This is a genomic window from Collinsella sp. AM28-11LB, from assembly GCF_003469895.1.
In the GTDB taxonomy this organism is placed as follows: domain Bacteria; phylum Actinomycetota; class Coriobacteriia; order Coriobacteriales; family Coriobacteriaceae; genus Collinsella.
In genome coordinates this window covers 1-115,343 of the sequence record NZ_QSKJ01000001.1, presented here as the reverse complement: position 1 = coordinate 115,343, position 115,343 = coordinate 1, and the positions used below count along the sequence as shown (strand labels likewise).

Sequence of the window (115,343 nt, the reverse complement as noted above, 5' to 3'; positions counted from 1 at the left end):
AGGCCGCATCTGATGCATTTCGCTCCAAGCGCGGCACTCAGTGGATATCCTATTTATCATTTGGATGTCCTAGCGGTCATTTAGCGTCTCGACACAAGCTCGGCCCCGGAGCTCGTTCGAGCTGTTCGTATTCCTTGAAAGGGGAAAAATGGACATATCGAGGAAGACTGATTACGCCCTTCGTATGCTGGCGATGCTTACCGAGGATCCGGAGCGTTTGCTTTCTGTTCGCACCGCTGCCGAAGAGGTCAATGTCCCGTATTCGTTTGCCCGTTCGATCCAACACGGTTTGGTCCAGGCCGGTATTGTGGAGAGCCTGCGTGGCGTCCACGGTGGAATGCGTCTCAAGGTCAGTCCGGACGATGTCACCATCCGCCAGGTCGTCGAGGCTGTTCAGGGCCCTATGGTTATGAACGATTGCACCGCGCCCGATGGTGACTGTGCGCGCATGGGCACGTGCTGCTATCATCCCCTGTGGGCCGGAGCCCAGGCGTTGATGCGCGACTACCTCGATTCCGTTTCGCTCGGCGACATCGTCGCCCATCGCCAGTTCCCGGCTGTCGATCCCAAGTTCGCCGATCGCGATGCGTTTCCCGAGTACGCCACCTGTGCGTGCGCCTGCCGGGAGGAATAGCGCCGCATAAGGAGCATTGCCATGATTCAGGACCCCTTTCGTTCGATGATTCGTTCGGAAGGGGTTCTGCGTTATCGCGACCTTCCGTGGCGCCGCACGCGCGACCCATATATCATCTGGCTCTCCGAGGTCATGCTGCAGCAGACACAGGTTCCGCGCGTGGAGACGCGCATGCCGGCGTGGCTCGATCGCTTTCCGACCGTCCGGGCGCTCGCTCAGGCCGCGCCTTCCGATGTTTTAGACGCTTGGCAGGGCATGGGCTACAATCGACGCGCTCTGGCGCTCCACAAGGCCGCTCAGCGCGTTGCAGAGGACTGGGATGGGGAGTTTCCGCGTGAGACGCGCGACTTGGTCGCTCTGCCTGGTATTGGCCCGGCAACGGCGCAGGGTATCCGGTCGTTTGCGTTTGATCTTCCGGGTGTGTATCTGGAGACCAACGTGCGCACGGTCTTTCTGCATCATTTCTTTCCCGATGTGCCCGCCGTTCCCGATCGCGAACTGGTGCCGCTGATTCAGGCGGCCTGTCCGGCGGCCCCCGGTGCGGCGCTCGACAAGATCGCTCCCTTTGCCGTGCCGCTCGATGATGCCGATACGCCGCGCGCGTGGTATTACGCGTTGCTAGATTACGGCGCATATCTAAAAAAGACGTTGCCCAATCCGTCCAGGCGCTCGGCGGGCTATAGCCGTCAATCAAAGTTTGAGGGCTCGCGTCGCCAAAAGCGCGCGCATATCGTGCGCATGTTGCTGGCAGCGCGCGATGACCAGCCGGCGGGGATTACGCTCGATGAGGCCGTCGCAGGCGTTGACGAGATGGAGGCGGCGGCCGGTCGAGCGCCGGTCGAGTGTGAGCTGGTCGCGAGTATTCTGGCCGATCTGGAGCGCGAGGGCTTTTGCCGCTCCGAGGACGATCGTTGGCTGAGTGTGTAGCCCGCTCGAATTTTAAGGTTTAGATTTTCGGCAGGGGGTACCATAAAATAAGGCCGCTCAAAGCCTATGAGCGGCATGTATTGAAGGGAAGTACACCTATGGATTTTGAGAGCTCTCAAACCAAGAAGAACCTCGAGACCGCTTTTGCCGGTGAGTCTCAGGCGCACACCAAGTATCGCTACTATGCATCCAAGGCAAAAAAGGACGGCTACGTTCAGATCTCGAATATCTTTGCCGAGACGGCGGGCAACGAGTCCGAGCACGCCAAGCTGTGGTTTAAGTATCTGCACGATGGCGCCGTTCCCAGCACTCTGGATAACCTGCGCGATGCCGCCGCGGGAGAGAACTACGAGTGGACCGAGATGTACGACGAGTTTGCCAAGACCGCCGAGGAGGAGGGCTTTGCCGAGATCGCCGCGAAGTTCCGCGGCGTCGCTGCTGTCGAGAAGGCTCACGAGGAGCGCTACAACAAGCTCGTCGAGCGCATTGAGTCGGGCGAGGTGTTTGAGCGCGAGGGTGTAAAGGTGTGGAAGTGCCTGAACTGCGGACACCTGCATGTTGGTGCCGAGGCGCCCGAGGTGTGCCCGGTGTGCAACCACCCGAAGGCGTACTTTGAGGAGCAGGTGGTGAACTACTAGCGCGTGGCGCTGGCTGCTGCGGGGCGCGGGGCGGGGAGATACCTTTCCCTCTCGCTCACGGCTTCGCAGAGTCGCGCGAGGGAAAGGTATCTCCCCGCCCCGCGCCCCGGCGTTGGGTCGTCGCGTGCTCGCTACAGAAAAGCTGATATTAAAGTTTGTGTGCCGCCCCCTATGGGGCGGCACGTTTTGTGTGGGGGCGGACAGTTAGTTCAGATTCGTATTTTCCAATCGCTCGATGGCTGTCTTTTGGGTCCTTGGAGGTCTGTTGGGCGTCATTTGGATGCCTGTTACGCCTGACTTTGGGTCTTTGATGTCCGTTATGGGGGACCAAAATGCAGCAAACGGAGCGTGTCGGCCCTTCTGTGGGGGGTCTGATTTATACATATCTGAACTAACTGTCCAGGCTGCTTCGCTTGGGGCTGTCACGTTTTACTTGAGGTCCCGGTCTCCACAATTTTCGTCAAGCTTTTGGTTAGATTTTGGTCAGCTGGCGTAAGGGTGGAAGGCCAAAAGATTGCTGGCGAAAAAAGCTCAGAGAAAGTGCTGGTAGGGGAGTTGTTGAGCTTTTCGACAGCTTTTGAGCAAAAGAAACTTTGTGGCTATTGCCGGCGATTGCGTTGCCGCGGTCATGGCGGTGCGGGATGCTGGCCGTAAGCGTCGAATGCCCCGATTTTGGAGGCCAACATGGATCTGTTTCTTGAGACTCCGCAGCAACAAGCTGAGCGCATGCTGCGTCAGCAGCAACGACTCATGGAGATGCAAATGCAAGGGGTTGCCAACCAGGCGCCCGTGCAAAACGTCGTGCCCGCTGCTGTACCTGCAGCTGTGCCCGGGTGTGAATCGGCGCCAGAGGCCTATTCCGTACAGCAAGATTCATATGCGCAGGAGCTCGCGTTCGACAAACGCCGCGCGCGCCGCCGCCGTTTGGGCCAGCGCCTGCGCACATTGGCGATGATCGTGCTCATCCCGTTGGGGCTTGCGGCCATCTTTCTGGCGTCGTATGCCCTCACGTGCATCCTCAACGGCGCATCGCCCAACGAGGTGCTTCAACATCTAGCGGCCCTGGGCCAGCGCCTAGGTGACGTCATAACAACCATCCGCGCCGGCTGGGAGAGCTAGCGTTTTAACGCCCGCGGCTATAAGAGAAATTTGTCTGCAAGGCAGTGAGTGATCCGTGTGTATGGCGGGGTAAGATTGATCGCGGTTTTGATTGGTGCTCGATTGGGTTTGTTGGGCGGAGTTTATGTCTGCTATTGATATTGTGCTTGTTGTGATCGCCTTGGTGGCGGTGGGGGTTGCTGTGGCTTGCGCCATCCAGCTCAAGAGCCTGCGTGCCGAGTTGCGGGAGCGTGGCGACAGTAGCGCGGAAACGCTGGCAGCACTTGAGCAGGCCAACAACGCGCTCGATGCCCTGAACGTCGCGCTGGCTGAAACCCGCCGCACGGCCAATGCCATCGCGCAGCAGCAGACGACCGATGCGGCCGTGGAGCAGCAACGTTACCTGGCCATCGCACGCGAGTTCTCGCAAGCTGGTGACCGTATGGATGACCTGCGCCGCGAGACGACCCAACAGCTCGGCGCCAACCGCGAGGGCATCGAGCAGCGCCTGGACAAGGTGCGCGAGACGGTCGATGCCCAGCTGGGCGCCATCCGCAAGGACAACAACGTGCAGCTCGATCAGATGCGCGCGACGGTGGACGAGAAGCTCTCCCGCACGCTCAACGACCGTCTGTCGGCATCGTTTAAGCAGGTGAGCGACCAGCTCGAGGCCGTGTATAAGGGCCTGGGCGATATGCAATCTATCGCCACCGGCGTGGGCGACCTTAAACGTGTGCTGGGCAACGTGAAGGCGCGTGGTATTTTGGGCGAGGTGCAGCTGGGCGCGATCCTGGCGGACATCCTTACGCCCGACCAGTATCTGGAAAACGTCGCCACCAAGCCCGGCGCCTCGGAGCGCGTTGAGTTTGCCGTCAAGCTGCCGGTGGACGAGGGCGAACCCGTGCTGCTGCCGATCGACTCAAAATTCCCGGGCGATGCGTATGAGCATCTGCTCGATGCCCAGGAGTCGGACGACGCGGAGGCCGTCGCCGCCGCGCGCAAGACGCTCGACACCATGGTCAAGCGCGAGGCTAAAGACATTTGCGAAAAGTACCTGAGTGTGCCGGCAACGACCAACTTTGGCATCATGTTCGTGCCGTTTGAGGGACTGTACGCCGAGATCGTCAGCCGCCCCGGGCTTATCGAGACCCTGGGCCGCGACTATCACGTCAACGTAGCCGGTCCCAGCACCATGGCCGCCATCCTCAACAGCCTGCAGATGAGCTACCAGACGTTTAAGCTGCAAAAGCGCACCGACGACGTGCTACGCGTGCTTTCCGCCGTCAAGGCCGAGCTGCCGCGCTATCAGGCGGCGCTGCGCCGCGCTCAGCAGCAGATCGAGACCGCGGGCAAAACGGTCGAGGGCATCATCACCACGCGCACCAACGTTATGGAGCGCAAGCTCAAGGATATCGACGCGCTGGAAGATGCCGAGGAGGCCGACGAGGTCTTGGGGCTCACGTCTGCGGGCCTGCTTGCAGGGCAAGAAGACGAGGACTAGCCGCACCTGACGGCGGGGCGTCTGCGCAGGCGCGGGGCGCAGCGCTTCTCGCATCGCACTTGCCTAAAGCGCACTTTAATGTGCAACAATGGTGTTTCGCCCTATCAGATGCGAAAGGAAGCCCATGTCTCAGAGAAGCACCAGTCCGCTCAAACGCTCAACCGTGCGTCGCACGCTGCAGCGTTTTTGGGACGTCACGCGCACACAGCCGCTGATCGTCTTTCTCTCGGTGTTCTCGTCGGCGGGCTACATCTTTTTGCTGACGTTTGCCAATACCTATGTGATGGCCCTCATTGTCGACCGCGTTCAAGCCGGTCCCGTGGCGGGTGACCAGGTGTTTGAGGTCTTCGGCCCCTATATCCTGGCGCTCGTACTCGTTAACCTGGTGGGTCAGATCCTCTCCAAGCTACAGGACTACACCGTCTACAAGCTCGAAATCGCAGGCAACTATCACCTGGCGCGTCTGTGCTTCGACACGCTCTCCAACCAATCCATGACATTTCACACCAGCCGTTTTGGCGGATCGCTCGTTAGCCAGACGAGCCGTTTTATGAGCGGCTATACGGGACTGGTGGACGTGACGGTGTATTCGCTCATTCCCACCATCACCTCGGTCGTCTGCACGGTGACGGCACTCGCCCCGGTGGTGCCCACATTTACCGTGATCCTGGTGGGCATCATGGTCGTCTACATTGCGTTTGTCTGGCTTATGTACAAGCGCATCATGCCGCTTTCGGCCGCGACGTCCGCCGCGCAAAACAAGCTCTCGGGCGTGCTGTCCGACGCGGTCACGAACATCCTGGCCGTCAAGACCTGCGGGCGCGAGGACTTTGAGCACGATCTGTTCGATGCCGCCGACCGCGCCGCGCGCGATGCTGAGACGGTATCGATGCACGCCATGATGCAGCGCAACTTTACGACCTCGGGCCTTATCGTCATCACCATGGCCGTGGTGAGCGTGTTTGTGGCGGGCGGCAACGCGTGGTTTGGCATCTCGGCCGGCGCGCTCGTCATGATCTTTACCTATACGTACAACCTCACCATGCGTCTGAACTACGTGAGCTCCATGATGCAGCGTATCAACCGCGCGCTGGGTGACGCTGCCGAGATGACGCGCGTGCTGGACGAGCCACGTTTGGTGGCAGACGACCCGGACGCCCCTGAGCTCAAAGTGACCGAGGGCGCGATTGATTTTGAGCACCTGAGCTTTGCGTACCGTGACGCTGCGGCGGGTGAGAGTGTGTTCGATGACCTGACGCTTCATGTGGCGGCGGGCCAGCGCGTGGGCCTGGTGGGCAAATCGGGCTCGGGTAAGACGACACTCACCAAGCTGCTGCTGCGCCTGGACGATGTTCAGGGCGGCCGCGTACTCGTGGACGGTCAGGATGTCTCGCGCTGCACGCAGCAGAGCCTGCGCCGCCAGGTTGCCTACGTGCCGCAGGAGGCGCTGCTGTTCCACCGCTCCATTCGCGAGAATATCGCCTACGGCCGCCCCGACGCCACCGACGAGCAAATTCGTGAGGCGGCGCGCCTGGCCAATGCCCTGGAGTTTATCGACCGCCTGCCCCGTGGCTTTGACACCATGGTGGGCGAGCGCGGCGTCAAGCTCTCGGGCGGCCAGCGTCAGCGCGTGGCTATCGCCCGCGCCATCCTAACCGACGCGCCGATTCTGGTGCTCGATGAGGCGACCTCTGCCCTCGACAGCGAGTCCGAGGCGCTGGTGCAGGAGGCGCTCGAAAATCTGATGCGTGGACGTACCTCCATTGTGGTGGCGCACCGCCTGTCCACCGTGGCGGCGCTCGACCGCATCGTGGTGCTGGCCGATGGTGAGATCGTCGAGGACGGCACGCATGCGCAGCTTGTCGAGGCGGGCGGCGAGTATGCAAGCCTGTGGAGCCGCCAGACCGGCGCATTTTTGGAAGCGTAACGACCCTATACGTGGGACAATTGTGCTCATAAGTTTATTGTGCCGTTGAGCCGAGGAGTCGTTATGCCACGCGAGACCAATGCCGCCAAGCGCGAGCGCGCCATCGAGGTGTGTGAGCGCCTCAACCGTCGCTATGGCCCGGTCGAGTGCTTTTTGGACCACGAGAATCCCTTCCGCCTGCTGATCGCGGTGCTGCTTTCGGCGCAAACGACCGATATGCAGGTCAACAAGGTGACGCCGCGGCTGTTTGCCCAGTGGCCCACGCCCGAGGCCATGGCCGGGGCGAGCGTGGCTGACGTGGCGGACACCATCAAGTCACTCGGCTTCTACAAGAGCAAAGCCAAGCATGCCGTCGAGGCCGCGCAGATGATCGTCGCCGACTATGGCGGCGAGGTGCCGGCCGACATGAAGGAGCTCGTCAAGCTGCCGGGCGTGGGGCGCAAGACGGCGAACATCGTGCTCAACGTGGGGTTTGGCATTGTCGAGGGCATTGCGGTCGATACGCACGTCAACCGCATCGCGCATCGCCTAATGCTGAGTCCCAAGACGCATGCCAAGGAGCCGCTCAAGACCGAGCGGGATCTGCTCAAGATTCTGCCGCACGAGTATTGGGAGTCGGTCAACCATCAGTGGATCACCTTTGGTCGCGAGATCTGCGACGCCCGCAAACCCAAGTGTGACGAGTGCCCGCTGGCAGATTTGTGCCCCAGCGTGCGCGTAGCGGGGTAGGGCGGAACGCATCTTCGTCTGGCGTTTTTTGCGGGGCTAGGTTTGCCCTTGAGCCGGAGTCCTCTCCATGCGCTACCATGACAGACAATGTATTTGACGTACGACCTGCCGAGCTTGCCCCGGCGGGCTTTTGGCGTTGCAATGCCGGAGGAACAGCATGCTCATTCACCGTATAGCCGCGCAGCTCTACACTGCCGAGGCACTGCAGACCGTCGAGGCCGGGCTCGATGCCGGCGAGGACGTGACGCTGGCCGTGTCGCAGTCGGGTCGCACGCTTATGGCGGCAGCCCAGTTTGCGCGTCGCCCGCGCCCCACGGTCTACATTGTGAGTGGCGAGGATGCGGCCGATCGCGCCGCACGCAGTCTGGCCGCCTATGTGGGCCTGGCGCACGTGTGCCGCTTTCCCGAGCGCAAGGACTACCCTTGGCGCGAGCAGGCGCCCGACGACGCCGTGGTGGCCCAGCGCTGCGAGGCGCTCGGGCGCATCGTGCGCGGGGACAACTGCATCATGGTCGCCTCCGCTCGCGCACTGCTGCGTTGCGTGCCGCCGGTCGAGAGCCGCTATTGGGAGTCCACTACTTTTACGGTGGGCGAGGAGATTCCCTTCGACGAGGTGCCGCAGCGCCTGGTGGGCATGGGCTACGCCAATGCCGGTGCCGCCGACGCGCCCGGCCTGTTCCGCGTGCACGGCGACACCGTCGAGGTGTTTCCCGCGCAGGAGAAGGCACCCGTGCGCATTGAGTTCTTTGGCGACGAGATCGACCGCATCCGTCGCATGGTGAGTTCCACGGGCCAAACCATCGGCAACGAGGACAGCATTGAGATCTTCCCCTGCCGCGAGCTGGCGCTCACCGACGAGGCGGTCCACAACATGCATGTGGCGCTCTACCGCGCCAGCCAGGACGACAGCAAGCTGGCGGCGCTGCTCGAGATGGTGGACGCGCGCATCGTCACGCCCGAGCTCGACCGCTTTTTGCCGGTGATGTACGGCCAGACCGTGAGCCCGTTGGCGCACGTGAGCGGCAAGGCACTTGTGGTCCTGTCCGAGCCGCGCTCGCTGTTCGACGACTGCCTACGTGCCTACGAGGATATCGAAGCCCGTGCCGACGAGGCGGGGATTGACCGTCTGGACGGCCTGTACGTGCGTGCCCAGCAGCTCGACTTTGGTGCTCAGCAGCGTCTGAACTACGTGAGCCTGATTCGTGCCGGCGGCGCGGTTACGGCCGAGCTCAAGATTGAGCAGCCGGCCATTGCGGGCTCGGACAATCGATTTATGACGCGCATTCAGGAGGTTGTGGGCAAGCGCTACGCTTGCGTGTTTGCCATTCCCGACCGCGGTGCGCGCGAGTCGATGGAGCTCACCTTTGGCGATGCGGGCATTACCTTTGAGGAGTCGCTGACTGCCGCCCCCGAAAACGCCGGCGTTATCGGCGACCGTGTACGTGTGGCGGCGGCGGATTCTGCCGCCCGCGCCGCCCGTCAGGCGGCCCATGCCTCGATTCGCGAGCGCCATGCCGACGCGCTCAACGCCCGCTCGCTCGAGGCGGGCGCGGCCCAGGCTGCCGCCGGTGCCGCCGTGCCCACCATCTCGCGCGGACGCGTGACCTTTGTGGATGCCACCCTGCCGCAGGGCGTGGTGGTGCCCGATGCCAATCTGGCCGTGTTCTCGATCGCCGACCTCAATGCCCGCATGGACGCCAATCGTGCCCGCAGCCGCCGCAAGGTCGACATTACGCAGATCACCTTCCCCTTTAAGCCGGGCGACTACGTGGTGCACGCAACGCATGGCATCGCGCTCTTTAGCGAGATTGCGCGCCAGGAAGTGGGCGGCAAGGAGCGCGACTACTTTTTGCTGGAATATGCCGATGGCGACAAGCTCTACGTGCCGCTCGAGCAGGTCGACCGCATCACGCGCTATGTTGGCCCCGACGGCGACAAGCCGCGCCTGACCAGGCTCAACACCGCCGACTGGACGCGTGCCACCAACAAGGCGCGCAAGAACGCCAAAAAGCTGGCGTTTGACCTGGTCGATCTGTATACGCGCCGCTCCTCGATTGCCGGTGTCGCCTGCCCGCCCGATACGCCCGAGCAGATCGAGATGGAGGAGAGCTTTCCCTACGACGAGACGCGCGACCAACTGGAGGCCATCGCCGACATTAAGGCCGACATGGAGGCACCCAAGCCCATGGACCGCCTGCTGTGCGGCGATGTGGGCTTTGGCAAGACCGAGGTCGCCCTGCGCGCGGCGTTTAAATGCGTGGACTCCGGCCGTCAGGTCATGGTGCTCTGCCCCACGACCATTCTGGCTCAGCAGCATTACGAGACGTTCTTTGAGCGCTTTGCCCCGTTTGGCCTTGAGGTCGAGGTGCTCAGCCGCTTCCGTACGCCGGCGCAGCAAAAGCGCGCGCTCAAGGCGTTTGCCGAGGGCACGATCGATGTGCTCATTGGCACGCATCGCCTGCTTTCGGCCGATGTGAACCCCAAGAACCTGGGTCTGGTGATCATCGACGAGGAGCAGCGCTTTGGCGTGCAGCACAAGGAGCAGCTCAAGAACTTGCGCGAGCAGATCGACGTGCTCACGCTTTCGGCAACGCCCATTCCGCGCACCATGCAGATGGCGACGAGCGGCGTGCGCGACATGAGCCTGATCACCACACCGCCGACCGGGCGCCGTCCCGTGATTGTGCACGTGGGGGAGTACGACCCCGACGTGGTGAGCGCGGCGATTCGCCTGGAGGTGGGCCGCGGCGGCCAGGTGTACTACGTGTCCAACCGCGTCAAGACCATTGACGACGCCGTGGCGCGCGTGCACGAGGCCGCGCCCGAGGCGCGCGTGGGTGTGGCACACGGCAAGATGAGCCCGCGCGAGGTCGAGGACGTGATGATCGAGTTCGCGACCAAAAAGATCGACGTGCTCATTGCCACGACCATCGTGGAGAGCGGTATCGACAACGCGTGCGCCAACACGCTTATCATCGAGGATTCGCAGCGCCTGGGCCTGGCACAGCTCTACCAGCTCAAGGGCCGTGTGGGCCGCTCGGCTACGCAGGCCTACGCATACTTTATGTTCCCGGGCGAGCTGCCGCTTACCGAGGAGGCAACGGCGCGCCTGACCGCACTGTCCGAGTTCCAGGACCTGGGCAGCGGCATGCGCATCGCCATGCGCGACCTGGAGATTCGTGGCGCCGGCTCGCTTATGGGCGCCGAGCAGCACGGCAACCTGTCGAGCGTGGGCTTTGACCTGTTTACGCAGATGCTGGGCCAGGCCGTGGCCGAGGCGCGCGGCGACGACGATGCCGGCGTGGAGGCGGCGAACGTGGGCATTAACCTGCCGGCCGACTACTTCTTGTCCGAAGAGTACCTGCCGGCGGTGGATCAGCGCGTGCTCGTGTACCGTAAGCTCGCGGCGGCCGAGGACCTGGAGAGCATCGACGAGGTGCAGGAAGAGACTGAGGCCGCGCATGGCGAGCTGCCGTTGGCGGGACTCAACCTGTTCAACCGCGCGCGCATTCGTATTCGCGGCGAGCGCCTGGGGCTCGAGAGTGTCACGCTCAGCGGCGGGCGCATTACCTTCCTGGGCGTCGACGTGCCCAAGAAGGTGGCCTTTGAGTTCAAGACTCGCTATGGCGCGGTGAACTTCCCCAAGAGCCGCAAGCTATCGGTGCCCTACAAGGCGGGCGCCGGCGCAGGCAGCGGCCTGGGCCGCGGTCTCGACGCCAACGACGGCACCGGCCCTGTGGCGGCCGCACTCATGCTGCTGCAGCAGCTGGGTGCGAGCGACGACGACTAACAAGTAAGTCGGTGGGACAAAGTTATCAGTAGTTTTGTCCCAGGTGCGATAGTCGCATCGAGCCTGTCAACGCAAGCGACCCTGGGACAAAAACTACTGATAACTTTGTCCCACCACGTTGCGGGTTGACCCTTCGCCCCATCGAAAGGAAAGCATGTTCGGGTACATTTACAAGAAAGATGCCGCTGCTATCGCGGTTGTCCTGTGCCTTTGTCTGTGCGTGGGCAGCTTTTTCGATTATCAGATCTCGAGCGCGCTGTTTAACATCGCTAGCATGTACGGCCGCTTTATCGAGGCCGCCGGCGAGCTGCCGTTCGAGCTGACGGCGAGCATCGCGGGCGTTATGCTCGTGCGCGCGGTGCGTCCCGACTCCAGGGGGAGCAAATGGCTCGCCGTGCTCGGCATCCTTGTCAACGTCGGTCTGACTGGCTACGAGGTCGTTTCGTCCCTGCGGGTTGGCGGCAAACTTGTCGCAGCACAGTTGGTGCTGACGTTTGTGCTGGTCATCGCCGCCAACCTTATCGTCTACCGCCTCACGCGCGACACCGATTCCAAAGAGCTCACGCGCTGGGCGTTAATGGTGCTTGCCGTGTGGGTCGCCCAGGCCATCATCCTCAACGTGATCGTCAAGCCGCTGTGGTCGCGCCCGCGCATGCGCGTGATCGCGGTGACGCAGGGACTCGATTTTCAGCCGTGGTGGGTGATCGGTAACCCCGACAAGTGGGCCTATATCGCCGCCGGCGTGATCAAGGACGGCTTTAAGTCGTTTGCGAGCGGACACACGGCACACGCGGCGATCGGCCTTATGCTCGCTGGGCTTCCCGCGGCGACCTTTAAGGAAAAGCCGTCGCGCCGCCGCGTGGTCTTTTGGGTCGCCGCTGTGGTTGCGGCGCTCGTCGCCTTTGGTCGCATCGTGATTGGCGCGCACTTTTTGAGTGACGTGAGCTGCGGCTTTGCCCTGGTGCTGGCGCTCGAGTGCCTTGCCGCGCGCATTGCTTATCCGGGCGGCGTACAATAGCCCCATCTGAATCATCGGGCTCGTGCCCGGCTAGAGAGGATTATCATGCTCGCGTTCAACAACGACTATTCCCACGGCGCACATCCGGCGGTGCTGCAGGCGCTCGTCGACACCAATATGGAGCCGCAACCCGGCTACGGTACCGATGCACACACCGAGCGTGCCAAGCAACTTATTCGCGAGGCCTGCCAGGCGCCTGACGCCGACGTGTTTTTCCTGGTGGGCGGCACGCAGGCTAACGCGACGGTGATCGACATGCTGCTTGCGCCGTACGAGGGCGTCGTTGCTGCCGAGACTGGCCACGTTGCCTGCCACGAGGCGGGCGCCATCGAGTTTGGCGGCCACAAGGTGCTCACCATCCCCGGCTACGAGGGCAAGATGCACGCCGAGGATCTCGAAAACTATATCCAGGTGTTCTACGAAAACGAGAGCTACGAGCACACGGTATTCCCGGGCGCCGTGTATGTGAGCCTGTCGACCGAGTACGGCACGCTGTACTCCAAGGCCGAGCTCGCGGCGATTCATGCGGTGTGCCAGAAGCGCCAGATTCCGCTGTTTGTGGATGGCGCCCGCCTGGCCTATGCGCTGGCAGCCGATGAGTGCGACATTACCCTGCCCGAGCTGGCACAGCTGTGCGACGTGTTCTACATTGGCGGCACCAAGTGCGGCGCGCTTTGCGGCGAAGCCGTGGTGTTTTGCGGCATGCACGCTCCGGCACATCCCATTCCGCGCATTAAGCAGCACGGAGCGCTGCTTGCCAAGGGCCGCCTGACGGGCGTGCAGTTTGAGGCACTCTTTACCGATGGCCTGTATTTTGAGGTTGGTCGCCAGGCAATCGAGGCCGCGCAGGCGCTTCGTCGCGTGCTGCACGAGCGCGGCTACCAGTTCTTCTTGGAGACGCCGACCAACCAGCAGTTCGTGATTCTGCCCAACGAGGACATGGCCCGCATTCGCGAACATGCCTCGATCGAGTACTGGGAAAAGTACGACGAGGCCCACACCGTGGTACGTTTTTGCACCAGCTGGGCCACGACGCAGGAGGACATCGACGCGCTGGCGGCTGTCCTGTAGGTTGATGTAATGACGAGGGGCCGCCTTGCACCTGGGTTTGGCGCGGGGCGGCCTTTGCTTTTGAGAGGGAAGGGTTGTATGGCCGAGATGTCCGAGCCGACGATTCGCCTGGCGACGCCCGAAGACGCGCCGGCGTTGCTTGCCATCTATGAGCCGTATGTGCGCCAGACGGCGATTACCTGCGAATACGAGGTGCCGAGCGTTGAGGAGTTCGCCGGGCGCATCGAGCGTACACTCAAGCGCTATCCGTATCTGGTGATGGAGCTGGACGGGCGTCCGGTGGGTTATGCCTACGTGAGCCCGCTCAACAGCCGCGAGGCATACGACTGGTCGGTCGAGACGTCAATCTACCTGGCGCGCGATGTGCGCCATGGTGGGCTGGGTCGCAAGCTGCACGATGCGCTCAAGCAATGCCTGGTCGCGATGGGCATCACCAACATGTGCGCGCTCATCGCCGTACCGCACGACAAAGACGACGAGTATCTGACGCACAACAGCCAGGACTTCCATGCCCATATGGGGTATCGCCTGGTGGGCGCCTTCGACCGTTGCGCCCAAAAGTTCGGCCGCTGGTACGACATGTGCTGGATGGAGCTGGTCCTAGCCGAGCGCGTCCCCAACCAACCCAAACCAACCTGGTTCCCCGACCTCCTCGCCTAAAACCACCACAATGGGGACAGGCACCTTTGTGGTGGTTTCTCTCGAAAATCGGCCGTTTTTGGCGCGTTAACCTTAAAAACCACCACAAAGGTGCCTGTCCCCATTGTGGTGGTTTTGGTGGTGGTTAGCCGATGGGCTCGGTGTATTTGGCGCGGTCGGTGCGCTGGATACGCTTGGAGATGTGCAGCGGGCGGCCGTCGGTGTCGTAGACGTAGTCGGTGATCAGAATCAGCGCCTGCCCGCGCTCCACATTGAGCAAAAACGCCTCGTTTTGCGAGGCATAACACACCTCAAAGGTCTTGTGCCCCTGCGCCGGCGCGCGATGGAACTCCTGGCGCAGCGCGGTGTAGAGCGATCCGTTGATATCGCGATCGATGAGCGCCTCAAAACTTGGCGGCAGATAGGTGGTCTCCAAGCACAGCGGCGCATCGTCTAGATAGCGCAGACGGACGAGCTTGACGAGCTTGCTGCCCACGGCGGCATCGAAAAACTTGGCCACGTCGCCGGCAGCCTTGGCAAAGCCCGAGTCCACCGTGCGCGTGGTGGGCTTCATGCCCTGGCCCTGGATCTGCGCCGTGTAGCTCGAAAACACCAGGCTGTTCTCGTGGAGCGCCGGCGTGTCAGCCACAAAGGCGCCGCGCCCGCGCTCGGTGCGAACCAGGCCCTCGTCAACAAGCACCTTAAGGGCATGGCGCACAGTGCTGCGCGACAGCCCCGATTCGTCCATGAGCTCCATTTCGGACGGCAGCTTGTCTCCGCGTGCGTAGGTGCCGGCGGCGATACGGTCGCGAAGTGTGGCCGCCAGACGCTCGTATTGGGTCAGTTTCTTTTTAGATGAAGCGCTCATGCGATTAACCTGTATCTAACCTGTATGCTTGCCTAATCAAGCATGTATCCAATACAACAACAAAACCGCTGGTAACGAGTATTTATATACCGTATCAGCAAAAAATCTAAGACAAATATAGCATACAACTAGTCGACATAACCAAAACGTGTATGTAACTTGTATGCCATCGAGAGCATCAAACGAGAAGAAAGGCTGATGCACGATGACTACTCAGGAACAGGTTAAGGACGTCGTCTCCCAGGTTTTGGCTGACAAGGCAGACAAGGGCGGCATCAAGCGCGTCGTGTGGATTGGCGCCGGCGGATCCAACGGCGGCAACTATCCTGCCCAGTACTTTATGGAGCACGAGGCCACGCAGGTCGTGAGCTCCAGTTACACCAGCAACGAGTTCGTGCATGCCACCCCGGCCTACGTCAACGAGAACACCCTGGCCGTCGTCGTGTCCATGCGCGGCACCAAGGAGACCATCGTCGCCGCCCAGGTCGCCAAGGACCACGGTGCCAGCACCATCGCCATCTATGTCGACGAGTCCGCCCTCACCGAGGTCTGCGACTACAAGATCCAGTACGACAGCCTGGCCGTCGACGAGTCCTGCATGGGCCGCACCAACTCCGCCGTCGTGACCATGATCGCCATGGAGCTTACGCAGCAGACCGAGGGCTATGCCGAGTACGAGACCGCTATGGCCGCTTTCGACTTGGTCGACCCCATCTATCGCAAGGCCGTCGAGTACACCCGTCCGCTTGCTGCCAAGTGGGCCGAGCAGAACGCCGACAAGCCCTGCATCAACGTCATGGCTCAGGGCCCGCTCTTTGGTGCCGCCTACGTCTTTAGCATCTGCAACGTGCAGGAGATGCTGCAGATCGACTCCTGCACCATCAACACCTGCGACTTCTTCCACGGCCCCTTCGAGATCCTGGACAAGCGCACCTCGCTGTTCCAGCTCATCAGCGTCGGCCGCAGCCGCTGCAACGACGAGCGCGGCATCCGTTTCGTCAACCAGTACGGTGGCGAGCGCGTCTACCAGCTCGACGCCAAGGAGCTCGGCCTCAACGACATCAAGGACAGCGTGAGCGAGTACTTCAACCACCTGATCTTTGCCCCGATCCTCAACAACGTCTACATGCGTGCGCTCTCCGCCGTCACCCACAAGGACTACATGACGCGCCGCTACATGTGGAAGCTGGACTACTAGGAGTTACGCGGTTTTACCAAACCGCGTAACGGCTCGACGCTGCGCTGTCCGTCCTCTACCTGCGGCGGGCCACTCATTGGGGACGTACTTAAACGACTGCCCCAAGGTGAGAGTGGATAAGCTCCCGTTTTTGGCCTGTTTGGGGGCTCAAAGTGGGAGATTATTCACTCTCGTCATTTTGCGGCAGTTGGGTGACTATTCATCGGGGACGTTTTTGTTTGACTAGTCGTTTAAGAATGTCCCCAATGACTACACTCCTTTTGTCTAGAGATTTCCCGTTTGCCGATTTGTGTCTTGATAAATGTATATAACGACTATAACGTAGCATGAAACATACTGGAAACAAAGCCAAGGAGGCTACGTTGAAGAGAAGCAATCTGGGCTATGTGCTGGTGCTGATCGCCGCGCTTATGTGGGGCAGCATCGGAATCTTTGTAAACGGCATCTCGGCCATGGGCGTTTCGTCCCAGAGCATGGCTGCCTTTCGCTTGTTGGTCGGAGCGCTTATCTTGGCGCCGGTCCTGATGTTTATGGGCTGCCGTCCGGGTGAGGGGTCTACCGTGGCTCAGGGTCCGCTGGCCCTGTTCAAGGCAAGCCCTAAAGAGCTTGTTCCCTGCGCGCTTGTCGGTATCGTCGGTTTGGCCGCCGCCAACACCTGCTATTACGAGTGCATGGGCGAGGTGGGCATGTCCACGGCCTCGGTGCTGCTCTACACCTCGCCGGTGTTTGGCGTCGTGCTCGGCCGCGTGCTTTATCGTGAGGACGTGACCCCTAACAAGCTTGTTGCCATCGCTTTTAACATAGGTGGCTGTGTACTTGCAGTGACCAATGGCGACCTTTCCGGTTTCCATTTTTCGGTTTGGGGCGTCACGTCGGGCGTGATTGCGGGCCTTTGTGGTGCGTCGCTCGCGGTGTTTAGCCGAATAGCAACCAAGACGGTCCACCCGCTGGCCGTTACGTTTTGGGGCTTTGTTTTTGGCGGTGCGGTTATGGCAGCTATCGCGGCTCCGTGGCCGGATGTCGCCGTGGCAATGTCGCCACAGCTGCTGCTGCTGTTCCTTGGCTTTGGACTCATCCCCACAGCCGTGGCTTACATCTTATATATGCAGGGTCTATCCATGGGGCTCGAGACGTCGAAAGTTCCCGTCGTAATGTCATTCGAGACAGTCGTCACCGTACTGCTGGGCATTGGTATCTACGCGGAGCCCGCCGGCACGATCAAAGTATTGGGCATTGTCTTGGTGCTCGTGTCCATCGTGATCATGAATACGGATTTTACCATGCTGCGCAACACTACCTTTGTCGGCCATGTTATTGAGAGCATGACCTTTAAGCCCAATGCGTGGTGGACGGAGAAATCGCAGGACATGGATCTCTTCAAGGAGCGCACGGGCATCGCGCTGGAACCCACCGTGCAGGAAAGCCCCTGGTATTTCGTGCGATAGAGGCAGTGTAAGCCCTTGGGGAACGTAACTGAGCGGGACTGTCCAACGAGCCACGGCGCTTTCGTTTCCAGTCAGTTAAACCCGCGAACGGTCGATATTTGGCCGTGAGTGGTTCTTATAATAATTATCAATATTCGCAACGTATAAGACGTTATAATGACCATAACGAAAAGGAGGAGGCAAGATGAATCAGATCATTCTCGCATCTCATGGCGGCCTGGCCGCAGGCGCCAAAGACACGCTCGAGATGGTTCTCGGCGACGTGTCGAACGTCCACGTCGTGTCGCTTGCTCGTGACGACAAGGAGCCCATCACCAATAAGGTGGACGCTCTGATCGCCACGTTCAACGCGGACGACACCGTCTATGTGCTGACCGATATGCTCGGCAGCTCGGTCAACAACAGCATGGTCGAGCTTTCCCGCAACGGTGCAGCATTCACGGTGATCAGCGGTTTCAACATTCCGCTGGCACTGACGCTCGCTATGAGCCCCGTCCCCGTCACGGGCGCCGAGCTCGCGGCCCTCATCAACGAGGCCCGCACCGGTCTGACCAACCCCAACGCGCCGATCGAGGCTGCCGTGGCCCCCACTAAGAAGGCCAAGGCGCCCCGTCACGGCTCCGGTCCCGCCAAGATCGTCCTCGCACGTCTTGACTACCGTCTGCTGCACGGCCAGGTCGTCTTTACCTGGACCACCAAGGTTCAGGCCGAGCGCATCATCGTCGTCGACAACGCTGCCGCCAACGATGACATCAAGAAGGGTGCTCTAAAGTTGGCCAAGCCCCAGGGCGTGCGCCTGAACGTCTTCACCGTCGAGCGTGCCCTCGCCAAGATGGACAAGCTCAACACCCTCGGCGAGCGCGTCATGTTCGTCTTTGGCAACACGGCCGAGATGCTGCAGTTCTGCCAGGGTTACAAACTCGACGCCATCAACCTGGGCGCCACCGCCAACCACGACGGTGCCGATCAGGTCGGCGGCAAGGACAGCTCCGTCTTCTTCGACGCCACCCAGAAGGCCGACGTCAACCAGCTGCTCGACATGGGCATCAAGCTCTACGTCCAGCAGACCCCCACGTATCAGAGCGTCGACATCGACGCCAAGCTGTAATCAACCAGGCTTTTGCCTGACTGAAAGGAGAAGGGTATGAATACGTTCATCAGTGCGGTGCTCGTCGGCCTCGTCGGCGTGTTCTGCATGTGGGACTCCCGCCTGCTCGGTCGTCTTAACTTCGAGCAGCCCCTCGTTGGCGCCACGCTCGTCGGTCTGCTGCTGGGCGATGTGCCCACCGGCCTTGCCGTCGGTGCCGCCGTCGAGCTCGTGTCCATGGGCCTGGTGCAGGTCGGCGCCGCCGTTCCGCCCGATATGGTCCTGGGCGGCATCGTGGCAGCTGCCTTCGCGTGCCTGACCGATGCTTCCGCCGAGACCGCCATGACGATCGCCATCCCGGTCGCCGTCCTGGGTCAGCTCCTCGGCATCGTGTTCCGTTCCATCATCGCCGCCCTCACCCATGTGGCCGATAGCGCGATCGATAACGGCAAGTTCAAGACCGCCTACCGCATGCACATCTGCGCCGGCTCCGGTCTGTACGCCATCATGTACTTCCTGCCGATCTTCCTGGCCGTCTTTGTCGGTACCGACCTGGTCCAGGCCATCGTCAACATGGTTCCCGAGTGGCTGTCCACTGGTCTGAACGTCTCGACCAAGATCATGACCGCCTACGGTCTGGCCCTGCTGCTCACCATGATGATCAAGAAGGGTATGACCCCGTTCCTGTTCATCGGTTTCCTGCTCGCCGCTTACCTCAACCTGTCCGTCATCGCGGTCGCTCTGATCGGTGTGTGCCTGGCTGTCGTCTTCATGGGCTTCAAGTTCAACGGTTCCCATGCAGCCGCCGGTGTCGATTCCGACTACGATCCGCTCGAAGACGACGAAGACTAAGGAGGAACACACTATGGCAACCACAACCAAGGACGTGTCCCTGAACAAGAAGGTCAGCCAGTTCTTCTGGCGCTCCTGGGCCATCCAGGCCTCTTGGAACTACGAGCGTCAGATGAACATGGGCTTCCTCTACGGCATGGTTCCCACGCTCGATCGCCTCTACCCCGACGAGTCTGACCCCAAGCAGCTCGCTGCTAAGAAAGAGGCCTACCATCGTCACATGGCGTTCTACAACTGCACCCCGCAGACGAGCGCTTTCGTCCTGGGCCTCGCCGCCTCCATGGAGGAGGAGTACGCCAAGGATCCCGAGAACTTCGACCCCGATTCGATCAACGCGGTCAAGACCTCCCTCATGGGCCCGCTTTCCGGTATCGGTGACTCCTTCTTCCAGGGCACCATCCGCGTCATCGCCTTTGGTCTGGGCGTCCAGCTGGCTCAGCAGGGCTCCATCATGGGCCCGATCCTGGCCATGCTCATCTCCATCGTGCCCTCCGTGCTGATCACTTGGTTCGCCGCCAAGATGGGCTACCAGGGTGGCCACGAGTACCTGGGCAAGCTCCAGGGCGGCGACCTCATGGAGAAGCTCATGTATGTCTGCGGCATCGTGGGTCTTATGTCCGTGGGCGGCATGATCGCTACGCTGATCGGCGCCACCACCCCGCTGCAGTTCGCTGAGGGTACCGTCGTTATCCAGGACATCCTGGACGGCATGATGCCCCAGATGATCTCCCTTGGCCTCACCGGCCTTATGTACTGGCTCATCAAGAAGAACGTCAACACCGGTTGGCTTCTCGTGATCGCCATCGTGGGCGGCATCGCCCTCTCCGCGGTCGGCATCCTGGCCTAGTCGCGACCCAGCGTCTAACCGCTTTCCCCCGGGGGCCTGCCTGGCATCCCATACCCCAGGCAGGCTTCCATCCCTAAATGTGTCAAAGGGACAGTCCCTTTGTCGCATCCTCAACGGGCCGGCGACTCGGTCCTAGCCACGGTAACCCTGCGAGCGTCCGGCAATGTGACGCCGCAAAAATTCGAAAGGAATGTGTCAGATGTACGAGATCGACCTTAACCTCCCTAAGCAGATCGTCGCTGACGTCCTGTCCAACCACGAGATCCACAGCGTCGCCTTCGTCGGCTGCGGTGCTTCTATGTCCGATCTTTACCCCGCCAAGTACTTCCTGGCCAACAACACGGACAAGCTGAACGTTCAGATCTTCACCGCTAACGAGTTCAACTACGACACGCCTTCCTGGGTCAACGAGCACACCTTCGTGATCACCTGCTCCCTCGGTGGCTCCACGCCCGAGACCGTCGAGGCCAACAAGACCGCCAAGAAGCACAACTGCCCGGTCGTCTCCCTCACCAACAAGGCTGGCTCCGCTCTGACCGTCGACGCCGACCACGTCATCGTTCACGGCTTCCACGCCAACTACGCTGCCAAGTGCGAGAAGCCCGGCTACGCCATTGCTCTTGCTCTCGAGATCCTTCAGCAGACCGAGGGCTATGACCACTACGAGGACATGATCACCGGCCTCACCAACGTCTTCGAGCTCTGCGAGAACGCCGCTCAGTCCGCCAAGGGCCTCGCCAAGCAGTTCGCCCAGGACTTCAAGGACGACGAGATGATCTACTTCATGGCCTCCGGTGCCTCCGAGAAGATGGCTTATTCCCACGCCGCCTTCCTGTTCACCGAGATGCAGTGGATCGACGCCGCCGCCTACAACACCGGTGAGTACTTCCACGGCCCGTTCGAGGTTTCCACCGAGGGTAAGCCCTACGTCTTCTTCATGTCCGACGGCGCTACCCGTCCGATGGACGCTCGCGCCCTCACCTTCCTGCAGCGCATGGGCGCCAAGGTCGCTCTGATCGACTCCAAGGACTACGGTCTGGCCGACGCCGTGCCGGCAAGCGTCGTCACCTACTTCAACCCGCTGCTGCACCTCGCCGTTATGCGCGAGTACGGCAACCAGATCGCCGAGGCCCGTCAGCACCCGCTGACCATGCGTCGCTACATGTGGAAGCTTTCCTACTAATCACAAGTAAGTTAACCTTACGGGTTGATTGAGAGGGGATGGGGTTTTGCCCCGTCCCCTTTTTTGCTCTGGGGAGGGCGTGTGCGCACGCGCCGCAAAACCCCAGATAAAACCTACCAAAATAAACCTGTCCCTTTTTGGCAAGTGGGAGGAGATGCGTATGATCAAGGCAGTGCTGTTTGATATGGACGGCGTGCTGGTCGATACCGAGTGGTTCTACAATCGTCGCCGCGTGGCGTTTATGGAAGAGAAAGGGTTCCACTTTGACGAGATCCCCGATCTTTCGGGGTCTAACGAGCCCGCCATTTGGAAGTCGCTCGTTCCCGATGATGTTGAGCTGCGCGAGCGCCTGCGCGTGGAGTACAAGCAGGTCTACAGCCCGGTCCACCCTGTTCCGTATGCCGAGCTGCTCAACGAGCAGACGGAGCCGGTGATGTGTGAGCTGCACGAGCGCGGCGTGAAGTGTGCCATCGCGAGCTCGTCCTACCGTGAGCTCATCGACGAGCTGGTGGAGATTGCCGGTATCTCCGACGTGCTGGACTACACCATCAGCGGCCATGAGTGCAGTGCGTTTAAGCCCGACCCCGAGATCTATTTGCGCGCCATGGAGGCGTTGGGTGTTGAGCCGGCCGAGTGCCTGGTTATCGAGGACTCGCCTATGGGCATTGAGGCCGGCAAGCGCTCCGGCGCCCGCGTCCTGGCGCTGCGTCCGCACGAGGGCGTCAACCTGGATCAGTCCGCCGCTGACACCATCATCGATAGCCTTGCCGACATTTTGACCGCTTTGTAGCGTCAGTTCGCCGCGAGAAGTACCGATTCACGCGTCTTTTGCGGTGGATTGGCTCATTTCGGCTTCGATTTGATCCGTTTGGCTTCGACTCGGACTAAGTGAGTAGACTTTTTGGCTCAGGCCAAGTACAAAGCGCATCTGCCTTAGTAAAACCGCAGGTCACAGAGGTGGCAGTTTTTGGTGTGCTCGGCAGATCGTAAAAAGTCTACTCACTTAGAATTTGGCTCTTTGGTTGGGGAGCTGCAGGCTCGTTTTGGTTGTCGAGAGAGGGTGAATTGAAGCGCCCACTCGCGCTCCATGCTACAATCGCCGGCATGCCCCACAATTACATCTGCCTTCGAAAGGAGCCTACGTGGCGAACGCCATCGATCAGCTCACGGACCGCGTGCTCGTGCTCGGCCGCCTCACCATCGTCCGCCGCGCCATTACTGCCGTGGCGGTCACGATTTCCGCCATTCTTCAGACATTTCTGATCCAGGCGTTCATTCAGCCCGCCGACCTGCTACCGAGCGGTCTCACCGGCGTCGCCGTCTTACTCGATCGCGTCACCTCGCTCGGCGGCGTTCATATCGATATCTCGCTCGGCATGCTCGCGCTCAACATCCCCGTGGCGCTTCTGTGCTGGAGCGGCATCAGCAAGCGCTTCGTCATCTTCTCGATGATGCAGGTCGTGCTCTCGTCGTTGTTCCTCAATATCTTTCACTTCGCCCCGTTTTTGGGCGACAAGATCATGCTCATCATTTTTGGCGGCGTGGTCTCGGGCCTGGGCGCTGCCATCGCGCTTAAGTCCGGCGCATCCACCGGCGGTACCGACTTTATCGCTCTGTGGGTCTCCAACCACACGGGCAAGACCATCTGGGGCGTCATCTTTGGTTTTAACTGCTTTATCCTGGCGATCTTTGGCTTTATGTTTGGCTGGGACAACGCGGCGTACTCCATTGTGTTTCAATTTATTTCGACCAAGACCATCGACAGCTTTTATCGCCGCTACGACCGCGTGACGCTGCAGATCACGACGCGCGAGGCAGATGAGGTCATGACCGCCTATGTCAATCACTTTCAGCACGGCATTAGCTGCGCCGAGGTCATTGGGGGATACAGCCGCGAAAAGATGTACCTGCTGCACACCGTTGTCTCGACCTACGAGAGCCAGGATATCGTCAAGTTGGTGTGCGACGTCGACCCCGGCGCCGTGATCAATGTGTTCCACACGCTTAACTTTGTGGGCGGCTGGTGGGGCGGTCATGTCGACGAGCCCATGCCTACGGCCGTACCCGATCCCGACAAGCCCGCGCGCATGGCCAGCAGGCAGGCCCGTCTGCACGATCAGGAAAGCTTGCAGCAGGACGACGGCGGGTAAAGATTTGCTGTATGCGGTGTATCGTTTTATCAAACTGAGGTAACATATAAAAAGACGTTATATACGTATTAGTTATTTCGATATTTTGATAAGAGTGATCAGATATGCCAGCGCCCAAAAATGCACCGCTTTACCAGCAGATTTACGACGAGATCAAGGAAGCGATCGAGAAAGGCGTTTATGCACCTAAGGAGCGCATCCCGTCCGAGCTTGAGCTTGCCGAGCAGTACGAGGTGAGCCGCATTACGGTGCGCCGCGCCGTCGAGGAGCTGTGCTCCGATGGCTACCTGGTTAAGCAACAGGGTCGCGGCACCTTTGTTTCCACGCCGCACATCAACCGCCAGTTCCATGCCTCGACGCTGCAGACGTTTTCCGCGCTATGTGCCGACAACGGCATGAAGGCCGGCGCGCACGTGGTTGATCGCCAGATTGTGCCGGCGCGTCAAAACGAGATGGAGTTCTTTGGCCTGCAGAAGGACGCGCTGCTGCTGCATATCAAGCGCGTGCGTACGGCCGATGGCGAGCCCATATTTGAGGAGAATATCTTTGTGCCGTTTGACGCCTACCGTGAGCTGTTGACGGCCGACCTTGAGGACAAGTCGATTTTTGCCGAGGTCGAGCGTGTTGGTGGAACGCCGATTGTCTCGGTTGGCTACCGTACGGTCGAGGCCGTTCGAGCTAACGTCGAGCAGGCGGCCGAGCTGGGCATTGCTCCGCACGATCCGCTGCTCAACCTGCGTGCCGGCTTTACCGGTCCCAACGGCGAGCCGGTCCTGATGGGTAAGCAGTACTACGTGGGATCGCGCTACGTTATGGTGATGTAGTTCGGGATAGAAAACGAGAGTGGATAATCTCCCGTTTTAGGTCCGGTGGCGGCCTTAAAGTGGGAGATTATCCACTCTCGTTCGTCGGGTGTCCAAAAATCCACTCTCGTCCTTCCGGAACGCGTTGCTCGTGGCTAGCGGCAGCTCGGCGCTGGTCCGCGTGGCGGCGTATAATCGGCGGCAGAGGATTCTGACGTTAGGAAACCATGACCGATAGCATGCAGCAGATGGCGCTCGACACGCTCGGCGCCTATTTTGGCTACACCTCGTTTCGCCCGGGGCAGGACCGCATGGTCGATGCGATCCTTGGCGGCCGCGACGCGCTGGGCGTTATGCCCACGGGCGCCGGCAAGTCCATTTGCTACCAGGTGCCCGCGCTCATGCTGCCTGGCATCACCTTTGTGGTGAGCCCGCTGCTGTCGCTTATGGAGGACCAGACCCGCGCGCTGCTCGCGGCGGGTGCACGCCCCAGCTATCTCAACTCCAGCCTTACCCCGGCCCAGCAAAACACCGTGCTCAAGCGGGCGCGCGAGGGTCGCTACCAGCTTATGTACGTGGCGCCCGAGCGCCTGCTCGAGCCGCGCTTTTTAGCCTTTGCGCAGGAGGCCGCGGCGGACGGCGGCATCGGCGTGCCGCTCGTGGCCATTGACGAGGCCCACTGCGTAAGCCAATGGGGCCAGGATTTCCGCCCCGCCTACCTGCAGATTCGCGAGTTCATCGATTCCCTGCCGCGGCGCCCCATCGTGGCGGCCTTTACCGCTACGGCGACCGAGCGCGTGCGCGCGGACATTCAGCAGATGCTCGGCCTGCGCGACCCGGCCACGGTCGTGACGGGCTTCGACCGCAAGAACCTCTACTTTGGCTGCGAGGAGATGGGCGACAAGGCCAAGGCCGTCTGGGTGCGCGACTACGTAATCGCGCATTCGAGCGAGAGCGGCATCGTGTATTGCTCGACCCGCAAGACCGTCGATGCGCTCGCGGGCGAGCTTGCCGAGGCGCTGGGTCCCAGCGGCATTCGCGTGGGCCGATACCATGCCGGCATGGGCAACGACGCCCGTCGCCAAAGCCAGCGCGCCTTTATCGACGACGACATTCAGGTGATGGTTGCCACCAACGCCTTTGGCATGGGCATCGACAAGCCCAACGTGCGCTACGTCATCCATAACAACGTGCCCGAGAGCATCGAGGCCTACTATCAGGAGGCGGGTCGCGCCGGCCGCGATGGCGATCCTGCCAGCTGTCACCTGCTGTGGAATGGCAACGATTTTCGCATGCGCCGCTTTTTGATCGACCGCGGCGATGCGGCCGACGAGGCGCTCGACGATGAGCAGCGCGCGTGGGCGCTCCAGAATCGATATCGCCTGCTCAGTCAGATGGAAGGCTACTGCAATACCACCGGCTGCCTGCGCGAATACATGCTGCGTTACTTTGGCGACGAGGCCGCGGCCGAGCATGCGGCCGTAGGCGGCACCGCCTCGGATGACGCCGAGGGCTGCGGCAACTGCAGCAACTGCCTTACGCAGTTCGAGGTCGAGGACGTCACCGATATGGCCCGCGCCACCGTGCGCTATGTGGCCACGCGGCCCATGCGCTTTGGCAAGTCGCTCATCGCCGATGTGCTTCACGGCGGCAACACCGAGCGCGTGCGCCAGATGCATCTGGACGAGGATCGCGGTTATGGCGAGCTGTCGAGCGAATCGGTCGGGCGCATCAAGGACATCATCGGCCAGTTGTGCGGCCGCGGTTATTTGGCCGCCTCGCAGGGGCAGTACCCGGTTGTGGGGCTGGGTCCGCGTGCCGGCGAGGTCGAAGAGGAGGCGTTTGCCTTTACCGTTAAGCGCCGTGCGTCCAAGCGCAAGGCCTCGGCCCGCGCTCGCCGTGCGGTGGATCTGCTGCGCGAGGAGGCCGAGCTGGATCAGCGCCCGCGCGTGGGCGACGATGCCGAGCTATTCGAGCGCCTGCGTGCCCTGCGCAAGGAAATCTCGACCGAGCTGGAGATGGCGCCGTACATGGTCTTTTCCGACAAGGCCCTGCGCGGTCTGTGTCGCCTGCGTCCGCAGACGCGCGACGAGCTTATCCAGGTCAACGGCATCGGCGAGAAAAAGGCAGACGCCTTTGGCGAGCAGTTTATGGCGGCGATTGAAGAGTTTGAGTCCGAGCATGCGCGAGATGGAGCGTAACGATGGCAACTGACGATAAAACCGAGCGTGCCGACGTGTCCGCCGTGCCGCTGTACCAGCAGGTCATGGACGACCTAAAGGGCGAGATCGCGCGCGGCGTGTACGCGCCCGGCTCGCGCATTCCTTCCGAGATGGAGCTTGCGAAGTCCTACGGCGTGGGGCGCATTACCGTGCGCCGCGCCATTGAGGAGCTGTCGCGTGCGGGGTATCTCAACCGCCAACAGGGGAGGGGCACCTTTGTGTGCGCCCCCAAGCTCAAACGCAAGATTCGCCAGAAAGGCGATGTCCAGAGCTTTACCGAGGGCTGCGCCGCCAACGACATGGTGGCCGGAGCACGCTTGGTGTCGCGCACGGTGGTCGCGGCGACGCGCGAGGACGCGGCTTTTTTTGGCGTGGAGCCCGGCTGCGAGCTTATCGTGGTCGAGCGCGTGCGCACGGCAGATGGCGTGCCCGTCATGCTCGAGAACAACGCCTTTGTGCTGTCCGATCATCCCTACCTGCAGACGTTGGCCGATAAGGACCTCGCCGATAACTCGATCTTTGCGTTCGTTGCCGAGCATTCGGGCCGCGCACCGCTCAAGTCCGACCCCTGCACCGTGGAGATTGCGCTTGCCGATGCTCAGGCGGCCCCGCTGCTGGAGGTGCCGGTCGGCGAGCCGCTCTTCTATATGGAGGCGTACTTTACCGATGCGGACGGGCGGCCCCTGCTGCTCGGGCGCCAAAAGATCGTGGGCTCGCGCTACTTGTTTGACATCTAACGCCCATAGACAGAACAACATAGAACAAATTTGCTGAAACGACTTCACCTGTGACAGTTCGCATGTTATAAATAGGACAACATAGAACGATTGCAGGTACGAGCTGTCGTCGTTCAAAGCCGCCACACAAGGAGGAGCGTCACGGTGAACGCACACGATCTGATTCAGGAAATTATCGAGCGCAAGGGTAAGATCGAGAACGTCTTTTGGATCGCCTGTGGCGGTTCGATGATCGACCTGATGCCGGCCAACGAGCTGCTCAAGCGCGAGGCCACCACGTTTGCCTCGACGGTCTACACCGCGCGCGAGTTTTGCCTGATGGCCCCCAAGAGCCTGGGGCCGAAGTCGCTCGTCGTCGCCTGCAGCCACAGCGGCAACACGCAGGAGGTCGTCTACGGTTGCGAGATGGCGCTGGCTGCCGGTGCCGAGGTCGTGGCTATGACCGACTATGCGGGCTCCAAGATCGACAACGGCAAGTGGACCACCTGGGTCTATCCGTGGGGCAAGGGCGAGTCGCAGGCCGAGGTCCCGCAGGGCATCGGCGTTCTGATGGCTGCCGAGCTGCTCGACCAGCAGGAAGGCTACGAGGCGCTCGCCGACATGTATGCCGGCCTTAAGCAGATGGACGCGCTGCTGCCCGCCGCCCGCGAGAAGGTCAACGCGGAGCTGGGCGACCGCTTTGCCGAGCTCTGCCAGCAGCACAAGTTCTTCTACATCCTGGGCTCCGGCCCCAACTTTAGCCAGACCTACGCTATGGCCATCTGCTCGCTCATGGAGATGCAGTGGCAGCACTGCTGCTACATCCACTCCGGCGAGTACTTCCACGGCCCCTTCGAGGCCACCGAGCCCGGCGTGTTCTACTTTGTGCAGCTCGGATCGGGCGAGTGCCGTCCCATGGAGGAGCGCGCGCTCGCATTCCTCAACACGCATACCGATACGGTCATGGTGCTCGATGCGCTCGAGTACGGCGTGGGCGAGGTGCCGGCCAGCGTGCGTTCGTTCCTGGAGCCGATCTTCTTCTACGCGATGAGCTGCGAGTTGCGCGCCGCCCGCGGCAAGGTGTTCGACCACAGCCCCGAGGTTCGTCGCTATATGGGTGTCGAGCAGTACTAGGTACCGGGAAAAGTATTCACCTTCGATTCGCAAGCGAACAGCGTGCGTAAATAGCGGGCCGCACCGGGGATTTCCGGCGCGGCCCGCTCTGCATTGCGTCCATGCGTGGGGGGTATCGCGTCAACCGACGACCTACTTGGCGTCGTAGGCCTCGGCATCCCACCAGTCGAGCTGGGCAATGTTGTCACGGATGTGCTGGCAGCTCTTGTGGAAGCCTTCGAGCTCGTGCTCGGAAAGGTCGAGCGTGTAGACCTCCTCGACGCCCTCGGCACCGATCACGCACGGCAGGGAGGTAAAGATGCCTTCCTCGCCATACTGGCCGGTCATAAGCGTAGAGGCCGAAAGCACGGCGTGCTCGTTGTGCAGAACGGCGGCGCAGACGCGCGCGGCGGAGTTGGCGACGGCGTACTCGGTGCACTGCTTGCCGGCGTAGGTCACATAGCCGCCCTTGCGCGCGAGCTCCTCGATCTCCATGTGGTCGAAGTCGTACTTGTCGGGGTTTTCGGCCTGAAGCTCGGTGAGGCTCTTGCCGGCGATGGTTGCGGCCTTAAAGGCGGCAAGCTGGCTAAAGCCGTGCTCGCCGATCATGTAGGCGTCGATGGACTTGGGGCTCACGCCGATCTTCTTGGAGATCTCGGTGCGCAGGCGGGCGGAATCCAGGCCGCAGCCCGAGCCGATGATCTTCTTGGGATCGTAGCCGGTCAGGTGCCACAGCTCGGTGCACACGACGTCGCAGGGGTTGGAGATGGAGACGAAGATGCCATCGAAACCGGCGTCGACGATGCGCTTGGCAAAGGTGCGCGCGGCGTCGGTGGTAAAGAACAGCTCGCCGTCGCGGCTGCCAGCGGCCAGCGCGACCTTGCCGGCGGCATTGACGATGACGTCGCAGCAGGCCAGCTCCTCGTAGTGGTCGTAGCAGTTGACGATCTTGGTGTTGTACGGGACAAACGAAAGGGAGTCGCGCAGGTCCTGGACCTCGGACGTCACCTTGGCCTCGTTGATATCGCACAGGTACAGCTCGTCGGCAATGCCCTGCATAAGCAGGCTGTTGGCGACATGTGCTCCTACGTGGCCCTGGCCGACCACACCGATCTTACGCGTCTGGTACATATACGTATCCTTCCGGCCGAGTTTTTCGCGTCGAACCATTGTAGCGTCCTGTTGCCACTTTGCTAGACTAAAGTGCAATAGATTTTTGGGACATGCCTTAATTTCTACTTTTGGAGTGATTTGGGCCGTCGACGGCATCGCTGGGCGATGTGCTCGCGCGGATGGGGTCGCTCGTTGTACCATAGCTGCAACTGACTCGTTAGGAGCTTCCATGCCCATTCGCATTCCCGACGCCCTCCCTGCCGCCGCGCAGCTCGAGAGTGAGAACATCTTTGTCATGACCGAGTACCGCGCGCTGCACCAGGACATCCGTCCGCTGCGCGTGCTCATCCTCAACCTCATGCCCACCAAAATCGCCACCGAGACGCAGATCATGCGCAAGCTCTCCAACACGCCGCTGCAGGTGGAGGTGGACCTGCTGCGCACCAAAACGCACGAGGCCACGCACGTGAGCGCCGGCCACCTGGAGACGTTCTACCGCACGTTCGACGACATCCGCGATATCCACTACGACGGCCTGATCATCACGGGCGCGCCGGTGGAGCAGATGCCGTTCGAGGAGGTCGACTACTGGCCCGAACTCTGTCAGATTATGGATTGGTCCACCACGCACGTGCACTCTACGCTGCACATTTGCTGGGGCGCGCAGGCGGGGCTCTACCATCATTACGGTATTCAGAAGTGCGACCTGCCGGCAAAGGCGAGCGGCGTCTTTGAGCATTATCTGGTGAAGCCGCAGAGTCCGCTGGTCCGCGGCTTTGACGACCGTTTCTATGCCGTGCATTCGCGCAATACCGATGTGCGCCGCGAGGACGTGGAAGCCGAGCCGCAGCTCGAGGTCGTTGCCGTGTCCGACGAGGTGGGCCTGTACATCGTCAAGTCGACTGACAGCCGCCGCTTCTTTGTCTTTGGTCACCCCGAGTACGATACCGACACGCTGCGTCTGGAGTACGAGCGCGACGTGAAGCGCGGGCTTGATCCCGAGGTGCCGGCACATTACTTCCCGGGCGACGACCCCACCGCCGAGCCGCGCAACGTCTGGCGCAGCCAGGCTCAGCTGTTTTACACCAACTGGCTCAACTACTACGTCTACCAGACCACGCCCTACGACCTGGCCCGCGCCGGCGAGGAGCACTAGACTGCGATGGTACTGCTGTAGCCGTGGCTGATGTGGCGGCGATTAGGCGCTGATGATGTCGGGCAGCGGCAGGTCGTGGGCATCGGTGGGGACGTGGTTGATGCGTTGTTCGTCAAAGGCGATGCCGATGATTTGGCATGCGGGTGAGAGCATGGGCAGGTAGCGGTCGTAGCAACCGCCGCCGTAGCCCAGACGCGCGCCGGTTTGATCGAAGGCCACGAGCGGCACAACAATCATGTCGAGTGCTTCGGCAGGCACGATGGGGAAGCGGCCGCTGTCGATGTCCGTGGCCGCGAAGGCCCGCGCGGGGTGGGCGATAAACGGAGCCGCGAACGCATCGTCGGCGGCAACTGCTCGCATACACATGCGCTGGCCACAAGCTGCGGCATCAATTGCCGAGAGCATGCACGGATAGGTCACGCGCCAGCCGCGCGCGGCGACCGCAGCGGCAAACGCGGCAGGGTTGACCTCGGAACCCATCGCGGCATAGATGGCAACGGTGTGCGGCACCGCGGCATCCGAGCGATCCAACAGCTCAACCAGCCGCGTACAGATAACGGCGGACTTTGCCGCACGCACATCCAAATCAAGAGCATCGCGCCGGGAAATCACCGCCCGTCGCAACTCAGCCTTATCCATCCCAGCTCCCTCTCCCAAACCTACCAAAAAGGGACAGGTTTATTTTGGCAGGTTTTATCTGGGCAAACGTCGAAGCCGCCGCAAAGGCGCCCTTTGTGGCGGCTTCGACTCGACGTTGGCTTCACAGCGCCGCAGCGATCGCTTCAGTCACAAACTTATTGAGTGACTCACCCTTCTTTGCCGCCGCCAGCGCTGCTTGCTTGTGGAGCTCAGAGCCCGTTCTTACGTTGAACGAGCCCTTAAAAGCCCGCTCGGGTTCCTTGCCCTTCTCGGCGCAAAACTCAAGGTAATCGTCGACGGCGTCGTGGAAGCATTGCTCCACTTCTTCAGCCGTGGAGCCTTCAAATACGATTGCGTCCCTAATGCCGGCGACCATACCTGTTAGCACATGCTGTTCGGCATCGAACTCGACCGGGGCGAAATAACCCTTGTATGCCAAAACGTTACTCATGACTACCTCCGACATCTTGCAGAAAGCGAACGATGTTTCGAATGGTCCCCGCTGTCAATTCGTCAGATGGATGAGGCGTGTGCATTACGAACATCCTGCCATCTGATGGCCTGTAGAAGCGAACGCGCGATCCGGATGTCTTGCCTTTGCTGTCCATTTCAAAGCCATATGAAGCCATAACTTTAAGAAAGTCAGCGAATCTATACGTTGAAGGACAGCTAAGCAGCTGGGCGATGAGTTTATCGGATCGAGTCATCCCGCCTCACATTCTGCAACTATATTCTAGTTGCAATTTCAGTTTGATGCAAGCACCTCTACTATAGAACATGTGTGCGTATAGAACAAGTGTTCGAATCACAACTGAGGACGGAGACAGGCACCTTTGTGGTGGTCTGTGCTGTGGAGTGGGCGTCTGCGGCGGTTTGTCTCAATCTGTAACAGTAACTCGGCAAAATTGGACCTAGATGTTACAGATTGAGACAAACCGCTGCGGTGGGCTGCGCCGCCCCGCTCAAACCGCAGAAAAAAGGTAGATTTTTAGACATGTCCCAAAAATCTACCTTTGCCGTGCGTTAGCCCATCAGGTCGACGACGTTAAAGTCGGCGTTGCTCTTGGCGATGACGTCTCGGCCGCCAAAGACGCAGGTCGGCGACTCGGCTGCGATGCGCGTCACATCGGCGCCGAGCGAGCGCAGTTCACCGGGCGTGGCGGCGAGCATCTGGGCGCGGCGCTTCTCGCGCGCGTTGGGATCGAGGCCGGCCAGGTAAGTCGTGTTGCGGCGCTTGGTGAGCGCGTAGGGCTTCACCGGCGCGTCCATGCCGCTCACGCAGCTCACGATAAAGCCCTCAAAGGCGGACTCGTCGGGTTCAAAGCTGCCGAGCCATTCGCCCGCGCGCGCCACGCGCTCAATCGAGGGATCGATTGCCGGGTCGCGGTAGGTGTAGAACGCCGCCTGGCGCTCGCCGGCCGCGCGGAATCCGCAGCCGTACGCGCCGCCCTTTACGCGGATCTCGTTCCACAGGTAATCGTAGGAGAGCGCGTTGGCGGCAACCGCCCAGGCGCCCGTCACGTCGATGCCCAGACGACGCGGGTCGCACGCGCTTGCCGCAAAGCAGATGTCGCTGGGGATGACAAAGGCCTCGTGGCGGTCGCGCGGCGCCGGCACCACGAGCACGTCGCGGAAGACGGCGCCAGCGTCCGCGCTCAACCCCGGGTCGCCCGCGGCGGCCCAGTACGCGTTAAAGTCTTCATCGCTGCCGGTAAAGCTCGCCAGGCAGCCATCGGCCACAAAGATGCGGCCCGCCAGCTCGGCAAGCTTGGCGCGCAGGCTATCCAAGCGCTCGTCAAAGTGTTCGAGCAGATCACGCAAGAACAGGTAGAAGTCCACGCCCGAGAGCTGTTCGCGCACCACGGCAGAAGGCGAGCTGTAACTCATCGCGCGACCGAGTGCTGCCGAGTGGCCGTTGTTGATAAAGCCCTGCTCAAGCCCAATGCGAATCTGCGTGAGCACGTCTCGTACGCGGTCGGCGTCGGCGTCCGCCAGCAGTGTGCTCGACCACACCTCGCGCGGCAGGCTTGCCAGCGCATCGATCTTCTCGGACAGGGCACCGGCGCTCACCAGCAGGTAGGGGCGCACGCCGTCCACGTCGGGCTGGGTCATGACCTCGGTCGTAAAGCTCAAAAAGCCCAGCTTGCCGGCAAGCAAGTTGTCGAGTTCCTCGGCCGAGTGCTCGCGCGTGGGCAGCTGCTTAAGCAGGCGGCAGAGCAGTGTCACATAGGGCAGGTCCTCAAACGCGACGCAGCTCAGGTCGAAATACTGCATGGCGTAGGCCAGGCGGTTGGTGGGGATGCCGTGGCGCAGGCAGGGGATGGGCGCGGTCGTGTCTACGACCAGCGGCGGCTCGGGGCGCGCCTCGCCAATGTCGGACACGCGCAGGCGCGGCAGCGTGGCCTTGGCCTCGGGCGTGTCTTCTGCCTCCTGCGCGGCACGCAGCGCGGCCGTGCGCTCGACCACGTCGGCCAGCTCGGCATCGGTCATGGCATCGCGCTTGGCTGCCAGCTCGGCGGCCTCGGCACCCTCTGCGCCCTCGGCGGCGTCCACCGGCACCAGCTCGACCAGTGCCATGTGGTCGTTTTCCAGCACCAGCTCGCGCAGCAGGTCCTCAAAGTAGCTGCCGTCCAGGTCGCCGCGCAGCTCCTCATACACCGGGCCGTACTTGAGCGCCAGCGTCGCGGCGTCGTCATCGTAGAGCCAGGTGCTCAGCGCGTCGCACGCAATGGCCACGCCGTCGGCGATACCGTAGTCGCGCTGGCGCAGGTCGTATTCGTTGCTGCTGATGATGGCTTCCAGGCGCTCGCGCGGAACGCCATGCTCGCATAGGTCGCGGCAGGCGTCCTGGAACACGCGGCGCAGCTCGCGCGCCACGCCGGACTGCGCGTTTTGCAGCATGATGAGCTCGTAGGGCTGCAGGCTCTCGGCCGCGGTGTAGCTCACCACGTTGCCGCCCAGGCCGGCGGCCAGAATGGCCTTCTTAACCGGCGCTTCGTTGGAGCCCAGCAGCGCCTCGAACAGGATATCCGCTGCGATCGTGCGCTTGCGGTCGAGTGCGCTGCCCAGCACAAGACCCAGGCCCACCAGGGCGTTCTCGGGCGTGGTGGCCATCTCGACGCGCTTATACTCGCAGGTCACGGGCGCCTGCACGCCCAGCGGATTGGGCGCCAGCGCGGACGGGTCCTCGCCGGCGGCAACGGCTGCGTCCATGCGGCGGCTCGCGGCACTCGGCTGCGACAGATAGCGCTCGTCCAAAAAGGCCAGGGCGCGGTCCACGTCCGGGTCGCCATAGAGCGTGATGTAGGAGTTGGAAGGATTGTAGTGGCGCGCGTGCGTGTCCAGGAACTGCTCGTAGGTGAGCGCGGGAATCGCGCGCGGGTCGCCGCCGCTCTCGTGCGCATAGGCGGTGTCGGGATAGAGCGCGGCGTTGACGGCGTCGTCCAGCACGCTCATGGGGTCGGACAGCGCGCCCTTCATCTCGTTGAACACCACGCCGTTATAGCGCAGCGTGCCCTCGCGCAGGCTCGCGGCGTCGCCCTCGCCTTCGGCGCCCTCCGGCAGGTCCAGCTCGTAGTGCCAGCCCTCCTGCTCAAAAATGGTGGGCTTGGTATAGATAGCCGGGTTGAACACTGCGTCCAGGTACACGTCCATCAGGTTGTACAGGTCCTGCTCGTTGGTGGTGGCAACAGGGTAGATGGTCTTGTCGGGGTAGGTCATGGCGTTGAGGAACGTCTGCATGGAGCTCTTGATCAGGTCGACAAACGGCTCCTTGACGGGAAACTTGGCCGACCCGCACAGCACCGAGTGCTCAAGAATATGGAACACGCCGGTGGAATCGGCTGGCGGCGTCTTAAAGCCAATGGCAAAGGCCTTGTTTTCGTCGTTGCACGCCAGGTACAGCAGACGAGCGCCCGAGGCGGTGTGGCGCAGCACGTAAGCGTCTGCGTCAAGCTCGGGCACGGTCTCGCAGCGCTCGACGGTAAAGCCGTGGCAGGTGGTTCCGGGCACCAGTAGCGCGGCGGCAGCGGCGCGAGGGTCAGTTGAGGTGGTGGGCATATGCAGCCTCCTTTGACGCCCCGGCGGGGGCGAATCGAGTCGAATCCCCGAGAGTATACCCATATGGGGCCCTCGACCAATCTGCCGGATGAGCGTGGATTTTCGGACACACGAGCGTGGAAATTCGGACGCCCGCCAAATGACAGTGGTTTTTCGGACGGAATTAGCCTCAAAACGCCCAAAAACCGTCCAAATATCCACGTTCATTTTCCGACCGTCCAAAAATCCACGCTCACGTATCACTCACGTATCTCTCGTCTCTCACTCATCTCTAATACGAGAGATAACAGAAAGACGAGAGATAATTATGAGAGATAACTGAACAGAATAGAGAAAAAGCAATCGTGATATTGTTTCAATATCGATTGTTCTACCAGCAAAAACATGTTTAAATGAAGCAACTAGCAGACATCCTATCTCTCATCTCTCACTCATCTTTAATATGAGAGATAACAGAAAGATGAGAGATACTTATGAGAGATAACCGAGAGATGAGAAGTGTCCGTCTGGGGTACACCCGCAGGATCGAGCGAAAGGACATGCAGATGAACGAAAACGAGCTGGTCGGTCTGCTCGAGTCTTTAAGGCGCATGGGCTCGGACGATCTTAACGTCGAGGTCAAGGAGAGCGCCACGACGCTTTCCCGCGACGTATGGGAAACGGTCAGCGCTTTCGCAAACACCGCCGGCGGCATCATCGTACTCGGAGTGAGCGAGCGCGCGAGTTTTGTCCCAGTTGCAAACTTTGAGACCGAGAAAGTGCTCAACCAATTCGTGGCGGGCATGGGCGATGCCGGCGGTCGCGGAAAGCTGGCCAATCCGCCCAAATACACCATTGAGCGCGTGGAGCTCCAGGGCACCGTGGTTCTGGTCATCACGATTGAGGAGCTCGACCCGTCGAGCAAGCCTTGCTATGTCATAGAGCGGGGCGCCCAGGGCGGCAGCTACAAGCGCGTCGATGACAAAGACGTGCCGCTTTCGTCGACCGAGGTTTTGGCGCTGTCGTCATACGAACGGACGAGTCCTAGCGATCGCGATACGGTGCCCGGCACGAGTGTGGGCGATCTCGACGAGTCGCTGGTCGATCGCACGATAGAGCGTGCCTATTCGTTGACGCCTCGAGCGATGCGCGGTGCGACGGACAAGAAGACAAAGATGGAGCGCCTGAATCTCCTCGACTTCCAGGGCAATGTTACCAAGGCCGGCCTCCTTGCCGCGGGCGTTTACCCTCAGCAGTTCTATCCCAAGCTCTTCATTGATGTGGCTGTCCATGCGGGAACTCAAAAGGGCGCTGCGGGACCGCTAAGATTTATGGACCGCACAGTCTGCGAGGGCACCCTGGGCGAGATGATTTCGGATACTGTCGCGGCTGTCGCCAAAAACCTGCGCCGCACCTCGACCGTCCAAGGCATCTCGCGTATCGACTCGCTGGAGATTCCCGAGGAGGTCCTGCGCGAGGCAGTTGCCAACGCGGTTATCCACAGGGAATACGGGGATCGGTTCTGTGGGCAATCGATCGCCGTCGACGTTTTTGACGACCGTATCGAGGTGACGAATCCCGGCGGCCTTTATGGAGGGAAGACTCGCGAGAACTTGTTTGACGGCAGCTCCCGATGCCGTAATGCAACGCTCGTGAAACTCATGTCGATTGTTCCACTGCCGGATGGCGCAGGCTCGCCGGCTGAGGAAAATGGCTCGGGCATCCCGATGATGATCGATGCCATGCGCGCGCATGGTCTGGCCGAGCCCCTGTTCTGCCCGGGGTTCGATCGGTTCAAGGTCGTACTTTACCGTTCAAAGGTTGAGCCGGTCGATCATGGCGGGGACTTGATTATGACGGCACTCAAGCGCTACGGCGAATTGGGGACGCGCGAACTGGCGGAGCGCACGGGACTCACGGTTTCCCAGGTTAGGGCACGCGTCAATGCACTCATTGCGCAGGGTGAGCTTGAGCCGACGGCGCCGTCGACAAGCCGCAACCGCAAATATCGACTGTCAGAGCGCGTGGAATAAATGCGTTAGTGGACGAGGCGACCCATTAATCGACTCTCGATTGGCGCCCACCAGGGTAAAGCAGTTGTTGCCCAGTCGACGGTGATGCTAAAGACTCGGCTTACGCCGGCATGGCCCCGAACCCGCCCATCAAGAACAGCCTAAGAACCAGCTTGATGACATTTCCCGGTTTGACTTCAGCCGCGCCAAAGACGCGGCGTTCGGCGAGCTCGCTGCAGTATGCGTAGATATCGCGGATAAGGTCCGCGCCCGAAAGCGTAAACATGTAGCCTGCGTCCGAAAGCGCATTGGGTGCGGCGGGCAACTTGGCCATGCGGCAAAAGGTCAACAGGTCGGGCGCCATAACATTCTGGTAGTCGAGGTGGCCGCTGGCATCCTGTGCGGCAAGCTCCAATTGGCGCACAAAATCCAGTGCCGCCGCTAACACAAAGCTCGGCGTAGGCGCATTGACGTCCTGAGTGGTCGCCACAAGCCTGCCCGCCGCCTGCGTGACAAGCCAAGCGACCTCGCGCTGGCAACGCACGGCCTTGCGCGTCACCGGCTTGATGGGCGAAGAAGAAACGCTCCCCTTAGGCGGATTCGAAGCAGCCATAAGACCCTCCCATGAACAATCCGGCCCAGCAAGCCCGGACGAAACACGTGCTACATCAGTATACAGGGGAGTGGGGTAGTGGGGCGCGGGCGCGCCAGCGGCAAACCGAGAGCATCAACGATGTGCCGATTGCGGAATGAGATCTCGTAATAATTGACTCTCGGCCATATTATTGAAGGGCATGACTCGTGTTCGTATGGTTGTAGGTGCTGGCGATGAACGACTTTGACCTTGCTGTTCCGTTGATGGATGGACCAAGCTATGACCGTGCCTGCAGTCTCGTGCCTTCCGAATACGTTGAGGCATGGGAGTGGTTTCTGGGTGAGGAGCAGCGCGGCGGCGTTTGGACCAGCCTTCCGCACCACACCAAGGAAGATAGCCCTCAATATCAGTATCGTTTGAGAATTGGCTCGGACTTCTTTCCCGTAACGCGGGATTCAGGGATCTTCTGGCCGGGCCAGGATCGGGTGAAGCAAGATCCCGATAAGATCTTTGCGCTCTCGGTTCATAACTCTAAAAAGAGTTTCTATACCGATGTTCCTCCGCTCTATTTGGATGACGGCACGTGGGTCATTAAGTATTCGGTTCAAGCGCCGGGCACCGTTGGTTCTCGAGACCAAGACTATAACCGGAAAATGCTCAACTGCATGGAATGTGGCGTTCCAGTTGGAGTCATATTTGCAACTGAGGTGGGCTATAAGGTGCTTGGCCTTGCGTTTGTTGAACGGTTCGAGCCCGAAAACGGCTGGTTTGTTCTGCATGGTCCCGTTCATAAAGGCGGGCCTGACCCTCGTTTTGCGTCCGACATGAGCTATCTGAAGCACATGCCAGTCGACATTGAGTTTGCCGGACGGGATGCGACCGATGACGAAAAAGTTCGCTATGCGTTAAGGCGCGAGCGACTGGGGCAACAATGGTTCCGCAAGCAGCTCGTTGCCGCCTATGACGGCCGTTGCGCGGTGTCGGACTGCGGCGTCAGCGAAGCTCTGGAGGCTGCACATATCGAGAATTACTCGGGCCCTAAATCGCAAGTTGCCAGCAATGGCATTCTGCTTCGGCGCGACTTACATTCCCTATTTGATGCTCATCTGATTTCGTTTGAGCCTGTTTGCGGTGAATATCGGCTGTGCGGATCGTACCTGCTGGATAAGACCGACTACGCTTCCTTTGCAGGTGCGACGCTAAGGCAGCCGAATGAGCGTCAGTGGCGACCCAATACGGTGTTTCTTGAGGCCCATCGCATTGAGTTCGATCGCTCGGAAAAGAAGCGTGAAAAGGCGGGGCTTCTGCCGTATTAGCGTATTTGGCTTTGGCATTCTTTGACGATCGTGTTGTTTGATCGGATCGCGTGGCGATGCAATATCGCGCCCACCTGCTGGTGCATGCTCTTCCTGATTTGTATAGCGAGAGGGGAGCGTGTATGAGCTGGCGAGGCGATATTGCGATGGGGAAGTACGGAAAACTGCCGTGTGCCCTTATAGACAACAATATGTTTCCGAGCGTAGAGGTTGATTGCGGGTCGTTTGTCGTCACCTGCCCTTGCTGCGGCTCGCAAATACCGTGTCTCGACATTCGGTTCATCGATGCGCGCGACAGACTCAGCGACGAAGTGAGAAAACGGACAGGCGTTCATATGCCGGTGTATCCGGAGAAATGCCCTGTTTGTGGCCTCGATATCGTGTACGACGCCGGCGACGAGGGACAGGTGATGCGGAGGAGTTGGCTGTGAGTGTCTTTTGCCTCTACAAATAAATCCCCTCACCGAGCTGCTTGTGGAACTCGGCGTGGTGGTCGCGTGCCCAGGTAAAGAGTGCCTGGTCAAAATTGGTGCGCGCGGCTGGGATGCCAAAGACGCCGGCAACTTCGACGCGCACAAACTCCAGTGCCGGCAGCTTGTTGATGGCAGTGAGGGCAAACGGGGACGAGGGCTCCTCGAACAGATAGCGGCTGCCTTGCAGCGCGTCGCAACTGGTGCACGTGTTGCCGAGCGACGGGGCTTTGGAGGCTCGCGCGCCCACGGGCTTGTAGCCGCAGCGCTTATGAAGGTAGTCGCGGATCTCGCCCGGCGCGCAGCCAAGAGCGGGCACGATGGCGAGTGCGTTGGCGTTGGCCGTGTCGATGGCAATGTGCCCGGCTTCGTTGGGTGCGTGCGCGATGGTGATGCTCTCGTCGTTATCGGTTCGATAGGGAATGCCGAAGGCCGCGACCGAGGTCTCTTTGTGACACTTCCAGCACTCGCGCTTGCCCAGTACTAGATATATATACGGCGCCGAGAGGTCGGATCGGTCAACACCGGGCAGCCACTCGGCAAAGGGTTCGGGGTTGACGCCGCTAGGTACATACCAGATCTTCTTGGTTCGGTCCCATTTGGCGCCCAGCGCCTTGGCTTCTTCTTTGTGCGAAAAGGGAACATCGAGCTCGGTGCGCATGGCGGCTCCTTGGTGCTGCAGGTGCAAGTGGCTCAAGGATACCGCAGAGCGCAGACATCGCGGCGTTTTGCTGAGAAGTTGCGGTTCGGATGGGTTCGAGACGCGTTGGTCTCGGCCTCGGTGGCTATTGGGGCGGTTTTGATTGACTGCGGAGTCAGCCGGGATAGGCACTTGGGTTGCTGACGCGGTTTTGTGCATGGGCAGGGTGGTTGTTTGAGCGGTTGGAGCAGTTTGCGGCACAGTTTTGTGCCTGGCTATTGTTGATGTTGGGGTATTGAATTTATTTGGCAGCCATTCGTCAGGTGAATTGATGCTACGTTGCGATGATGGTTGGAGCTGCCAGCGGATTTGGCGACATAAAACAAAACAGCCCAGAGACATAGCCTCTGAGCTGTGAACATCTGGTGGGCGTTAGAAGATTTGAACTTCTGACCTCTTCCGTGTCAGGGAAGCGCTCTCCCCCTGAGCTAAACGCCCTATCAAGGGTGCGCAAGTGCGCAAGGGATAATATAACGGAGCCTGAACTCGGTGGCAAGAACATTTTTAAAAATCGCTTGCATTGTGGTCTGGTGAGAAAAAGCCGCTCGCCGCCTGCAGGTGACCGTTTGCGGTCAAATTATCGACAAAGCGTAGACAGATTTGTGGCAAGGTTTCAGGGAAGTATGTGCTGGCTTCGCCGTCTTGCGCACGATTGCACGAGGCGTGTGCCGTTGTTTGAGTAGTATGGGGGCCGACAATGAACATGCTGGTCGTAGATGATGAGGCTGATATCGCAAATATGCTCGCGGAGTTTTTCCGCATGGAGGGCTACGAGGTTTCGGTTGCCCATGACGGGCCGTCGGCCCTGGCGGCGGCTTCTTCTGGCCCCACCCCCGATATCATGCTGCTCGATGTAAACATGCCGGGGATGGACGGCTTCGAGGTCTGCCGCCGCGTGCGGAAGCATGTGAGCTGCCCGATCATCTTTCTAACGGCGCGCGTTGAGGATATGGACCAGCTTGATGGTTTTGCGGCGGGTGCCGACGACTACGTGCTCAAGCCTTTTTCTCTCGAGGTCCTGGGTCGTCGCGTGGCGGCGCACATGGCGCGCGAGGGAAGGACTCGCGATCGGCAAAGCGACGGCGCCGTCCGCTTTTTTGGCGAGATGACCATCGATTACGCTCAACGCATCGTTGAGGTTCACGGTGCGGGTGGTAATCGGGATTCGTCCGCCGGGGGCGATTCGAACGCGGTGACCGTCGACTTGACCAAGCTCGAGTTCGACATCATCGCCCTGTTGAGCAAGCGCCCTGGCCAGGTGTTTGACCGCGATGTGATTTACGAGCGCGTGTGGGGATGGGACGCCGCGGGTGACCCGTCGCAGGTGCGCGAGCACATTCGCCGCATTCGCAACAAGTTTACGTCGGCGGGGATCGCGGACGATCCGATCGCAACGGTATGGGGCGTGGGCTACAAGTGGGTGGCAAAGTGACGGGTTTTGGTAAGGGCCCACGCGGGCGCCATGCGCCTCACGAAGACGGCCGAGTTGTCGCTTGCGAGGACGGTTGTCGGGACAATGGCGGTTCTGTCCGCAGGCGCGACCGCCGTGCAGCTCGCCGCGCCGAGCGACGCGCGGCCCGCGAGCTTGAGCGCGAGCGGCTGAAACGCCTGCCGCGAAAAGAGCGCCTGCGTGCCTGGTGGAGCCTGCGGCCGTTGGGCGTGATCTTCACGGCGTATCTGGTCGCCTATCTTGTTGTGGCCACGGTGCTTGCGCTGAGCGCCATTGAGGTACTCGCGGCTTGGAATAATGGATATTACGAACTTGAGGTGACGCTCGACAACGGTTTGACCGAGCACGGCGTGATCGATTCGGGCCCATACATCTACGACCCCACCTCTCAGCAGCTGCTTCCCGCATCCGAGCTCAACTTGCCAGGCGATGGGCCGTACGCGGTCTTCATTGCGACGGGCGATTGGGGGACCGGTAGCGATTACGTGCCGGAGGGCGGGCGCACCATCAGCACGCTGTACGCGACCGTCGACATGGTTCGTAGCGGCCAGGTGCAGCTCTACGACTGGGGGCTCAATTACAACGAGGGCTATCCGCAGGAGGAGATTCTAGAGGTGAACAGCACGATTCCAGCGGAGAACCTCGCCCGCTATGACGCGTTGAGCCGCGCGGGCCGCGCGCAGAGCGTGGAGCTGTTTGAAAACATGACGGGAGCCGATCTTGAGGAGACGTTTGGCGAAGGGCTCGTCTCGAACACTGCCTATTATGCGGCTTCACCGCCTCCCGATGGTCCGATGCCTTGGGTCCTCACGCTTGCGACGGGGCTTGTGCCCGTTTTGGCGTACGGCGGCCTGGGTTGGCTCACGTTCAAGCACTTCTACCGCGTTCACATCGCCGGGCCCTTGGGGGAGCTGGCGAGCGCCGCGGGGCGCATCGCCGGTCAGGATTTGGATTTCTCGATCGAGCGCGTGCGGGGCAAAGAACTTGGTCGCCTGTCTGAGACGCTGGAGAATATGAGGGCGTCGCTGCTCGATGCCCAGCGCGAGCTGTGGCGCACCGCCGAAGGGCGGCGTCAGCTCAATGCGGCGTTTGCGCACGACCTCCGAACGCCGATCACGGTGCTCAAGGGGACGGTCGAGATGGCGCAGATGCGCCTGCGTCGCGGCGATGAGCTCGATGTTGGTTCGTTGGATGCCCTGTCGGCCCAGGTGGTGCGTTTGGAGCGGTACGCAACGGAGATGGGAGGGCTGAGCAAGCTCGAAGATCGGCCTGTAGACCGCAAGCCGCTGGCGTCGCGGTCTCTTGTGGATGAGCTCGAGTCGCATGCGAACGAGGTTGTTGCGGCGCGCGGGGAAGGGCTCGCGTTGAGGGTTGCAATCGACGAGGGTGAAGATGGCGCCCGTCCCGACATGGTCTACATCGACCTACCCCTGGTCGAAGAGGTCCTCGACAACCTTTTGAGCAATGCGTGCGGCCATGCGAAGGGCGTCATCGAGGTTGAGATTTCTGTTCGTGAGGGCAGGTTGGCTCTGAGCGTTGCCGATGATGGTCCGGGCTTTACGCCCGAAGCCCTGCGGCGCGGGTGCGATCCGTTCTTTAGCGAGAACAAATCTGCCGAGCATTTTGGGCTGGGCTTGAATGTGTCGAGCATTTTGTGCGGTTTACACGGGGGAGCGCTTGAGTTAGGGAATGGTTCGACCGGCGGGGCACGTGTGACGGCGACGTTTAGCATGGGCGGCGATGGGGACGAAACAGGGGAATTGTGACGAGGGCGCGCGCTGCGCGGGCGTCGCCGGGCTCATCGAGCCGTCGGCGAACCAGTTACCTGCTATTACCTTAAGAATGACTTACCTTAACGTAAGGCTTACTGAATTGTCATTGCTGGTAGACAAAACATAGACACCAAGTTGCGAAACTGTCCTTGTCAGGTACACAAGGAGGTAACGCGATGATGAGGATGCAGCCCGAAGCCGAAGGGTATTCCGATCAGGTTTCTTGCGGGGGCGCCGCTCGCCGTCTTGACGTAAGCGCTTTGAGCGAGCTTCGCAATCGAGTCGCGGGCGCTCATGACGCGCTGGACGACGCCTCTTCTGCCGGCGCGCGGACCGCAAACGCCCCCTCATTCACGACCGCTGCGGACATGTCGGCCGAGGCCACCGCAGAGGACGATGGCCTCGACGCCCGCCGACGAATCTTGCGTCGTCGCGTGCTTTTGGCGCTTGCGGCCTCGGCCGCGATCCTCGCGATTGCCTGCTGGGAATATCTTCCGGGGATCTTGGCATGGCTTGCAGACCCTCAGGCGGTTCGGTCGTTCGTCGCCAACCATAGCGTGATAAGTCGTCTCGTCATGCTTGGAATCAACGTCACTCAGATCTTCTTGGCCTTTTTGCCCGGCGAGCCTGTGGAGCTGGCGAGCGGTTACGCGTTTGGCTTCTGGGAGGGGACGGCGCTGTGCCTCGTCGCCTCGGGGCTGGCGACGTCGGCGATTTATTGGGCGACGCGTCGATGGGGCTGGAGCCTGGTTGGCCTCTTCTTCGACCGCAGCCTTCTCGACCGGTTTTCGTGGCTCAATAATGCGAAGCGACTCGAGCTGGTCATGCTGGTGATTTTCTTGATCCCGGGAACCCCGAAGGACTTCTTGACGTATTTTGCCGGCCTCACCAAGATGCGCTTCGCCCCCGTGGTGCTCATCGCAACGTTTGGGCGCATTCCCTCCATTGTGACTTCGACGGCCGCGGCATCCGCTGCGGGCAGCGGAAACTGGCTGGTGGTTGGTGTCGTCGTTGCCGTGTCACTGCTGTGCGTGGCGTTGGGCGGCTTGCTGTATCGTCGCCTGCGTGCCAAGGCAAACTGAGGCGGCAGGCGAAGATGTACGGCGGCTGATGGGCCTTTTGCGGCGACATCGTACCGCCGAGTTGCCGCGGCAATCGAAAACCTCCCCCAACATGGTGCATTCTGAAATCGAAATATTGCGGAAACGCGAGCAAAGTGCACATGCTGGGGGAGGTTTCGAGTTTTTACGCGCGTGTGGCCCTGCTATGCGCTCCGATTGATGAAGAAGTCGGCCATGGAGCAGAGCAGGTCAGCGGCGTTGTGCGAAATGACGCCGTTCTCGGCGAGCGCGCGGCTGGTGTCTTGCGCCTCTTGCGCGAGTTTGAGTGCGAGATCACGGCACGCGTCAATGCCCCCGCCGATTTCGATGAGTTCGACGGCGTGCGCGAGGTCCGCGGGGTCGCTCGTTTTTGCTTCGAGCAGCCCCCAAGGGCCGCGGCCTCAGGTTCGACCGGCTGGCCCCGGCGGACCTGTCGCTCGCGATGTCGCACGTGAACTCCGCCCCGCGCGGCGCGCTCGGCTTCGCGACGCCCGCCCGCGCCTTCCGGGCGATGCTCGGCGCCGACGCGGAGGCGCTGCTGGATGCGTACGGCGTGGAGGACGTGCCCATCGGCGAGCTCGACCTGACGCCGGGGCTCATCGCGCGGGCGCGCGCGGAAAGGGGCGATGCCCCGCCGTCCTAGCCTAAGGGAAAACGGAATAGACTGACCGACCGTTCGGCTGAGTCTGGGAAGAGGCGCCGGGCGGCGGGCGGAGCATGGCCACCGGACCCATCGAAACACATCTCCACCGTTCCTTCAACTGGGAAAACGGCGCCCCCGGGCCCCAGGAGGGGCCACGGGGGCGTTCGGCTAGGTGCGGGAACGGCCTATTTGCTCAATGTGTTCGGCTGAGATCGGAAATCAACCCTTGCATTGTGGAATTCGGGGGCTTTGTCATATCCATTTCAAAAGAGCCTGCTGCCGCGATTTGACTGTCGCATAATGCAAGGCCATTGCGGTACCGAGCTATGGAAAGACGCCTGCGGAATTGTCCTACCGATAAGCGGACAAGCCTCCGGCTGGTGCCTTCGCCGTGGTAAGGTAAGCCGAATTGTTTCCAGGCTGTTTCGGGGGAGTGGAATGAGCAAAGAGTGCGTCGAGCAGGTCGAAGGCGCAGGAGCTTCGGTGCCGATGACCGATATATCGAACATTGATGTGCCCGAGGGCACCGACGAGCTCAGCCGCAGCACCCGCCGTGCATGGCGCGACCGCCTGAACAGCGCTTCGACGCGCAAGTTGATCATGGGCGTCTTGGCTACGCTGGTGGGCGGTTCGTTTTGGGGCTTCTCGGGCACCAGCGCGAGCTTTCTGTTCGATACCTACCACGTCGACACCTTGTGGCTTATGAGCGTGCGTCAGATTCTCGCCGGTCTACTCTTTATGGCCGTGGTTGTTACGCGCGACCGCGAGCGCCTGATTAAGCTCTGGACCACAGCCGCCGATCGCAAGCAGCTGCTGCTCTTTACCGCCTTTGGCCTGCTGTTCAATCAGTTTTGCTATCTTTCGGCCGTGCGTCTGACGAACGCCGGAACCGCGACGGTGCTCCAGTGCCTGCAGCTCGTTATCATCATGGGCTACACCTGCGTGACCGATCGCCGCATGCCGCGTACTCGCGAAGTCATCGGCATCGGTCTGGCTCTGGGTGGCACCTTTTTAATCGCCACCGGTGGCGACCCCACCAGCCTGAATATCTCGCCGCTCGGCCTGATCGCGGGTCTCATGTGTGCGGTTAGCGCTACATGCATGGCGGTGATTCCCGCCAAGATCCTGCCCGAATACGGCAGCCCCATCGTCACGGGCTCGGCAATGCTCACGGCGGGCGTGGTCTCGTGTTTCTTCGTGCAGCCTTGGGCGCATATGCCAGCGCTCGACGCTGCCGGCGTCGAGGCGCTCGCGGTGTTCGTGGTTATCGGCTCGTTTTTTGCTTACATGCTCTATATGCAGGGCGTTAAGGACATCGGCTCGGTACGTGCGAGCCTCATCGGAACTGTGGAGCCGGTTTCGGCGACCATCACCAGCGCCGTTATGCTGGGCACGGTGTTTTTGCCGACCGACCTTATCGGCTTTGCCATGATCATCGTGATGATGTTCCTCACGGTGTAGCTGGCGCCGCCGCCAAGACAGAAAAGGTGTTGTGCCACATTTTCGCCAATTGATGTCCGTGTCTGGAGTTTAGCTGTCGATGCCCAAAATGCCATAAACTAGCAACGTTATGGACTTTTTCATTGCGACTCAATTGCGAGGATTTCTTTATGGCTGGTAATCACTTTAAGAGCAGCGATAGCGGCCGTCCTGCAGTTCCGCCGCGTCCGAACGGGGCTGGTAATGCCGGCACGCCGGGCGGCGCTGGACAGGGCGGTTCCGGTAAGCGCGTGTCCCCGGGCGAGACGGCGATGTTTACCGCTCTGTACGAGCAGTCTCAAAAGGCAAAAAAGACCGGCCGTGCAAGAGGGAATGTCTTTGCGGGCGGTGCAACCTCCACGTCGCAGCCGAGCGGGGCTCCTTCGGCACCTGCGAACAACGCAGGTGCTGTCAACGCCGCGAATACCGACGGCAACGTTAATGCCGGCAGGGCCGCCAACAATACTTCCTCTTCCGGTGGCGTGGGGCTTACGGGTAACCTTGGCACGATTTACACCGGCGCCTCCGAGACTGGCACGTTCGCCCGCCTGGATGATAGCGGTGTCGAGTTTGCGGGCTCGGGTTCCAAGGAAGATTATTACGATTTTGGCTTGAACTACGGTGGCGACGCTTCGTCGAGTTCGACCTCTGACGGTCTGGTCCGTCATCGCCATCGCAAGGGCGAGCGCAAAAAGCGTCACACTGGCGCCATTATTGCCGCTGTAGTCGCGGTGCTTCTCGTTGCGCTTGGCGCAAGCGGCTTTATGCTGCTTAACTCGGCAAAGACCGTAAAGAGTGAAGCGAAGGAGGCTGTCGAGATCGTCGGTGGCCTTAAGGACAAGGTCACGTCGGGCGATTTTTCGACGCTGCCTGACGACGCGAAGAAGATCGATGAGCTCTGCGACAGCATGAAGGCGGAGACCTCGAGCCCGCTGTGGACGGCGGCTTCGTTTATCCCGGTGTATGGCAGCGATATCAATGCGGCCCGCACCATGATCGACGCCCTGTCCGATGTCTCGAGCAACGCGCTGGTTCCCATGGCCGATAACCTTTCGCAGGCCACGCCCGGCAAGCTGTTCCAGGATGGGACCATCAACGTGTCCGCACTGCAGGCGGTCGCCGATTCGCTCTCCGATAGCTCGAAGGTGTTCAAGAGCGTCAACGAGAAGATCCAGGGCATTGGCGATACTCATATTTCCCAGGTGACCGAGTTGGTCGATAAGGCCAAGGACGGCTTTGCCACCCTCAACGGCGCGGTTGACGCGGCGGAGAAGGTCGCCCCCGTCCTTCCCCAGATGCTCGGCGCCAACGGCCAGACGCGTCATTATCTTGTGCTCGCGATGAGCAATGTCGAGATCCGCGCCTGCGGCGGTTTCCCCGGTTCTCGCGGCGTGATGTCGGTGACTGACGGTAAGCTCGAACTGGGCGATTTTGTCAAAGTCGACATGATGAAAGAGCCTTTGAGTCCGCTTCCCATCACCGATGAAGAGGCAAACTTGTTCACGACCGGATGGGGCCTGACCGGATTCAACACGCTCGGATACACGATGGGCGACGTTACGATGACGCCCGATTATCCGCGTGCGGCACAGCTTGCCAGCGATATGCAGAAGGCCATTGTCGGAGATGACATCGACGGCGTATTTGCAGTCGATCCGGTATTCTTGCAGTATATGCTCGGCATTGTAGGCGGCACACAACTTCCTGACGGTACCGTCGTTGATGGAAGCAACGCTGCAAAGGTGCTGCTGCACGATATTTATTGGAATTACCCGGTAGAGGAACAGGACGCCATTTTTGCGGCGGTTGCCGGATCGGCTTTTAACAAGATCGTGGACGAACTGGGCTCCAGCGATATTGCTAAGATTGCTGGAGCCATCGAAAAGGGTGCTTCCGAGGGCCGCATCCTTATGTATTCGAGAAACGATGACGAGGAAAAGGCCGCGAAGGCTCTTGGAATATCGGGCGCCCTCCAAACCGATACGTCGGAGGCTCCGATTTTGGGCGTCTATGTGAACAACTACAGCTATTCAAAGATGGATTGGTTCCTCGATAAGCGAGTCACCATCGATTCTTCGGTTGAAAATGCCGATGGCTCGACGACGTATCGAGTGACCACCTCGCTCAAGAACACGATGACCCCTCAGGAGAAGGCCGAGATGCCTGGTTATTTCCAGGGCCATAACGGCATTAGCCAGGATATTGATGATGAGGTGCTGAGGCTTTATCTCTATGCTCCTGCGGGAGGCAGCATTTCGGACATTAAGACTTCGGGCTCCGGTTCTATCGAGATGAACGAAGCGACGCACGATGGCCTGAAGGTTGCATGGGGCGGTGTCCACATGCTTCTTGGACAAGACGTAAAGGTCGAGTACACGGTCACGACTTCGAAGGACTCTGGGCACAAAGAGCTTAAGGTTCGTACCACGCCAACCGCTCAAACGTTCGAACAGGATAAGTAAGATATGAAGTACTTTGGCACCGACGGCTTTCGCGGTGAGGCCAACGTTGGGCTGACGGTAGAGCACGCTTATAAGATTGGCCGTTTTGTGGGCTGGTATTACGGCACCAACCGCGAGCGCAAGGCGCGCGTGATCGTGGGCAAGGACACCCGTCGCTCGAGCTATATGTTCGAGGCGGCGCTGGTGAGCGGCCTGGTCGCGAGCGGTGCGGACGCCTATATGCTGCACGTGATCCCCACGCCGGGCGTAGCGCATCAGACCGTGGAAGGCTGCTTCGATTGCGGCATCATGATCAGCGCGAGCCACAACCCGTTTTGCGATAACGGCATTAAGCTCGTCAATAGCGACGGTTTTAAGATGGACGAGGACGTACTGGAGCTCATCGAGGACTACATCGATGGTAAGAGCGAGGTACCGCTGGCCACGGGCAACCACATCGGCGCCACGGTGGACTACATGCAGGGCCGCAACCGCTACATTGCTTCGCTCATCGCCAGCGCGAACTTTTCGCTGCAGGGCGTCAAGATCGGTATCGACTGCGCCAACGGCTCGGCTTCCTCGGTGGCCAAGCCGGTGTTTGACGCGCTCGGTGCCGACGTGCGCGTGATCAATGCCGCGCCCGATGGCTTTAACATCAACGTCGACTGCGGCTCCACGCATATAGAGCGCCTGCAGCGTCATGTGGTGGAGCAGGGCCTGGACGTGGGCTTTGCCTATGACGGCGATGCCGATCGCTGCTTGGCCGTGGACGAGCGCGGTCGCGTGGTAGACGGCGACCAGATCCTGTACGTGTGTGGCGTGTATCTGAACAAGCACGGTCGCCTTTCGGGCGGTACCGTGGTGCCGACGATTGCCAGCAACTTTGGCCTGGTCAAGTCGCTGGAGCTTGCCGGCCTAAGTGCCGTGACCAGCGGCGTGGGCGACCGTCACGTGTATGCCAAGATGCGCGAGGGCGGCTACAGCTTGGGCGGCGAGCAGACGGGCCATACGATCTTTGGCGATATCGAGCGCACGGGCGACGGCATTATGACCTCGCTGCGCGTGATGGAAGTGATTCGCGCCGAGCGCGAGACCCTCTCGCAGCTCACGGCTCCGTGCAAGCTGCTGCCGCAGGCGCAGGTGGCCGTGCACGTGGCGGACAAGGACGCCGCGCTGGGCAACATGGGTGTGCAGGCCGCCATCGCCGAGGCCGAGGCATCGCTGGCGGGCGAGGGACGCGTGCTCGTGCGCAAGAGTGGAACCGAGTCGGTGATTCGCATTTTGGCCGAAGCCCCCGACCAGGCATCCGCCGATGCCGCCATGAAGCGCATCGCCAACGCACTCGAGGCTCTATAGGGCGCCTTTTGGGCTGTCTGACAGGGGGTTATAAAATGACGTGGCCAAAAAAAGCAAAAATGAGTACTGTCACTAAATAAGTAACAGCAAATTTTGCCTCAAAAGGCCGTTTCGGCATTGCCTGAGCGTTATATCGACAGACATTGCTCCTCATATGTCCAATAAACAGGGTCGCGGATGAGATTAAATCTCATCCGAGACCCTGTTTTAGCCCGAAATAAATGCTATCAACTTGACAACAGTACTCATTTTTGCCTTTTTTGACCACAGCCTCTCCGGAGCAGTCACCCAGCACTTGGGGACGTTCCCTTTCTGCCGGCACTTAGGGACGTTCCTTATCTGCCGGCAGTTTAGGAACGTCCCCAAGTGCCGGGTTCCCAAGTGCCGGGTTGTTGGCTGGCGAAGAGTGTCCCAAACGACTAGTCATTAAAGAGCGTCCCCAATGACTAAGTGAAGGGGGCGCTGCGAATTGATTCCGCGGCGCTCCCATTTGCGTTGGCGTGTCGGTTATGCCTTACAGCTGGTACAGCGTGGTGAACTTGTCTTGGAGGTAGCTGCAGTAGTAACGGGCGTCAAAGTCCATGCCACAGGCGCCCTTGATGAGCTCCGGCGCGTCCTTGGCGCGGCCCCACTGCCAAATGTGCTCGCCTAGCCAGGCACGGACGGGCGCCAGATCGCCGCTCGCGCAGGCACCGGTAAGGTCGACGCCGTCGCGGCACATGGCCGGCACAAACATGGCGTCGTAGGCGCTGCCCAGCGCATAGGTGGGGAAGTAGCCAAACGAGCCGCCGCTCCAGTGCGTATCCTGTAGGCAGCCGCGCGTGTCGTCGGGAACGGGAATGCCCAAGTACTCATCCATGAAGCGGTTCCAAAGCGCGGGGATGTCCTTGGCCGTGGCCTCGCCGGCAAACAGCATGCGCTCGATCTCGTAGCGCACCATAATATGCAGCGGATAGGTGAGCTCGTCGGCCTCGGTGCGGACCAGCGACGGCTGCGCGATGTTCACGGCGCGGTAGAGCGTGTCTTCGTCCACGCTGCCATAGACCTCGGGCGCGTGGCGGCGCAGTACCTCGAGCAGCGGCCCCATAAAGGCGCGGCTGCGGCCCACGGTGTTCTCGAAGAATCGGCTTTGGCTCTCGTGGATGCCCATAGAGGTGCCGCCCTCCAGGCACGTGCGCGCATAGGCGGGGTTCACGCCCAGCTCGTACATGGCGTGTCCCGCCTCGTGGATGATGCTGTAGACATTGGAGATACAATCGTCCTCGTAGATGTGCGTCGCGATGCGCGCGTCACCCACGGCAAAACCCTCGCTAAACGGGTGCTCGGTAAAGGCAAGCGTGGTGTCGTCCAGGTTCAGGCCGACAAGCTTCATCAGGTCGAAGCTCATGGCACGCTGGGCAGCCTCGGGCACGTGGGCGTGCAAAAAGTCGGCGGCCGGCTGCTGGCCGCGCTCGCCGATGGCGTGCACGAGCGGCACGACCGTGGCCTTGACCTCGTCACAAAACGCATCGAAGCTCTTGGCGGAAAGGCCGCGCTCGTACTGGTCGAGCCAAACGTCGTATGGGTCGCGCTTGGGGTCCATAAGCTCGGCCTGATGCTTGAGCTGGCCCACGATCTTGTCCACATAGGGCTCAAAGCTCGTCCAGTCATTGGCCGTCTTGGCCTTGTGCCACACGGCGTCGGCCTCGCAGGTGAGCCTGGTCCAGGCCTCGGCCTCCTCGGTAGGGACAACGCTCGCTTCGCGCTGGTCGCGGCCGAGCACGCGGATCTCGTCGAGCAGCTGCGGGTCGTCTACATGTCCGCCTGCAACCGTCTCGCGCGCTAAGGAGCGTACGAGCTCAACGGATTTCTCGCTGGTCAGCAGCTTGTGATGCTCGCCGGCAAGCGTACCCATGGCGTCGGCACGGGCGGCAGCGCCGTTGGCAGGAGCAATCGTCGCTCCATCGAACTCGGCAATCTTGAGCAGGTACTCGCGAGTCCACAGCTTGCCTTCGAGTTTGCGGAACTTTTTGACGGCCTTGTCGACCTTCATGCCTTTAGGCGTCTTGCCCGCTGCGGGCTTGGCCTTCTTATCGAGTTTCTTTCCCATATCGTATCCTTAATCTCGCAGGCCGAGCACCGCAGGCGGGTGCACGGCCAGTTTGCACAGCTACCTGCTTTGTACCCAGCGCGAACAAAACGGAACGCGGCGATATGCTTGCAGAATGTGTTATCCTATAGCCCAATGCGTTGACGGAGAGGGTTTTTGCCCGCCGCGTCGCCGGCAAGAGAGGGAAGGTCATGGGCTGCAAGCCTTCCTGCGGTGGCAAGGGCCAAGCGTTCACTCCCGAGCAGCGACCTCAACGGGCGCGCGGCCAGTGGCAGCAAAGCCCCAGTAGGGAAGCCGTGAGCCTCGCGACAAGAGGCGCAGAGTGGGCGCGGCGGGCCAGACATCCGCCGGGTCAAACAAGGTGGTACCGCGGAATTTAACCGTCCTTGGGCAATGCACATGCCCGAGGACGGTTTTTTTGTTACCGAACCGGGCCGCGTATCCGCAGCATCGGGCGGCGTCAGCCGTCCCGGAGCGCGGATACGCGAGAGACGAAAGGGAAGACATGAGTCTGATTGATGATCTGGTCAAACTCGAGGAAGAGGCCAAGGAGCTCGTCGCAGGCGCCGACGACGCCGCAAAGCTCGAGGCTGCGCGCGTTGAGCTGCTCGGCCGCAAGGGCCGCATCACCGGCCTGATGCGTATGATGGGCAAGCTCGCCCCCGAGGATCGTCCTGTCATGGGCAAGCGCGCCAACGAGATGCGCCAGCTGATCGAGGGCATGCTCGACGAGCGCACCACCGAGATGAAGGCCGCCGCCCTCAAGCACGCACTCGAGCACGAGGCCGTCGACATTACGCTGCCGGGCATCCGTCCGCAGATCGGTCACCAGCACCTGATCAAGCAGATCATCGAGGAGGCCGAGGACATCTTCTGCGGCATCGGCTACACCGTCGAGTCCGGCCCCATGGTCGATACCTCCTACTACAACTTCACCGCGCTCAACGCGCCCATGGATCACCCGAGCCGCTCGGCCCGCGACACCTTCTACGTGGTCGACAACAACCCCGGCAGCGTCGCGCACCCCGAGGCTCACGCCCATGGCGAGTCCGACGTACTGCTGCGCACCCAGACCTCGGGCGTGCAGATCCACACCATGGAGTCGCAAAAGCCGCCCATCTACATGATCTGCCCGGGCACCGTCTATCGTCCCGATACGGCCGACGCCTGCCACCTGCCGCAGTTCAACCAGATCGAGGGCCTGGTCGTCGACGAGGGCATCACCTTTGGCGATCTTAAGGGCACGCTCGACTACTTTGTTAAGTGCATGTTTGGCGAGGATCGCAAGACCCGCTACCGCCCGCACTTCTTCCCCTTCACCGAGCCCAGCTGCGAGGTGGACGTGAGCTGCCACGTGTGCGGCGGAAAGGGCTGCAACTTCTGCAAGCACAGCGGTTGGATTGAGATCCTGGGCTGCGGCATGGTCGATCCCAACGTGCTCATCAACTGCGGCATCGACCCCGAGAAGTACACCGGCTTTGCCTTTGGCATTGGCGCCGAGCGCGTCGCGGCCCTGCGCTACGACCTGCCCGACCTCAGAACTCTCATGACAGGCGATATGCGTTTCCTGAACCAATTTTAGGCTTGCCCAGGCACCCCATCTTGGCGTTCAAACCGTCGCTCGCGTACCTTTAGTACGCGTCGCTCCTCTTTCACGCCAACCTGGGGCACCTGGACAACCCTAAGGCGAACGTCTTCATTTGATATTCCTCCCTATGCGGAGATTAAGAACTAGGAGAGCTACATGCGCGTTTCTTACGACTGGCTCAAGACCATGATCGATATTCCGGAAGATCCTAAGACCCTTTCGGACGAGTATATCCGCACCGGCACCGAGGTTGAGGCGATTGACACCGTGGGCGAGTCCTTCGACCACGTGGTGACCGCCAAGGTGCTCACCAAGACCCCGCACCCCGATAGCGACCATATGTATGTGTGCTCGGTTGACGTGGGTGACAAGAACCTCGACGCCGACGGCAACCCCGCCCCGCTGCAGATTGTCTGCGGCGCGCAGAACTTCGAGGCCGGCGACCACATCGTCACGGCCATGATCGGCGCAGTTCTGCCCGGCGACGTCAAGATCAAGAAGAGCAAGCTTCGCGGCGTCGTGTCCATGGGCATGAACTGCTCTGCGCGCGAGCTCGGTCTGGGCGGCGACCACTCCGGCATCATGATTCTGCCTGAGGATACGCCCTGCGGCATGCCGTTTGCCGAGTATGTGGGCTCGAGCGATACCGTGCTCGACTGCGAGATCACGCCCAACCGCCCCGACTGCCTGTCCATGATCGGTATGGCCCGCGAGACCGGCGCCATTTTCGATCGCGATTTCCACGTGGAGCTGCCCGCCATCAAGGCAGAGACCGGCCGCGCGACCGACGACGAGCTTTCGGTCGAGATTGCCGACGAGGGCCTGTGCGACCGCTATGTCGCCCGCATCGTGCGCAACGTGAAGGTCGGCCCGTCGCCCGACTGGATGGTCAAGCGCCTCAACGCCCTGGGCGTGCGTCCGCACAACAACATCGTCGACATCACCAACTACGTGATGATGCTCACCGGTCAGCCGCTGCACGCCTTTGACCTGTCAACCTTTGCCGAGCGCGAGGGCCATCGCCGCGTGGTGGTTCGCGCCGCCCGGCAGGACGAGAAGTTCACGACCCTCGACGGCGAGGAGCGCACGCTCGACGCCGGCATGGGCCTCATCACCGACGGCGAGCGTCCCGTGGCGCTGGCCGGCGTTATGGGCGGCATGGATTCCGAGATCGAGGACGACACCGTCGACGTGATGGTCGAGAGCGCCTGCTTCAACGCCGGCCGCACCTCGCACACCAGCCGCGACCTGTCGCTGATCTCCGATGCCTCCATCCGCTTTGAGCGCCAGGTCGACGAGACCGGCTGCGTGGATGTCGCCAACGTTACCTGCGCGCTCATCGAGCAGATCGCCGGCGGCGAGGTCGCTCCCGGCTACGTCGACGTTTTCCCCGCGCCCAAGACCATCGACAGCATTAAGCTGCGCCTGGCCCGCGTGCACGCCATCTGCGGCGCCGACATCGAGCCCGACTTTATCGAGCGCTCGCTCACCCGCCTGGGCTGCACCGTCGAGCGCGACGGCGAGGACTTTATGGTTACCCCGCCGAGCTTCCGCCCTGACCTGCCGCGCGAGATCGATCTGATCGAGGAGGTCCTGCGCCTGTGGGGCATGGGCCGCGTGACGGCGACCATCCCGGCTGCCAAGAACCACATCGGCGGCCTGACCCGCGAGCAGAAGCTCACCCGCAAGGTTGGCGAGATCCTGCGCGCCTGCGGCCTCAACGAGACCACGACTTTTGGCTTTGCCGCCCCGGGCGACCTGGAGAAGATTGGCATGTCCACCGAGGGCCGCGGCTGCCCCGTGGTGCTCATGAACCCGCTGGTGGCCGAGCAGACCGAGATGCGCCGCTCGCTGCTGCCGGGTCTGCTGCAGTCTGTGGCCTACAACGAGGCCCACGGCACGCCCAACGTGCACCTGTACGAGGTCGGCAGCCTGTTCCACGGCCGCGAGAACGCTAGCCTGCCCAAGGAGACCAAGTCCGTGGCGGGTGTGCTCTCGGGCCAGTGGAGTGAGCAGTCCTGGAACATGAAGTATCGCAAGCTGCGCTTCTTCTTTGGTAAGGGCATTGTCGAGGAGTTGCTCGCTCAGCTGCGCATCGAGAAGGTGCGCTTCCGTCCCGCCGAGGGCGAGGGCTACGCCTTCTTGCAGCCGGGCCGTGCGGCCGAGGTTCTGTCTGGCGGTACCGTGCTGGGCTGGGTCGGCGAGATTCACCCCGAGGCGCGCGAGGCCTGCGGCATAGATGAGGTCGTCGTTGCCTTTGAGCTCGATCTGGACAAGCTGATCAAGGGTGCCCGCAACCAGGAGAACTACCGTGAATTCTCGCAGTACCCGGCTGTTGAGCACGACCTTGCAATCGTGGTCGACAACTCCGTGACCTGCGAGGACCTCGAGCGCCGTATTACCAGTGCCGGCGGCAAGCTGCTCGAGGGCGTGCGCCTGTTCGATGTCTACCGCGATCCGGTCCGCATTGGCAAGGGCAAGAAGTCCATGGCCTTTGCGCTTACGTATCGCTCCGACGATCACACGCTCACCAGCGAAGAGGTCGAGAAGGCGCACCAGAAGATCGTCACCAAGGTGTGCAAGGGCGTAAACGGCGAGGTCCGCGGCTAAGATCGCTTGCGTCTGTGACGAATGTATTGCAAAACGGCGCACTGCTTTGTTGGCAGTGCGCCGTTTGCTATGATAGCCGGCGGCGTGTTACGAATCTATCAATACGTAACACTATCAAGGTGATTCAAACGGCGCTGCGATTGCGTGCCGACAATCGGGAGGCATACATGCACATTCCAGATAATTATCTGTCCCCGCAGACCGATGCCGTCATGGCGGTGGCGATGGTGCCCGTTTGGGTTCACTGCATCAAGAAGGTGCGCGCCACGCTCGATCGCGAGCACATGGCTTTTCTGGGCATCTGCGCCGCGTTCTCCTTTTTGCTCATGATGTTCAACGTGCCGCTGCCCGGCGGCACCACGGGTCACGCCGTCGGCGGTGCGCTCATCGCACTGCTGCTGGGTCCCGAGGCCGCTGCCATCGCGGTTTCGGTCGCGCTGGCGCTGCAGGCGCTGCTGTTTGGCGACGGCGGCGTTCTGTCGTTTGGCGCCAACTGCTTTAACATGGCATTTGTGCTGCCGTTTGTCGCTGCTATCGTGTTCGGTGCGCTCAACAGTCGTCTGCACGACAAGAGCTGGGGCACCTCGGTTTCTGCCGTCGTGAGCGGTTGGGTCGGCCTGTGCCTGGCGGCCCTGTGCGCGGCAATCGAGTTTGGTATTCAGCCGATGCTCTTTACCAACGTTTCGGGCGCGCCGCTGTACTGCCCCTTCCCACTGTCCGTGGCTATTCCGGCTATGTTGATTCCGCATATGCTGGTTGCCGGCGTGATCGAGGGCGTGGCGACGGCCGCCATCTACGGTTTCATTAAGAAGACGGCGCCGAGCATTATCGTCGGGCCCGAGGCCGTCGATGGCCAGCTTGCCGCCGATGGTACCGCCAAGAAGACTTCCCTAATCCCCACGCTCATTCTGGTCGCCGTACTTGTATTGGCCACGCCGCTGGGCCTTTTGGCCACGGGTGACGCCTGGGGCGAGTGGGACGCTGAGGGCGCCGCGACCGCCGTTCAGGAGGCTGGTGACGACAGTCTGCAGGCTTCGGTCGGCCTCGATGCTCCGACCTTTGCCGATGCGCTGCCCACGGGCGACTACCTGCAGGTCTATTCCGAGGAGCAGGGCCTTGGCTTTGCCGGCCAGGCCGCGATGTATATCCTTTCGGGCGTGATTGGCGTGGCGGTGCTTACCATCGCATTCCGCCTGGTCTCGCTGACGGTCAAGGAAAGCGGTGCTCATGGCAATAGCCGAGCTGCCTAGCTGGCTTGCGGCCGAGGAGCGATATGAGCCCGTGGGGGCTCGGCATCGTGTGATGCAGAAGAATGTCCTGCACCTGGCGAGCCTGCTTGAGCGGGTTCGCCTGGGTGGAGGCGCGCACGAGGGCGGGTCGATGGTCGACCGCGCCCTTTCTTGCGTTTCGGCTCCGGTGCGCCTGGTGGGGATGTTCGTTTGCGTCCTGTGCGTGTGTCTGACGCAGAGCCCGCTGTACCTCATGTTGATGGCGGCTATCGCGCTGGTGCTCGTTGCCGTGCGCCCTGTACGCGGGCTGCGCGCGACCTTTGTGCCGGCGCTCGGCGCCGCGGGACTCGCAGTGGTTCTGGCGCTGCCTGCCCTGCTGCTGGGCGCTTCTGCCACGGGCGCCATGCTCAAGATCGCGCTCAAGACCTTCATTAATGTGTCGCTGGTACTGGGCGTTTCGTGGACGCTTACCTGGAGCCGCATGTCGTCGGCGCTCAAGATGCTGCATCTGCCCGACGAGGTTATCTTTACCTTTGATATGGCACTCAAGCATATCGAGGTGCTGGGACGCACAGCGCACGATCTGTGCGAATCGGTCATGCTGCGCAGCGTCGGATCCGCGCCTGCGGGTTTTTCGCGCACCGACTCGCTGGCGGGTATCATGGGCATGACGTTTATCAAGGCGATGGAATGCAGCCGCGCGATGGACGAGGCTATGCTTTGTCGCGGCTTTGCCGGTGCGTATCCGGCGCCCGCGCGCGCCGGGTTTGGCTGGCGCGATGCCGTTTACGCGGCCGTTGTGGCGTTGCTCGTCGTGTTGTGCGCGGTGTTGTAGCGCGGACGGTCGAACTGTCGATGTGAGTAGGGAAGGGCGGCGTTTTGGCAAACGATACGAATAACGCGATGGGTGCGAGCGGTGCTGCCGGCGCCGAGATCACGCCGCTCATCGAGTTTCGCGACGTGGTGTTTTCCTATGCGGGTCATACGGTGGTCGATGGCGTAACATTGCGGGTGAACCGTGGGGAGCTCGTTGCTCTGCTTGGTCCTAACGGCTGCGGCAAGACGACGGTCATGCGTCTTATCAACGGCCTTGAGCTTGCGGACGCGGGTGCGTACCTGTTCGACGGGCATGTGGTCGATGCGGCATATCTCAAGGATTCCGCGACGGCCCAGCGGTTCCATCAGCGCGTGGGCTTTGTGTTCCAGAATGCCGATGCGCAGCTCTTTTGCGCCACGGTCGGCGAGGAGGTTGCGTTTGGCCCCGCCCAGATGGGGCTGCCGGCAGACGAGCTCGAGCGCCGCGTGCGCGATGCCATGGGGCTGTTCCAGGTTGCCGACCTTGCCGACGCCTCTCCCTATCAGCTCTCGGGCGGGCAAAAGAAGCGCGTTGCGCTGGCTGCGGTGGTGTCGATGAACCCGGATATCTTGGTCCTCGATGAACCTACCAATGGACTCGACGAAGATTCATGCGACATCGTGGTCAACTTCTTGCTGGCCTACGTCGCGGCGGGTAAGACGGTTTTGATGAGTACGCATCACCAGGATCTGGTGCGACGCTTGGGTGCCCGCGCCATCTATATCGATCGATATCACCATGTGGTCGAGGCGTCTTCGCCGTCGTATGGAACCGAAAGCGGTGCTACGGACTAGTTGCTGCGTAAAGCGTGCGTAGCCGCCTGCGCGGCTTTGCCGTGATGGTATAGTTATCCAGGTTTTTTATGGGGGTGGCTATGCCAAGCTGGAACATTCATATCGCTCAGACGGAGCGTTTGCTGGATCGCACCAGTGTGCTTGCCGATAGTGTGCGCGACCGCAATGCCTTTTTGTTTGGCTGCGTGGTTCCGGATATCTTCGTGGGCTATATGGTCCCTGGCATCGCCGATCCCATCCCGTACCGCATTACGCACTTTGCCAAGCCTGAGCCCATCCCTAAGCCTCGTGAGCATGAGTTCTGGGATACCTATGTGGCACCGTTGCTTAAAAGTTCGCCCACCGGTGCGCCGGCCGCGGCGACCTCGATTATCGAGGAACGCGAGCGACTGAACCGCGTGCACTATCCCCAGCGCTACAAGTATGCCGAGCCGGTTGCCGGTCCCGGCGCTAGTGAGTTCTCGCTTGCGTCCGAAGATGTGGCGCAGTCGCTGCTCGATTTAACGCTGGGCGTCTGGTCGCATCTGGTGGCCGACACGGTATGGAACACGCGTGTGAACCAGTATCTGGAGGCGCACGGCGGCAAGCCGTGTGAGGAGTTCCGCATTAAAAAGCAAGGCGACTTTGACTGGTTTGGCAAGACGCTGGGCATTGTTTCGATTCCGCGTGCGACCAATCGCCTGTTTACCGCGGCGACGCGTTTTGGGCAGTATCCCATCCATAACGAATATGTGCTCAAGACTATCGGCGTCATGCACGAGATTGTACGCGAAAACCCCGGCGAGCCCGATCATCCGCCGTATCGCCTGCTAACCGAGGAATTTTTCGATGCAACGTTTACCGATGTCATCGAGCTAACCGAGGCAGGCTTTGCCGAGCGCGTAGCCGCTCCCGGCACACCCGCACTGCCCCTGATTGCTAGCTGCTAGCTGGCCGGCCCGGTAGTGAACAGCTCGTCCCAATCGACAAATAGCTTTTGCCGCAGGGCATCTTCGGCGTCGCACTCCTGTTTGGTCTTTGGAGTGTAGGGAAGCCCAGCCTTTTTATGGATGAGCTCGGCTATGTGGTCGAAGCTCTTCTTATCCTTAATCTGGTCATAGGTAAGTTGGATGACGTCGTAGCCCATGCTTGTGAGTGCGGTGGCGCGCTCGGCATCGGAGAGGCTCGCGGCTTCGCTGTCATGAGCGGAGCGGCCTTGGCATTCCAGAATGACACCCATGCTGTCGGTGAAACTTTCGATGAGGATGTCGGCGTAACAGCAGGTTTTGTCATACAGCGAACGTGCGGCTTCGCTGAGCGGGATGCGCGCGTTATTGGTGATGTCTATGCCCAGGCCGCCTTCGTCGCGGGGGAGTGAGATGGGCATGGATGTCTGGACCTCGAAGGGTGAGGCAGTCTGTCCTGTCATGCGTTTGGCGGCCCAACGGAGTTGCTTGACGCCGCGCAGGCCTGCGGCCTGCTTGGCGAACGCGGCGATATCCGCCGCGCTGAGGAGCGGCGCGCGTTTCCACAAATTGGTGCCATTGCCCTTGGTGTCAACAACGCGCTCCCAGCCACAGTCGGGTGGAATGAACTTAAGGGAAATCGCCTCATCAAGTTGCTGTTGCGCACGCTCGCAGGGCGTAAATACTGCAAATGAGCTGCACATTTCATAGCATGCCATAAGCAGCTGGATGCGGGAAGCCTGCGTAGCAAGGTTGAGCAGTGTGAACTCGGGCGAAGTGACATCAAATCCATGTTCAGTTTGCCTAAACGACCCGGGAGGTGGTTCCTGGGTCAGCAGGCGGCTGCGAAAAAGCTTGCCGTTCGCGCGGCGACCCTTTTCGCCCACGAATCTCCAGACCGGCTTGTCGAGTAGATCCTCAAATACTGGCTGTTTTGAGTAATGCACCAAGCGATGGTCATGGTCGGGCGGCAGGATTGCCGGATAGAGTCCCAGTATCTGGGGCGGGATGCGATAGTACTGGAAAGCCGAGGGTCCGCAAGCGAGAAATGACATAGCAATCCGATCGTTTGAGCGTTGTTTGGGCTAGAAAGGCTATCGGTTTCGGAAGTGCGGGGAAAAAGAGAAGCAGGCAAAGCACAAGGAGTATTTGAGCCAACTTTATCAGGGGTTTTGTTGAAATAGAAGGGCTTGTGCTTGGGGGTGAGCAATTTTTCCCCGCACTTCCGAAAACGCGGTCGATCTGGCTCTTGCTAAAACGATTTAGCAGCGTCGGTTAAGGTGTGGGTTTGCCACCGGGCGAACACTTTTAGCGCTTGGGGCTTTATTATTTGGGCCCTGAAGGGTGGATTTCGCGCTTTTGGTAAAGAAATGAGTGCGTGTTTTGCCGTGCGCAGGTATTGGCACACAGAAAAAGGGCCCGGAAGGCGAAGCCTTCCGGGCCCTTTGCAATGCAAATCTGCTTGCAAGTGCGATTTAGCGCACCTGAGCGACGTAAGCGACGTTGGTCGAGGAGACCTTGTCCTCGAGCTGGACGCTCATGCGGGGATCGCCGGCGGTGGCGACGGTCAGATCGCCGGTCTCGACGTAGCCGAGCTCCTTGGCGGTCTCGATCGCCTTGACGATCGTGCCGTTGACGGTGCCCTGGGTAATCTCTGCCTGGTGCGGGATGACGCCCCAGTACATGATCATCTGCTGGACGGCCCACTCGTGGCGGGAGAACGCGCAGATCGGCATGTTGGGACGGAAGTGCGAGATCAGGCGAGCAGTACGACCGGTGGTCGTCGGCACGGTGATGCACTTGGCGCCAACGGTGGTGGCCATGTTCACAGCGGACATACCCACAACGTTGTTGACAACGCGGGTGCCGTGAGCGTCAGCGGGAACCTCGAGCGGAGCGTGAGCCGGGAGGTACTTCTCGGTCTCGAGAGCGATGCTGGCCTGCATCTTAACGGCCTCGACCGGGTACTTACCGGCAGCGGACTCGCCAGAGAGCATAACGGCGTCGGTGCCGTCGTAGATGGCGTTAGCAACGTCGGCAACCTCGGCGCGCGTCGGGCGCGGGTTCTGCTGCATGGAGTCGAGCATCTGCGTAGCGGTGATGACGGGCTTGTAGGCCGCGTTGCACTTGGCGATGATCTCCTTCTGGATATGCGGAACGAGCTCGGGCTTGATCTCGATGCCCAGGTCGCCGCGGGCGACCATGATGCCGTCGGAAGCCTCGAGGATCTCGTCGAAGTTCTCGACGCCCAGGGCGCACTCGATCTTTGGGAAGATCGTCACGTGCTCGCCACCGTTCTCGCGGCAAAGCTCGCGGATGCCGCGGACGGACTCGGCGTCACGGATGAAGGAAGCGGCGATGTAGTCGATGTTCTCGGTCAGGCCAAAGAGAATGTCCTGACGATCGCGCTCGGTGATGGCGGGCAGCGAGATGTTGACGTTGGGCATGTTGACGCCCTTGCGCTCGCCGATCAGGCCGTCATTCTTGACGACGCAGGTCATGTCCTGGCCGTCGACGGACTCGACCTCGAGGGCAACCAGGCCGTCATCGATCAGGATGAGGGAGCCCTTCTCGACCTCGGAGGGCAGAGCCAGGTAGTCGAGGGAGATGTGCTCAGCGGTGCCGTGGAAATCCTCGGACGTGGGCTGAGCGGTGACGACGATCTTATCGCCGGTCTTGACGGCGACCTTCTTGCCGTCGACCAGAAGGCCGGTGCGGACCTCGGGGCCCTTGGTGTCGAGCAGGATGCCGACGGGCAGACCGAGCTCCTTGGAAATACGACGGACGCGCTCGATGCGACCGTGGTGCTCGTCGTAAGAGCCGTGCGAGAAGTTGAAACGGGCGACGTTCATGCCCGCCTTGATCATCTCGCGGATGGTCTCGTCGCTATCGCAGGCGGGACCCATGGTGCATACAATCTTAGTGCGCTTGTACATTCAGACCTCCATCTGACATCGTCTTGCGCTGATAGATAAACCATAAGAAATAAAACTGAGTTGATTATAACGAAATGACGACCGAATACCCCAAAAAATCGACCGTACGCCGATTTAGAAGTTCATTCTTTAGTCAAAAAAGACTAAAGAAAAATTTTTACCAAGCGGTCTTACCGCTGCTATCTGGGCGATATTTCAGTTTGCCGATGCGCTGAAGAAAAAACGTTTTATCAATCTCGAGCATCACACTGTCTGCACCGTTGCGCCTGTGCCGTGTTTCCAGATGGAATGTTTTGGCTAGACGCGTCGCTTTGGGGTACCATAGCTCCACTATCAACTGCCGCTCAGCACGGCAGCCTTGATGAGCCCTTGCCCTTCTCCTGGGAATTATGATCGGGCATCAATCTGCTGAGTGGCCCGAATCCCAGGAGGGGACTCTATATGCAAAAGGAATACCTGTCCGCCGCGGCGGAGGTGCTCAGCGACCAAGGTGTCGATGAGAACCTCGGCCTGAGCAACGGCGAGGCGTCGTCGCGTCTTGCCAAGACAGGCCCTAACAAGCTTGAGGAAGCCGAGAAAACGCCGCTTTGGAAGCGTTTCTTTGAGCAGATGGCCGACCCCATGGTCATCATGTTGATCGCGGCCGCGGTTATCAGCGCGCTCACGGGCATGGTCAAGGGCGAGCCCGACTTTGCTGATGTCGCCATCATCATGTTCGTCGTTATCGTCAACTCGGTGCTGGGCGTAGTCCAAGAGGCCAAGAGCGAGGAGGCCCTCGAAGCCCTGCAAGAGATGAGCGCGGCGCAGTCCAAGGTACTGCGCGACGGCAAGCTCGTGCACCTGCCGAGCGCCGAGCTCGTGCCCGGTGACGTGATCATGCTCGAGGCGGGCGACTCCGTCCCGGCCGACTGCCGCGTGCTCGAGAGCGCCACGATGAAGATCGAAGAGGCCGCACTCACCGGCGAGTCCGTGCCGGTCGAGAAGCACGCCAACGTGATCGAGCTTGCTGCGGGCACCGATGACGTGCCGCTCGGCGACCGCAAGAACATGTGCTACATGGGCTCCACCGTTGTGTACGGCCGTGGCCGCGCCGTTGTGGTCGGCACCGGTATGAACACCGAGATGGGCAAGATTGCCGGCGCCCTGGCCGAGGCTAAGGAAGAGCTCACGCCGCTGCAGGTGAAGCTCGCCGAGCTCAGCCGCATCCTTACCATCATGGTTATCGTCATCTGCGTCGTCATCTTTGGCGTCGATATCCTCCGCCACGGCGTGGGCAACGTCCTTACCGACCCGACCGCTTTGCTCGACACCTTTATGGTCGCCGTCTCGCTCGCCGTCGCTGCCATCCCCGAGGGCCTGGTCGCCGTTGTGACCATCGTGCTGTCGCTTGGCGTGACCAAGATGGCCAAGCGCCAGGCGATTATCCGCAAGCTTTCTGCCGTCGAGACCCTCGGCTGCACGCAGACCATCTGCTCCGACAAGACCGGTACCCTTACTCAAAACAAGATGACCGTCGTCAAGCACGAGCTTGCTGCGCCTAAGGAGAAGTTCCTGGCCGGTATGGCGCTGTGCTCCGATGCCCAGTGGGACGAGGATTTAGGCGAGGCCGTGGGCGAGCCGACCGAGTGCGCGCTTGTCAACGACGCCGGCAAGGCGGGCCTCACCGGCCTGACTGCCGAGCATCCGCGTGTGGGCGAGGCCCCGTTCGACTCGGGTCGTAAGATGATGTCCGTGGTCGTAGAGACCCTGGACGGCGAGTATGAGCAGTACACCAAGGGTGCGCCCGACGTGGTGATCGGCCTGTGCACCCACATCTACGAGGGCGATAAGGTCGTCCCCCTGACCGAGGAGCGTCGTGCCGAGCTCGTGGCGGCCAACAAAGCCATGGCCGACGAGGCCCTGCGCGTGCTGGCGCTGGCGAGCCGCACCTACACCGAGGTTCCCGCCGACTGCAGTCCCGCTGCGCTCGAGCATGACCTGGTCTTCTGCGGCCTGTCCGGCATGATTGACCCTGTCCGCCCCGAGGTCGCCGACGCCATCCGCGAGGCCCACGATGCTGGTATTCGCACCGTGATGATCACGGGCGACCATATCGACACCGCCGTGGCCATTGCCAAGCAGCTGGGAATCGTCACCGATCGCAGCCATGCCATCACCGGTGCCGACCTCGATCGTATGAGCGACGAGGAGCTCGACGCGCATATCGAGGACTACGGCGTGTACGCCCGCGTCCAGCCCGAGCACAAGACCCGTATCGTAGAGGCTTGGAAGTCGCGCGACCAGATCGTGGCCATGACGGGCGACGGCGTCAACGATGCCCCGTCCATCAAACGCGCCGACATCGGCGTTGGCATGGGCATCACCGGCACCGACGTTACCAAGAACGTTGCCGACATGGTGCTTGCCGACGACAACTTCGCCACTATCATCGGTGCCTGCGAAGAGGGCCGTCGTATCTACGACAACATCCGCAAGGTCATCCAGTTCCTGCTTTCGGCCAACCTTGCCGAGGTCTTCTCGGTGTTCATCGCCACGCTCATCGGCTTTACCATCTTTCAGCCGGTGCAGCTGCTGTGGGTGAACCTGGTCACCGACTGCTTCCCCGCGCTCGCGCTGGGCATGGAGGACGCCGAGGGCGACATCATGAAGCGCAAGCCGCGCAACGCCAAGGACGGCGTCTTTGCCGGCAATATGGGCCTGGACTGCGTGGTCCAGGGCCTGATCATTACCGTGCTGGTGCTGGCGAGCTTCTTTGTGGGCGTGTACTTTGACATGGGCTACATCCACATCGCCGATATGATCGCAGGCAATGCCGACGAGGAAGGCGTGATGATGGCGTTCATCACGCTCAACATGGTCGAGATCTTCCACTGCTTCAATATGCGCAGCCGTCGTGCCTCGCTGTTCACCATGAAGAAGCAGAACAAGTGGCTGTGGGCCTCCGCCGCGCTGGCGCTGGTACTGACGGTGATCGTAACCGTGCAGCCGACGCTTGCCGAGATGTTCTTTGGTCCCGTGACGCTCGAGCTCAAGGGTGTTATCGCCGCGCTGGGCCTTGCCTTCCTGATCATTCCGCTGATGGAGATCTACAAGGCGATCATGCGCGCCGTGGAGAAGGGGTAGGTCGAAAGGCTATCCTTCCTACCGGCCCGACCGCCTGCGGGGTTTCCACGGGCACGTCCTCGCCGCTTTGCGGCTGCGGGATGTGCCCTTGGGAAACCCCTCCCGGCGGGCGGGCCTTCGGATAACCTCTCAGGACCATAAGCTGAGGGAAAGTTTGTGAGCTGGTCGGGCTTTGCCCGGCCAGCTCTTTTTGTTTTAAAATACCTGCTCAGTTGTGTGGTTTTGTGCTGGGAGGCATCTGTGGGCAAAGCTAAGGCTAAAGCGAAGAAAAAGACGACGGGGGCGCGGGCTAAGCGCGATCGTCGCCGGAAGCTCGCGACCGAGGCTCCCGCATCTGCTGAGGAGCTGCTGGCAAGCGTGCCGGGACTCGACGCGCTGCAGGACGTTCCGGCGTTTGATGACCTGCCGGTCGATGAAGCCCAGCAGACTGCCTTTGATGATTTCTGCGCACATGCCGAGGAGCCCGAGCAGATGCAGCTTGGCGCCGTGGTGCGCTTGGATCGCGGGTTTCCGCTGGTGGCTACTGCCGACGACACCTTTCGCGCCGAGCATGCCGTGGGGTTTGCCAAGTCGCGCGGCGAGGACGAGGTAATGCTGCCCGCCGTGGGCGACCGCGTGGCGGTGCGCCGTGCGCCCGGGCACGACATGTGCGTGATCGAGTGCGTCCTGCCGCGCCGTACGAGTTTTGAGCGCTGGCGCGGACGTGCTCGCGGTGAGCGTCAGGTGCTTTGCTCCAACGTGGACAGCGTGCTGATCGTGCAGGCGCTCGGTGCTGGCGAGGTGCTGCTCGACCGCGTGGCGCGCTCGCTGGTTTTGGCGTTCGACTGCGATGCCGAGCCGGTGGTGGTGCTCACCAAGGCCGACCGCTGCGAGGCCGCGGAACTCGAGCGCGATCTGGATCGCGTGCGCCGTCTGGTGGGCCCGGACGTGCGCGTGATCGTGACGTCCTCTGCCGAAGGCCGTGGTTTGGATGAGGTGCGCTCCTGTGTGCCGGCGGGAACGTGCGCCATGATCCTGGGTGAGTCGGGGGCCGGAAAGTCGACGCTGCTCAATGCGCTGCTGGGCCACGATGCGCTGGCTACCGGTGGTGTGCGCGAGCGCGACGACCAAGGCCGCCATACCACGGTCGCGCGCGTGATGGTGGCGCTGCCGGGCGACGCCGGCGTCATTGCCGACGCTCCGGGCCTGCGCAGTTTGCCACTCGTTGGTCACGAGCGGGGCCTGGCGCGTGCCTTCCCCGAGATCGTCGAGGCGTCGCGTGCGTGTCGGTTTGGCGATTGCACACATACCCATGAGCCGGGTTGCGCCGTTCGCGAGGCCGAGGACGCCGGGCAGATCGACGGCCTGCGTCTGGAAACGTTCCAAAACCTGGCGTCATCCATGCGCGTGAGCGCTCAAATGCTCGATCCCGATGTCCATCTGTAATTGATTTTTCCTATGACAGCCGTCTCCCAACTGTTCGGGAGACGGCTTTTTTGCTGCGGAAAAGCCTCGAAACATGCAGTTTGCTGACGTGCTGGCCAAAACCTTGCCACGAGCTTGACGGGCTGGTCAGTTTTTGGTCAGCGATTGGTTTGACATCGAAAACCAAGATCGCGATTGCGCCGCTTTGCACTCTGACCGCTCAGACAATGGTGGTACGGGCATTCGCCCGGCACTGCCATGAGAGGAGCGGCTGTGAACAAGAGCAAGCGCATCGCCATCAGTCTGGTCGCGGGCGTGCTTGCCGCGGCGCTCTGCATGGTCTACGGCTCGTCGATCCGCTCGCAAGCCGAGCGGGCCCAGGCCGAGACTTTGGCAAAATACGGGGGCGATCGCGTCGAGGTATGCGTTGCGGCGCGCGATATCGATGTGGGCGAGACCCTCGATGAGACCAATGTCATAACCCAGGAATGGCTGACGAGCCTGCTGCCGCGTGACGCAGCGACCGAGCTGCGCCAGGTGCGCGGCGACGTGACGACTTCGCGTATTCCCAAAAACGCCGTGATCTGCAATGTCTACACCAAGGCCGAGAGCCACAAGCTCGAGGTGCCTAAGGGCAAGGTCGCCGTTTCGGTGGCGGTCGATGCCGAGCACTCGGTCGGCGGCGCCACGGGCGTGGGCAGCTACGTGGATGTGTATGTGCAAAAAGACGGCGTAACCGATCGGCTGTGCGGCGCGTACGTGATCGATACCAGTGAGGATTCCGGTGCCACGCGCGAGGGCAAGATCGAATGGGTGACGCTGGCGGCTGACCCCGAAGACGTCAAGGAACTGCTGGGCGCCTCGGGCAAGGGAACGGTCAGCTTGACGATTCCCGCCACGGCGCGCGGCAGAAAGAGCGGAGGCGACGAGTGATGAAGGCGATCTGGCTTGCGTGCTGCGCGTGCGGCGATTACGGGCTGTTGCAGCGGGAAGTCGAGGGCCGTGATGCGGGTGCACAGGTGCTTCGCGTGGGTGACCTGGACGGGCTGGTTTCCATGGCGCGGGCGTTTCCGTCGCGCCGCGGGGCTGCCATCATCGCGGCGTCTCTGTTTGATACCGAAGATGTGCGCAAGACTGTTGCGCGCCTGACGGTCGAAGGCCGCGTGAGTCGCGTGGTCGTGTTGATAGAAGCGCTCGATCCGTCGGATATCGAGGGGCTGTTTCGCGCGGGGGCGACCGAGGTCATCGCTGCGCACAGTATATGCGGCAACGGGCACGCGGGCGAGGGAGCGGTTGATTCTGATCGGCGCATGACGATTGAGCCCGATGCTTTTGTTGATAGGGAACCCGGGGCGCCTCGCGCTACAAGAGGCCCGCGTGTTGATGATTATGGAAAAGCGGAAGCCGAGCATGGTCGGCGCCCCCGGAACCCCCTTGTATACGATGACGCTGGAGGGCCGGCACAGCATGCTGGCGACTCCCCGGCTGTAGATATGGGATACGTGCACGGCGTGAATCTGGCCGATGAACTGGACGAAGTTGGGGGCTTTGACGGGTGCGGCGAGTTGTCGCCGATGCAGCATGAGCAGATTGCACAGAACGAGCCTGCCTCGCAGACCGAACAAGCTGCCATGCCGGCTTGGACGCAGCGTGTGGTTGCGGCGGGGGAGACGGGGACGCTGTCACCGACGCCCGCCCCGCCGCTTCAGATGCCGCCGGCAGACGCCGCCGCTCCGCCGCATCGAGCTCCGGTCATCTGCGCCATTTCGGGTTCGGGCGGTTGCGGCAAGTCGACGATTGTTGCCACCATGGCACACACATCGTCGCTGTTGGGCTTGCGTGCCGCCGTGCTCGACCTGGACCTGATGTTTGGAAACCTTTACGACTTGTTAGGCGTCGATGCTCCGCGCGATATAGCGGCACTTATTGAGCCGTCGGCGGCGGGCGCGCTCGCCGAGCCGGATATCGTAGCCGCATCGATGCGCGTGGCGCCGGGCGTTACGCTCTGGGGTCCCGTCGCGGCGCCCGAGCAAGCCGAGCTCATGGCACGTCCGGTGGAGCTACTGCTTGATGTTCTGCGTCGCGAATCCGACGTGGTCTTTATCGATACCTCGGTCTTTTGGGGCGACGCCGTGGCGGCTGCGGTGGCGGCGAGCGACCGTTGTCTGGTCGTTGGCGATGCGGCGGTGTCGTCCGCGACATCGGCGTCGCGCGTCATTGAACTGGCAAGTCGAGTAGGTGTGCCGCGCACGCGCATGAGCGCTGTGTTCAACCGGTTCGGTGCGCGCGGGGCAGACGAGGACGTCGCCATGCGCTTTGAGATTGCCTGTGCGTTGAGCTCCAAGATTCGTATCGCCGATGGCGGACAGGATCTCGCCGCGCTCATGGCGTTTGGGCGCGCTGACGAGGCAGTGGGGCAGACCAGCGCTTTTGCGACCAGCGTGCGCAAGGCCACGCGCGAGATGCTCGTGGAACTGGGGTGCGCCGTCGGCCCTTGGAGCGATATGGTCGCCGACCGTGCAACACGCACCGAACGCCCGCGCATTCGCCTTCCCTGGTCGCGCGAGGGTGATCAGCGATGAGCCTGCAAACGAGGATTAGGGCTGCCGGCGCTGCAGCGACGGCAGCGCCTGTAGATGCAGGGCGTCGCCGCGCGGTGAAACGACGCACCAAGCGCGCCGTAATGGACCGCATGGGTTACGACGAAGTGGCGCGTATCAGCGCCTATATCGACCCGGCGCTTGCCCGCTCGGAATTGCGTCCCGCGGTGGAGGCGGCGCTCAATGTTGAGGAGCCGACCGATCTCGCGACGCCCGAGCGCGAGACCATCATCGACGAGATTTTGGATGATGTGGTGGGCTTGGGGCCGTTGCAGCCGCTCATCGAGGACGACACCGTTACCGAGATCATGATCAACGGCTGCCGCTCGGCTTTCTTTGAACGCGGCGGCGTTTTGTATCCCATCGAGCACGCGTTTGAGGACGACGAACAGATCCGTGTGCTAATCGACCGCATCATCTCGCCACTTGGCCGCCGTATCGACGAGCGCAGCCCCATTGTCAACGCCCGCCTCAAAACGGGCTATCGCGTCAACGCGGTGATTCCGCCTGTGGCGATTGACGGACCGATTCTCACCATCCGAAAGTTCTCGGACCGCATCTGCTCACTGGACGAGCTCGTGGGGTTGGGATCGCTGCCGCTTTGGTATGCGCAGCTGCTGTCGTGCGCGGTGTCGCTGCGACAGGACCTGGCGGTTGCGGGAGGCACGGGATCTGGTAAGACCACCCTGCTCAACGCGTTGTCATGCGAGATTTCCACCGGCGAGCGCATCGTGACGATCGAGGACTCTGCCGAGCTCAAGTTTGCACATCATCCGCACGTGGTGCGCCTAGAGGCGCGCGAGGCTTCAATTGAGGGTGAGGGCGCGGTGACGATCCGCGACCTGGTAACTAATGCCCTGCGCATGCGCCCCGACCGCATCGTGGTGGGCGAGGTGCGCGGTGCCGAGTGCTGCGACATGTTGCAGGCCATGAACACGGGCCACGACGGGTCGCTCACCACACTTCATGCGGGTTCAGAACAGGAGACCGTGGTGCGTCTGACGTTGCTTGCACGTTATGGCATCGATCTGCCGAGCGAGCTCATCGAGGAGCAGATTGCCATGGCGCTCGACGGCATCGTGATGTCCGAGCGCCACGCCGATGGCAGGCGCTTTGTGGCCTCATATTCGGGGGTTCACCGCGGCGTGTCGGGCGGTGTTGAGCTCGAACGCTACGTGACTTTCGATGCCGCCGAGCGCACCTGGACGCTCGACCGCGAGCCGCCGTTTATCGCAGAAGGCCTGCGGTCGGGGACGCTTACACAAGAGGAGGTGGACGAATGGAGATCGCTATGCCCCTCGTCGTAGGGGGCTTGGCAGGGCTTTCTGTCGCGACGGTGTGTGGGGCAGAGCCTCGTGTGCCGCGGGTACCGCCGGCGGAGCTGGCACGTCAGGCGCTCGGGACGGTGGCAGAGAAGCTGCCGCGTGAGCTGGTGGAAAACGATCTGCTGAAAAAGATCGCCCGTTCGTGGGCATCGTTGGTCCCCACAGATCGCTTTGGGCTTGCTATTGAGGATAACGCGACTCGCCTAGCATTTCTGCTGCTATCGAGCGGTGTCTGCTGTGTTTTGCTAACGATGGTGTCGTTATCGCCCCTCGGATTTGCCTTGGGACTTGTTGCCCCGTTTGCCGTTGGCGTCGCCCGGGATGGCTTTGAGAGCCGGCGCGAGCAACACGATGTGGAGGAGGCCATGCCCGAGGCGTTTACCGCACTTTCCATGTCGCTTGCCTCGGGACATTCGCTGGCCCAGGGCATGCGCTTTGTGGGCGCTCATGCGCAAGAGCCGGTGCATACCGAGTTTTTGCGGGTGGCGGCGGCGATCGATTGCGGCATCTCGGCGACCGATGCGCTCGACGACCTGCTTGTCCGCATCGACGCCCCCGGGCTTTCGCTTGTCGCGTTGGCGCTCAAGGTGTCGCAGCGAACCGGTGCCCCGCTTGCCGACCTGCTGGCCGAGGCGTCGAGCATGGTGGGGGAGCGCATTGAGCTCAAGCGCCGCCTGGATGTCAAGACGTCGCAGGCCCGCATGTCGGCGCATATGGTCGCGGCGATGCCGGCGGGCATGTGCGCGGTGTTGGCGCTGCTTTCGGCAGATTTTCGTCGCGGTCTTGTGACGCCTGCCGGTGCGGGCGCTGTGGTGCTGGGTCTTGCCCTCAACGCCGTTGCCCTGGTGGTTATCCGGCGCATTATGAGGGTGGAGCTATGAGCGCCCTGGTTGCAGTTGCGGCTTGCCTGTGCGCCCTGAGTGTATTTGTCGCGACGGGTTTGGATCGGGCGGATGCACGCAAGATCGCAGGTACCTGCAAGCGCGAGGCAGTGCTGGTCGCTGCTGCGGGTCGCTCGGTGGCCGATGCCCTGACCGCGCGAGTGAAGGGCGCGGTTGGGGCGGGCGGCCCGGCGCGAGTGTCGCTCGGCGAAGTGTCCGAGATGATCGATGTTGTTCGCTTGGGTCTTTCGGCCGGTCTTTCGTTTGATGCGGCGCTTGAGATTTTCTGCGCCAACCGCCGGTCAGTGCTGGCTCTTCGCCTTGAGCGGGCCCGCATGGCGTGGCAGGTGGGCGTGGGCACGCGTGAGGACGAGTTGTTGGCCGCCGCGCGCGACCTGGACGTGCGAGCGCTCGAGACCTTTGCCATCACGGTGGGGCAGGCGCTCGCCCTGGGTGCCCCACTTGCCGAGACGCTGGCCGCTCAAAGTCGCGAGATCCGTGCAGCTCATCGCGCCGCGGTTGAGCGCGAGATCGAGCGTGCGCCCGTCAAGCTGCTGATTCCCACCGGCACGCTCATCTTGCCGGCGTTGCTTCTGTCCATATTGGGCCCGCTGCTGGGAGCAGGCGGGATGATGTAGGGAGGAATACATGAACACGATGGTCGAAGTTGCTGACAAGGCTTGGAACTGGGCTTTTTGCCGGGCGATCCGCGCTCGCCAGCATGCCAAGGAACTGTTGCAGGAGGAGAGCGCGCAGGGTACCACCGAGTACGCCATTTTGGTGGGCGTGCTTGTGGTGATCGCGATTATTGCCATCGTTGCATTTAAAGGCAAGGTTAAAGAGCTATGGGATGCGATCAGCGAGGGCATCAACAGCCTGTAGAGGGCGAGCGCCCCATCGGGGTGCTGCTGGTGTTTGCTTGCCTGATCGTGGCGATAGCGGCGGTGCTTTGGGGGCTTAACTCCGCGCGGCAGCAGCGTCCTGGGGCCGCCTTCGACTCGGGCTCAGATTCGGCGGTGGCGTCTCAAAAAGATGAGACGCGAGATGCGGACGATTCGGATGTCGCTGTCACGGCGCAAACCTTTCTGCGGACGCTCGACAAGCGGTCTGCCACTGCGACGGATTCGCCTGAGGGCAACGCGATTGCGGTCCGGCTTGCATGGTCCGAGGACCGACCGATGACCGAGGCGGCGGCGGATATGTTACGCGCCTACCGCGAGGTGCCAACGGCCCAGCTCGCCCTGAGCGGCTATCTCGATATTAAGGGCAACGTATGGGGCGCCATCGTGCGCGATGGACGCGGCTGGGTCGATATGGTGACGGTTGCTGCGGATGTCGGCGATGCTTCGTGCCGCCTGCGCGTGATCCGCCTGAGCCCGCAGGCATCGAACTCAAAGGAGGGGTCGTGAAATGCATGACGTCCTGCGCGAGGAATCTGCCCAGGCGACGGTCGAATACGCCATCGTCACGGTGGCGCTGCTTTCCATCGTGCTGGCGATCGCGGGACTTTGGCGTGCTGGCACCGATGGGCGCTTGGCGGCGCTGGTCGAGCGGGCGGCATCCCATGGCGTTGCCTCGACGTCGGTTATCGACGCCGCTGCGGGCGCTAAGGACATCGCGTTGTATTGATATCGCGCGCGAGGACCGGGCGCAGTCTACGGTCGAGGCCGCTTTTTTGCTGCCGACGTTTCTGACGCTCATCCTTCTCGCACTGCAACCGGTGTGCCTGCTCTATACGCGCGCGGTCATGGAGTCTGCCGCCGCCGAGACCGCGCGGCTCATGACCACGACGACGGCGGAGGACGATGATCTTAAGGAGTTCACCCGCCGCCGGCTTGCCGCAGTGCCCAACGTTTCGATCTTTCATGCCGGCGGGCCGTTGTCGTGGGATATCGAGCTTGGCCGGGCCGGTGCGGGTGGCGTCTCGTCCGTGTCCGTTTCCGGCGAGGTCAAGCCGTTGCCTGTGATCGGTGCGTTTGCGCAGGCTATGGGTGGTACAGCCGAGGGCGGCTACGTTGAGCTCAAGGTCAATGTCTCGTATCAATCGCGTCCCGAATGGCTGGAGGGAGATTATGATTCGTGGATTGCTGCATGGGATTAAGCGTTTCTGGTCTAGACGCGTTTTGACGCGCCGTCCGAGCTGCCATCGCAAACGAGGCGGCTTTATGGGTCGAGCCGGTGTCGACCTGTTTATCGAAGACGGTGCCTACACCACGCTTTCCTCTGCCGTGGTCATCCTAGTGGTGCTCACGTTGTTGTTTTCGTCAACCGCGGCGATATGGAGCATGTCGCGTGCCGGGGATACCCAGATGGCGGCCGATAGCGGCGCGCTGGCGGGTGCCAACGTAGTGTCGTCCTATCACACTGCTGCCACGGTGGTTGATGCGAGTATCTTGAGTCTGGGGCTGGCGGGGTTTGCCACGATCGGGACGGGCCTGGTCGCCATCCTCATCCCGGGTGCCGAGCCGGTTGCCGGCAATATGGTCGACACCGGGATTGGGATCATTAAAACGCGCAACAAGTTTGCCAAAAGCGCATCGGAAGGCTTACAGAAAATCGAGACGGCTCTGCCGTATCTGGTTGCCGCGCGAGCTACACAGGCGGTGTCGGCGCAGGATACCGATAGCGTGAGCTATACCGGTACGGCGCTTGCCGTGCCCAGGACATCCGAGTCCGATTTCGTTGCGCTCGAGGGGTCCGAGATCTCGACCGATGCTATTAAAGACACGTCAGATGATTTAGAGCTCGCAGCCAAAAAGTTGAAGGAGGCTTCTGAAGATACGGCGAAAGCAAAAGAGCGCGCCTGGCTTGCGGACTGCGGCGGGTCGGACAAGGGCACGATTGGTAGCCGTTCGTGCATGTGGGAGCGCGCGAAGAAGCTGGCGTCGCTGCCGGGCGAGCTCAACCCACATTACGCATCGAGCGTCACGTGGGAGCCCCAGGTGGCGCTTGACCGAGCGAGAACATATTACCGTCAGCGCCTGGCAAATGAGAAACCGCTCGGCATCAGTGTTGAGATGCAGGCGGAGTCTGCCGCTCGAAAGGCGTTCTATCGGTATGCCGGTGAAGAGCTCGGGCGTGCCTCCATCGTGGACGACGGCACGAGCGTCGTCGCGGACCTGCCGCTGCTGCCGCGCAATGCGGACGAGGTCAGGGCGAGCGATCTTTATACCGATGCCGCGTGGCCGACGAGCAGCAATGACGGCAAGACGTACATCCATTATGGAACTGGCTGCCCAAACTATAAAAAGGGAGCGCCGGGAGGACTGTCATCGGTTGCTGACTTTGACGGGAGAGAAGCATGCGACCGCTGCCATTTTGGAGTCAAGACACTGGGTGCCGTCGCCGCTCCTTCTACATCGATCGAAAACGGCTTCGAGTATCACTTTGACAAGTTCAAAGACGCCATGGAAGACTACGCCGAATGCCGCAACAAAGAGCTTGAGCTCGAGCGACAGACCGAAGGCGAGGCCGATCGCGCGGGAAGCGCATTCGATCAGGCCATTCAAGCGCTTTCGGGTGAGCGTCCGCGTATCGCGCCGCCCGGTCGCAATGGCGTGGTCGCCCTTGCGGTTTCGGGCGATATGACCAGCCCCGATCAACTTAACTCCTCGTTTAACACGGCGGTTGAGCTTGGCAGTCGCGGTGCCATCTCTGCCGCGGTGCTGGCGCCCGATGAGGCGACGGCGCAAAACAACGTGCTTTCGCGATTTTTCTCGACATTGAAGGAACGCTCGGGCGGCGTTGCCGGCGTGCTCGACGGCGTCATGGATGTTTGGGGACGGCTGCTCGTAGGATACGGTGATATCCAAGGTTCGGCCGACGAACTTATGGACGAGATGATTAAAGACCTAGGAGGGGGCGGCGGCGCGTTGGGCTCCATCGCATCGTGGCTCGGCGATACCGTTTCGGCGTCCGTGGCGGCGCTGGGTTTGGAACCGTGCGACTTGCGCCTGCGAAAGCCGGTGCTGACCGATTCCGCCAACGTCATTAAGAGTCCGGGGTCTGACATTGCTGGTCTCTCTCAAGCGCAAGACAAGCTGCGAGGTATTCCGTTGGGCGTGACCGATCCCAAGGCGCTTTGCGAGGCGTTGGAATATCAAGTCGAACGCACCATTGGCGGTACGGTGTTCACGCTTGCGGAGATTCCTCTGCCCGGCGGCGGCTCCATTCCACTCACCGTCGATGTCGCCACGCTGGTTGGCGCTCTGGGCGGTGGGTCGTAATGAGTATCCGCATGCGTCTGCGCGAGGAGCGCGCCCAAGCGACGGTGGAGATGGCAGTGGTTACGCCCGTTTTGCTGGTGCTGGCACTCATCGTGTACAACGTCATGATCTTTGCCAGCGCTGTCGCGCGCTTCGACCGCGTGGTGCCCGACGTCGTGTTGGCGCACGCCGTGGCGTCGGAGGGGGAGGGCGACGAAAGCTCTGCCGATGCCTCGGCGACGGTTCAGACTCAAATTCTGAATGCCATGGAAGGCTATGACTTGCAGATCGAAGTGTCGAGCGAGCAAGGCGCGGAGGCATCGGATGGTGGCCTGCTCTCCCTATCCGGTACGTTTAGGACCTACACCTGCACCATGCACTATGAGCCGTGGCCGACTTCTCTCAGCATCGCTGGCGTTCCGCTGGGGGCGCCGACAACGTTGTCGCACGAGCGCGCGGTGACGGTCGATCCATGGCGTCCGGGGGTGGTCATGTGACCGCGGTCTCGTCCTACATCGCTTACGCGCGGGCACTCAACAGGCTGGGTTGGACGCCGGCCGAGTTTGCGGTGGCGGAGTCGTTCGTCGTGCGCCTGCGCGGCATGCTGGGACGGCGTCCGGTTGCCGCCAACGGCCTGCCGCTCGTCATGGCGTTTCCGCACTGTTCCTCGGTCCACACATGTTTTATGGCCTATCCCATCGACATTGCCTTTATCGACCGCAACGGCAACATCCTCGCACGCTATGAAAACGTCCGTCCGTGGCGCATGTGCTCTCACCCGTGCGCCTGGGCCGTACTGGAACGTCCCTCAATCCTCGCCTCGCTCCCTGCCCTCCAACAAGTGCCGGCGTAAGAATTGGCGATAGCGGACTTTCGTCATACGAAATTGGGTAAGATGGAGGAGAAGATGCATGGATGTTGAGATCCATCCCAACGCTAAAAAGCACCTGACGGAAAAGCAGGTGCTTAGCGCCTGGCTTGCGGTTACTGAGTGCATTCGTCGCGAGTCGAAGGACGAGCCGCCGAGATGGCTTGCGATTGGATGGCTCCCAGACGGACGAAGCGTGGAGCTTGTCGCGGTCGAGCTTGTCCGTGGGTGGCTTATCATTCATGCCTTGTCTCCAGTCCAGAAGAAATTTTGGCAGAAGATTGAACAGACTCGGCAAAGGGGTCGATGATGGGCAAGACGTATACGGCCGCTAATGGTCAGGTTGTAACGGATGAAATGATTGACGCGTGGTGCAAGTCGTACGAGCGCGGAGAGTTTCCGGATGGCGAACACACCGTTGGTGGGATTGTGCATGGACGGCCCCCACTCTCAGGTGAGGGGACGGCAACGCTGTCGGTCAAGATTCCTCTGGGAATGAAGGAGGCCATTCGTCGACGGGCGGCTGTCGAGGGGATGACGCCAAGTGAGTTTGCCCGTGTGGCTCTGAGTGAAAAACTTCTTGCTTCCGGCTGATGCCTCTGACGTGCCGATTTATAGAACCAAGGCTGTGCTCAAAAACTTTTTTAAAATTCTCGGTTGACCGGAACGCGTCCTTGGTTATACTAATCAAGCCTTGAAACAAGGCACACCTCAAATGGCTGGGTAGCTCAGTTGGTAGAGCAGAGGACTGAAAATCCTCGTGTCAGGGGTTCGATTCCCTTCCCCGCCACCTTGAATTGACTAGGACCTCTGCAAAGGGGTCCTTTTCTTTTATGCAGACCCCACATGGAATCGAACCCCGTGAGGGCGCGGAGCTGAGTAAACGCGTAAGCGTTTGCCAGCGCAGCTCGCAAGGCGCGCAAGCGCCGCAGCGGTCCGTCCGCGCAGCGCGCGGACGCGATTCCCTTCCCCGCCACCTTGAATTGACTAGGACCTCTGCAAAGGGGTCCTTTTCTTTTATGTAGTCCCCTGCGGAAAGCGCATCCCAGACATTCCTCCCGCTTTTGCGTCACTTTTCAGACCATTCGGTCGCCTGCCCGCACGCGCGGGTATACTCAAAACGATACTTTTCCTATGCAATACGATGCGGGCTCGACCTGCACGATCCGAAGGGGGCAGTGATGGAGAGGATACTCGGCGTTAATCTCTCTGGCTGGTTTATTCCCGAGCCTTGGGTGACCCCGTCGCTGTACGCGGCGACCGGTGCATCCAACGCGGCCGAGCTGCAGGAGGCCATGGGCACCGCCGCCTATAACGAGCGCATGCGTCGTCATTACGAGACGTTTGTGAGCGAGGATGATTTTCGCCGTATGGCGCAGATCGGCCTCAACGCCGTGCGCCTGCCGGTGCCTTGGTATGCCTTTGGCTCACAGGAGTCCGATGCCTCCTACATCTCGGTTGTCGACTACATCGACCGCGCGATTGAGTGGGCTGCCAAGTACAACATTCGCGTGCTGCTTGACCTGGCAACTGTGCCCGGTGGTCAGGGCGATTCCAACGATTCGCCCACCACGCCGGAGGCTGTTGCCGAGTGGCATTCGTCCACTAACGGCCGCCATGTCGCACTCGACGTGCTCGAGCGTTTGGCCGATCGCTACGGTGAGGCCGAGAGCCTGCTGGGCATTGAGCTGCTTGACACGCCGCAGATGAGCGTCCGCAAGAGCCTCTTTACCATGACGGATGGCATTCCTGCTCACTACCTGCGCAACTTCTATCGCGATGCTTACGAGCTCGTCCGTTCGTATATGCCCGAGGATAAAATCGTCGTCTTCTCGTCTTCGGGGTATCCCAGCGAGTGGAAGCATTTTATGCGCGGCACCAAGTACAAGAACGTCTACATGGACCTTCACCTGTACCATTACCGTGACGAGTATGCACTCGACATCACGAGCCCCCGCGGGCTGACGACGGCGATTTCGCGTAACAAGCGCGAGCTTAAAGAAGCGATTTCGACGGGGTTCCCCGTGCTGGTGGGCGAATGGTCGGGTGCGGCGATCTTTGCCAACTCGTCGGTTACGCCCGAGGGCCGCAATGCCTACGAGCGCGTGTTCATCGCCAATCAGCTGGCATCGTTTGCGCCGGCTGCCGGTTGGTTCTTCCAAACGTGGAAGACCGAGAAGCGTATTGCGGCATGGGATGCCCGCGCGGCGCTCGGTACGCTCGAGCGCGGCATGATTGAATAGGTTGATATGACGCAAAACAGCGCCCATACGGGCAAACTCTATGTGGTCGGCACACCCATCGGCAACTTGGGAGACCTGTCCCCGCGCGTTGGCGAGGCGTTTGCCGCCGCCGATGCCATCTGCTGCGAAGACACGCGTGTGACGTCAAAGCTGCTAATGCACCTGGGTATCTCCAAGCCGCTTGTCCGTTGCGACGAGAATGTGATCGCCAGCCGCGCCGCCGGCCTGGTCGACCGTCTGCTGGCGGGGGAAACCCTCGCCTTTGCCTCGGACGCCGGCATGCCGAGCGTGTCCGATCCCGGCCAGGCGCTGGTCGAGGCAGCGCGTGAGGCCGATGTACCCGTCGAAGTTATCCCCGGGCCCTCTGCTTGCGTCACGGCGCTCGTTTCGTCCGGCATTCCCTGCGAGCAATTTTTCTTTGAGGGCTTTTTGGGCCGCAAGCACGGTGACCGCGTGCGCCGTCTGCAGCGCCTTGCCGTGGTGCCCGGCGCGCTCATCTTCTACGAGTCTCCACATCGCATCGTGGCGACGCTCGAGGCTGTGGCCGAGGTCTTTCCCCAGCGTGAGGTTGCCGTCTGCCGCGAACTCACCAAGCTACACGAGGAGGTCTTGCGTGGGCCCGCCGCCCAGCTTGCCGAGGAGTTGCGTGCTCGTGGCGAGGTAAAGGGCGAGATTGCGCTGGTCATCGCGCCGCCGAGTGAGGACGAGGAGGCCGGCATCGTGCCGGCTGGCGCTGCGGCGGCAGATCCCGACGAGGCCCTGCGCGAGGATATCCGCGCCGCGCTCGAGGAGGGGGAGCCCGCTTCTGCGGTGGCCAAGCGCCTGTCTCAAAAGTATTCGCGCCGCAAGCGCGATGTCTATGCCATGGTGCTCGATATGCAATAGATGGAGGATATCCAGCCCTTGCGCTAGAATCATCCCCTGTATGCAACGTTTTTCTGGAGGACTAACCCCATGGATCAAAGCAAGCCTTCGTTCTTTATCACGACGCCCATCTACTACGTCAACGCCGATCCGCACCTGGGCACGGCTTATTCCACCATCATCGCCGACGTCCAGGCTCGTTATCGCCGCTCTGCCGGTTACAACGTCAAGTTCCTGACCGGCATGGACGAGCATGGCGAGAAGGTCGCCGAGGCCGCAGCCAAGCACAACATGACGCCGCAGGAGTGGACCGACAGCCAGGCTCCGCACTTCAAGGAGTTGTGGAACAAGCTCGAGATCTCCAACGACGACTTCATCCGCACCACCGAGCCGCGCCAGCATCATGCCGTACAGTACCTGTGGGAGCGCATGAAGGAGTCCGGCTACCTGTATAAGGGCAGCTACGATGGTTGGTATTGCGTGCCCGACGAGACCTACTTCACCGATACGCAGGTCCAGAAGGGTGACGAGGAGTACGGCAGCGTCGGTCAGCACCTGTGCCCCGATTGCCACCGTCCGCTTGAGCGCGTGCAGGAGGAGTCTTACTTCTTTAAACTTTCCGCCTTCCAGGACAAGCTGCTCAAGCTCTATGACGAGCACCCCGACTTTGTTGAGCCTGCGTTCCGCATGAACGAGGTGCGCAGCTTTGTCGAGGGAGGCCTCAACGATCTTTCCGTGAGCCGCACGAGCTTTGACTGGGGCATTCAGGTTCCGTTTGATGAGGGCCACGTGACCTACGTGTGGTTCGACGCCCTGCTCAACTATATGACGGCTGTCGGCTACGGTGTCGACACCGACGAGGCCCGTGCCGAGCTGGCCTATCGCTGGCCCGCGCAGTTCCACATCGTGGGCAAGGACATCATCCGCTTCCACTGCGTCATTTGGCCCGCCATGCTCATGGCCATCGGCGAGGCCCTGCCCGAGCATGTCTTTGCCCACGGCTTCCTGACCGTGCGCAACGCCGAGACCGGCAAGGCCGAGAAGATGTCCAAGAGCCGCGGCAACGCCATCGCTCCGCAGGACGTCATCGACATGCTGGGTGTCGAGGGCTATCGCTATTACTTCATGACCGACGTGGTGCCCGGCACCGACGGCGCCATCAGCTTCGATCGCATGGAGCAGGTCTACAACGCCGACCTGGCCAACAGCTGGGGCAACCTTATCTCGCGTTCGCTCAACATGAGCGGCAAGTACTTTGACGGCTGCGCGCCCGCCAAGCCCGCATCGTTCGATGCGTTCGACAACCCGCTGGCAAAGATTGCCGATGGCCTGGTTGAGCGCTATATGGCCAAGATGGACGTGCTCGATTACGGTGGAGCCAAGGACGAGGTCATGGAGCTCATCCACGCCGCCAACCATTACATCGAGGACTCCGAGCCTTGGGCGCTTGCCAAGGACGAGGCCAAGGCTGACGAGCTCGCGTTTGTGATCTACAACCTGCTCGAAGCCATCCGCATCGCCGCCCACCTGCTGATGCCGCTCATGCCTCAGACTTCTGCCGAGGCTCTGCGCCGTCTGTCCTGCGAGGACGAGGCCGCAAGCGACGATCTCAAGGGTATTTGCGCTTGGGGTCTGCTTGCCGGCGGCGCTCCCGTCGAGAAGGGCGAGCCGCTGTTCCCGCGTCTGGGCTAAGACACCGCGCGCCATATCGGCAATTCGCAGTTTAGGTGTAAGGGCATGGCCGCAACGGTCCATGCCCTTTTGTTTCAAGACGTCGCCACCATGCTAAGGAGGCAACTATGACAACTTCGCCTTTGGCAAACCCCACGGCAACAAGGGAGCTGCTGGAGGAGTTTGGCCTTGCGACCAAGCATCGCCTGGGCCAGAACTTTCTAATCGACAACCATGTGATTGAGCGTATCTGCGAGCTTGCCGAGCTTGCAGGTGACGAGCGCGTACTCGAGGTGGGTCCGGGTGTTGGCACGCTCACGCTTGCGCTGCTGCAGGAGGCTGCGTGCGTCACGTCGATCGAGGCCGATCCCGAGCTCGAGCCGGTGCTCGATGCCCATGCTGCCGACTATGCCAACTTCCGCTTTATTATGGGCGATGCGCTCAAGGTGGGCCCGGAGCAGATTGAGCAGGCTGCTGGCGGCGAGCCCACGGTATTTGTCGCGAACTTGCCCTATAACGTGGCGGCGACGATCATTTTGCAATTTTTCCAGACGATGCCGGCGCTCAAGCGTGCCGTCGTCATGGTGCAAAAGGAGGTTGCCGATCGCATTGCCGCGACGCCGGGCAATAAGACCTATGGCGGCTATACGGCAAAGCTCGGCCTGTATACGCAGGTGACGGGTCGCTTTGAGGTGCCGCCGCGCTGCTTTATGCCGGCGCCGCATGTGGACTCAGCCGTCGTGCGCATCGACCGCGTTGACGGCGTGGTGCCCGAGGGGCTCGATTGCGAGTTTGTGGCCCGCGTGATCGACGCCGCATTTGCTCAGCGTCGCAAGACTATCCGCAATTCCATGAGCGCCAACGGCTTTGCCAAGGACGTGCTCGATGCCGCCTTTGAGGTTTGCGGTATCGCGCCGGCCACGCGAGCCGAGACACTCGATGTTGCCGACTTTGTCCGTCTGGCCCAGGAGCTCATCCATGATGCCTAATGCCGAACGTGTGACGTTTACCAAGAAAAAGAAAACGGTCGCCTGTCCGGAGCCCTTGGCGCCGCTTGCCGACACGCACGCGCATCTGCTTTCGTTCTGGGGCAAGGATGTGCCCGAGACGCTCATGCGTGCCAAAGCGGCGGGCGTCGACCTGTTGGTGACGGTCTTCGACCCTATTGCCGATAAGCGCAGCGTGACGGACTATAGCGACTGGCTGACGCGCGAGATTCTGCCGATGCAGGATATCCCGCAGATCAAGTATCTTGCCGGCGTGCATCCGTATGGCGCGCCGGACTATACCGACGATGTTCACGCACAGGTCGTTGCCGCACTCGATGACCCCTTATGCGCCGGTATTGGCGAAATCGGCCTGGACTACCACATGGACTATGACGACGATATCGCGCCGGCGCCCCATAACGTGCAGATTGACTGTATGGCGCGCCAGCTCGAGCTTGCCGTGTGCCGTAACGTGCCGGTGGAGCTGCATCTGCGTCACGAGGACACGGACCCGGAGCGTACCTCGCACGTGGACGCCTACAACGTGCTTCGTGAGGTGGGCGTGCCCCAGGCCGGTTGTGTGCTGCACTGCTTTGGCGAGGACCGCGCCACGATGGAGCGCTTTGTGGAGCTGGGCTGCTATATCGCCTATGGTGGTGCGGCCACCTTTAAGCGCAACGACGACGTGCGCGAGGCATTTGCGGCGACCCCGCTCGACCGCATTTTGTTCGAGACGGATTGCCCGTATATGGCGCCGGAGCCCATTCGAGGTCTTGAGTGCGAGCCGGCAATGATTTCAATCACGGCAAACACGCTGGTCAACGACCGTGTCGATCGCACTGGTGAGGACGCCGAAACAATCGCGCAAGCCGCTTGGGAAAATGCTTGCAAACTTTTTCAAAAATAGTTCTTGCGTTCACGGTGGCGCTCCGTTATTCTAATTCCTGCACGCGGGCGTGGCGGAATTGGCAGACGCGTACGGTTCAGGTCCGTATGGGGGCAACCCCATGAAGGTTCAAGTCCTTTCGCCCGCACCATTGATTGAGAAAGCTCCCAGCAATGGGAGCTTTTCTGTTATGGGCCCATCGCGGGGACTTGAACCTGCGAAGGAGCGAGCGCAAAGAAAACGCGGAGCGTTTTTAGCGAGCTGGCGAGTCCGCCGGCAGGCGGGCGAAGCCGGTGCGGATCCGCGAAGCGGATACGCGGACGTCCTTTCGCCCGCACCATTGAATGAAAGAGCTCCCAGCAATGGGAGCTTTTTTGTTACGGGCCGTTTTTGGCAGATTTGACCTATCGATTTCGCGCGGTAGATGCCCCTGCGGTCAAAAAGTGGCAAATATGAGTACTGGCACGAAAATAGAGACATTTCACGAAGCCATTTTTGCTCATTTTACGCAACAGATGTACGCTAATTTGACTCAATCATGAGACGAAATGAAGTAATTTCGATAGACTTCGGGTTCAAAGAGGCGATTTTGACCCAAATACGCTGTTACTAAACTGGTAACAGTACTCATATTTGGTCTTTTTTGACCACGGGTCCTCTTGTTGGTGTCACACAGCTGCTTCGTGCGGGTATCCTAGTCCCAACGTGTGCCTATCAGAGGAGAGACCATGCTGTTTTCCGGTATCATCGCCGCCCTTACCAGCCTTTTGATTCCCATCATCATCCTGTTGCTGCTGCTGCCCAGCGCCTGCTATGTCGTTGAACAGCAGCATGCTGTGATCATCGAACGCTTAGGCAAGTTCAACCGCATCGTCAACGCGGGCTTCCACATGAAGGTGCCCGTAGTCGACCGTAAAGCTGCCACGGTGAGCCTGCGCACGATGAAAAACGGTTTTGGTATCGACGTTAAGACTCAGGACAATGTGACTATCGGCCTCGAGGTCTCGGCTCAATATCACGTGAGCTATGACATGGGTGCTGGCCCGGCGGATTCGGGCATCTACAAGAGCTACTATATGCTGCAGGAGCCCGTCGACCAGATGCGTGACTTCATCACCGACGCCCTGCGCTCTTCGATTCCCGTCTACACACTCGATGAGGTCTTTGCCAAGAAGGATGACATCGCCAAGGATGTTAACGCTACCGTTTCCGAGCAGATGGCTGCCTACGGCTTCACCCTCGTGTCGACGCTCATTACCAAGATCGCACTGCCGACTGAGGTCGAGAACTCTATGAACGACATCAACGCCGCCCAGCGCAAGCGCGCTGCGGCACAGGAGCTCGCCGAGGCCGACCGCATCAAGCGCGTCACCGAGGCGACCGCCGAAGCCGAGGCCATGGAAAAGGCGGGCGAGGGCATCGCCAACCAGCGCAAGGCGATCGCTCTGGGCATTAAGGACTCGCTCGAGATTATCCAGGAGACAGGTGTTGGCAACGATGAGGCCAACCAACTGTTCATGTTTACGCAGTGGTCCGAGATGATGACGGAGTTTGCTCGCATGGGTAAAACCTCGACGGTCGTGCTGCCGAGCGACTTCTCGCAGTCGGCCTCTATGTTCGAGCAGATGCTGACCGCCGGCAAAGTTCAAAACGGTTCGAAGGAGTAGGCACGCGTGAAATACACCGTCGTTTGTGTTGGCAAGCTCAAAGAGCGCTTTTGGAAGGACGCGTGTGCCGAGTACACCAAGCGCCTGGGCGCCTATGCCAAGGTGGATATCCGCGAGGTGGCCGATATCGACCCTGCCAAGGCGGGCGGCGTGGATGCCGCGCGTGACAAGGAGGGGGCGGCGATTCTTGCTGCCTTGCCGTCTCGAGCGCATGTGATCCTGCTGGCTATCGAGGGCAAGGAGCGTTCGAGTGAGGAGCTCTCGGCGAGGCTCGACGATCTTATGCTGCGAGGCAGTAGCGACATTGCCTTTGTAATCGGCGGTTCGGACGGCGTGAGCGATGACGTGCGCGCACGAGCCGACGAGATGCTCAGCTTTGGACGTATTACCTTGCCGCATAACCTGGCGCGTGTAGTGCTGCTAGAGCAGATTTACCGTGCCTGCAAGATCAGCCGTGGCGAGCCGTATCACAAATAGGTCGGCAATACGAAACAGTGACGTGGGACAATACCTTTCGTTTTGAGGAATGTGTCTGAGAGGACTATGTGATATGAAGATCGGATTTGTCGGTTTTGGCAATATGGCGAGCGCCATGGCCGATGGCTGGATTGCCGCCGGTGTGACTGCGAGCGACATGTGCGCCTGCGCGGGCCGCTACGACGCCTTGGTTGAGCGCTGCGAGGCGCGTGGGATGGTCGCCTGCCATGATGCGGCGGAGGTTGTCGCCGCATCTGATATCGTGGTTGCTGCGGTCAAGCCGTACATGATCGAGAAGGTCTTCGCTCCGCTCAAGGACATTCTTGCCGACAAGGTTGTCCTTTCGGTCGCCTGGACTTGGGACAGCGCCAAGTGGGAACAGGTCCTGCCGGGTGTCGCGCACATCTCGACGGTGCCCAACACGCCGGTTTCAGTGGGCGAGGGCGTTATCGCCTGCGAGAAGTCCTCTACGCTCAACGACGAGCAACGTGCTGTTGTGCTCGACCTGCTCGGTAGGCTTGGCGCCGTCGTCGAGCTCGACACGAGCCTGCTGTTTGTGGGCGGTACCGTGGGCGGTTGCGCACCGGCATTTGTCGCCATGGCGATTGAGGCCTTGGGCGATGCGGCCGTCAAGCACGGTATCCCGCGCGCCGATGCCTACCGCATCGTGAGCCAGATGGTGCTGGGTACGGCAAAACTGCAGCTTGTAGGCGGCCAGCATCCTGCGGCGATGAAGGATGCCGTATGCTCGCCCGGCGGCGCCACCATCAAGGGCGTCGTCGCGCTCGAGGACGCCGGCATGCGCAGCGCCCTGGTCAAGGCCATCGACGCCACCCTCCAGTAAACCTGCCATTTAGGGACAGGTTTATTTTGGCAGGTTTTTCCTGCGGTTTTGTCTTGTGTGGAAAAAGCGCCCCACAACTGGCTCAATTCCAGTTGCGGGGCGCTTGCGTTTGCCCAGATAAAACCGACCATAATAAACCTGTCCCTTTTTGGTCGGTTAGTCCCAGAAGCCGTCTTCTTCGTCCTCGGATTTGGGGCCGCGGTCGACATACATCTTATGGGTGCGCTTCTCCATTACAAAGGCAAGAATCGCAAACAGCAGGATGCCGCCGGCGAAAAGGATGGCAAAACCGGTGCGGGTGCCAAACAAAAAGGAAAAAACTGCGTCCATTGGGTGCCTTCTTGCGTAGTTGAGTTGGGTCGTAAACGCTCATAAGTATATACTTGCCCATACATGTACAAGGTTGCAACCTAAATGGAATGTATATCGCCGGAGGATCTGATGCTTGATATCAAGTTTGTTCGCGAGAACCCCGATGCCATCGATGTCGCCATGGCTAACCGCCAGACATCTTGGGATCGCGAGAAGTTCTTTGAGCTCGACGACGAGCGCCGTGCCGTCATCACCGAGGTCGAGGAGCTCCAGGCTACGCGCAACGCCGAGTCCAAGAAGATCGGCGCCCTGATGAAGGAGGGCAAGAAGGACGAGGCAGAGGCCGCCAAGGAGGCCGTGCGCGCCGTCAACGAGAAGATTGACGGTCTGGCCGAGCGCCGAGGCGCTCTCGAGCAGGAGCAGTATGACTTCATGGCTCACCTGCCCAACATCCCTTGTGAGGCCACGCCGTACGGCAAGGACGAGGACGAGAACATTGAGCGCCGTCGTTGGGGCACCCCGCGCGAGTTCGACTTCGACTTTAAGCCGCACTGGGATCTGGGCACCGATCTGGACATCCTCGACTTCGAGCGCGGCAACAAGCTCTCCGGCAGCCGTTTTACCGTTCTCGGTGGCGCCGGCGCCCGTCTTGAGCGCGCCCTCATCAACTTCTTCTTGGACACGCACACGAGTCGTGGCTTCAAGGAGTGGTGGCCGCCCATCGTCGTCAAGCGTCAGACCATGTTCGGTACGGGGCAGCTGCCCAAGTTCGAGGACGACGCTTATCACGTCTCGGGCGACAACTTCCTGATCCCTACCGCCGAGGTTGTGCTCACCAACCTGCACGCCGGCGAGGTGCTCGACGCCGACACCCTGCCGCGCCGCTACACCGCCTTCACCCCCTGCTTTCGCGAGGAGGCCGGTTCCGCCGGTCGCGACACCCGCGGCATCATCCGTCAGCACGAGTTCGACAAGGTCGAGATGGTCAAGTTCGCTAAGCCGGAGGAGTCCGACGAGGAGCTCGAGAGCATGACCGCCGAGGCCGAGTACCTGCTGCAGCAGCTGGGCCTTCCGTATCGCGTGATTAGCCTGTGCACCGGCGACTTGGGCTTCTCTGCCCGTCAGACCTACGACGTCGAGGTCTGGCTGCCGAGCTACAACGCCTACAAGGAGATCAGCTCCTGCTCCAACTGCGGTGACTTCCAGGCTCGCCGCGCCAATATCAAGTATCGTGACCCCGAGAACTTCAAGGGTTCGCGCTACCTGCACACTCTCAACGGTTCCGGCCTGCCGGCCGGCCGCACCATGGCCGCCATTCTGGAGAACTACCAGAACGCCGACGGCACCATTACGATCCCCGAGGTTCTGCGTCCTTACATGGGCGGTCTCGAGAAGATCGAGCCGGTCGCGTAACTTGGCTGCATAGGGGATATGCAAGGGCGCTCCTTCGGGGGCGCCCTATTTCGTGCGCAGGTCCATACCATGCCGTGCGGACAGCTCAATAGAAAACACACGAACAACTGTTCTGTATACAGCCATCTACCTGCTATGCTTTTGCTAAATAAGAGCGAGAGAAAGGGGACGCGATGGAGCTGTTTGATGATCGGGTGGTTTTGTTTGAGAGCGACGAGGGCGGGGAGTACCTGCTTGTAACGTGTGAGCCGTCTGGCATGGGTGGCCTGGTGGTTCGACAGACGAGCGAGGGTCCGTTGACCCAATGGTGCTTTGAGGAGTCGCCGCATGTGGTCGAGACCTTTGTGACGCATGAGGGACTTGTGGCCCTGGAGCATTTCTATGGGGTCCGGACATCTAACCAGGCTGCGCGCATGCTGAGCATCTCGTTTGCCGATTATGATTGTGCCCAGCGGGTGAGATCGCTCCTGAGGGAACTTGATGCTAAGTTTGACGTGATCGAAAAGCCAATCGATCGTACGGGGAACGGTGGTATATGCGGAGCAGCGTGACAAAACTGCGTTCCACAAAAAAGTTTGAGATTGTGCTTGACTCCAATAAGCTAAAGTGGTTTTATATGTCTTGCGTTGCGGCGTTACCTCAGCTGGATAGAGGGTCTGACTACGAATCAGAACGTCATAGGTTCGAATCCTATACGCCGCACCAATTGAAATTGAAAGCCTCCGGTGACGGGGGCTTTTCTTTTAGGCGGACGCCGCATGGATTCGAACCTCGGTCGAGGCGCGAGCGTCTTAATCATCATTTCGTAAAATTTTTCCAAATTGTCGCTTGACCCATCGAGGGGTCACGTGCATAATAATCCGTGCGTTGCGGCGTTACCTCAGCTGGATAGAGGGTCTGACTACGAATCAGAACGTCATAGGTTCGAATCCTATACGCCGCACCAATTGACTTTAAAGCTCCCGGCAACGGGAGCTTTTCTTATATCGCGATGCGTCGAAGATCGCATCAAGGGGTCAAAATGAGTAAAAATCAAATTCAATAACTTTTTTCGAAAATTGCTTGACCTTTATTCAGTCGATGTGCATAATAATCAACAAGTCGCGGCGTTACCTCAGCTGGATAGAGGGTCTGACTACGAATCAGAACGTCATAGGTTCGAATCCTATACGCCGCACCAATTGAAATTGAAAGCCTCCGGTGACGGGGGCTTTTCTTTTAGGCGGACGCCGCATGGATTCGAACCTCGGTCGAGGCGCGGGCGTGAAGCGGACGATTTCTTATCGACTCGTGTAAGATTCCGAGTAGGTATCGCGGCCTATCCGCGACCGCTCCTTCTCTAGACGACCGATCAGGGTGATATTTCGTGGCAGAGCGTCCGACATACAAGCTCAGGTTTCTCGATCCCAAGAAGCGCTTTCCGGCGATGCCCGAGCAGCCTGCGGGACGCTCATATGGCGTGGTCTGGAAACTCTTTGGCGAGGATCAGCATGAATCTTGTTATGTCGTCGAGTTCGTTGGCAAAAGTCATGTGTCGCTTTTGGGCTACGTAAGCGTTTCGGGTGAGGTGTACAAGGTGGACCGCCCCGTCAGCGAGGCTCCGCTGCCCAACGATCCCGACATGGAACTGGTCCTTGACGAGTCGGATTCCAGTATTGGTGAGATTATGGTAAGGAAAGCCAACGGTGCAATGCGCGCGTGTGCGCAAACTGCCGGATCTCCCGAAGGCCCCATGCGCGAGCAGTCCGACCACGAGACATGGAATTCGACCCGCGCCCTTCCTTACGGTGAGTTCATGGCCTCGATGTTCTTGCGCTACGTGATATTTGCCAACTCCGAAAGCGCTATTGTGAACACGGCGGACGCCGGCGGACTCGACGAGGGTATGCAAAACGTTGTCGACAAGATCAAGCTCGTAAAGTTGCCCGAGCCGGTCGAGGTGTTTTTGGGCTTTAACACGGCACCGCTCCCCGATGCTATCGAGACGCTGCTTTACCGCGTTGACCATGCCGAGAATCCGAGCGGTATCGAGCGCTATGCCGCCGCCCTTATGAGCGAAATTGACTTGCCCCGCCTGCGCACCATTGCCGCCAAGTCAGAAATGAGCCTAGCGCGCATCGACCGCTCAAAGCTTTTCTATCTCAATTTTGATCGCAGTCTTCTCGATCAGGCCGAGATCGATGCCCTGCTTGCCATCGAGTGCCGTCTCAACCGCCTCTCTGGCATCCTTGAGCGCATCGGGGCCGGATTAGGCCCCGTCGCGTCCTCGCCGAGCTTTGAGGGCTGTGCGCTTTTTGATTCGTGGCATATCGCCAAGACGACCAACGATGTCCCCCGTCTGCTCGATACGGCCTCAAGCGATAACCCGTGGGGCAAACCGGGTACGGTGGCTTGCCAGCCGGGCGGTGAGTGGGACGTTCGCACCCGCTTTGCACGTATCGTAGAAGCGCTCAACGTGGTCACACGGCTCGACTATACCTATCGAGTAAATGTTGCCGAGGGGATTATGCTCGTTCGGTTTGGGCGCTCTGTCGTGGATGCCATGCCGCAACGTGAATACGACGCTCAAGATGACGCCTGGCGCGAGCTGGAAGAGGACACGCGTGCGATCTGGGCTGCGGAGCACGATGCGCGCGTGGCGCTCACGCTTGCGGCGGCGTGTTTTGCCGCGGGCACCTGCATCACGCGCTGCTATGTGCAGATTGCTGCTCCCGACAGTGAGCAGGGCGAGCGCGTTGTCGCAACGTATTTCTTTGGGCGCGCGGCCTATCTGGCCGATTGCGTGCCTGTCGCCAAGGATCTTGAGAGCATGGACATGGACGATATGCCGTGCAAGCGTGTGCTTGAGGCCTATGAGTCAACTGCTCCGGAGACGATTGAACCTGCGGAGGTTCATGCTCGTCCGCGTGATGACCATCGCACGCTGCCGCCGGCGCTGCGCGATCTGCTGCTTGCCGATAAGGCTGACGAGTTGGAGGTCATGGAAGAGGACGATGACCCATACGTGGCCCGTGTTGTTGAATTGCGCGAGCAGGCAAAAGTCGACCGTACAGGTGCTTTTGAAGGTTTTTCCCGTCTTGTCGAGGAGTTGGAGGCTAAGTGCGCCGTCGCCGAGCTTTTGGCGACGGGTCCGGTTCAAACGCAGTTTTGTGATAACCAGCTGGTGCGCATGGTGCTACCGGTGTTGGAAGAAGACCGCTCTGTGCGAATCCTTCGTGCGCCCGATGCGCTGTACTTTGCCCAGCACGAGATCTGCAGCTTTTACGCCGAGCAAGAGGACTTTGAACGAGCACTGCCCGAGGTGCGCCATCTTTACGATCTGGCGCGCTCGTCCATGCAGTCTCACTTCGCGCTCATCAACGTGTTGGCACGTCTGGAGCGCTTTGACGAGATTATCGAGGTAGCGCGCCATGGCCTGCGCATTGCAAGCGACCGTACTTCAATCGGTTACCTGTTTTATCGCCTGGCGTTTGCCTATTGGAACTGCGACCAGCTCGAGCTCGCGTTGGCGTGCTACCGCCTGGTGCCGCGCGGCGAGGAGTCGGGCAGCAGCGCGCTGGAAGAAATGCAGGGCCTTATGAACGAGATGGGCGTCAGCGAGCCTCCGACGTTCGAGGAAGCGGTCGAGACCATCCGCAAGGCTGGACTCGAGCTGCCGCCAGTGTCCGCCGTGACGAATCAGCTTGCAGATGCCGCTGTGCAACTGGTCGACAACGGTTTCTTTTTCCTGGCACGCGGTTGTATCTTCCAAATGTGGCGCACCATGGGCAACGACGAGCTCGGCTCCCTCAACCGCTCGCTGGGGTAGGCGAAGCTTTCAAGGAGGAAAGGCTGCTAGGCAATTAGAAAATTTCCTCTTGCCCAACTTCGGCTGTTTGGTTACTATAGAACGGCTGTTACGGAGAGCTGACCGAGAGGCCGAAGGTGCTCGCCTGCTAAGCGAGTATGCCCCAAAAGGGCATCTGGGGTTCGAATCCCCAGCTCTCCGCCAGTAAGACTTTAAAGAAGGGTTCCGAAAGGGACCCTTTTTTAGTTGAACCACGTTAGCTGGGGATTCGAACCCGAGAGGGCACGGGCGTTAAGCAAACGCGAAAGCGTTTGTAGCCCGTGGGCGAAAAGCCGCCAGGCTTTGAAGCCGGAGGGCATGCGTAGCATGCCCGGACATCCCCAGCTCTCCGCCAGTATGAATTGAAAGAAGGGTCCCATTTGGGGCCCTTTTTTATTATCAAGAATGGCGGCTGGGGATTCGAACCCTCAAAAAAGGAGGCATCCTTTCGGATGCCTCCTTTTAATGAGCTTATTATTATTGCGTCCTACACCTCGGGCGCCTTGGCGACGGTCTCGCTTTCTGCCGTGAGTGGGCGGTTGTCGATGCGACGGCCCAGGCGGTCGAGCTTCACGAGTAGCCACTCAATGGGATTCGGCCCCGAGCCTTCCTCGTCGGCAACCAAATCCATGACGGCGATCTTGGTACCGTCCTGCTTGAGCGTAATGCTGCCCACCTTGTCGCCCACATGCACCGTGCCCGAAAGATCGTCGTAGCTAACCTTTTCGGTCACCTCGCCGGCAAGGGAAAACACGGTCGCTTGCGCCGTAGGATCGGCGAGTGTGGCGTCGATCGTCTTATCAGTCCAGTCGGTTTGACCAATGCGCGCCATAAGCGGGTTGCCGTTGGCGGTCTTTTCCTGCGTGTTGGCGATCGCGACCGTCACCTTGTGACCGTAGTACCAATTGGCAAGGGTTGCGGTATCGGTAAAGCGCTGGTCGGTGGTGGTGGAGTTCAAAACGACGGTGTAGATCTCGTCGCCATCGCGGTTGTAGGCACCCGTAAAGCAATAGCCTGCATCGTCGGTAGTGCCGGTCTTGCCACCGATGTTGCCATCTTGGCCCAGCAAATAGTTATGCGTGTCCATGGAATGCGAATGGTCGGTGCCGTCGGCGCCCGTGACCTCGATCCAGGAATCCTCGCTCGCTACGACCTCGCGGATCGTGTCGTTTTTCATGGCCTCCTGCATCATCAGCGCTACGTCGTGTGCGGTTGAGTGCATATCGCCAGCCCACTCATCAAAGTCCAGACCATGCGGGTTTTCAAAAAGCGTACCGGTGCAGCCGAGCTTCTTAGCGCGCTCGTTCATGGCCTTCACAAATGTGGCCTCGGCGTCTTTGGTCTTAGGGTCGATCTTCTTGCCCACATATTCGGCGAGCACGATGGCGGCGTCGTTGCCCGAGGGAATCATCAGGCCGCGCAGCGCCTGCTCCACGGTAAGCTCGTCGCCTTCGAGCAGGCCGGCAGTCGAGTTGCCTACGGTGGCGGCAGCGTTGCTCACCGTGACCTTCTCGTCCATCTTGCAGTTTTCGACGGTCAGGATTGCGGTCATGACCTTGGTGATCGAGGCAATCTTGACCTGCTCATCGGCGCCGCGTCCATAGTAGACGGTGCCGTCCTTGCCCATAACAAGGGCATTAGTTGCCTCGATATCGGGCAGGTTTTCTGTCGTGATGCCGCGGACGTCGGCGGTCTTGCCGCAGACGTCGTCGGTCGTGAGCACTTGGGCGCCGGCGACGGTGGGCACGCCAGCGGTAAGGGCGATGGCGCAGGCAAAGCCGGCGGCAAGCTGGGCGGAGCGTTTTGCAAAAGAGGTGAGGGACTTCACAGATTTCGCTTTCGACGGGATGGTCTCTTCTGGCACTAGAGTATATCGTTTGCCGGCGACGACGATCGTTGCGTGCGCGCATGGCCCGCATTCGTGCTCGAATGGGCGCAAGGGTGCTTAAGGTCGACTTAATCGCCCACGCTTGTTGTGTGTGGCGGGCGCCGCCTCGGGCATAATGGAGCGCGAGAGGAGCACGCATGAACGAGCGCATACTGGTAGTTGATGACGAGAAGGCCATCGCCGACCTGGTTGGTATCTACCTTACAAAAGAGGGCTTTGACGTCCAGATCGCCTACAGCGGGGCCGATGCGGCCAAGGCAATTCTGGAACAAAAGTTTGACCTGGCACTGCTCGATGTCATGCTGCCCGACATCGATGGCTTTGAGCTGCTGCGTACCATCCGTGTCAGCCATACCTATCCCGTAATTATGTTGACGGCACGCGATGCCCAGCAGGATAAGATCGAAGGCCTTTCGCTTGGCGCGGACGATTACGTGGTCAAGCCGTTCCGCCCGCTGGAGCTCATCGCGCGCGTTCATGCTCAGTTGCGTCGCTATACCAGCTACGGCAGCCGCGCGCAGGCGACCGAGTTGCCGACCCTCCAGCTCGACGGCCTCGAGATCAACCGTGACGCTCGCTCCGTGACGGTGGACGGTGCGCCGGTGCGCCTCACGCCCATCGAGTATTCCATCTTGCTGTATCTGGCCGAGCATCGCGGCAGCGTAGTGCCCGTGGAGGACCTGTTCCGCGCGGTGTGGAACGAGGACTTTATGCCCGGCTCCAACAATACGGTGATGGTGCACATTCGCCATCTGCGCGAAAAGATTGGCGACGATGCCCAGAAGCCGCGCTTTATCAAAAACGTCTGGGGCGTCGGCTACATAATCGAATAACGCCTTTGATGGTGGGGGAGTAGATATGACAAAAGACGATAGGCGGGCATTCGAGGTGCCCGATCGACTCTTTGAATACGTAAGGGCGGTCGTTGACAACCGTGCGTTAGCGACGGTGCTGCTCTTTTTGCTGAGTCTGCTGCTCATCGGCATTGACAATATCGTTGGCATCCTGGCAGTTCTACTCATTGGCATTTTGCTGATTGATCGATTCGAAATCGTTCGCCGCTGTGTGGTGATCGGCGGCGCCGCGTGGACAATTACGTTGGCGATCGGGTCCATGGCGCTTGGCGGTATTGGCGAGCCCGTATTCTTTGACGCCGGCTTTGTGTTCAACATGCTTGGATTTGTGCTGGCGCTTGCCGTGTGCGTCCTGTTCTTCTGCGGACGCGCCCTGTACTACCAGGGTTACGAGCAGGGCGAGCTGCACGCAGACCGCGTGATTGCCGCCCGCATTCAGGACCGTCTGATCGATAACCCCGACACATGGGACAACATTGACGGCGACTTCCTCGAGGCCGAGGGTGCGCTCAACCGGGCGCGCGATTGCGAGCGTAGGGTTCAACAAGCCCTGCGTGACGAATCCCACCGCAAAGATGACCTGGTGACGTACCTGGCGCACGACCTGCGCACGCCGCTCGCCAGCGTGGTGGGCTACCTTTCGCTCTTGCAGGAGGCCCCCGATTTGCCGCTTGAGCAGCGCGCGCGTTTTACGGGCGTGGCAATCGACAAGGCCCACCGGCTCGATGCGCTCATCGAGGAGTTCTTCGACATCACGCGTTTTGATTTCCACGATATCGTGCTCACCCGCAGCTACGTCGATTTGGGGCTCTTACTGGCACAGGTGGCCGACGAGTTCTATCCCATTCTCAACGAACAGCATAAAGAAGCCCAGGTTGATATCTGCGAGGATCTGACGGTGCTCGTGGACGGCGACAAGATGGCTCGCGTATTCAACAACATCATGAAAAACGCTGTTGCCTATAGCTATGAAGGCTCGATGATCACGATTGAGGCCAGACGTTTGGGTAACGGCGGCGTGCGCGTACGATTTATAAACCAAGGCGATCCGATCCCTGAGCCAAAGCTCAAGGTGATCTTTGAGAAGTTCTATCGCCTGGATGCGGCGCGTGCGACCAATCGCGGCGGCGCTGGGCTGGGTCTCGCCATCGCCAAGGAGATTGTATGCGCGCATGGCGGTACCATCGCGTGCGAATCGACGCCCGAGCATACCGTTTTTACCATCGAGCTGCCCGCCGCGTAGCGTAGGAGCCCTTACAAACACTTGACAATGCGATCACGTGCGTATGAGCCGCGATTCCTACTATCGATACTGCTGGATTGATATCGATATGGAGGTATGCGGTATGACGGCTGCTGCGGCTGTGGAGCCCACGGAGCTTGAAGAACTCATGGAAGCGCGAGCCGAGGCTGCGCACGAGCGCGAAGTCGGAGACGCGACGCGCCCCACGGCGCAGGACCTTGCCGCCTCGCCGACGCGCATCGACGTCGAGGGCCTCGATTTGTTCTATGGCGACCACCGCGCACTCAAGGACGTGTCCATCAAGATCCGCGACAAGCAGATCACCTCGTTTATCGGTCCTTCGGGCTGCGGCAAGTCGACGCTGCTACGTTGTTTTAACCGCATGAACGACGGCATCAAGGACTGTCGCATCGAGGGCAAGATCGCGCTCGATGGCCAGGATATCCTGGGCGACTACGACATCTGCCGTCTGCGCCAGCGCGTGGGCATGGTGTTCCAGCGCCCTAACCCGTTTCCCATGAGTATTTACGACAACGTCGCGTACGGCCCCCGTGGCATGGGCGTGCGCGATCGCGCCGTGCTGGATGAGCTGGTCGAGGATTCTCTTCGTCGAGCCGCTCTGTGGGATGAGGTCAAGGACAAGCTCAAGGAGTCGGGGCTGGGCCTTTCGGGCGGACAGCAGCAGCGCCTGTGCATCGCCCGTGCGCTTGCCGTGCAACCCGACATCTTGCTGATGGACGAGCCCACGAGCGCCCTCGATCCCGTGTCGACGCTGGTGGTGGAGCAGCTTGCCTGCGAGCTCAAGGAGACCTGCACGTTGGTGGTCGTTACGCACAATATGCAGCAGGCGGCGCGCATCTCCGACTCGGTCGCGTTTTTCTTGCTGGGCGAGCTGGTGGAGCACGCGCCCACCGCTCAGCTCTTCAAAAATCCGACCGATCCGCGCACAGCGGATTATTTGACGGGACGTTTTGGCTGATACCATCTCGTAAAGGTACCTTTAGGGTTAAGATGCGGTCATGCCGGCCGCAAAGGGGTTCAACATGATCTATTACGTCGAGGACGATGACAACATCAGGGATTTGACGGTCTATGCGCTGCGCAAGCAGGGGATCGAGGCCGAGGGCTTTTCGTGCGATGGCGAGTTTAAAGCTGCCGTGGCGCGACGGGTGCCCGATGCTGTCCTGCTCGACATCATGCTGCCCGATACCGATGGCCTGGCAATTATGCGTCGCCTGCGTGCCGACCGCCTGACGGCGACGGTGCCCATCATGATGCTTACCGCCAAGGACACCGAGCTCGACAAGGTGATGGCGCTCGATGGCGGTGCCGACGATTACCTGACTAAGCCGTTTTCGCTCATGGAGCTTGCGAGCCGTTGCCGCGCACTGCTGCGTCGCGGCGGCATGGTCAAGCAGGCGAGCGATGTGCTCAGTGTGGGCGACATCGTGCTCTCGCCCAGCCATCGCGAGGTGACCGTTGCCGGCGAGCCGCTTAAGCTCACCCTGCGCGAGTTCGACCTGCTCGAGTACCTCATGCGCAAGCCTGGCGTGGTCTTTACCCGCGAGTCGTTGCTGCAGAGCGTGTGGGGCTGGGACTTCGACGGCGGTTCGCGCACCGTTGACGTGCACGTGCAGACGCTTCGCCAAAAACTGGGCGAGCATGCCAGCGCCATCGAGACCGTGCGCGGCGTGGGCTACCGCTTGGCCGAGCCTTCTGCCGGTGATGGTGCCGAAGGTGACGACACCGCGGCCACCGCATCGGAGGAGTAACCCGTGGTCTTCGCCCCCCAGGGAAAACAAACGCTGTCGCACCGCGTTTTTGTGACGATCTTTGTCTGCGCCATGGCGGTTATCGTGGCGTTTACGGTGCTGGGTGCGTTTTTTTTGCAAAACACCTTGGCGGATGCCACGAGTGCCAATCTAGCGCAGGAAACCGAGCTCATTGCTGCCGCCCTCGACGAGCAGCAGGAGCCCATCCCGTTCTTGCGTAGCCTCGATCGCGAGGACTTGCGCATCACGCTGATTAACAAGGATGGATCGGTTGCCTACGACAACGAGGCATCGCCTTCCACACTGCCCAACCATGGCGATCGCCCCGAGGTCATCGAGGCCTTTGAGAGTGGTTTGGGTTCCGCGGAGCGCGCAAGCTCTACGCTCGACGAGATTATGCTGTATCGCGCCGTCGCCCTTGATAACGGCCAGGTTGTCCGCTTGGCGCAGGCCCAGCCTGGCGTTGCGGCGATTTTGCTGTCGATGGTGGCGCCGATGCTGCTTATCGCAGCAGCGGGTGCGGTACTCTCGTTTTTCATGGCGCGCCGCGAGTCCCGTGCCATCATCGCGCCGTTGCAAGAGGTGGATTTGGACCACCCGCGCCGTAGCTATGAGCACGCCTATGCCGAGATGGTCCCCATGCTTGAGCGTATCGAGTCGCAGCGCCAGGAACTCAAGCGCCAAATGGCGGTGCTAGCGGACAACGACCGTATGCGCCGCGAATTCACGGCGAATATCACCCATGAGCTCAAGACGCCGCTTACGGCGATTTCGGGCTATGCCGAGCTCATCGCAAACGGCATGGTCGAGGGCGAGGACGACCTGCGCAACTTTGGCGGTCGCATCTATCGTGAGGCGGGCCGCTTGGCAGCGCTTGTCAACGACATCCTTACGCTGTCTAACTTGGACGAGGCCGAGCGTGCAACTGAGGGCGAGGCGGTGCCCATTGGGTCCACGGAGCCTATTGAGCTCTCGCGTGCCATCTACGCGGTTGAGCAGCGTCTTGAACAGGTCGCCCGTCAGGCGAATGTGACGATAAGTCATGAGACCAAGCCCGTGGTCGTCGAAGGCGTGTCGCGCTTGATTGACGAGCTCATCTATAATCTGGCAAGCAACGCCATCCGCTACAATCGACCCGGCGGTACGGTTACGCTGCAGTGCGGCACCAACGACGAAGGCCATCCGTTCCTCGCGGTCGTCGACACGGGAATCGGTATCGCGCCTGAAGAACAGGGCAAGGTATTTGAGCGGTTCTATCGCGTGGACAAGAGTAGGTCCAAGGCACGCGGCGGAACCGGTCTGGGGCTTGCCATTGTCAAGCATGCGGCCCTGTATCATCACGCCACGCTCGATCTGTCGAGCGCGTTGGGCGTGGGAACCACCATTACGGTGACGTTTCCCATACAGCAGGACGAGCCATTCGCATAGCGATACAACATAGATATTGATGTAGACGCCGCATTTGACTTTCGGGTGCGGCGTTGTTGTGCAATTTTACGATTGCTTCCGACATTTTTACAGGAGAGCCTGTTTCTTATGTATAGAGTTTGGTCTCGGTAAAAAGATGCGATAACATACGGACAGTTTTGTCAATCCGAACTGGGGAAATGAAAGGCAAGCTGCATGACCCTTCTCGAACTGTTCCAGCTGCTCAAAAAGCACCTTCAGCTGGTCATCGCCCTTCCGGTGGTCTGCGCGATCGCCATGGGCATCGTGTCCTTCGCCGCGATGGACAACACCTACACCGCGACGACGAGCATGTACATTCTCGCCAAGACCGACGATAGCGGTCAGATGAGCTACAACGATCTCTCGGCGAGCCAGATGCTTTCCAACGATATCGCCACGCTGCTGGATAGCGATAGCGTTAAGAGCGGCGCAGCCAATGAACTGGGCCTCACCGATCTGGATGACTACAAGGTGTCTGTTTCCTCCGAGACCACCACGCGTGTCATTACGCTTTCGGTTACCGGCACCGATGCCAAGGAGACGGCTAAGGTCGCAAAGGCCATGGCCAGCTCGGTGAGTACGGTCGCTCAGAACGTCGGCGCTGCCCAGAGCATCAACGTTATCGACGAGGCTAAGACCCCCGAAGCCCCCAGTGGCCCCAAGCGCGCGCTGTATATTGCCGTCGCGTTCCTCGCCGGTATCTTTATCGCAGTTGCCTATGTCGTTTTGGCAGACATGCTCAACACCCGCATCCGCGGTGCCGAAGAGGCAGAAGAGCTCCTGGGCATTCCCGTTGTTGGCCGAATTCCGGCTATGAAAGGTGGTAAATAGGCATGGCTAAGGCAAAGAACACCGATAAGCTCGTTGTACAGAATGCCGCCAAGACCCTTCTGGCCAACATCCGCTTTGCGAGCGTGGACGACCCCATTCGCACCATCACCGTTACCTCCTCGATTCCCAACGAGGGCAAGTCTACGGTTTCCATCAACCTTGCCCAGGCTATCGCCACCAGCGGCAAGAGCGTCCTGCTGGTCGAGGCCGATATGCGCCGCAGGTCCCTTGCCGATATGCTCGGCGTCCGCTCCCGCGGCGGACTCTATGCAGTCCTTTCCGAGCAGGTTTCTATTGACCAGGCGATTGTCGAGACGGGTCAGAAGAACTTCTACTTCCTCGATGCCGAGCCGCATATTCCCAATCCTGCCGACATCATCGTCTCTCACCGCTTTGCCAAGCTGGTAAAGGCACTGTCCTCCAAGTTCCAGTACGTCATCTTTGATGCTCCCCCGGTCGGCACCTTCATCGATGCTGCCGAGATCGCAAGTCTGACCGACGGTGCGCTTTTTGTCGTGCGTGAGGATTTCACCAAGCGCGAGGAGGCGCTCAACGCCATCGGTCAGCTTAAGAAGTCCGAGAAGGTCAAGCTCATCGGTACCGTTATGAACTACTGCGAGACCGAGACCAGCGAGTACTACTACTCCTACTACACCAAGGACGGTAAGAAGGTGAAGAAGGGCTCCGACGATCAGGGGACTTCCAAAAAGGGCATCTTCACCAACCGAGCAAACGTTTAGTTGATTAAGGCTGACCTATGCGTGACATTCATTGCCATATCTTGCCGGGTGTAGACGACGGCGCCGCCGATCTCGATGAGAGCTTGGCGATGCTCGAGGCTGCCAAGCGGGTCGGTGTAACCAGAATCGTTTGCACTCCTCACTGCCGTGATCCCTATTTTGATTACGACAAGATGTGGGATGCCTTTGAGCTGCTGCGTGATAACGCTGACGGTTTTCCGCTCCAGATGGGCTTCGAGGTCAACCATCGAAAGCTCGTTGAGCTTGGTATCGATGCCGCGGAGCACTTGCATTTCGATGGAACCAACGAGTTTCTGCTCGAGCTTTCGACGCATGCCGATGCGTATGCGTTTAGAGAGTACGAGAACACGATTTACGATTTGCAGTGCCGTGGCTACCAGGTGATCATCGCTCATCCTGAGCGCTATCGTGCGGTTCAAAAGGATGTAAGCGTGGCGGAGCGCCTGGTCGATATGGGCTGCAAGCTGCAGGCTTCGGCGGACTTTATTGCCGGCGGTCGCTTTGGTCGCGAGAAAAAGCCGGCACAGCGCCTGTTCGATCAGAACCTGTACAGCTTCATCGCGAGCGATGCCCATAACGTGGGTCATTACGATTGCCTGGCGAAGGCTCGCGCGAAGTTTAGCGTGCGCGGAGCTCATTTTCGCTAAAATCTGTCCCTAACGTTCGTGCTGAATGAAGGGGGCTGTCATGGATATCCAACTTAAGACGGGATGCTTTGAGGACGCGGCGCTGGTGCGCCGCGTCGTTTTTATGGACGAGCAGGGCTACGAGAATGAGTTCGACGCTATCGACGAGGATCCGAACTGCATTCATGTGACGCTCTATGTAGACGGCGAGCTTGCCGGTTGCTCGCGCGTGTTTCCCGAAGAGCTTGAGCGCGCGACTGACGCAGAGGCTCCGGTGTCGCCGACGTGCGACTTGGACGAAGGCGCCGCGGCGGGGGAGACCTACATTATGGGGCGCGTGGCCGTGCTGCCGGCTATGCGTCGTCGTGGACTGGCGAGTGCGATCGTTGAGGCCAGTGGTGCGTGTGCACGCGATGCCGGCGCTAAGCTTATTAAGCTGCATGCGCAGGAATACGTGCTGCCGCTCTATGCCAAGGCGGGCTACACGCAAATTGCCCCGGTAGACTACGAAGACGAGGGCCAGCCCCATGCCTGGATGGCCAAGCGCGTAGATGGCAGATAGGGACGTTCCTTTTCTGCCGGCAGTTGGGGACGCTCCTTGGCAATTGGCGCATCGGAGCGCTTAGACATACAGTTTTTCGATTCCGTATGTATATATGCGCGCTAATGGGTTATAAAATCTAAGTCTGAACATAGCAGGTCTGCGATGCGGCTCGGGCGACCGGGCCGTTTTTGCGGACGGGGGTAGCGCGAAAGGACTGCACATGCGTCAATTTAAGACCGAGAGCAAAAAACTGCTCGACCTCATGATCAACTCCATCTACACCAATAAGGAAATCTTCCTGCGCGAGCTTATCTCTAACGCGAGCGACGCCGTTGACAAGCTCAACTTTAAGAGCCTGCAGGATCCGAGCGTCAAGCTCGACCAGGGCGACTTGGCCATTCGCGTCTCCTTTGATAAAGATGCCCGCACCATTACCATCTCGGATAACGGCATTGGCATGACCGCCGAGGAGCTCGAGCGCAATCTGGGCACCATCGCCCATTCCGGCTCCGAGGAGTTTAAGACCGAGAACGCCGAGCAGCAGGGTTCGGATGTCGATATCATCGGTCAGTTTGGCGTGGGCTTCTACTCTGCCTTTATGGTTGCCAGCCATGTGAAGGTGGTCAGCCGCGCCTATGGCGAGGACACCGCTCACGTGTGGGAGTCTGATGGTCTTGAGGGTTACACCATCGAAGACGGCGAGCGCGCCGAGCACGGTACCGATGTCGTCCTGACGCTGCGCGAGAACGAGAAGCTCGACGCCGACGGCGAGGCCGAGACCTACGATCGCTTCCTGACCGAGTGGGGCCTCAAGAGCCTGATTCAGCAGTACAGCAACTATGTGCGTTACCCGATCCAGATGATGGTGTCCAAGAGCCGCCAGAAGCCCAAGCCCGAGGATGCTGGCGACGATTATAAGCCCGAGTACGAGGACTACCAGGAGCTCGAGACCGTCAACTCCATGACGCCGATCTGGAAAAAGCGCAGCTCCGACGTTGAGCAGAAGGATTACAACGAGTTCTACAAGTCCACGTTCCACGACTTTGACGATCCGGCACGCACTATCAGCTTCCATGCCGAGGGTACGCTCGAGTACGACGCCCTGCTGTTTGTGCCGGGCCGCGCCCCGTTCGATCTGTACAGCAAGGACTACGAGAAGGGCCTGGCGCTCTACAGCTCCAACGTGCTGATTATGGAGAAGTGCGACGACCTGCTGCCCGACTACTACAACTTTGTCCGTGGCGTTGTGGATTCTGCCGACGTGTCGCTCAACATCTCGCGTGAGACACTGCAGCAGAACCGTCAACTCAAGGCCATCGCCAAGCGTGTCGAGAAGAAGATCACCGCCGACCTTGAGGATATGCGCGACAACGACCGCGAGGCCTACGAGAAGTTCTTCGAAAACTTTGGCCGCGGTCTTAAGTACGGCATCTACTCGAGCTATGGCATGAAGGCCGATGAGCTCGCCGACCTGTTGCTGTTCTGGTCTGCCAAGGAACAGAAGATGATTACCCTGGCCGAGTATGCCAAGGGCATGCCCGAGGATCAGAAGGCCATCTACTACGCCGCCGGCGACTCGCGTGAGCGCTTGGCCAAGATGCCCGTGGTAAAGGGCGTACTCGACCGCGGCTATGACGTGCTGCTGCTGACGCAGGACGTAGATGAGTTCACGTTCCAGGCTATGCGTGAGTACGTTGCCGTCGATATGCCCAAGATCTACGAGGACGACGCTGCCCGCGAGGCTGCCGAGAAGGCCGTTGCCGACGGTGCCGAGCCCGAGGTCGAAGATCGTCACCTGGAGCTCAAGAATGTCGCTACCGGCGATCTTGACCTGGCGACCGAGGACGAGAAGAAGGAGGCCGAGGACGCCACTAAGGAGAACGAGGACCTCTTTAGCGCCATGAAGGAGGCACTCGGTGACAAGGTCGAGAAGGTCGCCGTCTCTGCGCGCCTGACCGATGCTCCCGCGTGCATCACCACCGAGGGTCCGCTTTCGCTCGAGATGGAGAAGGTGCTTCAGAAGGGTCCCGAGGGTGCGCCCGACGGTATGCCCAAGAGCCAGCGTGTGCTCGAGCTCAACGCCAAGCACCCGGTCTTTGCCAAGCTCGTCGCTGCTCAGAAGGCGGGCGACGCCGACAAGATCAAGCAGTACTCCGGCCTGCTCTATGACCAGGCCCTGCTCGTCGAGGGTATTTTGCCCGAGGACCCCGTGGCCTTCGCCGCAGCTGTCTGCGAGCTTATGTAACTTAAGTTACGCCGTTCTACCGAACGGCGTAACGGCTCGACGCTGCCCTCAGGTCCGCCGTTCTAACGAACGGCGGACCGGTCGACGCTGCGCGGGCACCAGAGCGACAACTTGTCATTCAAAGAGGACGGCATGACCAGAAGGTCTATGCCGTCCTCTTTTCATGCCAATTTGTTCGCTCTGGTGCCCGCTCGCTGGCATTGCCAAAACATCGACGTTACCGTGGTCCAAACTAGTCATTGGGGACGTCCTTGTTTGACTGGTCGTTTAAGAACGTCCCCAATGACTAGTTTAAGAACGTTCCTAACGACTAATCGGATTGCTAATTTGTGCGGGTTGTGGTTTTGTGACCTGCTGAAATTTAAGATACTGTACAACTGTACGTTAACTCATCTTCGTAGTATATTGCTACCCGCAAAACTCGATACCATTGTGCCCTGAGACGCTAAAGCGCCTTCGTACAATGGTTATCGATAGTACGATTCGATTCAACGACAGGATGGATGGTCCAAGCGTGAGTCTCGGCAGCAAACTATCCGATGCAAAGGTCTCCTTTGCGATATTTAAGCGCGACATCAAGCGATTGATCGTGAACCCCGTCGCCCTGGTGGTTACCCTCGGCGTGTGCGTTATTCCCTCGCTGTATGCCTGGTACAACATCGTTGCCAACTGGGATCCGTACGGAAACACCCAGGGTATCAAGATTGCCATCGCCAACAACGATCAGGGCACCCAAAACGACTTGGTGGGCGAGCTTAACGCGGGCGATAAGGTCGTCGATCAGCTCAAGGAGAACGATCGGCTGGGCTGGACCTTCGTCGATTCGGCGGCCGATGCCAAAGAGGGCGTCGAGAGCGGTGAGTACTATGCGGCCATCGTAATCCCCAAGAACTTCTCGGATAACCTGGTTTCGATGCTCGACGGCAACTACCATCAGCCCAAGCTTACGTACTACGTCAATGAGAAGAAGAGCGCTATTGCGCCCAAGGTTACCGACACCGGTGCAAGCACCATCGAGGAGCAGATCAACTCGGAATTTGTCTCCACGGCGGGCGAGACCGTTGCCGGTATCGCCAAGGATGCCGGAGTCGATTTAAAGGACAAGGCAACCCAGACCCAGGATTCGCTGGCAAGTTCGGTGTCCGAAGCATCCGATACCTTGGGCGAGGTGCGCGACTCTATCATCGATATGAACGCCGCCATCGACAAGACGAGCGGCTCGATCGCATCGGCCGATGCCGCGTTGGCGGGCTTGCAGGGTCAGGTGCCCTCTCTAACACAGGCAATTGCTCAGGGCAACGACCTGCTGGGCGAGGCTCGCGCCACGGCGGGTAATTCCATCACCTCGCTCTCCAAGGCGCTCTCGGAGGGCAGCGCCGCGTTGAGCAAGACGTCGGCGTCCGCGAACACCGCAGTCGGAAAGATGACGGGTGCCTTGAAGTCCACAACCACTCGAATCAATAACTCGCTCGATTCGCTTCAGGCGACGATCGACCATAACAATATTCTTATCGACCATCTGCAGAAGCTGGCCGACAGCGCGCCGACGGGCTCGGAAGAAGTTAATGCGCTGATCGCGTCTGCGATTGATATGCTTCGAGGGCAAAATGAGAGCCTTCAGGCCGTCAAGAAAAATCTCTCCGCTCAGTCAAACGATATTGAGAATGACGCTACGGCTGTTTCGGTCGCCAGCGATGCTATCAACATTGCGATCAAAACCGGTACGACCAACATGAATCAGGCTCAGACGGATCTGGGGCAGAACGCGCTGCCGAAGGCTTCGAGCGCTCTGGACTCCTTCGCCGCCGTTTCGGGCGACCTGACCGGCATCGTATCGGGTCTTACGCCCACGATTGCGAGCGCGCGTGGCACGCTGGCCCAACTCGATGCGACGCTCGGTCAGGCCAAGACCACGCTGTCCCAGACCGATGCCTCGCTTGCCAAGGTCCAGGACAGGCTCGCAACCGCTGCCAACGACATCGCGGCCCTGCAGACTTCCGAGTCCATGGGCGAGCTGGCTGATCTGATGGGCGTCGATGTCAATGACGTCGCAGATTTTATGGCATCTCCGGTCGAGCTGACCTCAAAGTCAATTTATCCGGTCAAGAGCTTCGGCTCGGGCATTGCTCCTTTCTACACCAATCTGGCACTGTGGGTGGGCGGCTATGTGCTCATCGCCATCTACAAGCTCGAGGTCGACCGCGAAGGCATCGGCAGCTTTACCGCGCGTCAGGGCTACTTTGGTCGCTGGTTGCTCCTGGTGATCCTGGGCGCGTTCCAGGCCATCATCGTTACGGTGGGCGATCTGGTCATTGGCGTTCAGTGCGTCAATCCGCTGCTCTTTGTGCTGGGCGGCATCGCTATCTCGTTCACCTACGTCAACATCATCTATGCGCTGTCCACTACCTTTAAGCATATCGGCAAAGCCATTGGCGTCATCCTCGTCATTGTGCAGATCCCCGGCTCGTCGGGCATGTATCCCATCGAGATGATGCCCGGCTTCTTCCAGTGGCTGCACCCGCTGCTGCCCTTTACCTACGGCATCAATCTGCTGCGCGAGACCGTCGGCGGCATGTATTCGTTCAACTACCTGTTTAACCTGTGCATTCTGGGCGTGTTCTTGATCGTGGCGCTCTTTATCGGTCTGCAGCTGCGCCCGTTGCTGCTCAACCTCAATCTGCTCTTTGATAAGCAGCTTTCCACGACGGGCCTCATGATCTGCGAGTCCAACGACCTGCCGCGCCAGCGCTATTCGCTGCGCACGGCCATGCGCGTCATGCTCGATTCGGATTCGTACCGTCGCGAGCTGCTCGATCATGCCGTGGCGTTTGAGCATCGCTACCCGTACTACATCAAGGGCGGTTTTGCCGCCGTGGTAGGCGTGCAGGTCCTGCTCTTTGTGCTTTCGACGGTGCTCGATATCGACAATAACGGCAAGATCATCCTGCTCGTTATCTGGATCATTTCGGTTATCGCCATCTGTGGCTGGCTCATCAACATCGAGTACATCCGCGCGAGCCTCAATACCCAGATGCGTATCTCGGCGCTTTCGGACGAGGACCTGCGCCGCGAGATGCGCGAGCACACGGCTGCCATCCCCGCCGCCCGTCGCATGTTTGGTCTCAACGCCAGCGAGCGGGGCACCAAGGACAGCGAACAGCCCACGAGCCGTCTGCCGCATATCGGTGCGCATCGTAAGGCTCAAGATGCCGACGGCGTTGACAACGTAAACGGAAACGACGGGGACACCACCCCGCTTGGCAAGCACTCTAAAGGAGGTGAGGCATAAATGAAAAACATCCTGCACCTGTTTAAGCGCGATGTCCAAAACGTGTCTCGCTCCGTGATCGGCATGGTCGTCGTGATGGGCCTCATTATCGTGCCGTGCCTGTACGCGTGGTTTAACATCGCCGGCAGCTGGGATCCCTACGGCAATACCGGCAACCTTAAGATTGCCGTGGTCAATACCGATGAGGGCTACGAGAGCGATCTGATCCCCGTCGAGGTCAACGTGGGCGAAAACGTAACCGCCACCCTGCGCGGCAACGAGAACTTCGACTGGGTTGTCCTCAACGACCGCGATAAGGCGATCGAGGGCGTTAAGTCGGGCGCGTACTACGCTGCCGTCGTTATCCCTAAAACGTTTAGCGCCGACATGATGACGCTTTTCTCGACCGAGGTGAAGCATGCCGATATCGAGTTTTACGAGAACCAGAAGGCCAACGCCATTGCCCAGATTGTGACCGAGAAGGGCTCGAGCGCCGTCCAGAGCCAAGTCAATGAGACCTTTACCAAGACCATCACGACCATCGGCCTTAAGACGGTGTCCAGCCTGCTCGATTACATGAGCACCGATCAGGTCAGCAACTTTATCGCCAATCTTTCCTCTACGCTGGGCGATTCGGTCGAGGACCTGCAGGATGTTCAGGCGAGTGCGACGTCACTCGCGGGCATTTTGAGCTCTACGTCCGATTCACTGACATCGGCGGGCGGCATGCTCAAGCAGACGGGCACTGTTGATGAGTCGACGAAGCAGCTGATGGAGCACGCAAAGAACGGTGTGAGCGATTCCGAGGAAGCGCTCAAGGCAGCCAACGACGCCATCAACACCGCGATCGACGGAAGCGCGGGCTCATTCGACAACGTGTCTACCGAGCTTGCGAAGGCGTTTGACGCCGCGAAACAGCATGTCGACGTTACGGTGACCCAGCTCAACAAAGCCGCGTCGGCACTCGAATCGCGTGCCAACGATATCGATGACGTGGCTAACCAGCTTCGCAGTTTTGCCGAGCAGGTGAGTGACGAAAAGCTCCAGGACAGTCTTAAGTCTGTGGCGACATCGCTGGGCAGGATCGCGACGGAGTATGACAACAACGCCAAGGAGCTGACGGGCATCGCAACGTCTCTCTCGGACAGCATGGCAAAGGTTAACGATGTCCGCACCGAAACCGACCAGGCGATCGCCGACGCCAAGGCGGGTGTCTCGGGTGCCAAGATCGATTACGACTCCACATTCTCGGTCAAGGCAAAGGAGCTCAAGAAGACCATCTCGGGCGTTTTGGATTCGCTGAACGGTATTTCGAGCAATCTGGATAGTGCCGTGAGCGGCCTCACCGATGCATCCGGCTCGTTGGCGCAGGGCCTCTCCAAGGCTGCCAAGCTGGTCAACAAAGCTTCCGATCAGCTAGGTGAAGCGTCCGATAAGATCAGCGCCTTTAAGGACGAGCTCGATGGCGCCCTGATGTCGGACGACCTTGCCACGATCAAGACGATGATTGGCAACGATCCCGAGGGTTTGGCTGTGTCGCTTTCAGGCCCCGTCGCGCTCGACCGCAAGCCGGTCTATCCGATCCGAAATTACGGTTCGGCCATGGCGCCGTTCTATACGATCCTGTCGCTGTGGGTGGGCTCGATCGTGCTGGCAGCCATGATGAAGGTGTCGGTTGACGATGAACTCATCAACGAGCTGATCCCCGTGCGCCTGCACGAGATCTACCTGGGTCGTTACCTGTTCTTTGGCGGTCTGGCCCTGCTGCAGGCAACGCTCGTGTGCGCGGGCGACATTCTGTTCTTTGGCATCCAGTGCGACAATCCACTGCAGTTTGTGCTGGCGGGCTGGGTCGCGAGTCTCGTGTTCTCCAATATCGTCTACACGCTTACGGTTTCGTTTGGAGATATCGGTAAGGCTCTCGCCGTCGTGCTGTTGGTCATGCAGGTCGGTGGTTCGGGCGGCACATTCCCCATCGAGATGACCGGTCCCGTGTTCCAGGCGATCTATCCGTTCCTGCCGTTTACTCACGGCATCAACGCCATGCATGCCGCCATGGCCGGTGCCTACCATATGGAGTACTGGATTGAGCTAGGCATTCTGGCGAGCTATCTGATTCCGTCGCTGGCACTGGGCGTCGTCTTCCGCCGCCCGGTCATCAAAGCCAACGACTGGATCATCGAAAAGCTGGAATCAACAAAGCTTATCTAGTACAGCAACGTTAACGCCGATGCAGCGCTAATGCCAGCGAGCGAGCCGCATTCACGCCAAGGTGACGTGAAATGAAAGGGCGCTGACCTTCTGGTCGCGCCCTTGAAATTGAACGTCAGATTGGCGTGAATGCGGCTCGCGCAGCGTCGGCCGGTCCGCCGTTCGGTAGAACGGCGGAACAAAACGCTTTAGTGGGCTGGATTGCGATGCGGCACTGGTTGTTGCTACAGTAGCGGGGCGTACCGGGGGTCCGGTGCGCCCTGTTTTTATTTGACCATGAGGCGGCACGCGGCTATGTGCGTGCGGACACCACGCCCAGACTGAGCGCGAGGATGCCCTATGGCCCAGAATGCCGTTGATGAAATCGAAAACATGCCCGATAGCCCTGTCGCACGGGAGGACCTGGGCGCCGGCGGCACCTCCCGTGGCGCCGGAGCGCGTTCTCCGTTCTTCTGGAAGGCCTTGCTGTTTTCGGTGGCGGTCATCTGGGGCTATTCCTTTACCACCATGAAAGATGCGCTCGATACCGTTCCGGTGTTCGAGCTGGTCTACGTTCGCTTTCTCCCGGCATCACTGGTTATGTTTGCCATTTTCCACAAACGAATCATCGCGCACTTTAATGCTCGCAACCTTATCGTCGGGCTTGGTATGGGCGCACTTATGTGGGGCGCGTACGGTTTGCAGACGATTGGCCTGGCACAGACCACGGCGGGCAAGAGTGCATTTTTGACGGGTACCTATTGCATCCTCGTGCCGTTTGCGAGCTATGTCCTGGGCGGAGAAAAGCTTACCCGTTACAACTTGGGCGCCGCATTGCTGTGCCTGGCGGGCATTGGCCTGGTGGCACTCGATAGCGTCGAGTTCAATGCCGGAGATGTCATCACGTTGGGCGGCGCGGTCTTCTTTGCTATCCAGATGGCGGTGACCGCCAAGTATGGCCGCAAGATGGATATCAACGTCATCACGTTTTGGATGTTTGTGGGCAATGGCGTTTTGAGCTTAATCACGTCGCTACTATTCGAGACTCAGGCGCCTCTGTCCGTGTGGACGCCGAGCTTTATCGGCGTGGTGGCCTTTCTCTCGGTGGGTTGTACGTGCGTGGCCCTGCTCGTCCAAAACGTCGGTCTGGCGCATGTCCCCGCCTCGACGGGCTCGCTGCTTCTTTCGATGGAGTCCCCCTCGGGCGTGCTGTTCTCGGTGCTGCTGATGGGGGAGGCGCTCACCTCGCGCCTGCTTGCCGGCTTTGCGCTCATCTTTTTGTCGATTATCTTGAGCGAGACGCATTTCGATTTCTTGCGCCGAAAATCTCGCCCGCAATTGTAAACAACTTGTTGCGCCGCCCTTCCAGGGCGGCATTTTTTGTGTCATGCCCTTACAGTTGTGCCTTGCACTTTATGCTGTCAAAGTGCGTGCTGCAAAAACGTTACTGGAGGGCATCTATGGCACCAGCTCTGTCCGATCTTCAACCGCAATCAGCTCCTCAGGCTACCACAGCGGCGCAGACCGCTATCGACGATGGCCTGGTCAAAGAAGCCCAGGCATTTGCCGGTGAGCTTGCCGCATGGCGCCACGATCTCCATCAGATGCCCGAGCTCGGTAACAATCTTCCGCAGACGTCTGCCTATATCCAGGCACGTCTGGACGAGATGGATATTCCCTATACCACGCTTGTCGACGGCTCCTGTGTTGTTGGCCTGATCGGTGCCGGTGCGGCCGCGGCTGCTCAGGGCAATGGTGCGTGCACGGATGAGCAGTCCGGTACGGTTATCATGCTTCGCGGCGACATGGATGCCCTGCCCGTTGCCGAGGAATCGGGCGAGCCTTTCGCTTCCACCAACGGCTGCATGCACGCTTGTGGCCACGATATGCACGCGACGGCGCTGCTTGGTGCGGCGCGCCTGCTCAAGGCCCGCGAGGCAGAGCTTGTTGATGCCAACGCCACGGTTAAGTTGCTGTTCCAGCCGGGCGAGGAGACCTTTGAGGGCGCCCGCGCTGCCATCGCCGATGGCCTGCTGCAGAACCCGCGTCCCCAGGCCGCCTTTGCCATGCACGTTAACAGCCAGTCGCCGCTTGGCCTGGTGCTCTATGGCAGCCCTGCACTTTCGGGTGTATACGGTTTTCGCATCACGCTCCAGGGCAAGGGTGGTCACGGCTCGAGCCCCGAGATTTGCATCGACCCCATCACGGCGGGCGTGCATGTGCACCTGGCGCTCCAGGAGCTTATCTCCCGCGAGGTGCCGGCGGCCAAGGAGGTCGCACTTACCGTGGGTAAGTTCGCCGGCGGTCAGGCTGCCAACGTCATCCCAGATACCTGCGTGCTGGAAGGCACGCTGCGCGGCTTCGACGTTGAGCTCATGGAGCACCTCAAGACCCGCATCGCGGAGGTCGTCAAAGGTGTTGCTACGACCTATCGTACGCCGGCGACTATCGAGACACTCTCGGATGTTCCCCCGCTCGTACTCGACAGCGATATGACTCAGGCGTCGCTTGGTTACGTGGGCGCAGTGCTGCCCAAGGCGGCTTTCTTGCCGCTTTTCCATGCCATGGCGAGTGAGGACTTCGCGCTTATCTCGAGCGAGATCCCAAGTGCGTACTTTACGGTGGGCGCGGCCGTAACCGACACGGACGAGCATTTTGCCCAGCATCATCCCAAGGCGCGCTTTAACGATGCCGAGCTTCCCCTCGGCGCCGCGGCTTATGCCGCCGTCGCTCTCGGATACATTGCGGACCACAAGGAGTAATCCATGTCTCCGCAACGTAAATTCTTCCCCGGCTGGCTCGTGGTGGCCTCCGGCTTTGTGATCATGGCCACGTGCTACACTATTTTCGTCAACTGCATGAGCCTGTTCCAGCCGCTCATCGTCAGCGACCTCGGGATTACGCTTGCCCAGTACAACGTCTCCAACGCTATCTCCACCGTGGTGAGCGTCGTGGGTTCGCTCGTTATCGGCCATGTTGCCGATAAGGTGAGTGGCCGCGTATTGGGCTCGCTCACCGTTATCGCTACCTCGGCGGTGCTCGCGGGTATGAGCTTTGTCGGTGAGCTGTGGCAGGTCTACGTGCTCTTTGCCGTCTCGGGCTGCTTTGCCGTCGCCTCGACCCGTCTGCTCATCAGCCTAGTGACCGCCAACTGGTTTACCGCCAAACGTGGCCTTGCCATTTCCATCGCACTTTCGGGTTCGGGCTTTGGCGGAGCCATTCTGTCTCCCATCGTGAGCTCGCTTATCGTGAGCGTTGGCTGGCGCTCTGCGTTCCTGGTGCTCGCTGCCGTCTGCATGGTGGCGGCGCTGCCCATCACGGCCTATTCCTTCCGCACCAAGCCTTCCGAGATCGGCCTTAAGCCGCTCGGCGAGAACCCGGGCGATCCGTCCGTCTCGACGGCTGGCGACAAGGACGAGCACACGGCCCCCGAGGTTAGCGTCGGCTGGTCTCGTATCAAGAAGAGCCCGGCATTTTGGCTGCTCGTCGTTGCCTTCCTCTTTATGGGCCTGGTCAACGGCGCCATCCTGCCCAACCAGGTCACCAACATGACGAGCGTTACCGTCAACGGCGCCAAGATTGTCACGGGCGGCCACGATCCCATGTGGGCAGGTACTGTGCTTTCGGCATATATGGTTACCGTCGTTATCGCCAAGATTTCGCTCGGCGCGATCTATGACCGCTTTGGCCTGCGCTTCGGCAATATCCTTGGCTCCGTTGCGTGCATTATCGCCTGCGTGGCGCTGTGCTTCCCGACGACGGACCTCGGTCCTATTGTCGCCGCGGTGAGCTTTGGTATCGGAACGTGTATGGGCACCATCACGCCTACCATCGCCGCGTCCAAGCAGTTTGGCATGGCCGACCTCGGCAAGGTCACGGGCACCATTACCTCGCTCGAGATGGTCGGCGGCACCGTAGGCGCTATCGTCTCGGGCGTGCTGTTCGATGCCACGGGCTCCTTTGCGAACACCTGGATCGTGTGCCTGGTGTGTTCTGTGGTCATGCTCGTATTCCTGCTGGCCTCGGAGCCTATCGCCGCCAAGCTGCGCGCAAGCGTGGCGGGGGAGTAGACGTCCGTCGTTCTTTTCTGTTCGCCCCGTTCTGCCCGTGGCTGCCTTGGAAGCCGAATGGAAGCTCGTACCATCATTCGCTTTCCAAGGCGGCTACGGGCCTACGAAATGGTCCCTTTTCCTCCGTCCCCAACAGATCACGTGACCCGAAGGGGACGGAGGAAAAGGGATCACAATCAGCGACGGCGCGTCTGGCCGAACGAGTCCCCATACCCTCGTTCG

Annotated in this window: 94 protein-coding genes and 7 tRNA genes; 87 read left to right on the top strand and 14 right to left on the bottom strand. The window is 60.5% G+C overall.

Annotated features, from left to right (window positions below; all coding sequences use genetic code 11):
* Window positions 1-148 precede the first annotated feature (148 nt).
* The 11 genes from DW732_RS00505 (at window position 149) to DW732_RS00455 (ending at window position 13,993) form a co-directional block, all read left to right on the top strand.
* Window positions 149-634: an Rrf2 family transcriptional regulator gene (locus DW732_RS00505; protein ID WP_117743111.1), complete on the top strand. Its 486-nt coding sequence runs from the start codon at window positions 149-151 to the stop codon at window positions 632-634.
* A gap of 21 nt (window positions 635-655) precedes the next feature.
* The gene (locus tag DW732_RS00500; protein ID WP_117763534.1) at window positions 656-1,561 is read left to right on the top strand and encodes an adenine glycosylase; all 906 of its coding nucleotides are present in this window, start codon (window positions 656-658) and stop codon (window positions 1,559-1,561) included.
* Between the two features lie 98 nt (window positions 1,562-1,659).
* Window positions 1,660-2,199 (top strand): rubrerythrin, encoded by a 540-nt coding sequence (rbr, locus tag DW732_RS00495; RefSeq protein WP_117735427.1) that lies wholly within the window; start codon window positions 1,660-1,662, stop codon window positions 2,197-2,199.
* A 684-nt stretch (window positions 2,200-2,883) separates the two neighbouring features.
* Entirely contained in the window at window positions 2,884-3,318 is a 435-nt protein-coding gene (locus DW732_RS00490) for a hypothetical protein (protein ID WP_117735428.1), read from the top strand.
* Between the two features lie 124 nt (window positions 3,319-3,442).
* Window positions 3,443-4,798: a DNA recombination protein RmuC gene (locus DW732_RS00485; RefSeq protein WP_118098101.1), complete on the top strand. Its 1,356-nt coding sequence runs from the start codon at window positions 3,443-3,445 to the stop codon at window positions 4,796-4,798.
* Window positions 4,799-4,922: 124 nt separating this feature from the next.
* Window positions 4,923-6,725 carry an ABC transporter ATP-binding protein gene (locus tag DW732_RS00480; protein ID WP_118098099.1) on the top strand — a complete coding sequence of 601 codons (1,803 nt, stop codon included), beginning with the start codon at window positions 4,923-4,925 and terminating at the stop codon, window positions 6,723-6,725.
* Window positions 6,726-6,788: 63 nt separating this feature from the next.
* Window positions 6,789-7,454, top strand: a complete 666-nt coding sequence (gene nth, locus DW732_RS00475; RefSeq protein ID WP_117743114.1) for an endonuclease III — start codon at window positions 6,789-6,791, stop codon at window positions 7,452-7,454.
* Between the two features lie 157 nt (window positions 7,455-7,611).
* A complete protein-coding gene (mfd, locus tag DW732_RS00470; RefSeq protein ID WP_118098097.1) occupies window positions 7,612-11,244 on the top strand; it encodes a transcription-repair coupling factor in 3,633 nt (1,210 codons plus the stop codon).
* 154 nt (window positions 11,245-11,398) lie between these two features.
* Complete coding sequence (locus DW732_RS00465) at window positions 11,399-12,262, top strand: phosphatase PAP2 family protein (protein WP_118098095.1); 864 nt, start codon at window positions 11,399-11,401, stop codon at window positions 12,260-12,262.
* A 45-nt stretch (window positions 12,263-12,307) separates the two neighbouring features.
* On the top strand, window positions 12,308-13,333 hold the full coding sequence (locus tag DW732_RS00460) for a low specificity L-threonine aldolase (RefSeq protein ID WP_117735433.1): 1,026 nt from the start codon (window positions 12,308-12,310) through the stop codon (window positions 13,331-13,333).
* A gap of 78 nt (window positions 13,334-13,411) precedes the next feature.
* Window positions 13,412-13,993, top strand: a complete 582-nt coding sequence (locus tag DW732_RS00455) for a GNAT family N-acetyltransferase (RefSeq protein WP_117735434.1) — start codon at window positions 13,412-13,414, stop codon at window positions 13,991-13,993.
* A 124-nt stretch (window positions 13,994-14,117) separates the two neighbouring features.
* On the opposite strand, the gene DW732_RS00450 is transcribed toward DW732_RS00455, so the two are convergent.
* On the bottom strand, window positions 14,118-14,840 hold the full coding sequence (locus DW732_RS00450; RefSeq protein WP_118098093.1) for a GntR family transcriptional regulator: 723 nt from the start codon (window positions 14,838-14,840) through the stop codon (window positions 14,118-14,120).
* 205 nt (window positions 14,841-15,045) lie between these two features.
* Here DW732_RS00450 and DW732_RS00445 point away from each other — a divergent pair, with 205 nt between their 5' ends.
* The 12 genes from DW732_RS00445 (at window position 15,046) to DW732_RS00390 (ending at window position 28,477) form a co-directional block, all read left to right on the top strand.
* Window positions 15,046-16,038, top strand: coding sequence for an SIS domain-containing protein (locus tag DW732_RS00445; RefSeq protein ID WP_117648180.1), 993 nt, complete (start codon window positions 15,046-15,048; stop codon window positions 16,036-16,038).
* A gap of 362 nt (window positions 16,039-16,400) precedes the next feature.
* Window positions 16,401-17,483 (top strand): DMT family transporter, encoded by a 1,083-nt coding sequence (locus DW732_RS00440; RefSeq protein ID WP_158553133.1) that lies wholly within the window; start codon window positions 16,401-16,403, stop codon window positions 17,481-17,483.
* Between the two features lie 184 nt (window positions 17,484-17,667).
* Complete coding sequence (locus DW732_RS00435; RefSeq protein ID WP_117743119.1) at window positions 17,668-18,591, top strand: PTS mannose/fructose/sorbose transporter subunit IIAB; 924 nt, start codon at window positions 17,668-17,670, stop codon at window positions 18,589-18,591.
* Window positions 18,592-18,627: 36 nt separating this feature from the next.
* Window positions 18,628-19,422, top strand: coding sequence for a PTS sugar transporter subunit IIC (locus tag DW732_RS00430; RefSeq protein ID WP_022095161.1), 795 nt, complete (start codon window positions 18,628-18,630; stop codon window positions 19,420-19,422).
* A 13-nt stretch (window positions 19,423-19,435) separates the two neighbouring features.
* Complete coding sequence (locus DW732_RS00425; protein ID WP_117763540.1) at window positions 19,436-20,269, top strand: PTS system mannose/fructose/sorbose family transporter subunit IID; 834 nt, start codon at window positions 19,436-19,438, stop codon at window positions 20,267-20,269.
* A gap of 199 nt (window positions 20,270-20,468) precedes the next feature.
* Complete coding sequence (locus DW732_RS00420; RefSeq protein ID WP_233502247.1) at window positions 20,469-21,452, top strand: SIS domain-containing protein; 984 nt, start codon at window positions 20,469-20,471, stop codon at window positions 21,450-21,452.
* Window positions 21,453-21,612: 160 nt separating this feature from the next.
* Entirely contained in the window at window positions 21,613-22,242 is a 630-nt protein-coding gene (locus DW732_RS00415; RefSeq protein WP_158567300.1) for an HAD family phosphatase, read from the top strand.
* 352 nt (window positions 22,243-22,594) lie between these two features.
* Window positions 22,595-23,602, top strand: a complete 1,008-nt coding sequence (locus DW732_RS00410; protein ID WP_118098089.1) for a YitT family protein — start codon at window positions 22,595-22,597, stop codon at window positions 23,600-23,602.
* A gap of 104 nt (window positions 23,603-23,706) precedes the next feature.
* Window positions 23,707-24,426 carry a GntR family transcriptional regulator gene (locus tag DW732_RS00405; RefSeq protein WP_117735442.1) on the top strand — a complete coding sequence of 240 codons (720 nt, stop codon included), beginning with the start codon at window positions 23,707-23,709 and terminating at the stop codon, window positions 24,424-24,426.
* Window positions 24,427-24,632: 206 nt separating this feature from the next.
* Window positions 24,633-26,606 carry an ATP-dependent DNA helicase RecQ gene (locus DW732_RS00400; protein WP_118098087.1) on the top strand — a complete coding sequence of 658 codons (1,974 nt, stop codon included), beginning with the start codon at window positions 24,633-24,635 and terminating at the stop codon, window positions 26,604-26,606.
* A gap of 2 nt (window positions 26,607-26,608) precedes the next feature.
* Complete coding sequence (locus DW732_RS00395) at window positions 26,609-27,364, top strand: GntR family transcriptional regulator (protein WP_118098085.1); 756 nt, start codon at window positions 26,609-26,611, stop codon at window positions 27,362-27,364.
* Window positions 27,365-27,508: 144 nt separating this feature from the next.
* Window positions 27,509-28,477, top strand: coding sequence for an SIS domain-containing protein (locus DW732_RS00390; protein WP_118098083.1), 969 nt, complete (start codon window positions 27,509-27,511; stop codon window positions 28,475-28,477).
* Window positions 28,478-28,609: 132 nt separating this feature from the next.
* On the opposite strand, the gene DW732_RS00385 is transcribed toward DW732_RS00390, so the two are convergent.
* On the bottom strand, window positions 28,610-29,587 hold the full coding sequence (locus DW732_RS00385; protein ID WP_118098081.1) for an L-lactate dehydrogenase: 978 nt from the start codon (window positions 29,585-29,587) through the stop codon (window positions 28,610-28,612).
* A gap of 211 nt (window positions 29,588-29,798) precedes the next feature.
* On the opposite strand from DW732_RS00385, the gene metA reads away from it, so the two are divergent.
* A complete protein-coding gene (gene metA / locus DW732_RS00380) occupies window positions 29,799-30,725 on the top strand; it encodes a homoserine O-succinyltransferase (RefSeq protein ID WP_118098079.1) in 927 nt (308 codons plus the stop codon).
* 42 nt (window positions 30,726-30,767) lie between these two features.
* Here the strand turns inward: metA and DW732_RS00375 are convergent, their stop codons facing one another.
* The 4 genes from DW732_RS00375 to DW732_RS00360 all read right to left on the bottom strand — a co-directional run bounded on the left by DW732_RS00375 (window position 30,768) and on the right by DW732_RS00360 (window position 35,423).
* Entirely contained in the window at window positions 30,768-31,364 is a 597-nt protein-coding gene (locus DW732_RS00375; protein ID WP_118098077.1) for a 5-formyltetrahydrofolate cyclo-ligase, read from the bottom strand.
* A 121-nt stretch (window positions 31,365-31,485) separates the two neighbouring features.
* Window positions 31,486-31,815: a type II toxin-antitoxin system HicB family antitoxin gene (locus DW732_RS00370; RefSeq protein WP_022094981.1), complete on the bottom strand. Its 330-nt coding sequence runs from the start codon at window positions 31,813-31,815 to the stop codon at window positions 31,486-31,488.
* Window positions 31,808-32,071: a type II toxin-antitoxin system HicA family toxin gene (locus tag DW732_RS10185; RefSeq protein WP_117735449.1), complete on the bottom strand. Its 264-nt coding sequence runs from the start codon at window positions 32,069-32,071 to the stop codon at window positions 31,808-31,810. Before DW732_RS10185 ends, DW732_RS00370 begins: the two co-directional genes overlap by 8 nt.
* A 316-nt stretch (window positions 32,072-32,387) precedes the next feature.
* A complete protein-coding gene (locus DW732_RS00360) occupies window positions 32,388-35,423 on the bottom strand; it encodes an insulinase family protein (RefSeq protein WP_118098075.1) in 3,036 nt (1,011 codons plus the stop codon).
* Between the two features lie 545 nt (window positions 35,424-35,968).
* On the opposite strand from DW732_RS00360, the gene DW732_RS00355 reads away from it, so the two are divergent.
* A complete protein-coding gene (locus tag DW732_RS00355; protein WP_118098073.1) occupies window positions 35,969-37,435 on the top strand; it encodes an ATP-binding protein in 1,467 nt (488 codons plus the stop codon).
* A 100-nt stretch (window positions 37,436-37,535) separates the two neighbouring features.
* Here the strand turns inward: DW732_RS00355 and DW732_RS00350 are convergent, their stop codons facing one another.
* Window positions 37,536-38,027: a hypothetical protein gene (locus DW732_RS00350; protein WP_118098072.1), complete on the bottom strand. Its 492-nt coding sequence runs from the start codon at window positions 38,025-38,027 to the stop codon at window positions 37,536-37,538.
* A gap of 215 nt (window positions 38,028-38,242) precedes the next feature.
* Here DW732_RS00350 and DW732_RS00345 point away from each other — a divergent pair, with 215 nt between their 5' ends.
* A complete protein-coding gene (locus DW732_RS00345) occupies window positions 38,243-39,325 on the top strand; it encodes an HNH endonuclease (protein WP_118098070.1) in 1,083 nt (360 codons plus the stop codon).
* A gap of 444 nt (window positions 39,326-39,769) precedes the next feature.
* Here DW732_RS00345 and DW732_RS00335 read toward each other — a convergent pair whose 3' ends face one another.
* Window positions 39,770-40,456, bottom strand: a complete 687-nt coding sequence (locus DW732_RS00335) for a DUF5710 domain-containing protein (protein ID WP_118098066.1) — start codon at window positions 40,454-40,456, stop codon at window positions 39,770-39,772.
* Window positions 40,457-40,858: 402 nt separating this feature from the next.
* Window positions 40,859-40,933: transfer RNA gene (locus tag DW732_RS00330), tRNA-Val, on the bottom strand.
* A 259-nt stretch (window positions 40,934-41,192) separates the two neighbouring features.
* Here DW732_RS00330 and DW732_RS00325 point away from each other — a divergent pair.
* The 7 genes from DW732_RS00325 to glmM all read left to right on the top strand — a co-directional run bounded on the left by DW732_RS00325 (window position 41,193) and on the right by glmM (window position 50,736).
* Window positions 41,193-41,927: a response regulator transcription factor gene (locus tag DW732_RS00325; protein WP_117799312.1), complete on the top strand. Its 735-nt coding sequence runs from the start codon at window positions 41,193-41,195 to the stop codon at window positions 41,925-41,927.
* Complete coding sequence (locus tag DW732_RS00320; protein WP_233539308.1) at window positions 41,912-43,711, top strand: HAMP domain-containing sensor histidine kinase; 1,800 nt, start codon at window positions 41,912-41,914, stop codon at window positions 43,709-43,711. The genes DW732_RS00325 and DW732_RS00320 overlap by 16 nt, the downstream gene beginning before the upstream one ends.
* A 182-nt stretch (window positions 43,712-43,893) precedes the next feature.
* Window positions 43,894-44,799, top strand: coding sequence for a TVP38/TMEM64 family protein (locus DW732_RS00315; protein WP_233539307.1), 906 nt, complete (start codon window positions 43,894-43,896; stop codon window positions 44,797-44,799).
* 388 nt (window positions 44,800-45,187) lie between these two features.
* Window positions 45,188-45,460, top strand: coding sequence for a hypothetical protein (locus tag DW732_RS00310; RefSeq protein ID WP_199569668.1), 273 nt, complete (start codon window positions 45,188-45,190; stop codon window positions 45,458-45,460).
* Window positions 45,461-45,898: 438 nt separating this feature from the next.
* Window positions 45,899-46,921 carry a DMT family transporter gene (locus tag DW732_RS00305; protein WP_199569666.1) on the top strand — a complete coding sequence of 341 codons (1,023 nt, stop codon included), beginning with the start codon at window positions 45,899-45,901 and terminating at the stop codon, window positions 46,919-46,921.
* A gap of 149 nt (window positions 46,922-47,070) precedes the next feature.
* The gene (locus DW732_RS00300; protein WP_118098064.1) at window positions 47,071-49,401 is read left to right on the top strand and encodes a DUF4012 domain-containing protein; all 2,331 of its coding nucleotides are present in this window, start codon (window positions 47,071-47,073) and stop codon (window positions 49,399-49,401) included.
* A gap of 3 nt (window positions 49,402-49,404) precedes the next feature.
* The gene (gene glmM, locus DW732_RS00295) at window positions 49,405-50,736 is read left to right on the top strand and encodes a phosphoglucosamine mutase (RefSeq protein WP_117743136.1); all 1,332 of its coding nucleotides are present in this window, start codon (window positions 49,405-49,407) and stop codon (window positions 50,734-50,736) included.
* A gap of 514 nt (window positions 50,737-51,250) precedes the next feature.
* Here glmM and DW732_RS00290 read toward each other — a convergent pair.
* Window positions 51,251-52,825: a carboxypeptidase M32 gene (locus DW732_RS00290; RefSeq protein ID WP_117799315.1), complete on the bottom strand. Its 1,575-nt coding sequence runs from the start codon at window positions 52,823-52,825 to the stop codon at window positions 51,251-51,253.
* Between the two features lie 505 nt (window positions 52,826-53,330).
* Between DW732_RS00290 and pheS the strand changes: the two genes are divergently transcribed.
* The 6 genes from pheS to DW732_RS00260 all read left to right on the top strand — a co-directional run bounded on the left by pheS (window position 53,331) and on the right by DW732_RS00260 (window position 60,831).
* Complete coding sequence (gene pheS / locus DW732_RS00285) at window positions 53,331-54,407, top strand: phenylalanine--tRNA ligase subunit alpha (protein WP_040359117.1); 1,077 nt, start codon at window positions 53,331-53,333, stop codon at window positions 54,405-54,407.
* 162 nt (window positions 54,408-54,569) lie between these two features.
* Window positions 54,570-57,023 (top strand): phenylalanine--tRNA ligase subunit beta, encoded by a 2,454-nt coding sequence (gene pheT / locus DW732_RS00280; RefSeq protein ID WP_118098062.1) that lies wholly within the window; start codon window positions 54,570-54,572, stop codon window positions 57,021-57,023.
* Between the two features lie 167 nt (window positions 57,024-57,190).
* Window positions 57,191-58,273 (top strand): cobalt transporter CbiM, encoded by a 1,083-nt coding sequence (cbiM, locus tag DW732_RS00275; RefSeq protein ID WP_117743140.1) that lies wholly within the window; start codon window positions 57,191-57,193, stop codon window positions 58,271-58,273.
* A complete protein-coding gene (locus tag DW732_RS00270) occupies window positions 58,251-59,087 on the top strand; it encodes an energy-coupling factor transporter transmembrane protein EcfT (RefSeq protein ID WP_118098060.1) in 837 nt (278 codons plus the stop codon). The genes cbiM and DW732_RS00270 overlap by 23 nt, the downstream gene beginning before the upstream one ends.
* Window positions 59,088-59,131: 44 nt before the next feature.
* Entirely contained in the window at window positions 59,132-59,902 is a 771-nt protein-coding gene (locus tag DW732_RS00265; protein ID WP_118098058.1) for an energy-coupling factor ABC transporter ATP-binding protein, read from the top strand.
* Between the two features lie 80 nt (window positions 59,903-59,982).
* Complete coding sequence (locus tag DW732_RS00260) at window positions 59,983-60,831, top strand: hypothetical protein (protein WP_118098055.1); 849 nt, start codon at window positions 59,983-59,985, stop codon at window positions 60,829-60,831.
* Here the strand turns inward: DW732_RS00260 and DW732_RS00255 are convergent.
* The gene (locus DW732_RS00255) at window positions 60,828-61,901 is read right to left on the bottom strand and encodes a hypothetical protein (RefSeq protein ID WP_147356335.1); all 1,074 of its coding nucleotides are present in this window, start codon (window positions 61,899-61,901) and stop codon (window positions 60,828-60,830) included. The genes DW732_RS00260 and DW732_RS00255 overlap by 4 nt on opposite strands.
* Before the next feature lie 420 nt (window positions 61,902-62,321).
* Window positions 62,322-63,782: a pyruvate kinase gene (pyk, locus tag DW732_RS00250; protein ID WP_118098052.1), complete on the bottom strand. Its 1,461-nt coding sequence runs from the start codon at window positions 63,780-63,782 to the stop codon at window positions 62,322-62,324.
* Window positions 63,783-64,223: 441 nt separating this feature from the next.
* Here pyk and DW732_RS00245 point away from each other — a divergent pair, with 441 nt between their 5' ends.
* The 26 genes from DW732_RS00245 to proC all read left to right on the top strand — a co-directional run bounded on the left by DW732_RS00245 (window position 64,224) and on the right by proC (window position 87,829).
* Complete coding sequence (locus DW732_RS00245; RefSeq protein WP_118098050.1) at window positions 64,224-66,905, top strand: cation-translocating P-type ATPase; 2,682 nt, start codon at window positions 64,224-64,226, stop codon at window positions 66,903-66,905.
* Window positions 66,906-67,376: 471 nt separating this feature from the next.
* On the top strand, window positions 67,377-68,330 hold the full coding sequence (gene rsgA / locus DW732_RS00240) for a ribosome small subunit-dependent GTPase A (protein WP_199569690.1): 954 nt from the start codon (window positions 67,377-67,379) through the stop codon (window positions 68,328-68,330).
* A gap of 252 nt (window positions 68,331-68,582) precedes the next feature.
* Window positions 68,583-69,242 (top strand): Flp pilus assembly protein CpaB, encoded by a 660-nt coding sequence (cpaB, locus tag DW732_RS00235; protein ID WP_233539306.1) that lies wholly within the window; start codon window positions 68,583-68,585, stop codon window positions 69,240-69,242.
* Entirely contained in the window at window positions 69,242-70,891 is a 1,650-nt protein-coding gene (locus DW732_RS00230; protein ID WP_118098046.1) for a P-loop NTPase, read from the top strand. Before cpaB ends, DW732_RS00230 begins: the two co-directional genes overlap by 1 nt.
* Complete coding sequence (locus DW732_RS00225) at window positions 70,888-72,216, top strand: CpaF family protein (RefSeq protein WP_118098044.1); 1,329 nt, start codon at window positions 70,888-70,890, stop codon at window positions 72,214-72,216. Before DW732_RS00230 ends, DW732_RS00225 begins: the two co-directional genes overlap by 4 nt.
* A complete protein-coding gene (locus DW732_RS00220) occupies window positions 72,189-73,115 on the top strand; it encodes a type II secretion system F family protein (RefSeq protein ID WP_118098042.1) in 927 nt (308 codons plus the stop codon). Before DW732_RS00225 ends, DW732_RS00220 begins: the two co-directional genes overlap by 28 nt.
* Window positions 73,112-73,753 carry a type II secretion system F family protein gene (locus tag DW732_RS00215; protein ID WP_117734714.1) on the top strand — a complete coding sequence of 214 codons (642 nt, stop codon included), beginning with the start codon at window positions 73,112-73,114 and terminating at the stop codon, window positions 73,751-73,753. The genes DW732_RS00220 and DW732_RS00215 overlap by 4 nt, the downstream gene beginning before the upstream one ends.
* A 10-nt stretch (window positions 73,754-73,763) precedes the next feature.
* Window positions 73,764-73,997 carry a hypothetical protein gene (locus DW732_RS00210; RefSeq protein ID WP_117734713.1) on the top strand — a complete coding sequence of 78 codons (234 nt, stop codon included), beginning with the start codon at window positions 73,764-73,766 and terminating at the stop codon, window positions 73,995-73,997.
* Window positions 73,961-74,524 (top strand): hypothetical protein, encoded by a 564-nt coding sequence (locus tag DW732_RS09815; protein ID WP_147336106.1) that lies wholly within the window; start codon window positions 73,961-73,963, stop codon window positions 74,522-74,524. The genes DW732_RS00210 and DW732_RS09815 overlap by 37 nt, the downstream gene beginning before the upstream one ends.
* A gap of 1 nt (window position 74,525) precedes the next feature.
* Window positions 74,526-74,744, top strand: coding sequence for a hypothetical protein (locus DW732_RS00200; RefSeq protein ID WP_117734711.1), 219 nt, complete (start codon window positions 74,526-74,528; stop codon window positions 74,742-74,744).
* Window positions 74,680-75,216, top strand: a complete 537-nt coding sequence (locus DW732_RS00195) for a TadE/TadG family type IV pilus assembly protein (RefSeq protein ID WP_118098040.1) — start codon at window positions 74,680-74,682, stop codon at window positions 75,214-75,216. Before DW732_RS00200 ends, DW732_RS00195 begins: the two co-directional genes overlap by 65 nt.
* A 64-nt stretch (window positions 75,217-75,280) precedes the next feature.
* Window positions 75,281-77,341 carry a hypothetical protein gene (locus tag DW732_RS00190; RefSeq protein WP_118098038.1) on the top strand — a complete coding sequence of 687 codons (2,061 nt, stop codon included), beginning with the start codon at window positions 75,281-75,283 and terminating at the stop codon, window positions 77,339-77,341.
* Window positions 77,341-77,817 carry a TadE/TadG family type IV pilus assembly protein gene (locus DW732_RS00185; RefSeq protein WP_118098036.1) on the top strand — a complete coding sequence of 159 codons (477 nt, stop codon included), beginning with the start codon at window positions 77,341-77,343 and terminating at the stop codon, window positions 77,815-77,817. The genes DW732_RS00190 and DW732_RS00185 overlap by 1 nt, the downstream gene beginning before the upstream one ends.
* Window positions 77,814-78,173, top strand: a complete 360-nt coding sequence (locus DW732_RS00180) for a DUF192 domain-containing protein (RefSeq protein ID WP_233505075.1) — start codon at window positions 77,814-77,816, stop codon at window positions 78,171-78,173. Before DW732_RS00185 ends, DW732_RS00180 begins: the two co-directional genes overlap by 4 nt.
* 58 nt (window positions 78,174-78,231) lie before the next feature.
* The gene (locus DW732_RS00175) at window positions 78,232-78,498 is read left to right on the top strand and encodes a hypothetical protein (protein ID WP_117734706.1); all 267 of its coding nucleotides are present in this window, start codon (window positions 78,232-78,234) and stop codon (window positions 78,496-78,498) included.
* Entirely contained in the window at window positions 78,498-78,782 is a 285-nt protein-coding gene (locus DW732_RS00170) for a CopG family transcriptional regulator (RefSeq protein ID WP_117763570.1), read from the top strand. Before DW732_RS00175 ends, DW732_RS00170 begins: the two co-directional genes overlap by 1 nt.
* Before the next feature lie 123 nt (window positions 78,783-78,905).
* Window positions 78,906-78,978, top strand: a tRNA-Phe gene (locus DW732_RS00165).
* 391 nt (window positions 78,979-79,369) lie between these two features.
* Window positions 79,370-80,431 (top strand): glycoside hydrolase family 5 protein, encoded by a 1,062-nt coding sequence (locus DW732_RS00160; protein ID WP_117634285.1) that lies wholly within the window; start codon window positions 79,370-79,372, stop codon window positions 80,429-80,431.
* Window positions 80,432-80,437: 6 nt separating this feature from the next.
* Complete coding sequence (rsmI, locus tag DW732_RS00155) at window positions 80,438-81,316, top strand: 16S rRNA (cytidine(1402)-2'-O)-methyltransferase (protein ID WP_117634283.1); 879 nt, start codon at window positions 80,438-80,440, stop codon at window positions 81,314-81,316.
* A gap of 69 nt (window positions 81,317-81,385) precedes the next feature.
* Window positions 81,386-82,987 carry a methionine--tRNA ligase gene (gene metG, locus DW732_RS00150; protein WP_117634281.1) on the top strand — a complete coding sequence of 534 codons (1,602 nt, stop codon included), beginning with the start codon at window positions 81,386-81,388 and terminating at the stop codon, window positions 82,985-82,987.
* Between the two features lie 107 nt (window positions 82,988-83,094).
* Window positions 83,095-83,955 (top strand): 16S rRNA (adenine(1518)-N(6)/adenine(1519)-N(6))-dimethyltransferase RsmA, encoded by an 861-nt coding sequence (gene rsmA, locus DW732_RS00145; RefSeq protein WP_118098035.1) that lies wholly within the window; start codon window positions 83,095-83,097, stop codon window positions 83,953-83,955.
* On the top strand, window positions 83,945-84,862 hold the full coding sequence (locus tag DW732_RS00140) for a TatD family hydrolase (protein ID WP_117763573.1): 918 nt from the start codon (window positions 83,945-83,947) through the stop codon (window positions 84,860-84,862). The genes rsmA and DW732_RS00140 overlap by 11 nt, the downstream gene beginning before the upstream one ends.
* Window positions 84,863-84,905: 43 nt before the next feature.
* Window positions 84,906-84,992: transfer RNA gene (locus DW732_RS00135), tRNA-Leu, on the top strand.
* A gap of 577 nt (window positions 84,993-85,569) precedes the next feature.
* Window positions 85,570-86,508 carry an SPFH domain-containing protein gene (locus DW732_RS00130; protein WP_117794003.1) on the top strand — a complete coding sequence of 313 codons (939 nt, stop codon included), beginning with the start codon at window positions 85,570-85,572 and terminating at the stop codon, window positions 86,506-86,508.
* A 6-nt stretch (window positions 86,509-86,514) separates the two neighbouring features.
* Window positions 86,515-86,985: a 23S rRNA (pseudouridine(1915)-N(3))-methyltransferase RlmH gene (gene rlmH, locus DW732_RS00125; RefSeq protein WP_022094530.1), complete on the top strand. Its 471-nt coding sequence runs from the start codon at window positions 86,515-86,517 to the stop codon at window positions 86,983-86,985.
* 73 nt (window positions 86,986-87,058) lie between these two features.
* Entirely contained in the window at window positions 87,059-87,829 is a 771-nt protein-coding gene (gene proC / locus DW732_RS00120) for a pyrroline-5-carboxylate reductase (RefSeq protein WP_117763575.1), read from the top strand.
* 156 nt (window positions 87,830-87,985) lie between these two features.
* Here proC and DW732_RS09930 read toward each other — a convergent pair whose 3' ends face one another.
* The gene (locus DW732_RS09930) at window positions 87,986-88,159 is read right to left on the bottom strand and encodes a DUF6724 family protein (RefSeq protein ID WP_171025133.1); all 174 of its coding nucleotides are present in this window, start codon (window positions 88,157-88,159) and stop codon (window positions 87,986-87,988) included.
* A 111-nt stretch (window positions 88,160-88,270) separates the two neighbouring features.
* On the opposite strand from DW732_RS09930, the gene serS reads away from it, so the two are divergent.
* The 7 genes from serS (at window position 88,271) to DW732_RS00085 (ending at window position 93,545) form a co-directional block, all read left to right on the top strand.
* Window positions 88,271-89,554, top strand: coding sequence for a serine--tRNA ligase (gene serS, locus DW732_RS00115; RefSeq protein ID WP_117734698.1), 1,284 nt, complete (start codon window positions 88,271-88,273; stop codon window positions 89,552-89,554).
* Window positions 89,555-89,727: 173 nt separating this feature from the next.
* Window positions 89,728-90,105, top strand: a complete 378-nt coding sequence (locus DW732_RS00110; protein WP_117734697.1) for a hypothetical protein — start codon at window positions 89,728-89,730, stop codon at window positions 90,103-90,105.
* Window positions 90,106-90,182: 77 nt separating this feature from the next.
* Window positions 90,183-90,259: transfer RNA gene (locus DW732_RS00105), tRNA-Arg, on the top strand.
* 164 nt (window positions 90,260-90,423) lie between these two features.
* A tRNA-Arg gene (locus DW732_RS00100) sits at window positions 90,424-90,500 on the top strand.
* A gap of 157 nt (window positions 90,501-90,657) precedes the next feature.
* Window positions 90,658-90,734: transfer RNA gene (locus DW732_RS00095), tRNA-Arg, on the top strand.
* Window positions 90,735-90,920: 186 nt separating this feature from the next.
* Window positions 90,921-93,362, top strand: coding sequence for a lipopolysaccharide assembly protein LapB (locus DW732_RS00090; protein WP_118098033.1), 2,442 nt, complete (start codon window positions 90,921-90,923; stop codon window positions 93,360-93,362).
* Window positions 93,363-93,454: 92 nt separating this feature from the next.
* Window positions 93,455-93,545 (top strand) — tRNA-Ser (locus DW732_RS00085).
* Window positions 93,546-93,867: 322 nt separating this feature from the next.
* Here DW732_RS00085 and DW732_RS00080 read toward each other — a convergent pair.
* Window positions 93,868-95,208 carry a D-alanyl-D-alanine carboxypeptidase family protein gene (locus DW732_RS00080; protein WP_117763578.1) on the bottom strand — a complete coding sequence of 447 codons (1,341 nt, stop codon included), beginning with the start codon at window positions 95,206-95,208 and terminating at the stop codon, window positions 93,868-93,870.
* A gap of 197 nt (window positions 95,209-95,405) precedes the next feature.
* Here DW732_RS00080 and DW732_RS00075 point away from each other — a divergent pair, with 197 nt between their 5' ends.
* The 15 genes from DW732_RS00075 to DW732_RS00005 all read left to right on the top strand — a co-directional run bounded on the left by DW732_RS00075 (window position 95,406) and on the right by DW732_RS00005 (window position 115,121).
* Window positions 95,406-96,101, top strand: a complete 696-nt coding sequence (locus DW732_RS00075; RefSeq protein WP_117734694.1) for a response regulator transcription factor — start codon at window positions 95,406-95,408, stop codon at window positions 96,099-96,101.
* A gap of 25 nt (window positions 96,102-96,126) precedes the next feature.
* A complete protein-coding gene (locus tag DW732_RS00070; RefSeq protein ID WP_117763579.1) occupies window positions 96,127-97,365 on the top strand; it encodes a sensor histidine kinase KdpD in 1,239 nt (412 codons plus the stop codon).
* A 103-nt stretch (window positions 97,366-97,468) separates the two neighbouring features.
* Complete coding sequence (gene pstB / locus DW732_RS00065) at window positions 97,469-98,344, top strand: phosphate ABC transporter ATP-binding protein PstB (protein ID WP_117734741.1); 876 nt, start codon at window positions 97,469-97,471, stop codon at window positions 98,342-98,344.
* A 64-nt stretch (window positions 98,345-98,408) separates the two neighbouring features.
* A complete protein-coding gene (locus tag DW732_RS00060; protein ID WP_089572665.1) occupies window positions 98,409-99,137 on the top strand; it encodes a response regulator transcription factor in 729 nt (242 codons plus the stop codon).
* A 3-nt stretch (window positions 99,138-99,140) separates the two neighbouring features.
* Complete coding sequence (locus tag DW732_RS00055) at window positions 99,141-100,565, top strand: cell wall metabolism sensor histidine kinase WalK (protein ID WP_117763580.1); 1,425 nt, start codon at window positions 99,141-99,143, stop codon at window positions 100,563-100,565.
* A gap of 195 nt (window positions 100,566-100,760) precedes the next feature.
* On the top strand, window positions 100,761-101,417 hold the full coding sequence (locus DW732_RS00050) for a YveK family protein (RefSeq protein ID WP_117763581.1): 657 nt from the start codon (window positions 100,761-100,763) through the stop codon (window positions 101,415-101,417).
* A 2-nt stretch (window positions 101,418-101,419) separates the two neighbouring features.
* The gene (locus DW732_RS00045) at window positions 101,420-102,157 is read left to right on the top strand and encodes a CpsD/CapB family tyrosine-protein kinase (RefSeq protein ID WP_117763582.1); all 738 of its coding nucleotides are present in this window, start codon (window positions 101,420-101,422) and stop codon (window positions 102,155-102,157) included.
* Window positions 102,158-102,174: 17 nt separating this feature from the next.
* The gene (locus DW732_RS00040) at window positions 102,175-102,825 is read left to right on the top strand and encodes a tyrosine-protein phosphatase (protein WP_117716627.1); all 651 of its coding nucleotides are present in this window, start codon (window positions 102,175-102,177) and stop codon (window positions 102,823-102,825) included.
* Window positions 102,826-102,865: 40 nt separating this feature from the next.
* Window positions 102,866-103,366 (top strand): GNAT family N-acetyltransferase, encoded by a 501-nt coding sequence (locus tag DW732_RS00035; RefSeq protein ID WP_117794000.1) that lies wholly within the window; start codon window positions 102,866-102,868, stop codon window positions 103,364-103,366.
* A gap of 202 nt (window positions 103,367-103,568) precedes the next feature.
* Complete coding sequence (htpG, locus tag DW732_RS00030; RefSeq protein ID WP_118098031.1) at window positions 103,569-105,593, top strand: molecular chaperone HtpG; 2,025 nt, start codon at window positions 103,569-103,571, stop codon at window positions 105,591-105,593.
* Window positions 105,594-106,092: 499 nt separating this feature from the next.
* The gene (locus tag DW732_RS00025; RefSeq protein ID WP_233539305.1) at window positions 106,093-108,882 is read left to right on the top strand and encodes a YhgE/Pip domain-containing protein; all 2,790 of its coding nucleotides are present in this window, start codon (window positions 106,093-106,095) and stop codon (window positions 108,880-108,882) included.
* On the top strand, window positions 108,883-111,072 hold the full coding sequence (locus tag DW732_RS00020; RefSeq protein ID WP_118098027.1) for a YhgE/Pip domain-containing protein: 2,190 nt from the start codon (window positions 108,883-108,885) through the stop codon (window positions 111,070-111,072).
* A 339-nt stretch (window positions 111,073-111,411) separates the two neighbouring features.
* Entirely contained in the window at window positions 111,412-112,395 is a 984-nt protein-coding gene (locus DW732_RS00015; protein WP_117734685.1) for a DMT family transporter, read from the top strand.
* 116 nt (window positions 112,396-112,511) lie between these two features.
* Window positions 112,512-113,813 carry a M20 family metallopeptidase gene (locus tag DW732_RS00010; RefSeq protein WP_118098025.1) on the top strand — a complete coding sequence of 434 codons (1,302 nt, stop codon included), beginning with the start codon at window positions 112,512-112,514 and terminating at the stop codon, window positions 113,811-113,813.
* A 3-nt stretch (window positions 113,814-113,816) separates the two neighbouring features.
* Entirely contained in the window at window positions 113,817-115,121 is a 1,305-nt protein-coding gene (locus tag DW732_RS00005) for an MFS transporter (protein ID WP_118098023.1), read from the top strand.
* Window positions 115,122-115,343: the final 222 nt, after the last annotated feature.

Coding starts and splice junctions, on each gene's coding strand:
- DW732_RS00505 (WP_117743111.1), top strand. CDS start 149: ATGGACATATCGAGGAAGACTGATTACGCCCTTCGTATGCTGGCGATG.
- DW732_RS00500 (WP_117763534.1), top strand. CDS start 656: ATGATTCAGGACCCCTTTCGTTCGATGATTCGTTCGGAAGGGGTTCTG.
- rbr (WP_117735427.1), top strand. CDS start 1,660: ATGGATTTTGAGAGCTCTCAAACCAAGAAGAACCTCGAGACCGCTTTT.
- DW732_RS00490 (WP_117735428.1), top strand. CDS start 2,884: ATGGATCTGTTTCTTGAGACTCCGCAGCAACAAGCTGAGCGCATGCTG.
- DW732_RS00485 (WP_118098101.1), top strand. CDS start 3,443: ATGTCTGCTATTGATATTGTGCTTGTTGTGATCGCCTTGGTGGCGGTG.
- DW732_RS00480 (WP_118098099.1), top strand. CDS start 4,923: ATGTCTCAGAGAAGCACCAGTCCGCTCAAACGCTCAACCGTGCGTCGC.
- nth (WP_117743114.1), top strand. CDS start 6,789: ATGCCACGCGAGACCAATGCCGCCAAGCGCGAGCGCGCCATCGAGGTG.
- mfd (WP_118098097.1), top strand. CDS start 7,612: ATGCTCATTCACCGTATAGCCGCGCAGCTCTACACTGCCGAGGCACTG.
- DW732_RS00465 (WP_118098095.1), top strand. CDS start 11,399: ATGTTCGGGTACATTTACAAGAAAGATGCCGCTGCTATCGCGGTTGTC.
- DW732_RS00460 (WP_117735433.1), top strand. CDS start 12,308: ATGCTCGCGTTCAACAACGACTATTCCCACGGCGCACATCCGGCGGTG.
- DW732_RS00455 (WP_117735434.1), top strand. CDS start 13,412: ATGGCCGAGATGTCCGAGCCGACGATTCGCCTGGCGACGCCCGAAGAC.
- DW732_RS00450 (WP_118098093.1), bottom strand. CDS start 14,840: ATGAGCGCTTCATCTAAAAAGAAACTGACCCAATACGAGCGTCTGGCG.
- DW732_RS00445 (WP_117648180.1), top strand. CDS start 15,046: ATGACTACTCAGGAACAGGTTAAGGACGTCGTCTCCCAGGTTTTGGCT.
- DW732_RS00435 (WP_117743119.1), top strand. CDS start 17,668: ATGAATCAGATCATTCTCGCATCTCATGGCGGCCTGGCCGCAGGCGCC.
- DW732_RS00430 (WP_022095161.1), top strand. CDS start 18,628: ATGAATACGTTCATCAGTGCGGTGCTCGTCGGCCTCGTCGGCGTGTTC.
- DW732_RS00425 (WP_117763540.1), top strand. CDS start 19,436: ATGGCAACCACAACCAAGGACGTGTCCCTGAACAAGAAGGTCAGCCAG.
- DW732_RS00420 (WP_233502247.1), top strand. CDS start 20,469: ATGTACGAGATCGACCTTAACCTCCCTAAGCAGATCGTCGCTGACGTC.
- DW732_RS00415 (WP_158567300.1), top strand. CDS start 21,613: ATGATCAAGGCAGTGCTGTTTGATATGGACGGCGTGCTGGTCGATACC.
- DW732_RS00405 (WP_117735442.1), top strand. CDS start 23,707: ATGCCAGCGCCCAAAAATGCACCGCTTTACCAGCAGATTTACGACGAG.
- DW732_RS00400 (WP_118098087.1), top strand. CDS start 24,633: ATGACCGATAGCATGCAGCAGATGGCGCTCGACACGCTCGGCGCCTAT.
- DW732_RS00395 (WP_118098085.1), top strand. CDS start 26,609: ATGGCAACTGACGATAAAACCGAGCGTGCCGACGTGTCCGCCGTGCCG.
- DW732_RS00385 (WP_118098081.1), bottom strand. CDS start 29,587: ATGTACCAGACGCGTAAGATCGGTGTGGTCGGCCAGGGCCACGTAGGA.
- metA (WP_118098079.1), top strand. CDS start 29,799: ATGCCCATTCGCATTCCCGACGCCCTCCCTGCCGCCGCGCAGCTCGAG.
- DW732_RS00375 (WP_118098077.1), bottom strand. CDS start 31,364: ATGGATAAGGCTGAGTTGCGACGGGCGGTGATTTCCCGGCGCGATGCT.
- DW732_RS00370 (WP_022094981.1), bottom strand. CDS start 31,815: ATGAGTAACGTTTTGGCATACAAGGGTTATTTCGCCCCGGTCGAGTTC.
- DW732_RS10185 (WP_117735449.1), bottom strand. CDS start 32,071: ATGACTCGATCCGATAAACTCATCGCCCAGCTGCTTAGCTGTCCTTCA.
- DW732_RS00360 (WP_118098075.1), bottom strand. CDS start 35,423: ATGCCCACCACCTCAACTGACCCTCGCGCCGCTGCCGCCGCGCTACTG.
- DW732_RS00355 (WP_118098073.1), top strand. CDS start 35,969: ATGAACGAAAACGAGCTGGTCGGTCTGCTCGAGTCTTTAAGGCGCATG.
- DW732_RS00350 (WP_118098072.1), bottom strand. CDS start 38,027: ATGGCTGCTTCGAATCCGCCTAAGGGGAGCGTTTCTTCTTCGCCCATC.
- DW732_RS00345 (WP_118098070.1), top strand. CDS start 38,243: ATGAACGACTTTGACCTTGCTGTTCCGTTGATGGATGGACCAAGCTAT.
- DW732_RS00335 (WP_118098066.1), bottom strand. CDS start 40,456: ATGCGCACCGAGCTCGATGTTCCCTTTTCGCACAAAGAAGAAGCCAAG.
- DW732_RS00325 (WP_117799312.1), top strand. CDS start 41,193: ATGAACATGCTGGTCGTAGATGATGAGGCTGATATCGCAAATATGCTC.
- DW732_RS00315 (WP_233539307.1), top strand. CDS start 43,894: ATGATGAGGATGCAGCCCGAAGCCGAAGGGTATTCCGATCAGGTTTCT.
- DW732_RS00305 (WP_199569666.1), top strand. CDS start 45,899: ATGAGCAAAGAGTGCGTCGAGCAGGTCGAAGGCGCAGGAGCTTCGGTG.
- DW732_RS00300 (WP_118098064.1), top strand. CDS start 47,071: ATGGCTGGTAATCACTTTAAGAGCAGCGATAGCGGCCGTCCTGCAGTT.
- glmM (WP_117743136.1), top strand. CDS start 49,405: ATGAAGTACTTTGGCACCGACGGCTTTCGCGGTGAGGCCAACGTTGGG.
- DW732_RS00290 (WP_117799315.1), bottom strand. CDS start 52,825: ATGGGAAAGAAACTCGATAAGAAGGCCAAGCCCGCAGCGGGCAAGACG.
- pheS (WP_040359117.1), top strand. CDS start 53,331: ATGAGTCTGATTGATGATCTGGTCAAACTCGAGGAAGAGGCCAAGGAG.
- pheT (WP_118098062.1), top strand. CDS start 54,570: ATGCGCGTTTCTTACGACTGGCTCAAGACCATGATCGATATTCCGGAA.
- cbiM (WP_117743140.1), top strand. CDS start 57,191: ATGCACATTCCAGATAATTATCTGTCCCCGCAGACCGATGCCGTCATG.
- DW732_RS00270 (WP_118098060.1), top strand. CDS start 58,251: ATGGCAATAGCCGAGCTGCCTAGCTGGCTTGCGGCCGAGGAGCGATAT.
- DW732_RS00260 (WP_118098055.1), top strand. CDS start 59,983: ATGCCAAGCTGGAACATTCATATCGCTCAGACGGAGCGTTTGCTGGAT.
- DW732_RS00255 (WP_147356335.1), bottom strand. CDS start 61,901: ATGTCATTTCTCGCTTGCGGACCCTCGGCTTTCCAGTACTATCGCATC.
- pyk (WP_118098052.1), bottom strand. CDS start 63,782: ATGTACAAGCGCACTAAGATTGTATGCACCATGGGTCCCGCCTGCGAT.
- DW732_RS00245 (WP_118098050.1), top strand. CDS start 64,224: ATGCAAAAGGAATACCTGTCCGCCGCGGCGGAGGTGCTCAGCGACCAA.
- rsgA (WP_199569690.1), top strand. CDS start 67,377: ATGCAGCTTGGCGCCGTGGTGCGCTTGGATCGCGGGTTTCCGCTGGTG.
- DW732_RS00230 (WP_118098046.1), top strand. CDS start 69,242: ATGAAGGCGATCTGGCTTGCGTGCTGCGCGTGCGGCGATTACGGGCTG.
- DW732_RS00225 (WP_118098044.1), top strand. CDS start 70,888: ATGAGCCTGCAAACGAGGATTAGGGCTGCCGGCGCTGCAGCGACGGCA.
- DW732_RS00220 (WP_118098042.1), top strand. CDS start 72,189: ATGGAGATCGCTATGCCCCTCGTCGTAGGGGGCTTGGCAGGGCTTTCT.
- DW732_RS00215 (WP_117734714.1), top strand. CDS start 73,112: ATGAGCGCCCTGGTTGCAGTTGCGGCTTGCCTGTGCGCCCTGAGTGTA.
- DW732_RS00210 (WP_117734713.1), top strand. CDS start 73,764: ATGAACACGATGGTCGAAGTTGCTGACAAGGCTTGGAACTGGGCTTTT.
- DW732_RS09815 (WP_147336106.1), top strand. CDS start 73,961: ATGGGATGCGATCAGCGAGGGCATCAACAGCCTGTAGAGGGCGAGCGC.
- DW732_RS00200 (WP_117734711.1), top strand. CDS start 74,526: ATGCATGACGTCCTGCGCGAGGAATCTGCCCAGGCGACGGTCGAATAC.
- DW732_RS00195 (WP_118098040.1), top strand. CDS start 74,680: ATGGCGTTGCCTCGACGTCGGTTATCGACGCCGCTGCGGGCGCTAAGG.
- DW732_RS00190 (WP_118098038.1), top strand. CDS start 75,281: ATGGGTCGAGCCGGTGTCGACCTGTTTATCGAAGACGGTGCCTACACC.
- DW732_RS00185 (WP_118098036.1), top strand. CDS start 77,341: ATGAGTATCCGCATGCGTCTGCGCGAGGAGCGCGCCCAAGCGACGGTG.
- DW732_RS00175 (WP_117734706.1), top strand. CDS start 78,232: ATGGATGTTGAGATCCATCCCAACGCTAAAAAGCACCTGACGGAAAAG.
- DW732_RS00170 (WP_117763570.1), top strand. CDS start 78,498: ATGGGCAAGACGTATACGGCCGCTAATGGTCAGGTTGTAACGGATGAA.
- DW732_RS00160 (WP_117634285.1), top strand. CDS start 79,370: ATGGAGAGGATACTCGGCGTTAATCTCTCTGGCTGGTTTATTCCCGAG.
- rsmI (WP_117634283.1), top strand. CDS start 80,438: ATGACGCAAAACAGCGCCCATACGGGCAAACTCTATGTGGTCGGCACA.
- metG (WP_117634281.1), top strand. CDS start 81,386: ATGGATCAAAGCAAGCCTTCGTTCTTTATCACGACGCCCATCTACTAC.
- rsmA (WP_118098035.1), top strand. CDS start 83,095: ATGACAACTTCGCCTTTGGCAAACCCCACGGCAACAAGGGAGCTGCTG.
- DW732_RS00140 (WP_117763573.1), top strand. CDS start 83,945: ATGATGCCTAATGCCGAACGTGTGACGTTTACCAAGAAAAAGAAAACG.
- DW732_RS00130 (WP_117794003.1), top strand. CDS start 85,570: ATGCTGTTTTCCGGTATCATCGCCGCCCTTACCAGCCTTTTGATTCCC.
- proC (WP_117763575.1), top strand. CDS start 87,059: ATGAAGATCGGATTTGTCGGTTTTGGCAATATGGCGAGCGCCATGGCC.
- DW732_RS09930 (WP_171025133.1), bottom strand. CDS start 88,159: ATGGACGCAGTTTTTTCCTTTTTGTTTGGCACCCGCACCGGTTTTGCC.
- serS (WP_117734698.1), top strand. CDS start 88,271: ATGCTTGATATCAAGTTTGTTCGCGAGAACCCCGATGCCATCGATGTC.
- DW732_RS00110 (WP_117734697.1), top strand. CDS start 89,728: ATGGAGCTGTTTGATGATCGGGTGGTTTTGTTTGAGAGCGACGAGGGC.
- DW732_RS00075 (WP_117734694.1), top strand. CDS start 95,406: ATGAACGAGCGCATACTGGTAGTTGATGACGAGAAGGCCATCGCCGAC.
- DW732_RS00070 (WP_117763579.1), top strand. CDS start 96,127: ATGACAAAAGACGATAGGCGGGCATTCGAGGTGCCCGATCGACTCTTT.
- pstB (WP_117734741.1), top strand. CDS start 97,469: ATGACGGCTGCTGCGGCTGTGGAGCCCACGGAGCTTGAAGAACTCATG.
- DW732_RS00060 (WP_089572665.1), top strand. CDS start 98,409: ATGATCTATTACGTCGAGGACGATGACAACATCAGGGATTTGACGGTC.
- DW732_RS00050 (WP_117763581.1), top strand. CDS start 100,761: ATGACCCTTCTCGAACTGTTCCAGCTGCTCAAAAAGCACCTTCAGCTG.
- DW732_RS00045 (WP_117763582.1), top strand. CDS start 101,420: ATGGCTAAGGCAAAGAACACCGATAAGCTCGTTGTACAGAATGCCGCC.
- DW732_RS00040 (WP_117716627.1), top strand. CDS start 102,175: ATGCGTGACATTCATTGCCATATCTTGCCGGGTGTAGACGACGGCGCC.
- DW732_RS00035 (WP_117794000.1), top strand. CDS start 102,866: ATGGATATCCAACTTAAGACGGGATGCTTTGAGGACGCGGCGCTGGTG.
- htpG (WP_118098031.1), top strand. CDS start 103,569: ATGCGTCAATTTAAGACCGAGAGCAAAAAACTGCTCGACCTCATGATC.
- DW732_RS00025 (WP_233539305.1), top strand. CDS start 106,093: ATGGATGGTCCAAGCGTGAGTCTCGGCAGCAAACTATCCGATGCAAAG.
- DW732_RS00020 (WP_118098027.1), top strand. CDS start 108,883: ATGAAAAACATCCTGCACCTGTTTAAGCGCGATGTCCAAAACGTGTCT.
- DW732_RS00015 (WP_117734685.1), top strand. CDS start 111,412: ATGGCCCAGAATGCCGTTGATGAAATCGAAAACATGCCCGATAGCCCT.
- DW732_RS00010 (WP_118098025.1), top strand. CDS start 112,512: ATGGCACCAGCTCTGTCCGATCTTCAACCGCAATCAGCTCCTCAGGCT.
- DW732_RS00005 (WP_118098023.1), top strand. CDS start 113,817: ATGTCTCCGCAACGTAAATTCTTCCCCGGCTGGCTCGTGGTGGCCTCC.